The following is a 115,343-nucleotide window of genomic DNA, read 5'->3' on the forward strand; positions in this document are numbered from 1 at the left end:
GGAGGTGGGCCACGGTCGGTTCGGCCACCGCGCCCAGGGTCAGCGAGCAGACGGTGATGCCGAACTGGGCCGCCGCCATCATCTGCGGCAGGTGCTCCAGGCCGTACAGGACCTGCTTGGCCCGCTTGCCCGGGATGGGTTCGATCTGGCTTCGGCGGACCGACACGAGAGCGAACTCCGCGCCGACGAAGAAGCCGTTGGCGAGGACCAGCAGGGCCGCGAAGACGAGCTGAAGAACACTCATGAGCGCAGCTCATTCCTTGGAAGGGCGGCGGTGGGAGACGGGAGGGAGCTCATCGGGCCGCCTCCAGGACGGGCGTGGGCGCGTCGGCGGTCTTCACGAGGCGAACGCGCTCTGCCCGGTAGTGGTCCACCGCTCGCACCGACAGGCGCCAGCCGGGGAGTTCGGCCTTGTCGCCGGGGGCCGGGATGCGGCCCAGGAGATCGGCGACGAGCCCCGCCACCGTCTCGTACGGGCCCTCGGGGACGTCGAGGCCTATCCGGCGCAGGATGTCGACGCGGCAGCTGCCGTCGGCGTCCCAGGCCGGGCGGCCGTCCTCGGACGGGGCGACCGCCAGTTCGGGGAGGTCGAGGCCGTCGTGCTCGTCGCGGACCTCGCCGACGAGCTCCTCCACGATGTCCTCCAGGGTGACGACCCCGGCCGTGCCGCCGTACTCGTCGACGACGACGGCGATCGGCTGCTCGCTGCGCAGCCGGGCCAGCAAGGGCTGTACGGGGAGGGTCTCGGGGACCAGCAGCGGGGGTTGCGCGATGCGGCCGACCGGCGTGCGCAGCCGTTCGTGCGCGGGCATCGCGAGGGCGTCCTTGAGGTGGACCATGCCGATGATCTCGTCGATCCGCTCCCGGTAGACCGGGAAGCGGGACAGGCCCGTGGCGCGGGTCAGGTTGACCACGTCCTCGGCGGTCGCGGACGCCTGTAGCGCGCTGACCTTCACGCGCGGCGTCATGACGTGCTGCGCGGTCAGCTCGGCGAGCGACAGGGTCCGTACGAAGAGGTCGGCCGTGTCCTGTTCGAGGGCGCCCGCCTGCGCGGAGTGCCGGGCCAGGGAGACCAGTTCGCCCGGGGTGCGGGCAGAGGCGAGTTCATCGGCGGGCTCGACGCCGAGCGCGCGCACGATGCGGTTCGCCACGGCGTTGAGCAGGGCGATGACCGGCCGGAACAGGCGGGAGAAGGCGTGCTGCGGGCCGGCCACGAATCGGGCGACCTGCAGCGGCTTCGACACCGCCCAGTTCTTCGGCACGAGTTCGCCGATCACCATCTGCACGGCGGCGGCAAGCAGCATGCCGACGACGACCGCGATGCCGCCGGCGGCGCCGTCGGGGATGCCGACGGCGGCAAAGGGGCCGCGCAGCAGTTCGGCGAGGGCCGGTTCGGCGAGCATGCCGACGACCAGTGAGGTGATGGTGATGCCGAGCTGGGTGCCGGAGAGCTGGAAGGACAGCTGCTTGAGGGCGTTCACGACCGTGCGGGCGCGTTTGTCGCCCGCGGCCGCGGCCTTCTCGGCGTCGGGGCGCTCCACGGTGACGAGGCCGAATTCGGCCGCCACGAAGAAGCCGTTGGCGAGGATCAGGAGGAAAGCGGCCGCAAGGAGCAGCAACGGGATGGTCATGCCGCCGCCTCCGGGGACATCGGCGCGCGGGGCGTGCCGTGTCGGGAGGGGGCGGCGCAGGTACTACCGGACGATCCGTCCATCGCTGGAGGGAGTCACTCCTCGGTTCGCAGGAGCCCTTGGCTCCGCCGGGTGGCGGGGTGAGGGCGGGGCGGCACTTGTGGCGCGCCCCGGGACCAGGTTAATCAAGCCGGGGGGCGATGTGTCAGGGGCTACTCGTCCCGGAGTCGGTGGCACCGGGGTTGACGTCGCGGGGCTCTGCCCCGGACCCCGCGCCTCAATCGCCGGCGGGGCTTGACTGGTGTGCCGCTTCCGTCAGGGCGCGGAGCGCCTTTGCGTCGCGGATGGCGGACTGTTTGGCCATGCCGGGCTGGATGCCCATGGCGGCCATGCTGGTGCCGTCGGTGAGGTCGAGGAAGACCCAGGGGTCGCCGGGGCGCAGATTGACCTTGACGATCTCCGCCCAGGACAGCCGGCGGCTGCGCGCCACGTTGACGACCGTGACGCCCTCGGTATCGGCGACGACCTTGGGACGGGCCAGCAGCCAGAGCACGCCCCAGAAGAGCGCCCCGGTGAAGACGAAGCTGACCTTCTCCCCCGGGCTCAGGCCGCCGAGCAGCAGCGCGACGATCGTGATCACCACGAAGGACGCGGCGCCGAGCGTGTGCAGGACCGCGCGGGTGCGGCCCGGCCGGAAGGTGACGGGCAGGCTGGGCTGGTCGGACATGGTGGACGTCCTCAGAGGCGGCAGGCGTGGATGGCCGTGGTGAGGATGGCCCGCGCGCCGAGGGCGTACAGGTCGTCCATGATGCGCTGCGCGCCCTTGGCCGGGACCATCGCGCGGACGGCGACCCAGCCCTCGTTGTGCAGCGGGGAAATGGTCGGCGACTCCAGGCCGGGCGTCAGGGCGACGGCCTTCTCCAGGTGCTCGGCGCGGCAGTCGTAGTCCATCATCACGTACGTCCGGGCGACGAGGACGCCCTGAAGGCGGCGCAGGAACTGCTGCACCTTCGGGTCGTCCGTCGTCTCGCCCTTGCGGCGGATGACGCAGGCCTCGGAGCGCATGATCGGCTCACCGAAGACCTCCAGGCCGGCGTTCCGAAGGGACGTGCCCGTCTCGACGACGTCCGCGATGGCCTCGGCGACACCGAGCTCGATGGCGGTCTCGACGGCGCCGTCGAGGTGCACGACGTTGGCCTCCACGCCGCGCTCGGCGAGGTACTTGCCGACGATGCCCTCGTAGGAGGTGGCGATCGTCTTGCCCGCGAGGTCCGCGAGGTCCTTCACGGCGCCCGGACGCGAGGCGAAGCGGAACGTGGAGCGGGCGAAGCCGAGCGGCAGGATCGTCTCGGCGTCGGCGCCGGAGTCGATCAGCAGGTCCTCGCCGGTGATGCCGATGTCGAGCTTGCCCGAGGACACGTAGATCGCGATGTCCTTGGGGCGCAGGTAGAAGAACTCGACCTCGTTGTCCGGGTCGACCGTGACGAGTTCCTTGGACTCCTTGCGCTGCCGGTATCCGGCCTCATGCAGCATGTCCGACGCAGGCCCTGAGAGTGAACCCTTGTTGGGGACGGCGATGCGCAGCATGAGGTCGGATTCCTTTGCGTAAGGGGTGAGTTGCGGATGGGGTGGTGGGTACGCGGGCTTAAAGGTGCGCGTACACGTCGTCGAGGGAGATGCCGCGGGCGACCATCATCACCTGCACGTGGTAGAGCAGCTGCGAGATCTCCTCGGCGGCTGCCTCCTTGCCCTCGTGCTCGGCGGCCATCCAGACTTCGGCGGCCTCCTCGACGACCTTCTTGCCGATGGCATGGACGCCCTTGTCGACCAGTTCAGCGGTGCGGGAAGTGGCGGGGTCGCCGTTGGCTGCCTTGTGCTGGAGCTCGGTGAAGAGCTCCTCGAACGTCTTATTGGACATGGTGGCGTCTACTTTACGCGTCTGGGAATGAGGGGCGCGCAGCGCCTTCCTTGAAAGGGCGGTGGCGGGAGACGGGCGGGACGTCAGCGCCAGGGCTCGGCGATGGTGCGCAGCGTGGTGGCGGTGGCGACGGCCGCGGTGACCGCCTCGTGCCCCTTGTCCTCGTTGGAGCCCTCGATGCCGGCCCTGTCGAGCGCCTGCTCCTCGGTGTCGCAGGTCAGGACGCCGAAGCCGATGGGGACGCCGGTGTCGACGGTGACCTGGGTGAGGCCGTTCGTCACGCCCTGGCAGACGTACTCGAAGTGCGGGGTGCCGCCGCGGATGACGACGCCGAGCGCGACGATCGCGTCGTAGCCGCGGCCCGCGAGGACCTTCGCGACGACCGGGAGCTCGAAGCTGCCGGGGACGCGCAGGAGGGTGGGCTCGCTGATGCCCAGCTCGTTCAGGGCGCGCAGGGCGCCGTCCACGAGTCCGTCCATGACCTGCTCGTGCCACTGGGCCGCGATGACGGCGACGCGCAGGTCGCCGCAGTTCTTCACGCTCAGTTCAGGTGCACCCTTGCCGCTCACGCGCTTCTCCTCGTACGTACGTCGTTCGAAATGGGGTTACTGGTTGTTGCAGGCGGACGTCCGCGGGGCGTCCAGCCAGGGCAGGTCGTGGCCCATGCGGTCCCGCTTGGTGCGCAGGTAGCGCAGGTTGTGCTCGCCCGCAGTGACGGGCATCGGCTCCCGCTCGGTGACCTTGAGGCCGTGGCGGGTGAGGGCGTCCGTCTTGTCGGGGTTGTTGGTCATCAGGCGCAGGCTGCGCACGCCGAGGTCGCCGAGGATCTGGGCGCCCGCCGCGTAGTCGCGGGCATCGGCGGGCAGGCCGAGTTCCAGGTTGGCGTCGAGGGTGTCGCGGCCCTGCTCCTGGAGCTCGTACGCGCGCAGCTTGGAGACGAGGCCGATGCCCCGGCCCTCGTGTCCGCGCAGGTAGACGACGACGCCGCGGCCCTCCTCGACGATGCGGCGCATGGATTCCTCCAGCTGGGGGCCGCAGTCGCAGCGCAGCGAGTGGAACACGTCGCCGGTCAGGCACTCGGAGTGGATCCGGGCGAGGACCTCCTCGCCGTCGCCCAGCTCGCCGTGCACGAGGGCGACGTGCTCGACGCCGTCGACCGTGGAGCGGTAGCCGTAGGCCATGAAGTCGCCGAAGGCGGTGGGGAGTTGGACGGTCGCCTCGCGCTTGACCGTGGGCTCGGAGGTGCGGCGGTAGTCGATCAGGTCCTTGATGGAGATGATCGTCAGGCCGTGCCTGCGGGCGAACGGGACGAGCTCGGGCAGGCGCAGCATCACGCCGTCCTCGCCAGCGATCTCCACGATGGCGCCGGCCGGGCGCAGGCCCGCGAGCCGCGCGAGGTCGACGGCGGCCTCGGTGTGGCCGTCGCGGGCCAGGACGCCGCCCTCCTTGGCGCGCAGCGGGAAGATGTGGCCGGGGCGGACGAAGTCGCCGGGCTGGCTGCCGCCCGAGGCGAGGAGCCGGAGCGTGGCAGCGCGGTCGGCCGCCGAGATGCCGGTCGTCACGCCGTGCGCGCCGGAGGCGTCGACGGAGACGGTGAACGCGGTCTGCATCGACTCGGTGTTCTGGCCGACCATCTGCGGCAGCTCGAGCCGGTCGAGCTCGTCGCCCTCCATGGGGGCGCAGATCAGGCCGCGGCACTCGCTCATCATGAAGGCGACGATCTCGGGCGTGATCTTCTCGGCGGCGACGACGAGGTCGCCCTCGTTCTCGCGGTCCTCGTCGTCGACGACCACGACGGGGCGTCCTGCGGCGATGTCGCGAACGGCCATCTCGACCGGGTCGAGGGACAGGTCCTCGACCTCGTAGAGGTTGGAATCAGAAGGGGCGGCGCGAAGCGCCTTCCTTGAAGGGGCGGTGGTGGGAGACGGGCGGGCGCTCATGCGCGGGCTCCTTCCAGGGCCGGGGCGGTGGAAGCGGCCGCGCGGGAGCGCAGCCACCAGTCGCGCATGCCCCACAGGACGAGCGCGCCGTAGATGACGTAGACGAAGCCGGAGAAGGCGAAGCCGTTGGCGAAGTTCAGGGGGACGCCGACGAGGTCGACGAGCAGCCAGGCGAACCAGAACTCGACCATGCCGCGGGCCTGGGCGTACATCGCGACGACGGTGCCGACGAAGATGTACGCGTCCGGCCACGGGTCCCAGGACAGCGTCGGGAACGCGGTGAACAGGCCGCCCACGGCGAGCGTGCCGACGGCGGCGGCGCCCAGCAGGTAGCCGCGCTCGCGCCAGGTGGCGAAGCGGACGGCGATGGAGCCGTCCTGCGCCTGGCCCTTGCCGCGGTTCCACTGCCACCAGCCGTAGAGGGCGACGACGATGACGACGAGCTGCTTGCCCGCGCTGCCCGAGAGGTGGGCGGTGGCGAAGGCGGTGAGCAGGATCGCGCCGGATATCAGCTGGGCGGGCCAGGTCCATATGGAGCGGCGCCAGCCGAGCGCGAGGGCGATGAGACCGATCGTGTTGCCGATCATGTCGGACCAGAGGATGTGCTGGCCGAAGATCGTGAACGCCTCGGTGTTGAGCCAGTTCACCGCGCACCGCCCTGGGTTCCGAGCATCCGCTCCACGTACTTCGCGATGATGTCGACCTCGAGGTTGACGGGGTCGCCTGCCTGCTTCACGCCGAGCGTGGTCAGGGCGAGGGTGGTGGGGATGAGGCTGATGGTGAAGTAGTCGGCGGCGGCCTCGACGACCGTCAGGCTCACGCCGTCGACGGTGATCGAGCCCTTCTCGACGACGTAGCGGGACAGCTCGGCAGGGAGCGAGATCTTGACGATCTCCCAGTGCTCGGAGGGGGTCCGCTCGACGATCGTGCCCGTGCCGTCGACGTGGCCCTGCACGACGTGACCGCCGAAGCGGCCGTCGGCGACCATCGGCCGTTCGAGGTTGACGCGGGAGCCCGTGGCGAGTGCGCCGAGGCTGGAGCGCTTGAGGGTCTCGGCCATGACGTCGGCGGTGAACTCGTCGTTCCCGTGCTCGACGACAGTGAGGCAGACGCCGTTGACGGCGATGGAGTCCCCGTGTTTGGCGCCTTCGGTGACGACAGGGCCACGCACGCGGAAGCGACAGGCGTCGTCGAGCATCTCGACGGCGGTGATCTCGCCCAGCTCTTCGACGATTCCGGTGAACACTTCCCGGGTCCTCCCTTTACGGGCCTGGACTCCGGGGCACTGTCGTACGACGACGACAGAACGTACGGACTGCGACACCTGTGGCGACGCCGCGTTCGACACCGGTCCCCTGGGGAACCGCTGAAACAGCCGGCGACGCGCACTCACGTGCCCGCCCGCCGCGCACTGCCTCCCATCCGGACTTTAACCGTCGGTCCAGGAATTTCACCTGGTCAACCGGCCACAGGATCGTGACCGGGTCGCGGACTGTAACCGCCGGTTCGGACTTTCACCGACCCCGGAGTGCGCTGCTTCTGGTACAGGGCCAGTCTGCCACGTCTCCCCGACCTGCACGCATGCGAACGCTGTGGGCTGACTCACAGGCCGCGGCGCTGGTTTTCGCCCACCGGCGGGAATACGCCGCCGTTCTGGCAGTCTGAGGGCGTGACCAGCACGCGCCCCACCGAACACACGGCCCGCGCCGCCGAGTTCGAGCACCACAGGGCCCGGATGTTCGCGGGCGTTCCGCAGGGGGACGCCCGGTTTCGAAGGAGCTGAGACGGCGATGACCACGATCCTGGTGACCGGCGGAACCGGAACGCTCGGCCGGCTCGTCACCGAGCGGCTGCGCGCGGCGGGGCACGAGGTTCGGGTGCTGAGCAGGCACAGCGAGCCGTACGCCGTGGATCTGCGCGAGGGCGGGCCCGCACTCGACCGGGCCGTGACCGGCGTGGACACGATCGTGCACTGCGCGACGACGCAGACCGGCGGCGACGAGAAGGCTGCCGCCAAGTTGATCGAGGCGGCGCGGCGGGCGGAGGTCCCACACCTCGTCTACATCTCGATCGTCGGCGTGGACGAGGTCCCGTTCCCCTATTACAAGGCGAAGCTCGCGGTGGAGCGCCTCGTCGAGGAGTCGGGGCTCGGGTGGACGGTGCTGCGGGCGACACAGTTCCACGACCTGGTGGCGACGATCGTGCGGGTCGCGGCGAAGCTGCCGGTGGTGCTGTTGCCCTCCGGTGTCAGCGATCAGCCGATCGAGGTGGCCGAAGTCGCGGACCGGCTGGCCGAGTTGGCGCAGTCGCCTCCGGCGGGGCGGGTGGCGGACATGGGCGGGCCCGAGGTTCTCGCGTTTGCGGATCTTGCGCGTACGTATCTCAAGGCGGCGGGAAAGCGGCGACCGGTTGTGTCGGTGCGGCTGGCCGGGAAGACGTACGGGGCGTTTCGGGCGGGTGGGCATCTGGCGCCGGAGCGGGCGGTCGGGAAGGTGACGTTCGCGGAGTATGTGGCGCGGCGTTGAGCGGTCCTACGTCTCGGGGCTCAGCCCCGAGTGGCGTCGCGCGGGTAGACGGCCTCCTGGGCCACCTCCCGGGCCATCAGCAGCGCGCCCCGCAGCACCGCCGCGCCGCCCAGTTCGCCCGCCCGGACCTCGGTCGGCAGCGGTGACATCCCGGCCAGCCGCACCGCGACCCGCTCGGCGAGCCCCGCGCCGCCCGCGCGGCCGATCTCGCCCGCGAGCACCACGCAGCCGGGGTCGAGGACGGCCACCACCGCGGCGGCGCCCAGCACCACCCGGTCGGCCAGCGCGTCCAGGAAGGCTTCGTCCGCGTCGCGCACCACGTCGGCCGCCTTCTCCAGGGGCTCCCCCGGGGCCACGAGCCCGTGCGCCGCGGCCAGTTCGAGGATCGCCGCCGAGCCGGCCAGCGAGTGGAAACCTCCGTCGCAGCCGGACGCGGACGGCAGCCCGGCCGTCCCCGGCACCGGCAGGAACCCGACCTCTCCGGTGCCGCCCGACGCGCCGCGCCGCAGCTTTCCGTCCAGGACGACGGCGGCGCCGATGCCGAGGCCCAGCCACAGCAGCGCGAAGGTGTCACGGTCGCGGGCGGCGCCGTCCCGCCGCTCGGCGAGGGCGGCCAGGTTCGTCTCGTTCTCCACCAGCACCCGCGCGGGCAGCCGTTCCCGCAGCGCGGAGACCAGGCGGCGGTGCCATTGCGGCAGGCCGGAGGAGTCGCGCAGTTCGCCGGTCGCGGGGTCGATGAGGCCGGGGGCGCCGACGCCGACGGTGTGCAGCCGCTCGACACCCGCCTCCTTCGCCGTGCGTTCCAGCGTCGTGACGGTGCGCTCGACGGCGGCGCCCGCCTCCTCCCCCGCCCCGACCGGCACCGACGCCTCCGCGAGTACCGTGCCCAACAGGTCGGCGACGACGAGCCGTACACCCCCGGTGCGCACATCGAGCGCGGCGAGGTGGGCGCGGCCCGCGACGATCCCGTAGAGCCGGGCGTTGGGGCCTCGCCGCTGGGCGCCCGCCTCGCCGACGACCTCGATGAGGCCCGCCGCGGTGAGCCGCTCGACGAGGTCGGCGACGGTGGGCCGGGACAGGCCCGTGCGCTCCTTCAACTGCCCTGCGGTGAGCGGCCCTTCCTCCTGGAGGAGGCGCAGCGCGAGCCGGTCGTTGATGGCTCGGGCGGTTCTGGGCGATGCGGGCATGGCGGGATCCTACGCGGATATCACTGGCATTATCAGGCAGGGTTCCTGATAGTTTACGGCGGCACACAAGGGAGACTTGGGGAGGGCTCGCGGGATGCAGGAAGTGACGTACGCACCAAGGGAGTTGAAGCGGGCGCGGTACGCCGTCGCCACCGTCTTCTGCATCCATGGCTCCGTGACGGGGTCGTTCGCGACGCGGGTGCCCTGGATCCAGGAGCACGCGGGCGTGAGCGCGGGGCAGTTGGGTCTCGCGCTCGCCTTCCCCGCGATCGGCGCCTCGCTCTCGATGCCGCTGGCGGGCAGCGTCACCCACCGCTTCGGCGCCCGCGCCGGGCTGCGCGGACTGCTCGCGCTGTGGACGCTGGCCCTGATCCTGCCCTCGCTGGCGCCCAATGTGTTCACCCTGTGCGCCGCGCTGCTCGTCTACGGGGCGACCGCGGGCATGTCGGACGTGGCCATGAACGCTCTGGGCGTCGAGATCGAGACCCGGCTCGACAAATCGATCATGTCGGGGCTGCACGGACTGTGGAGCGTGGGCGCCCTGCTCGGCTCGCTCGGAGGCACCATCGCCGCGCATCTGGGCTCGGACGCGCGGCTGCACCACGCGATCGCGGCGGTCGTGCTGACCGTGGCGGGCCTGGTCGTCTGCCGCTGGGTGCTCGATCTGCGCCCGACGGAGGAAGAGGAGGCGCCGCCGCGCTTCGCGCTGCCGCCCAAGTCGGCGCTCCTCATCGGGGCGGTCGGATTCTGCGCGGTGTTCGCGGAGGGCGCGAGCCTGGACTGGTCGGCGGTGTATCTACGGGATGTGCTCGGCACGTCGGCCGGGCTCGCGGCCGCCTGCACCACGGCGTTCACGCTCACGATGGCGGTGGCGCGGATCGCGGGCGACGCGGTGGTGGACCGGTTCGGCGCGGTGCGCACCGTGCGGATCGGCGGCGTCGTGGCGACGCTCGGTGCGCTGCTCGTGGTGGTCGCGCCGAACCCGGGCGTCGCGATGGCCGGATTCGGCCTGGTGGGCCTCGGGATCGCGGTCGTGGTGCCGCTCTGCTTCGCCGCGGCCGGGCGCAGCGGCCCGAATCCGAGCCTGGCCATCGCCGGCGTCGCCACCATCACGTACACCTCGGGCCTGATCGCGCCCTCGGCGATCGGCACGATCGCCGACGCGACCAGCCTGGTGGTCTCGTTCGGCCTGGTGACGGTGCTGGCGTTCGGGCTCGTGGTGTTCGCGAAGGTGCTGCGCGGCGGCGACCGTACGCGGACGGGGGCGGCGGAGCCGAGCGCCTCGCGGGCGGCGGATCACGCCTCGTAGGCCCGGACAGGTGGGCGGTGGCTCGGTGCGAGCTCGCACTTACGTCGCATTAACATGAAGCGATCATTTCGAGCCGCACAGGCACCACCCACCTCACGGCCCCCACAGAAGGCGGAAACTCTCATGGACCTCGGCGTGCGCTGGAAACTGCACGGCGACGGGCGCACGCCGGCTCCCGGCGCGGTCGTCCGCCCCGACGAGCGGCTTTCCTGGCCGCGCACGATCGGGCTCGGCGCACAGCACGTGGTCGCGATGTTCGGCGCGTCCTTCGTGGCGCCCGTCCTGATGGGCCTCGACCCGAACCTCGCGATCATGATGTCCGGCGTCTCGACGGTCATCTTCCTGCTGGCCACGCGCGGCCGGGTCCCCAGCTACCTGGGCTGTTCGCTCTCCTTCGTGGGCGTCGCGGCCGTGATCCGGGCGCAGGGCGGCACCAGCGCGACGGTCACGGGCGCCGTCTTCGTCGTGGGTGTCGCGCTGTTCCTGGTGGGCCTCGCGGTACAGAAGTTCGGGGCGCGGATCATCCACGCGGCGATGCCGCCGGTGGTGACCGGCGCGGTCGTGATGCTGATCGGCTTCAACCTCGCCCCGGTCACGGCCACCACGTACTGGCCGACCGACCAGTGGACGGCGCTGCTCGTCATGCTGTTCACCGGTTTGGCCGTGGTGTGCCTGCGCGGTTTCTGGTCGCGCATCGCGATCTTCCTCGGCCTGGTCTTCGGCTACGGGATCTCCTGGGTCCTCGACCGGGTCTTCGGGCAGATCCACTCGCCGAACAGCGGCGGCAAGGCCGTCGACCACTGGCGCCTCGACCTGTCGGCCGTCGGCCAGGCGGACTGGTTCGGCCTGCCGACCTTCCACGCCCCGTCCTTCCAGTGGTCGGCGATCCTGGTGGCCCTGCCGGTCGTCATCGCGCTGATCGCGGAGAACGCGGGCCACGTCAAGGCCGTCGGCGAGATGACCGGCGACAACCTCGACGGCAAGCTCGGCACGGCCATCTCGGCGGACGGCGTCGGCTCGATGCTCTCCACGGCCGTCGGCGGCCCGCCCAACACCACGTACTCCGAGAACATCGGCGTGATGGCCGCGACCCGCGTCTACTCGACGGCGGCGTACTGGGCGGCGGCCGGATTCGCGCTGCTCTTCGGCCTGTGCCCGAAGTTCGGCGCGATCGTGGCGGCGATCCCGGGCGGTGTCCTCGGCGGCATCACGGTCATCCTCTACGGCATGATCGGCCTGCTCGGCGCGCAGATCTGGATCAACGCGGGGGTCGACCTGCGCAACCCGCTGAACCTCGTGCCGACCGCCGCGGGCATCATCATCGGCATCGGCGACGTCTCCCTGAAGTTCACCGACACCTTCTCGCTCAGCGGCATCGCCCTCGGCACGATCGTCGTGATCACCGGGTACCACGCACTGCGGGCGATGGCCCCCGCGCACCTCAAGACGCAGAAGCCGCTGCTCGACGAGGGCACGTCTTCGTACGACGAGGAGCGGGCCGACAACAAGCCGGCCGGCGACAAGTAGTCACCCGCCCGCCCACCGGTCCACCGCCGGGCCCGGCAGGGCGAGTTGATCGAGGACCCGGGCGACCGTGTGGTCGACCAGGTCCTCGATCGTTTTCGGGCGCTGGTAGAAGGCCGGCATCGGCGGCACGATCCGGGCGCCCATGCGGGCGAGGGCGAGCATGTTCTCCAGGTGGATCTCGTGCAGCGGGCTCTCGCGCGGTACGAGGACCAGCGGCCGCCGCTCCTTGAGGACGACGTCGGCCGCCCGGCCGAGCAGCCCGTCCGCGTAGCCGGCCCGGATCCCCGCGAGCGTCTTCATGCTGCACGGCGCGATCACCATGCCGTCGGTGCGGAACGATCCGGAGGAGACGGCCGCCGCCTGGTCGCCGGGACGGTGCACGACGTCGGCGAGCTTCTGTACGTCGCCGACGCTCCGGTCCGTCTCCAGCTCGATGGTGGTCCGTGCCCAGCGGGTCAGGATCAGATGCGTCTCGACGTCGGGCACGGCGCGCAGCGCCTCCAAGAGGCGGATGCCGTAGGCCGCGCCGGTCGCGCCCGTGATCCCGACGATCAGGCGCACGCCGGTCCCGGTCCCTGGTCCAGCAGTTCGCGGGCGCGCGCGACGCGGGCCGGGGCTGTGCGGATGCGTACGGCGTCGAAGTGCGGGGCGCGGGTGGCGTCGAGGCCCATGCGGGACGTGGTGCCGTCCGGGGTCGACGAGGGGTCGAGGGGGCTGCCGGGAAGGCCGTCGACCGTGAACACGTCGGCGCCCGGCTGGAGATGGGTCGCGAGCGCCCACAGCACGCCCTCGTCACGGGTGATGTCCACGTCGTCGTCGACCGCGACGACCGTCTTCAGGTACGGGTCCCAGCCCAGCAGCGCGAGCATGATCTGCCGGGCCTGCCCTGGACGGGCCTGGCGCAGGGCGACGTACGCGTGGAAGTGCGTGCCGGAGGTCGGGTAGTGCAGCGCCGTGACCTCGGGGAAGCGGGACGTGAGCTGTTCCGCCATCTCCGACTCGCGCGGGATGCGGGCCAGGTTGAGGTGTTCGGCGCTGTTGCCGCCGACGATGTCGAGGAGGACGGCGTCGCGGCGGCGCAGCACGCTGTGCACCGTGAGGACGTTGTTTGTAGAGCGGTCGGAGGAGTAGCCGGAGAACTCGCCGAACGGGCCTTCGGGCGCGGTGCGCGCCGGGTCGATGACGCCTTCGAGGACGAGTTCGGCGCAGGCCGGGACGCGAATACCGTGCCGTGGGGTGCGCACGACGTCCAGGGGCTCCCCCAACAGGCCGCCCACCAGGGTGCGTTCGTCGACATCGGGGCCGACGCGCGCCGAGGCGGCGAGCTGGAAGAGGGGGTGGGCGCCGATGACCATCGCCACCGGCAGCGGCTCGCCGCGCTGCTCGGCGAGGCGCAGCAGCTGCCACAGGTGGCCGCGTGAGTGCAGGCTCGTGGCGAGTTCGGTGCGGCTGTGCACGAGGGCGCGGTGGTAGCTGAGGTTGCCGGAGCGGCCGGGTGTGTCGGATGGCGCCTCGGCGGTGATGACGCCGCTGGTGATGTACGGGCCGCGGTCCGAGTCGAAGTGCTTGAGGAGCGGGAGCGTGGTCAGGTCGACGTCCGGGCCCTCGGCGACCGTGTCGAGGACGGGGCCCGTGGGGACGAGGCGGGGTTCGGTGCGGCGGGCGGCGGCCCGCTGGTAGGCGTGGTGCAGACCGGCCGGGTCCGTGCCGAGCAGGCGGGCGACGCGGGTGCGCGAGGCGAAGAGGTTGGTGACGAGGGGCGTGCCGTCGAGGCCCGACACCCTTGTGCAGACGAGGAGTTCGTCGCGGCCGCGGGCGGCGAGTTCGGCGACGAGGGCGGCGACGTCCTCGCCTTCCAGCTTCTCGTCGACGGTGAGTACGTCGCCGGGGTGGGCAGTGCGGTAGGCGTCGAGGAAGGCGTGCAGATCCTGGCGGCCGGTGTCGGTGCCGTGGGCGGGGGTGCGGGTGCGGGCGGGGGTGCGGTCAGTGGCTGTCACAGCAGACCCCCGCGTGCACGCCGCCCGTGAACAGCTCGCCCCACGCGGGGGATTCGACTCCCGTGCCGAGCAGGTCGAGTGCCGTACGGACGGCCACCCGCGCCCCGTCGTGCACCGGCTTGCCCAACTCCCGTTCCACCATGGCCGCGACGGGGGCGACCGGGAGTTCGGTGCCGGCCACCACCAGACACTCGGCGTCGGCGGAATCGGCGTCGAGGAGGATCCGGCGGACCTTCGACACGGGCAGCTCGGCCGCCTCGCGCGGGGTGGCCAGGTCGAGGGCGGTGAGGGAGGCGATACGGAGGCCCGCGGCGAGGCAGGTGTCGGCGAGGCGGCCCGCCTGTTGTTCGGAGCCTGCGGTGATGAGGGCGATGGAGTGGGTCGCGGCGCGGGCCAGGAGGTCGAGCTGGCCGAGGGTGACGGTGGAGGCGCGGACGCCGGCGGTGCGTTCGATGACGCGGGCCACGGTGCGGGCGTGGGCGGCGCCGTCGAGGCCGGCCGATGTGCCGTGCCACACGATGGCGTCGGCGCCGGCCTGGGCCAACTGTTCGGCGCCGCGCCGCAGTTCGTCGGTGTGGGTGGCCGTCAGGGCCGGGCCGTACTGGAACTCGGGGAGGAGGGCGCGGGCGGCGGGGTGGGCGATGTCCACCTGAACCGGGGCGCAGATCTGGGCCACCCAGCGGTCGGCGCCGAGAGAGGTGGCGGGGAGGAGGTGCCCTATACGTTGCACGGTGGCGGGTCCTGTCTGTGGCGGTGGGGTGTGGCGGGTGGCGGTGGCGGGTGGCGGTGGCGGGTGGCGTGGTCGAGGTCGTGGTGACTGTTGCGCGGGGCGGGGGTGTTGGCGCGGGGCGCTGCGCGGCAGCGGGGGTGTTGGCGCGGGGCGTTGCGCGGCAGCGGGTGGCGGGATGACGTCTGACGTGGCCGTGGCGTGAGGCCGGGCGGGCGGGGCGACGCCTGACGTGACCGTGGCGCAGCACCGAGCGGGCGGGATGACGCCCGACGTGACCGTGGCGCGGGACCGGGCGGGCGGGATGACGCCCGACGCGGCCGTTTCGCGGCACCGGGCGCACCCCGATGACGCCTGACGTGACCGTTTCGCGGCACCGGGCCTCCCCCAGCTGCGCCGGTACCCGCCCATCTCCCACCCGCCCGCCCCCTCCGGGGGCTTCGGCCCCCGTGGGTGGCTCGGGTCGGCGTCCACCGCACTTGCTGCGCCGCACCGGGGCTTGTCCACCGCCCGTGGGGCAGCACCGAGGTTGCGCACCGGCGCCGGGGCCGGGCCCTTCATCCTCGTTGCGCCGCACCGGGGTGCCGCCTTGCCCACCCTGCCGCCCAAGGCGGCAGATTGCCCAAGGCGGTGGCGGCCGGCCGCAACGGGTGGGGAGCCGTCCTTGCGGCAGATTGCCCAAGGCGGGGGCGGCGTCGACCGCAACGGGTAGGGAGCCGTTCCTGTGGCGGGTTGCCCCTCCGGGGGCGGCACCCCGTCGGGCCGACGCCCCTGGAGGGGGCGGGTGGGTGGGAGATGGTCGGGGTCGGGGACGGGGACGGGGTCGGGGACGGCATCGGCGGCGGTTGGGTAAATCAAGCCCCTGCGGCGATTGAGCAGCGGGGGCCGGGGCGGAGCCCCGAGGCCGTAACGCCGGTTCCGCACAATCAGCGCCGCCGACCTTGAGGCACAGCGTCCCAGGGGGGCGGAGCCCCGTGGCGTGGAGCGATCGGCCGCAACAGGCCGGGAACCGGCCCGGCAGCGGAGTTGCCCACGCCTCGGGCGCCACCCCGTCGGGCCGACGCCCCTGGACGGGGCGGGCGGTGGGAGATGGGCGGAGGCAACCGGAACGGGGCTCCGGAGGCCAAAGTGCACCCCTAACCCCGCCCCCGGCGGCCAACGCCCCCGCCCCCGGCCGCCGGGGGCCAGGACACACCCCCGGCCCCCGCCCCACCGCCGGAGGCCATGGCCCCCGGCCCACCGTCACCTACGCGCAACCGTGTCCAACGACGCGTACGTGTCCGTGAGGCGAAGTTGCGCCTCCTCCTGGTTGCGCGGCGGAGGCGTCGGCTTCAGGTCGAGAAGCTTGGCCATGTTGTTGCCGAGGTAGCCCTCAAGGTGCTCCTCGGAGAGGTGCATGCCCTGCGGCGGCGGACCGCACAGCACCTCCAACTCCCGCGCCCACATGCCCGGTTCGTTCGGCGGCGAGTCGGTCCCGAAGACCAGCTGGTGCTTCTCCATCTGCTGCGCGAACTCCACGATCCGCGACTGGAGCAGCCAGCCCGACTCCCCGTACACGTTCGGCGAGTCGAGGATCATGTAGAGCGCCTCGAAGCAGTACACGCCACCGGTCTGCACACCGAAGTGGGCGAGGATGAAGTTGACGTTGGTGAACTCCCGGATGATCGGGTAGAACTGCGTCGGGATCGAGTACGGCCCGTCGCCGGTGTGGATGAGGACGACGACACCCAGTTCGTCGCAGACCCGCAGCACGGGCCGCAGCCAGTCGAGGGCCCGGTCGGGCCGGTAAGCGTGCATGTTGGCATGCAGCTTCAGCATCTTGTAGCCGTACTCCTTGACGTGGAACTCCAGCTCCTTCGCCCCGTTCTCGGGCCCGAAGCGCGGGTTGTACATGAAGTTCCCGATGAACCGGTCGGGGTACGTGGTGACCAGTTCGGTGATGTACGCCATGTAGTCGCGGATGCCCTCGCGTCCGGTGCGCATCCCGTCCTGCCAGACGGAGTTGCCGGGCGGCGGCATGATGCAGCCGTAGTCGATGCGGCGCGGCTTGCCGTTGATCATGTACGGGCCGTCCATCATCTCCAGCGTGCGCTCACCCGTGAACGGGGAGCCGTCGTGCCGCCACGCCTGGTCGACGATGTTGGTCGGGTGCATATGGGTGTCGATGATCAAGGTGCTGTTTCCTTCCCAGCTGGTACCAACCGTGTTCAGTGGTGGACCGTTTGGGGACCCAGGGCAGGGCCCGCCTCACCTCCTCTCGCTGTCGGCGATGCCACCGGAGCCGGAGCCGAATCCGGACCCGGAGCCGAATCCGAATCCGAATCCGGAATCGGAATCGGAATCGGAATCGGAATCGGAACCGATGATGTCCTCGGGCCGCACCGGCACCTTCGCCAGCTCCAACCCCGTAGCGGCACGCAGCGCGTTCGCGATGGCGGGAGTCGACGACAGGGTGGGCGGCTCACCGACGCCGTTGAGGCCGTACGGCGAGTCCGGGTGCGGAAGTTCGAGCAGGTCGATGGGGACGTGCGGCATATCGGCGATGGTCGGGATCAGATAGTCCGTGAACGACGGATTGCGCACCCGGCCGTCCTCGACCCGAAGCTCCTCCATCACCGCGAGCCCGAGGCCCTGCGCGCTGCCGCCCTCGATCTGGCCTTCCACGGCAAGGGGGTTCATCGCCTTGCCGACATCCTGTGCGGTGGCCAGCTCGACGACCTTCACGAGCCCCAGCTCGGTGTCCACGTCCACGACGGCCCGGTGTGCGGCGAACGCGAACGCGATGTGCGCGTCGCCCTGCCCGCGTTCGTCGTCGACGGGGAACGTGCGGCGGTGCGCGTACTCGTACTCCGCCTCCAACGGACCGTATTCGGCGAGCAGTTCGACCAGCGGCCGGTCACCGAGCACCGTGATCCGCTCGCGCAGCGCCTTGCACGCGCCTTGTACCGCTCCCCCGCTCATCCAGGTGATGCGCGACGCCGAGGACGATCCGGCGTCGCCGACCTGTGTATCGGCCGGGAGCACGACCACACGCTCGACGCCCAGCTCGGTCCGTACGATCTGCGTCTGTACGGTGACGATGCCCTGGCCGCACTCGGCGGCGGCGGTGTGCACCTCGGCGACGGGTTCGCCGCCGTTCAGGACGAGCCGTACGCGGGCCACGGAGCGGTCGTCGACGCCGCCGGAGAAGCCGATGGCCTTGACCCCGATCGCGTACCCGACGCCACGCCTGACGCCTTCGCCGTGGCTGGTGTTGTTGAGCCCGCCGGGGTTCCCGAACGGCCCTTCCCCCACCGGCGGCAGCGGCCGCGCACGCAACCGGTCCAACAGTTCCGCCGCCGGCGCGGGACCGTCCACCGCCTGTCCGGTCGGCAGCACCGTCCCGGTGGTCATCGCGTTGCGCACCCTCAACTCCGCCGGATCCATACCGAGTTCATGGGCCAGCTTGTCGAGGTTCGACTCGACGCCGTAGCAGGACTGCACGGCGCCGAAGCCGCGCATCGCGCCGCAGGGCGGGTTGTTGGTGAAGACGGAGAAACCGTCGATCTCGGCGTGCGGCACGTCGTAGGCACCGGCCGCGAAGTAGGAGCCGTTGGCGATGACGACCTGCGAGGTGGAGGTGTAGGCGCCGCCGTCCAAGAGCAGCCGCGCCTTGACGAACACGATCCGGCCCTCGCGCGTCGCCCCGTGCTCGAACCACATGCGGGCCGGGTGCCGGTGCACATGACCGTAGAAGGACTCCTCGCGGTTGTAGCTCATCTTCACCGGCCTGCCGGTGCGCAGCGCGAGCATCGCCGCGTGGATCTGCACGGACACGTCCTCGCGCCCGCCGAACGCGCCGCCCACACCGGACAGCGTGAGCCGCACCTTCTCCGGCGGCAGGCCGAGCGTGGCGCACATCTGGTGCTGGTCGTCGTGCAGCCACTGCGTCGACACGTAGACGTCGACGCCGCCGTCCTCCGCGGGGATCGCGAGCCCGGACTCGGGGCCGAGGAAGGCCTGGTCCTGCATGCCGACCTCGTACGTGCCGCTGACGATCACGTCGGCCTGGGCGCGGGCGGCCGCCACGTCGCCGTGGCGGATGCGGACGTGCCGGACGACGTTGCCGTGCCCGCCGTCGACGCGGTCGTGGTGGACCAGGGGGCCCGCACCGCGTACCGCGTCCTCGGGGTCGGTGAGCGCCGGCTGCTCCTCGTACGCGATGTCGATCAGCGCCAGCGCCCTGCGGGCCGTCTCGGGGTGGTCGGCGGCCACGAGGGCCACCGGCTCCCCCTGGTAGCGGACGCGGTCGGCGGCGAGAACCGGCTGGTCGGAGACCTTCATGCCGTACGTCGCCCGCCCCGGGACGTCCTCGTGGGTGAGCACCGCCAGCACCCCGGGCAGCCGCAGCGCCGCGGTCGTGTCGAGCCGCACGATGCGGGCGCTCGGGTGCGGCGAGCGCAACGTCGCGCCCCACACCATGCCCTCGGCCCGCAGGTCGGAGGAGTAGGCGAAGTCGCCCTTGACCTTCAGTCGGCCGTCGGGGCGCGGGGTGCTGGCGCCGACGCCGTCACGGACAGCGGTGGCGGTGCCGGTTGCGGTGCTCACGGTCGGTCACGTCCCTTCTGGCTTGCGCTGAACGGGAGTTGAGCTTCGAACGTGGTGCGTTGTCGCTCTCGGTGGCGCTGTACGACGGCGCTGGTCTGTGGGGCTGTTACGACGGCGCTGCTCTGTGGCGCTATTCGACGGGACGTACGCGGCCGGCCCCGGAGGACTCCGAAGGGCCCGGCGCGACGGCCTGCGAGAGGCGGATGCGGAGCTTGCGGATGTGGTCGCGGGCCGCGAGGTCGGCGGCGTCCGGGTCACCCGATGTCATCGCCTCGAAGATGCGGCGGTGTTCGGCGACGGCGAGCCGCGGCGCCTCCTGACCGCGCCACAGTTGATGCAGGGCGAGGTGGGCGCGGCCCTGGATGGTGTCGAGCGCCGCGGTGAGGTGGGGGTTGTCGGCCACCTCGCGGATCATCCGGTGGTAGGCCATGTCCATCTCGATGTGCGTGCGCTCGTCGACTCCGGTGCCGACCTCGCGCTCGTGCCGCTCAAGGAGGTCGCGCAGTTCGGCGACCCGCGAGGCGTCGAGCCGCTCGGTGGCCAGGCGGGCGGCGAGGCCCTCCATCACCTCACGGACGACGTACAGCTGCCGCACGTCCTCCACGTCGACCGTGGCGACCACGGCCCCCTTGTGCGGGACGTGCGTGGCGAGGCCGTCATGGATGAGGCGCTGGACCGCCTCGCGCACCGGGCTGCGGCTGATGCTCAGCTGCGCGGCGAGGGCGGGCACGGAGAGCGCGTCACCGGGGCGCAGCCGGTTCGCCAGAACGGCGCCCTTCAGTTCCTCGTACGCCCGGTCCGCCAGGAGGCTGCCGGCCGCGACCGGATTGACCGCCCGCTCTGCGCTCATCTCAACTCCCCCTCACTGCTTGCCCGTTGGAGATACATGTTGCATGTAATGTTCGGACGCGTCAATGGCTCCGGCAGCGTTCGAAGCCCCCTTCCGGCATTCCCGGCACTCCCCGCCGTCCCCACTCTCCCGGCCCTCCCTCCGACGCCCGAAGGGCAGCCGCAGGTGGTGGAAGAAGAGGTTCAGGAACACCGCCGTGAGCGTGCCGAGGATGATGCCGCTCTCGAAGAGCGCATGCAGCTGCCGCCCCGGCATCTGCTCGGCGAACTGCGGGAACGCGGTGGGCAGAAAGCCGACACCCACGCTCGCGGCGACGAGGATGGTGTTGCGCTGGTCGGTCAGGTCGGCCTGGAAGAGGATCTGCACGCCGACGACCGCGATGGTGGAGAACAGCACGATCGTCGCGCCACCGAGGACCGAGGCCGGCATCGCGGCGACGATCGCCCCCACCTTCGGTACGAGCCCGAGCACCATCATGATCACGCCGGAGGACGCGACGATCCAGCGGGACTTGACCCTGGTCAGCCGGATCAGGCCGATGTTCTGCGAATAGACGGTGCTGGGAAAGGAGTTGAAGACGCCCGCGACCGCGGTGGCCAGGCCGTCGGCGCGCAGGGCGCGGGTCACGTGCCTGCCCTCGACCTTCCGGTCCACGATCTCGCCGACGGCGAAGAACTGCCCGATGGACTCGACCGCGATGATGACCATGACCAGGACGATCGAGAGCACCGCGACGACGTCGAACCGGGGCGCCCCGTAGTGCAGCGGAGCCGCGGTGCCCAGCCAGGGCGTGGAGCCGATCCCCGAGAAGTCGGCGAACCCGGCGAACGCGGCCACGACCGTACCGATGAACAGGCCGACGAGGACCGCCACCGTCGCGAGGAAGCCCCGCGACAGCTTGTGCAGCAGCAGGATGACGACGAGCGTGACGGCGGCGAGCCCCAGGTGCGCGGGCGAGCCGAACGAGCCCTGGCTCGGGTCTCCCCCGCCCACCTGCCGCGCGGCGACGGCGAGCAGCGTGATCCCCACGATGGTCACGATCGTGCCGGTGACCAGCGGCGGGAAGAAGCGCACCAGCCTGCTGAAGACGGGCGCCACCACGAACAGGGCGAGCCCCGCCGCGATCACGGCCCCGAACACGGTCGGCAGGCCGGCCTTCGCCCCGCCCGCCGCGAGCCCCACGGACACCAGCGAGGGCACCGCGGTGGTGGACGTGCCCTGCACCACCGGCAGCCGGATGCCGATGCCCGGAAGACCGGCGGACTGCAGGAGCGTGGCGAGGCCGCAGGTCAGCAGCGAGGCGTTGACGAGCAGGGCGATGTCGTCGCCCTTCATGCCGATGCCCTCGGCGACGAGCAGCGGCATCACGACGGCGCCCGCGTAGAAGGCGAGCACGTGCTGGAACCCGTAGACGACGAGGCGCCACACGGAGGGCACGGAATCGACGGCGTCCTTGCGCCGCCCCTCCACCTCCGCCGTGCCCGGCTCCCCCGCCCCGTCCTGAGTCCCGTCCTGAACTTCCCTTTCGGACATGTGCGTTACTCCCTCCACCCGGTGGCCCGGGTGTTGTCTCGTGCGCACTTACCGGGGCCGTGGACGGACGGCCGTCACCTGTGGCTGTCAGTTCTGTGTGTTCTGCCAGTGCTGTCAGTTCTGTCAGTGCTGCCAAGGGGTCGTGAGCGGGCCGAAGCCGGCCCGGTGGACGAGGCGTTCGGCGCGTTCCTGGGCCTCCTCCATCAGCGCCTCCTCGTCGACGAGGGTGCAGCGCCCCTCCTCGACGACGACGCGTCCGCCGACGACGGTCATCTCCACATCGCCGCCGCGCGCGGAGTAGACGAGCGCGGCCACCGCGCGGTGCAGCGGGCGCAGGTGGGGGCGGTCGAGTGCCACCACGGCGAGGTCGGCGGGCGCGCCGGGCGCGAGCACCCCGGCGCCGTTGCCGACGTACCGGCCGCCTTCCCGGGTGGCCAGTTCCATGGCCTCCTCGCAGCGCGCCACCGCCGGGTCGAGCGTGTCGAGGCGCTGGGTGAACAAGGTCTGCTTCATGACCTCGAACATGTCCTGGCGGTGCCCCGCACTGGGCCCGTCGGTGCCGAGAGACACCACGGCCCCGGCATCGCGCAGGCGGCGCAGCGGCATCACTCCGGAGGCGAGGTACGCGTTGGAGGCCGGGTTGTGGGCGACCGCGGCGCCGCGTTCCCCGACCGCCTTGGCCTCGGCGTCGTCGAGCCAGACGGCGTGCGCGAGGGTGGCGCGCTCGTCGAGGAGCCCTTCCGCGGCGAGCCAGCTCACGGGCCTGATCCCGTACGCGTCCAGGTAGCTCGCCGGGTCCTTGGCGCCCTCGCTGCAGTGCGTGTGCCACCGGGCGCCGAACTCATGGGCCAACCCGGCGGCGCCGCGCATCAGTTCCTGGTCGCCGTAGCTGAGGTTGAGCGGGGCGGGCCAGATCTCGACGGCGGATCCGGGCGGCCGGGCCCGCATGCAGTCCCGCGTGATGTCGAGTTCCTCGGCGACGGAGTAGCGGAAGAGCTCGTCGGGCAGTCCGCGCGCCGCGGCGACGGCGGTCTTGTGCCCGATCATGCCGCGCGCGACGACGCCGCGAAGTCCGGTCGCCTCGATGGCGCCGGCCACCGAGAGAACCGTTTCGGCGTCGGTCGGCGCGTAGTGGTTGTCGACGACCGTGGTGATGCCCGAGCGCAGCGCCTCCACCGCGCCGAGCGTCGCCGCGACCCGCGCGTCCTCGGCGTCCACCGCGATCGAGTACGGCCACATGAACTCGCACAGCCACGGCCAGATCGACTGCCCCTCGCCGAGGCCCCTGGCCAGCGCCTGGAAGAGATGGCTGTGCCCGTCCACGAACCCCGGCAGCACCGCCCGGCCCCGGCAGTCCACCACCCGCGCGCCCCGCCACCCGGCCTCGATCTCCGCCGCCGGGCCCACCGCCACGATCCGGTCGCCCACCACCGCGACGGCGCCGGGCTCGTACACGTTCCTGCCGTCGTCCACGGTGACCACATGGCCACCGGTGAACAAGAGGTCGCACTGCCGCACGGAGTCCATTGAGCCTCCAGGGTCAAGGGGGTCTCGGCCATCGGCCCGGCCATATTTCACATTGCATGCAACATATTCCGGCCACTGGAACTGTCAACCCCTCATGCCCGTACGGGACTTACGCAACCGGGGGACGCTCAGTCCGCCAACTCGTACGCATAGTCCGCCGTGAACGTCCCCGGCTCCCCCTTGCACCCGTCCGACTCCCCGGGCAGCTTCACCCACAGATACGCGTCGATCCGGGACTCCCCGGTCCGCAGCGTCGGGGACCGGCCCAGGGTGCGGCCGTCGGGGTCGCACCACTCGCCGTCGGGCGGGGCGCCGTTGCCGTTGCGGCTCGTGTCGATGACGGCGCCCAGTCCGCTCGGCCCGCCCATCGCGGCGAGCACCTTGCGGGCGTACGCGGTCTCGTCCGACGTCCGGTGGAAGTTGGAGACGTTGGTGAACACGCCGTCGGACGACGCGGCCGACGCGGCGCCCGCCGCGCGAAGGCGGGCGGCCTGGGTGCCGGGCGGGTTCCAGGCGGAGTGTCCGGCGTCGTAGTAGACGCGGGCGCGCGGGTTCGCGGACTTGAGGGCCCGGCCCGCGTGCGCCAGCGCCTCGTAGCGGTCGGCCTGTCGGCTCTTGGACAGGCACTCCGTCTGGGACAGTGCGTCGGGCTCCAGGATCACGATGACCTCGCGGGAGCCGAGCCCCCGCGCGAACCTCTCGATCCAGTCGCCGTACGCGTCCAGGTCGGGCGCCCCGCCCTCGGAGTGCCCGCCGCAGTCACGGTCGGGGACGGCATAGGGCACGAGCACCGGTACCTGCCCGGCGCTCGCCCCGGCCGAGGTGACCGCGCGCACCCGCGCGGTGATCGTGGCAGGCGCGTAGTCGGCGAACCAGACGGCGGCCGGGCGGTTCGCAATCCGGGACTCGATGAGCGGGCGGCGCGGGTCGGAGCGATTGGCCCGCACCCATTCGAGGACCTGGGAGTCGCCGTACCGGTACAGGCCGCTCGCGGCGGGCGGGGCGCTCGACGGCTTCGGCCGGGCGGGGGCCGACTTCTTGGGCTTCGGCTTCGGCTTCGAACTCTTCGACGGTGAGGGCGAGTTACTGGTCGGCGACGGGGTCGGCACCGCGGGCAGTGGGCGCAGGCTGGGAGACCCGCTGACGGTCGGGCGTGCCTCGTCGGCCTCGGCCCTGTCGCGGTCGAGGGCGGACACGAGGCCCACTACGGTGCCGACGGCCACCACGGCCGAGGCCGCCGCGGCGAGCGCTCCGCGCGCCGTCCTGCGGCGCCGCTCCGCCCGCCGTTCGGCCAGCCGCCGCGCGCGTAAGCCCGACACCGCACTCACCCTCCCCCTCCAGGTCCGCCGTTCCCTCGTTCTGGGGAAGCCCCCGGCCAGCCGACGTCCGCGTAAGGCTACGGCTGGGACGCTGCGTTCATGGCGCAGTTGGAGCGGTTCGCACAGGCCCGGATCCCCGCTCAAGGGGTCGACATCGTGATCGCACGGATGCGCGCGCTCGGCGCGGATCTGCCACCGCGCGACGGCGTGGCCGTCTTCAACCGGGTCTATCTCTCCGTCACGGAGGAGGTCGACCGGGTCATCGACGGGGGGCTCGCGGGCGGCTTCCCGGACCGGGGAGCGGCGGTCACGCTGGACGTCCGGTTCGCCGAGCGCTATCTCGTGGCGGTCGACGCGGCGGCCCACGGCGCGCGCCCGCCCGCCTGCTGGCGGCCCCTGTTCCAGCTCCGCCGGCATCCCGGCGTACGCCCGTTGCAGTTCGCGCTCGCGGGCATCAATGCGCACATCGGGCACGATCTGGCGCTCGCCGTCGTGGACGCGTGTCGCACGCTGGGCTGCGAACCGGACGCACTGGAGGATGAGTTCGAGCGCGTGGGCGACCTCCTCGTCTCGCTGGAGGAGCGCATCCGCGAAGAGCTGATGCCGGGCCCCGACCTGCTCCAGGTCGCCGATCCACTGACCCATCTGCTCGGCGCGTGGAGCCTGGAGCGCGCCCGCGACGGCGCGTGGGGAGCGGCCCGCGCCCTGTGGGCGCTGCGCGATCTTCCGTCCGTGGAGGCCGAGTTCGCGCACCGGCTCGACGCGTCGGTGGGCCTGGTCGGCCGGATGCTGCTCACCCCGCTGCCCGACTGACCCGGCCGAATCCGAGGGAACATCCGTACCCCGGCCGAGGGAACACCCGTACCGCGTCGGTACGTTGACACAGAGATCCGCGCTGGCACAGAGATCCACGCTGACACAGAGATCCACGGTGTCGAACAGACCCGGCGAGCAAAGGAGCACGCACATGGCGACGACGACCCGACTCGGCCTCGGACTGCCCCAGATGAAGCAGTACGACATCGGCAGGGACATCCCGGACGTGGCGCGCGCGGCGGAGGCCGTGGGCTACGACAGCCTGTGGGTGTTCGAGCGGATCCTGTACCCCGAGCCCGCCACCCAGGGCCTGTACGGGATTCCCGGCCTGCCCTGGCCGGACCAGTACCGCTCCGTCGCCGACCCGCTCGTCGCGCTCACCCTGGCGGCGTCCGCCACGTCCCGCGCACGGCTCGGCACCAGCGTCCTCGTGGCGCCGCTGCACATCCCCTTCCAACTCGCCCGCTCCCTCGCCTCGTTGGACGCGGCGAGCGGGGGCCGCGTCGTCGCGGGGCTCGGCACGGGCTGGTCGCACGACGAGTACGCCGCGGCCGGCGTGGCGCCCTTCGAGCGGCGCGGCAAGGTGCTCGACGAGCTGGTCGACGTGTGCCGCGCGGTGTGGGGCCCGGACCCGGTGTCGTACGAGGGTGAGCTGACGACCGTCGCGCCGTCCGTGGTCGGCCCCAAGCCGGCCGGACCGCTGCCGATCCTGCTCCCGGCGAACAGCCCGAGGTCGGCCCGCCGCATGGTCGACAAGGCGGACGGCTGGATGCCCGCGGCGATGGGGGCCGAGGGCCTCAAGCAGCAGTGGGCCGACCTCCAGGCGCTCGCGGAGGAGCGCGGCCGCACCGCACCCCTGCAGACCGTGCTGCGCGTCAACACGGTCCACACCCGCGAGCCGTACACCGGCGAGGACCGCAGGCCGTTCCAGGGCAGCATCGACCAGATCGTGGAGGACCTGGTCGCGCACGACGAGGTGGGCCTGGAGGAGATCCTGATCGAACTCCAGGGCCAGGCCCGGGACGCGGAGGAGCTCAAGGACGTCGCGGCGGAGCTGTACGAGAAGGCGCGCGCCGCAGGCGTCTGATCTCCCGGCCCACTCAGTCCTCCGGGAGCTCCACCGGCGCGATCTCGTCGAACACATCGCCCGGGCCGGGGTTCGACGCGTCCGTGCTGCCGCCCAGGTGGTGCATGACGCCCCACACCGCGTTCAGCGCGGTCTGCACGGCGCCCTCGGCCCACCCGGCCGTCCACGAGATGTCGTCACCGGCGAGGAAGATGCCCCGCCGGTCCTCGGGCAGGGTCTCCTGCATGAAGTGCGTGAACAGACGGCGCTGGTAGCGGTAGTGGCCGGGCAGGTTCGCCTTGAACGCGCCCATGAAGTACGGCTCGTTCTCCCAGGACACGGTCACCGGGTTGCCGATGATGTGCTTGCGGATGTCGACCTTCGGATAGATCTCGCCGAGCGACTTCAGCATGACTTCGAGGCGCTCGTTCGCCGACAGCGGCAGCCACTTCAGGCTGTCGTCGCACCACGTGTAGGAGAGGCAGATCGTGGCGGGCTTGTCCGGCCCGTCGTCGAGCAGGTAAGTACCGCGCGTCATCCGGTCGGTGAGCGTCATCGACATGACGTCACGGCCCGTGGCATTTCCCTTGTCGTCGACGGACTTGTCGAGCCAGAACGGCCGGTCCACCGGCACGAACAGCTTGCTGGACTCCATGTAGTGCGTGCGCTCGATCGCCGTCCAGTGGTCGATCGGGAACAGCTCGTCGTCGCAGTCCACCTTGGACAGCAGCATCCAGGACTGCGCGGTGAAGATCGCCGTCTTGTACGTACGGATGTCGCCGTCGGCGTCCGTGACGGTGATGTGGTTGCCGGCGGTGCGGGACAGCCGGGTCACGGCCGGGCGCGGCTTGCCGTCCACGTGCAGGGTGGACAGCGACGCCCCGGGCGCCCAGTGCACGATCTTCTCCGGCTCGCGCTCCCACAGGCGCAGCGGCAGCTGCTGCGAGCCGCCCTCGATGCCGCGGTGGTGGTCGTCGGCCTCGGTGTAGACGACGCGCAGGATTTCCAGAATGGAGTTGGGGAAGTCCGTGTCCCAACCACCCGTACCGAAGCCGACCTGGCCGAAGATCTCCCGGTGCCGGAAGGACTTGAACGCCTCGGACTCGCACAGGAACCCGTAGAAGGTCTGGTTGTCGAGCTTCTCGACGAGCTTGCCCCAGATCTCGCGGATGCGCGGCACGTCGCGCTCGCGCATCGCCTGGTTCATGTCGGAGAAGTCGGCGCCCTCGTCGAGGCACTTGTTCCAGGCCTCGGCGACGTCCCGGTAGACCTGCGGGAGGTCGGCGATCGTCTCGGCGTAGTGGGACTCGCCCTTGAGGTCGACGACGGTCGAGGGCGTGGCCTCGGAGAGCGGGTTGGGGAACGCCCGCGTCTTCAGGTCGACCATGTCGATGTAGTGCTGCAGCGCCGTGGACGACGGCGGGAAGCGCATCGCGCCCATCTCGGCGGTCAGGTCCGAGGCCCCCGCCGGGGTGCCCTCGAAGCCGACCGTACGCAGCCGGCCGCCGATCTGGTCGGCCTCGTACACGACGGGCTTGAGGCCCATCTTCATCAGCTCGTACGCGGCGACGATGCCGGACAGGCCGCCGCCGATGACCGCGACCTCGGTGCCGTGCTCGGTCGCGGGTATCTGGCCGAGGCCCGCCGGGTGGGCGAGGAAGTCGTCGTACGCGTACGGGAAGTCCGGCCCGAACATCGTGATGGGCGGCTGGCCCTCGGTGTGCTGGGCGGCGGTGGGCACCGTGGACGTCATGGGGTACGGACTCCTTGCGGGTACTGAAGTGCTGGGCAGGAAGCGGGAGTTGAGGCCGTGCGGTCGGCCTCGGATGGTGAGCCTCAGGAGGTGAGCGGCAGGGCCGTTCAGGAGGCGAGCGAGCCGTAGAGGCCCGGGCGGCGGTCGCTCAGATACGGGTTGGCCGCGCGGGAGGCGGCGAGGAAGTCGGGGTCGGCGTCGGCGAACACGAGCTCCTCGCCGCGGCCCGCTCGGGCGCGGGCCACCCCGTCGGGACCTGCGAGTGTGGAGAGCCCGACGAACTCGAACTCCCCTTCCGCGCCGACCCGGTTGACGTACGCGACGTACATCTGGTTCTCGAAGGCGCGCACCGGCACGACCGATTCGGCGACGAACTGGAAGGGGTGCATCTGCGCCGTCGGCACGAGCAGCAGGTCGGTGCCGGCGAGGGCGTGCGCACGGACGTTCTCCGGGAACTCGACGTCGTAGCAGATCATCAGGCCGACCCGCAGACCGTTCACCTCGGCCTGAACCACCGGCTGTTCACCGGGCGTGAACTGCTCGCGCTCGAAGCAGCCGAAGAGGTGCGTCTTGCGGTAGTTCGCGAGGCGGGCACCTTCGGCGGAGATCAGCTGTACGGAGTTGAAGACGGCGTCGCCCGCGCGCTCCGGGTAGCCGTAGGCGACGGCGAGGCCGTGCCGGTGCGCGATCTCGGCGATCGCGTCGGCCGCGTCCCCGTCGGCGGGCTCGGCGAGCCGGGCCACGTCGTCCCCGATCGCGTACCCGGTCAGGAACATCTCCGAGGTCACGAGGACCCCGGCACCCGCGGCGGCGGCCCGGCCCGCGGCGGCGTCGAGAACCTTGAGGTTCGCGGCGGTCGAGCCGGGGTGTCCTGAGCTCTGGAGCAGGGCGGTGCGCATGCGTGTCCTCAACCGGTACGGGGCGGGGTTCGGGGTCACATAGAGTCTGCGGTCGCCCGTCACCCCGGACAAGAAGCACCTGTTGCACGCTGCCGAGCTGTTCGTTGCGTGATTTTCCCGCCGAACGGCGATTCGTTGCGCGGGGCCCGTGGGCCTCGCTCAGACCGCGCTCGGGCGTCGCTCAGACCTCGCTCGGGCCTCACTCAGACCTCGCTACGCAGGCGATCCCGACGTGAAACGCCGCATCAGCGGCGACAGCACCAGCACCGATTTCGTCCGCTCGACGAACGGCTCCCCCGCGATCCGCTCCAGGACCCGCTCGAAGTGCCGCATGTCGGAGGCGAAGACCTGGACGATCGCGTCCGCCTCACCGGTGACAGTGGAAGCGGACACGACCTCGGGGTAACGCTCCAGGCCTCGCCGGATCGCCTCCGGCGAGGTGTTGGAGCGGCAGTACATCTCGATGAACCCCTCGGTCTCCCAGCCGAGCGCGGCCGGGTCGACGCGCACCGTGAACCCGGTGATCGCGCCGGTGGCCCGCAGCCGGTCCACGCGGCGCTTCACGGCGGGCGCGGACAGGCCGATCTGCTGGCCGATGTCGGCATAGGAGCGGCGGGCGTCCTCGGCGAGGGCGTGCACGATGCGTTCGTCGAGATCGTTCAGCAAGGCAGGAGGTTCACTTTTCTGCGTCTACGAGGCCCGCGTCCGGGGCGGCCAGGCGGGAGCGGCGCATCCCGTAACTGAAGTAGAACACGAGACCGACGGCCATCCAGACACCGAAGACGATCCAGGTGATAGCGGACAGGCTGCCCATCATCCACACACAGAGCGCGAAACCGATGATCGGCAGGACCGGCGACAGCGGCACGCGGAAGGTGCGCTTCATGTCCGGGCGGGTCCGGCGCAGCATGATCACGGCGATGTTGACCAGGGCGAACGCGAAGAGCGTGCCGATGCTGGTGGCGTCGGCGAGCTGGCCGAGCGGAATGGCGGCCGCGAGCACACCGCAGAACAGGGACACGATGACCGTGTTGGCGCGCGGCGCCCCGGTCTTCGGGTGCACCTTCGAGAACACCTTGGGCACGAGGCCGTCGCGGGACATCGCGAACAGCACGCGGGTCTGCCCGTAGAGCACGGTGAGCACGACGGACGCGATGGCGATCACCGCGCCGGCGGCGAGCACCGTGCCCCAGAAGGGCTGTCCCGTGACGTCCTTCATGATCGCGGCGAGCGTCGCCTCGGAGTCGGTGAAGTGCGTCCAGGGGCGGGCGCCCACGGCGACGGCGGCCACGAGGACGTACAGCGCGGTGACGATGATCAGCGACAGCATGATGGCGCGCGGCAGGTCGCGCTGCGGGTTCTTCGCCTCCTCACCGGCGGTGGAGGCGGCGTCGAAGCCGATGTACGAGAAGAAGAGCGTGGCACCCGCGGCGCTCACGCCCGCCATGCCGAGCGGCATGAAGTCCTCGTAGTTGCCGGACTTGAAGCCCATGAAGCCGATGACGCAGAAGAGGATCAGGGCCGCGATCTTCACGGCGACCATGATGGTGTTGGCCCGCGCGGACTCCTTGGCGCCGCCCAGCAGGAACACCATGGCGAGCATCACCACGATGAGCGCGGGCAGGTTGAAGATCCCGCCGTCACCGGGCGGCGCGGACAGCGCTGCCGGGATCGTGACGCCTATCGTCCCGTCGAGCAGCTCGTTGAGGTACTCGCCCCAGCCGACGGCCACCGCGGCGACCGAGACCCCGTACTCCAGGACCAGACACCAGCCGCACACCCAGGCGAGAAGTTCGCCCATCGTTGCGTACGCATACGAATAGGAGGAGCCGGCGACCGGGATGGTACCGGCCAGTTCGGCGTACGAGAGCGCCGAGAAGAGCGCGGTGAGACCGGCGATCACGAAGGACAGCGTGACGGCGGGACCGGCCTTCGGCACGGCCTCGCCGAGCACCACGAAGATGCCGGTGCCGAGCGTGGCACCGATGCTGATCATGGTCAGCTGCCAGAGCCCGAGGGAGCGCCGCAGCGATCCGCCTTCGCCCTGGCCGCCCTCCGCGACCAGCAGATCTACCGGCTTGCGCCGCATCAGGCGGGCGCCGAGTCCCGCGGGCGCGGGAGCGGCTTGCGGGGTGCGCGGGGGTGCGCCGTGGTCGAGCACGGACTGGCTCCTTGATCGCTGCCGGGTGAGGTTGACCGCAGCGAGGGGGACGCGGCGGAGCACACCCGTCAAACGGGTCCCGCCGAGCAGGCCGAACCCCCGCCACGCAACGTACAGCGGATGACTCTAGAGGAGTTCTGTTCCCAGGAGTAATGCAGCAACCTTGCGCAGTCGCGCATGATCGTTGCGCTACCTTCCCGGACGCGGACGATCGTTGCGCGGTCCGTTTGGTCCGTTGCGCCCGGGTGTGCTCGGTTCGGTCTCCCCATGAGGCGAAAACGACGAACCCCGCGCCCCTCCGAAGAGGGACGCGGGGTTCCAGGTACGTCGTGCTGTTAGCTCCAGCTGGCGTGCAGCGGCTTGCCCTCGGCGTAGCCGGCGGCGGACTGGATGCCGATGGTGGCGCGCTGCTCGAACTCGGCGAGCGAGTTGGCACCGGCGTACGTGCAGGAGGAGCGGACACCCGCGATGACCGAGTCGATCAGGTCCTCGACGCCCGGGCGCTCCGGGTCGAGGAACATCCGCGAGGTGGAGATGCCCTCCTCGAAGAGCGCCTTGCGGGCGCGGTCGTAGGAGGACTCGTCGCTCGTCCGGTTCTTCACGGCGCGGGCCGAGGCCATGCCGAAGGACTCCTTGTAGGCGCGGCCCTTGGCGTCGTGCTGCAGGTCGCCCGGGGACTCGTACGTGCCCGCGAACCACGAACCGATCATGACGTTGGAGGCGCCGGCGGCGAGCGCCATGGCGACGTCGCGCGGGTGCCGCACGCCACCGTCGGCCCACACGTGCTTGCCGTACTTCTTGGCCTCTGCGGCGCACTCCAGGACGGCGGAGAACTGCGGCCGGCCGACGCCGGTCATCATGCGCGTGGTGCACATGGCGCCGGGTCCGACACCGACCTTGATGATGTCGGCGCCGGCCTCGATCAGGTCCTTGACGCCCTCGGCGGCCACGATGTTGCCCGCGACGATCGGCACCTGCGGGTCGAGCGCGCGGACCTTCTTGATCGCCTCGATCATCGACTCCTGGTGGCCGTGGGCCGTGTCGATGACGAGCGTGTCGGCGCCGGCGTCGAGCAGCTGCTTGGCCTTGCCCGCCACGTCACCGTTGATGCCCACGGCGGCGGCGATGCGCAGCTTGCCGTTGGCGTCGGTGGCCGGGGTGTAGAGGGTCGCGCGCAGGGCGCCGGTGCGCGTCAGGATGCCGGCGAGGCGGCCTTCCTTGTCGACGGCCGGGGCGTAGCGACGGTTGGCGCCGTCCAGCTTGTTGAAGGCGTCGCGCGGGTCGATGTCCGCGTCGAGCAGCAGCAGGTCCTTGGACATGACCTCGGACAGCTGCGTGAAGCGGTCGACGCCGGTGAGGTCCTGGTCGGTGACGACACCGACGGGCCGCTGCTCGTCGTCGACGACGACACCGGCGTTGTGCGCGCGCTTGTTGAGCAGCGCGAGGGCGTCCGCGACGGTCTGCGTCGGCGCGAGGACGATCGGGGTGTCGAGCACCAGGTGGCGCGTCTTGACCCAGGAGATGACCTCGGTGACGACCTCGATCGGGATGTCCTGCGGAATGACGACGAGGCCACCGCGGCGGGCGACGGTCTCGGCCATACGACGCCCGGCGATCGCGGTCATATTGGCGACGACCAGCGGGATCGTGGTGCCCGTGCCGTCCGGCGACGAAAGGTCCACGGCCTGCCGGGAGCCGACCGCGCTCCGGCTCGGCACCATGAAGACGTCGTCGTACGTCAGGTCGTACGCGGGCTTGATGTCATTGAGGAAACGCACGTGCGGACATCCCAGTCGGTAGAAGGGGGCCCCAGAAGTCTGCTCCCGGAGCACAAAGCACGTACTTCATTTTCCCACGTCAGCCGAAGTCGAGTCTCCGGGCCGAACATCCCAAGGTCAGAGCCGATCCTTGGATGATCCTCCGAGCTCCACGCGGATCTGCGCGGCCGAGGCCTGTGCGAACACCTCACGGGCGGTCTCCCACTGGCCGGGCTCCCGCTCGGCGAACCCGGCCCACCCGCTCACGACCACGACGAGCGGCGCGCCCTCGGGGGCCTCGGGCAGCTGCCCCGGATCACCGAGGGCGTCGGCAAGGGCGTCCCAGTTCCGCCCGAACCACGACGGCAGCCCGAGCGCGGCGGCGCACCGGTCCATGAACCCGTCCTTGTCGACGACTCCATGAAGATCAATCCGCGGCACACCCACCGACCCCTCCCGTTCAAGCCCCGCAGGGGGCACCTCCCAGCGTTAGCTGGGGGAGATTGAGGCGCGGGGCCCGGGGCAGAGCCCCGAGACGTCACGCACTCCGACCGTCACACACCATCCGGATCAGCCCGCTGCAACGCCGGCTTCGGCGCAGACCCGGCCGCCAACAGGAAATCGGCCGCAGCCGTGTCCGTGACCAGGCTGGTCACGAGCCCCGACCGCAGCACCGCGTCGATGGCGCCAGCCTTCCGCTGGCCACCCGCGATCGCCACGACCTCCGGTATCCGCCGAAGACGATCCGCCTCGACGGTGATGCACCGCTCCCCGAGGTCCCGCCCGACCCGCCGCCCCTGCGCATCGAACAGGTGCGCAGACATCTCCGCCGCGACACCCAGGGACGCGTAGTGCGCGCGCTCCTCGTCGCTCAGCATGTCGTGCACGGTCGAGATGCCCGGCTCCCAGGAGCCGATGGACACACACGCGACGGTGACCTTGTCGAAGTACTCGAAGGCGCGGGCGATCCCCGTCTGGTTGCGCAGCGCCCCCGCCGTCGCGGCGTCCGGCAGCAGCATCGGCGCGTAGATCGGGTGCGCGTCGCCGCCCGACACCTGCGCCGCACGCCGCACGGCCTCCACGGAGCCGCGCTCCGCGGTCCCCGCGTCGTACACGCCCGTCAACTGCACCACGGTGCACGGCGGAAGCCGGTCGAGGGCGGCCGCCATGTGGATGGTGGAGCGGCCCCACGCGAGGCCGAGCACATCGCCCTCGGTGACCAGCTCGCCGAGCAGATCGGCGGCGACCTCGCCCAGGTTCTCCGGGTCGGAGGAGTCGTCGATCTCGGCGGGCGACTCGACCACGACCGCGTGCCGCAGGCCGTAGCGGGCCCGCAGCGCGTCGGAACGCTCCGCGTCCAGCTCGGCAGGGACCCGGATCTCGATGCGTACGAGATCCCGCTCGAGGGCGGTCTCGAGGACCCGTGCCACCTTGAAGCGGCTCACGCCGAACTCCTCGGCGATCTGGATCTTGGACTTGCCCTCGAGGTAGAAGCGACGGGCCATGGCCGCCGCCTGCACCAGCTCCGCGGGTCCCATCCGCAGGGCCGCCCGTCCCGCCGATGATGCGGACACGGCGTTCTCCTCACTTCTTTTACGTCACGAAACTTCTTTTACGTCATGAGATCGACTGCTGCTCACGAATCGGCTCACGGACCATCTGCTGTTCACAACCTGGATACGTCGTTCATCCTTGCAGATCCGACGCGGTTGATCAGCCCCGATGGACGTCGTTCACGTACCGGTGGCTCAGTGGTCGCACGCCCAGCCCGCGGACGCCGTGGCGCCCTCCGCCTGGGTGCGCAGTGCACGTACCGCCTCCGCCGGATCCTTCGCCCCGTAGACGGCCGAACCGGCTACGAAGACGTCGGCGCCCGCCTCGGCGCACCGCTCGATCGTCGCGGCGGACACTCCGCCGTCGACCTGCAGCCACAGCTCCAGACCGTGCTTCCCGATCAGCTCACGGGTGCGGCGGATCTTGGGCAGCATGATGTCCAGGAACGCCTGCCCGCCGAATCCCGGCTCAACCGTCATGATCAACAGCATGTCGAGCTCGGGGAGCAGATCCTCGTACGGCTCGATCGGCGTCGCCGGCTTCAGGGCCATCGAGGCGCGGGCGCCCTTGGCGCGGATCTCACGCGCGAGCCGGACGGGGGCTGCGGCCGCCTCCGCGTGGAAGGTGACGGACCCGGCACCCGCTTCGACGTACTGAGGGGCCCAGCGATCGGGGTCCTCGATCATCAGATGGCAGTCCAGCGGGGTGTCCGTCGCGCGCGCCAGCGACTCTACGACCGGAACCCCGAGGGTCAGGTTCGGGACGAAGTGGTTGTCCATGACGTCGACATGGAGCCAATCGGCGCCTTCGGCGGCCTTTGCCTCGTCGGCAAGGCGGGCGAAGTCCGCGGACAGGATGCTGGGGTTGATCTGCACGGCCATGACCCAAGCGTGCCATGCCCGGCGCCGGTTGCCCGCCTCGGTCCGGACCAAGCCCTGAGACCGATACCGAGCCGTGCCCGCCCGTGCCATTCTGGGCGGCTCGCAGCGGGGGTCGGCGGTTGGCCCCCGGAGTACCGCGCACGACGCAGCGGGGGACGCCATGGCGGACGTACAGAGCACTGTGAGCACGGCGCCCGGGCGCCGTGGAGTGGCGCGGCTCGTGTGCGGGCGGCGCAGCAAGTGGCTGGTGCTCCTGCTGTGGCTCGTCGTCCTCGTGGGCAGCGCTCCGCTCGCCCAGAAACTCACCGACGCACAGGACAACGACGCGCAGTCCTGGCTGCCGGGCTCCGCCGAGTCCACCCAAGTCCTCGACATCTCCAAGGAATTCAGGCCGGAGACCATCCCCGCCGTGGTGATCTACGCGCGCGAGGGCGGGCTCACCGTCGCGGACCGCGCCCGGATCGCCAAGGACGTCGCCCAGATCAAGCAGCTGAGCGCGCACGGGGTACGGGGCACGGAGACCCGCGGCCCCGTCCTCGACAAGAGGCCGGGCCCGTCGGCGGCCCAGGTCTACGTCCCGGTCACGATGGACGCCTCGGGCTTCGAGCGGATCACCCCCGCCGTGGACTCCATCCGCGACGCGACCGGCACGTCCGTGGGCGATCTGAAGATCCACATCACGGGTCCCGGCGGCACCTCGGCGGACTTCTCCGAGGCCTTCTCCGGCATCGACTCGACGCTGCTGCTCTCCGCGCTCGGCATCGTCATCGTCATCCTGCTGTTCACGTACCGCAGCCCGTCCCTGCTGCTCGTACCGGTACTGAGCGTGGTGGCGGCGCTCTTCACCGCGCAGGCGCTGATCTATCTCCTCGCGGAGAACGCGGGGCTCACCGTGAACGGGCAGAGCGCGGGCATCCTCACCGTCCTCGTGTTCGGCGCGGGGACGGACTACGCGCTGCTGCTCGTCGCCCGATACAGGGAAGAGCTCCGCCGCCACGAGGATCGGCACGAGGCGATGGCGCTCGCCCTGCACCGGGCGGGCCCGGCAGTCCTGGCCTCCGGCGCCACCGTGGTGCTCAGCATGCTGATGCTGCTCACCGCCGAGATGAACTCGACGCGGGGGCTCGGCCCGGTCGCCGCGATCGGGGTCGCCGTCGCCCTGCTCGCGATGCTGACCCTGTTCCCCGCCCTGCTCGTGATCTTCGGCCGCTGGATCTTCTGGCCGCTGATCCCGCACATGGGCAGCGCGGAACCCACCGAGCGCGGCGTGTGGGCGCGCACCGGGCAGCGGATCGCGCGCCGTCCGCGGATGATCTGGACCGTGACGGCCCTGGCGCTCGCCGTGCTCTCCCTCGGGCTGATGCAGCTGAAGGCGGAAGGCATCAGCAACGCCGACTCGTTCACCGACAAACCCGACTCGATCGTGGGACAGGAAGTCTCGGCGGAGTACTTCCCCGCGGGCGCCGGCGACCCGCTCGTCATCGTCGCGAACCAGGGGCAGGGCCTGGAGGTGCGCCGCGCCGTCGCCGCGACGGACGGCGTCGTACGAGGCAGCATCGGCGTCCCGCCGAACACCAAACCCGCGGCCGACGGCCGGGTCCTGTTCGAGGCGACGACGACCGCGCCCGCCGACAGCCAGGCCGCCAAGGACACGGTGGACCGGGTGCGCGACGCGGTGCACGCGGTGGACGGGGCGGATGCCAAGGTGGGCGGCGGCACGGCGGCGCTGCTCGACATGGACCGGGCGACGGCGCACGACAACAAGCTGGTGATCCCGCTCGTTCTGGTGGTCGTCCTGCTGATCCTGTGCCTGCTCCTACGGGCCCTGGTGGCGCCCCTGTTGCTGATCGGGACGGTCGTCCTGTCCTTCGCGGCGGCCCTCGGCATCAGCGCGCTCGCCTTCCGCCACCTCTTCGACTACGCGGGCGAATCGACGGACTTCCCGCTCTTCGTCTTCGTGTTCCTGGTGGCGCTCGGCATCGACTACAACATCTTCCTCACGACCCGCATCCGTGAGGAGGCCGCGCGCCAGGGCACACGCCCCGGCGTCGTCACGGGCCTGGCCGCGACCGGCGCGGTGATCACGTCGGCGGGCCTGGTCCTCGCGGGCACCTTCGCGGCCCTCGGCACGCTCCCCATGGTCGCCTTCGCCGAAATCGGCTTCGCGGTGGCGATCGGCGTACTCCTGGACACATTCGTGGTCAGGTCGGTCCTGGTGACAGCCCTGTTCCTGGACGTGGGCCCAAAGGTCTGGTGGCCACACGCGCTGTCCCGGTCGAGTGCTCCCCAATCAACCCCGCCCGAGCCCAAATCAAGCGAGCCCGGACACCAATCAGGCTCGGCCGAGCCCAAATCAAGCCCCGCCGGCGATTGAGGCGCGGGGCCCGGGGCAGAGCCCCGCGACCCCAGCGCCGCACGACCGCAACAAGACCTACGCGGTACGCCGAATCAACGCCAAATACATCGCGTCGGTCCCATGCAGATGGGGCCAGAGCTGCACATCCGGCCCCTCCCCAAGCCCCGGCACACCTTCCAACAGAGGCCGCGCATCAATGAGTTCGGCCCCGCCGACCCCCTTCAGCACGTCCTCGACGACCGCCCGCGTCTCCGCGAGATGCGGCGAGCACGTCGCGTACCCCACGACACCCCCCACCCGCACGGACTCGAGCGCCTTGCGCAGCAAGCCCCGCTGCAGCGGAGCGAACCCCTCCAGGTCCTCGGGACGCCGCCGCCACCGCGCCTCGGGGCGCCGCCGCAGCGCGCCAAGCCCGGTGCAGGGCACGTCCATCAGGATCCGGTCGAACGTCCCGGGCCCCCACGGCGGCCGCGTCCCGTCCGCGGCGATCACCTGGTAGGGCCCCGGGTTCCCGGCCAGCGCCTTCGCGACGAGCCCGGCCCGGTGCGGCTGCTTCTCCGACGCGAGCAGCGTCGCGCCGCGCTCGGCGGCGAGACCGGCGAGCATCGCCGCCTTGCCGCCGGGGCCCGCGCAACCGTCGAGCCACTTCTCGTCACGGCCCTCGACCGGAGCGTTCGCCAGTGCGATGGCCACCAGCTGACTGCCCTCGTCCTGCACACCGGCCCGCCCCGACTTCACGATGTCGAACGAGCCGGGTTCGCCACCCTCGGCGAGCCGCACGGCGTACGGCGACCAGCGCCCCGGAAGCCCCGACTCCTCGCCCACCTCGGCGAGTACGGCCTCGGCCGTGGTCCGCCCCGGGCGCGCCACGAGCGTGACCTCGGGCCGCTCGTTGTCGGCCTCCAGCAGATCCTCGATCCCGGCACGGCCGCCGCCCAGCGAGTCCCACAAGGCGGAGACGACCCATCGCGGATGCGAATGCACCACGGACAGATGGTCGTCGGGATCCTCGTCGTACGGCGGCGCGACGCGCTCGACCCACGCGTCGAGATCGTGCTGCGAGACCTTCCGCAGCACGGCGTTGACGAACTTGGCCCGCCCGTCACCGAGCACGACGCGCGCCAGCTCGACCGACGCGGACACGGCGGCGTGCGTCGGGATCCGCGTCCCGAGCAGCTGATGCACGCCAAGGTTCAGGACGTCCAGAACCGGCGGATCGACCTCGCGCAGCGGCCGGTCGATACAGGCCGCCACGATCGCGTCGTACGTCCCCTGCCTGCGCAGCGTCCCGTACACGAGCTCGGTCGCGAGCGCGGCGTCGCGCCCGTCGAAGTCGCCCTTCTCGCGGGCCTTGCGCAGCAGCGGCGGCAGCACGAGGTTCGCGTACGCGTCCCGCTCGTCCACCGCGCGCAACGCCTCGAAGGCGAGGATGCGCACGGGGTCCTTCTTGGGACGACGGTGGGGTTTGCCGGGCTTACGAGGGGGCCGGCCGGGCTGGTCGCTCAAAGGTGCTCCGCTGCTGGGATCGTACGGGCGCTACGCACGGGTCGTACGCCGGGATGAACCCTCCCAGGGTACGTCCCGGCGCCGACAGCGGTCCTCGTGGGCCCGTCAGCCCAGGGTCTCCCCCGCGGCGATCCGGGTGCCCCGCGCCCAGTCCGCCGCGGCCATCGGCTTCTTGCCCTGCGCCTGCACCCAGAGCAGCTCGACGGCGTGCGAACCGGTGCCCACGTAGAGGTTCTTCTTGCCCGCGCCGATCTCACCCGGCGCGAGGTCGGTCCGGTCGGGCGCGAGGACGGCCGTGCGCACCTTGAGCCGCTCGCCGCGGAACTCGGTCCAGGCACCCGGCGCGGGCGTGCAGCCGCGGACGACCCGGTCGACCCGCAGGGCCGGCGCGCTCCAGTCGATACGGGCGTCCTCCACGGTGATCTTCGGCGCGAGGGTGACGCCGTCGGCGGGCTGCGGCACGGCCTCGATCGTGCCGTCCTCGATCCCGTCCATCGTCGCGGAGAGCAGCCCGGCGCCCGCGAACGCGAGCCGGGTCAGCAGGTCACCGCTGGTGTCGGTGGCACGGACCGCCTCGGTCACCGTCCCGTACACGGGCCCGGAGTCGAGCCCCTCCTCGATGAGGAACGTGGACGCGCCAGTGATCTCGTCACCCGCCATCACCGCGTGCTGCACGGGCGCGGCGCCACGCCACGCGGGCAGCAGCGAGAAGTGCAGATTGACCCAGCCGCGGGCGGGCACGTCGAGCGCGATCTTCGGGAGCAGCGCCCCGTACGCGACGACCGGGCAGCAGTCGGGAGCGATCTCCCGCAGCCTCGCCAGGAACTCCTCGTCGCGCGGCTTGGCCGGCTTGAGCACCTCGATGCCGGCCTCCTCGGCCCGCTGGGCGACCGGGCTCGCGACCAGTCGACGGCCGCGCCCCGCCGGTGCGTCGGGCCGGGTGACGACCGCGGCGACCTCGTGCCGGTCGGAGGCGATCAGGGCGTCCAGGGCGGGAACGGCGACCTCGGGGGTGCCTGCGAAGACGAGCTTCATCGGTGGCGTACAGCCTCTCGGGGCAGGGTCACGGGCAGCGCACCAGTCTATGGGCGTCGTGCGGCGGGCGCGTACGGGGCGCACGTCCTGACGTGCGCCCCTCGCATATGCGGATGCGCCCGAACAGCGTGACCCCACACCGGATGGCGCGTTGGTCAAGAAAGAGTTGACCAGTCATGGGCCGCAATCGGTCATTCGTCATAGTTCACCCGTCTTCGTCGGTGTCGCTTGACGCGAGCGTGGCCCGATCCTTTTTTATCGCCGGTTCGAGAGGCTTGTTCATGGCCGACCACGCAACCCACGACGCCCAGGCACGGGCCAGCCTGCATCTTCTTGTGCGGGACATCGAGCGGGTCCGCCGTCAGGTGGACGCACTGCGCACCCTCACCGCACAGCTGGGCAACGTCTACCGCCCGCGCCGCTCAGGCCCCTCCGCGGGGTTCGTCGTCTACGGGAGGGCGCCCGCCCCCACCGTCCGTCTCGCCCAGGAACTGCGCGACAGCGTCGAGACGTTGGTCACCGCAGCCGTGGACTTCGACCGTTCGCTGGGCTTCTCCTGGGACGCGGTGGGCTCCGCGCTCGGCGTCACCAAGCAGGCGGTCCACCGCAGGTACGGGGCGCGCAGGGCGGCCACCCAGGCGGCGGCCGAGGCCGAGCGCGGGGCGGAGGTCCCGGCGTCGCCGACGTCCGCCGTGCCGTCCCCGGCACAGGCCGCGCGCCCCACCGTGCCGATGGGAGCGGGCCCGCTGTCGGCGGTACCCGCCGCCCGCGCTCTGCCCACCCAGCCGACCGCGGGCGCCACGGGCCTGCGCGACGACGCGCGCCCCAGCGCCTTCCCCGGCCCGCGCCACGGCTGAGCGGCCGCGCCACCTGCCGCTGCCTCCCCGTACGCGACCTGTCGTACGCGGAGGCAGCGGCATGTGACTGCGGCGTCGATCGTGCCGCGCATCGAGAGCGACCGGGCGCCGGCCGCCGCCCCTCTCACCCGATGTCGAGCGGATCCACCCGAACCCGTACGGGCTCGCCCGCGCCCCGCGCCATCCGCGCCGCCTGCGCCTGCTTCAGGGCACGCGCGAGCACGGAGCCACTGCCCGGCGGCACCCGCACCAGCACCCGCTCCCACTGCTCCCCGGGCGGCGGGCCCCCGCCCCGCCGCCCGCCACCGGGTATCGCCTCGGGCACCGGCACGGGGCCCAACACCTCGGCGTCCCCCGGAAGTTCCACCGCCCCCATGAACCCGGCGACCGCCTCCGCCGTCCCCGTGACCGCCGCCATCCGTGACACAGGCGGAAATCCGAGCTCGGCCCGGTCCGCGAGCTCCCGCACCGCGTGCCCCGCGGGGTCCCACCGCACCAGCGCCTGCACGGGCCGCAGCGTGGGCTCGGCGACCACGACCACGGCGCCGCCCACCTCCTGCGGCCGCACCAGCGCGGACGCCGCGATCCACCGCCGCAGCGCCTCCTCCCCCGCCCGCAGATCGGCCCGCCCCAGCATCGCCCACCCGTCGAGCAGCAGCGCCGCCGCGTACCCGCCCTCGGCGACCGGCTCGGCCCCCGGCGTACTCACGACGAGCGCGGGCGTCCCCGGAACCGTGTCGAGCACCTGCTCACGCCCCGACGTCCGCACCGGCACGGTGGAGAACGCCCGCCCCAACTCCTCTGCGGTACGCCGCGCCCCGACGACCTGCGCCCGCAACCGCGTACCCCCGCACTCGGCGCACTGCCAGCCGCCTTCCTCTCGCCCGCACCACCCGCACGCGAGCACCCCGGTCGCCTCCCGCGCCTCCAACGGCCCCGCGCACTGCCGGCACCGGGCGGGCTCACGACACCGCTGACACGCGAGCCGCGGCACGTACCCCCGCCTCGGTACCTGCACCAGCACAGGCCCCTCGCGCAACGCGGTCCGCGCCACCTCCCACGCGAGACTCGGCAGCCGGGCGGCCCGCGCCGCCTCGTCGCGCGCCACGTCCCGGTCCCCCACGGTGCGTACGAGTGGAGCGACCCGCCGTACGACGTCCCGCGGCGCGCTCACGGCGGCGGCCCACCCGCTGCGCACCAGCTGGGCGGCCTCGACCGTGCAGCTCCAACTCCCCAGCAGGAACGCGCACTTGTCGCGCGTGGCCCGCAGCTCCAGGACCTCCCGCACATGCGGGAAAGGCGCGTGATCATCGCTGTGGTGCTGGTCCCCGTCCTCCCACACCACGACCAGTCCCAGGTCCCGTACGGGAGCGAACATGGCCGCCCGCGTCCCCACGACGGCCCGGGCGGCCCCCCGCCGCACGGCGAGCCACTCGGAATACCGCCGCTGCTGCCCGGCATCGGCCGTCAGCAGGGCATGCTGCCCCTCCCCCAACTCCTCCCGCAGCGCGGCATCGACGCGCGCCGCGAGCCGCACGGTCGGCACGACGACCAGGGCCCCCCGCCCCGAAGCGAGCGTCGCCCGCACGGCCCGAGCGATCTCGTCGGCCCACTCGGGCCCGGGCAGCGCCGTCCACACGGCCCGCGGCGCACCGCCCGTGGCCAGCGAAGCCACAAAGTCGGCCCCTCGCTCGTACCGCGCCCAGGAACCGGCCTCCGGAGCCTCCGGCGGCGCGGGAGGAGCAGCGAACTCCCGGGCCTCGGCCTTGGCATGCCGCGGCGGAATCGCGAGCTGCAGCACATCGGCAAGGCTGCCCGCATACCGGTCGGCGACAGCCCGGGTCAGCCCGAGCAACTCCGCATCGAGCACGGGCTCGGGCGACACGACCTGCGCGAGCGCGGCGAGCGGCCCCTGATATTCGGCCTCGGCCACCCGCTCGACAAGAAACCCGTCAATCAGCCCACCCCCTTCACGCCGCCCGTCCCGCACGTTCCGGTTCCCCGCCCCGAACCGCACCCGCACCCGCACACCCGGCTGCGCGGCGGCATCCAGCTCCTTCGGCACCGCGTACTCGAAGTACCGGTCGAGGTGCAGCACCCCCTTGTCCACGAGCACCCGCGCCACCGGCAGCTCCTCGGCCAGCGCCGCTCCCCGCCACGTCCGCGGCTTCGCCTTCGGCACCTTGGCAGCCCGCACGCTCTCCCGGATCAACGCAAGCTGCTCCGGCTCCCCGCCCTCGTCGCCCCTGTCGTTCTCGCTGCTCACACGTGCATTCCTACCAGAGGGCACTGACACCGGGGCGGCCCAGAAGCGGCCCGGAAACGCCGAAGGGCCCGGCCCTCCCGAAGGAGAACCGGGCCCCAGGGACCGGTCAGCGGCTCAAGGCCTACCGGTCAATGGCTGAGGGCCTACAGCCCCGCGGCCTTGCGCAGCGCGTCCACGCGGTCGGTCTTCTCCCACGTGAACTCGGGCAGCGCGCGCCCGAAGTGGCCGTACGCGGCCGTCAGGGAGTAGATCGGACGCAGCAGGTCGAGGTCGCGGATGATCGCGGCCGGACGGAGGTCGAAGACCTCGGAGATCGCGGCCTCGATCTTGTCCGTGTCGACCGTCGCCGTACCGAAGGTCTCCACGAAGAGACCGACGGGCTCGGCCTTGCCGATCGCGTACGCGACCTGGACCTCGCAGCGCGAGGCGAGCCCCGAGGCCACGACGTTCTTGGCGACCCAGCGCATCGCGTACGCGGCCGAGCGGTCGACCTTGGACGGGTCCTTGCCGGAGAAGGCGCCGCCACCGTGGCGGGCGTAGCCGCCGTAGGTGTCGATGATGATCTTGCGGCCGGTCAGACCGGCGTCGCCCATCGGGCCGCCGATCTCGAAGCGGCCGGTCGGGTTGACCAGCAGGCGGTAGTTCTCGGTCTCCAGCTTGATGCCGTCGTCGAGCAGCGCCTTCAGTTCCGGCTCCACCACGAACTCGCGGATGTCGGGGGCGAGGAGCGAGTCCAGGTCGATGTCGCTCGCGTGCTGCGAGGAGACCACGACCGTGTCCAGACGGACCGCCTTGTCGCCGTCGTACTCGATGGTGACCTGGGTCTTGCCGTCGGGGCGCAAGTAGGGGATCGTCCCGTTCTTGCGCACCTCGGAGAGGCGGCGCGAGAGGCGGTGCGCGAGGTGGATCGGGAGCGGCATGAGCTCCGGCGTCTCGTCGCACGCGTAGCCGAACATCAGGCCCTGGTCGCCCGCGCCCTGCTTGTCGAGCTCGTCTTCATCGCCCTCGACGCGCTTCTCGTACGCCGTGTCGACGCCCTGCGCGATGTCGGGCGACTGCGAGCCGATGGAGACCGAGACGCCGCAGGACGCGCCGTCGAAGCCCTTCTTCGACGAGTCGTAGCCGATCTCGAGGATCTTGTCGCGCACGAGCTGCGCGATCGGCGCGTACGCCTTCGTGGTCACCTCGCCGGCGACGTGCACGAGGCCAGTGGTGATCAGCGTCTCGACGGCGACGCGGGACGAGGGGTCCTCGCGCAGCAGCGCATCGAGAATGGTGTCGCTGATCTGGTCAGCGATCTTGTCGGGGTGACCCTCGGTCACGGACTCCGAGGTGAACAGGCGACGGGACACAACGCTCCCTGTGGTTGCAGCGGCTGCTGGCTGATCATTTGACGGTTGGTGCGGGGGGCTGCGCCCGGCACCGTCCGGGAACAGTTTATCGGTCGTACTCGGCCGCCGGGTCACGTGTCTCGCCCACTGGGAGTGCTGTGACCTGCGACACCGCATTCTGCGATACGACGATCGGTCTTCGGAAGGGTACTGCTCGCCCGAAATTGGCGTGTTTTCGGGGTTTCCATGCGTCAGGGGTGCCGGATGTGAATTTCACGCACCGATGGGGTTCCGCGCGTGTTAGGCAAAGATTCAGCCGTCCGTCGCGGGCGCGAGGCGGCGCGCCGCCTCGTCCCAGACACGGTCGGCGAGCGCTTCCTTCGGGCCGTGGGGGACCGGGGTCTCGTGCCCGTCGGCGCCCAGGATCACGGCCTCGTTCTCCTCGGAGCCGAAGGTCTTGCGCTCCCCCACCTCGTTGACGACGAGCAGGTCACAGCCCTTGCGGGCGAGCTTGGCGCGGCCGTTCGCGAGGACGTCGTCGGTCTCCGCGGCGAAGCCTACGACGACTTGTCCCGGTCGGGCCCGGTCGGCGGACAGCTCGGCAAGGATGTCCGGGTTGCGGACGAGGACGATCGGCGCCGGCTCCTCGCCGTCCTTCTTCTTGATCTTCCCGGTCGCGTACGCCTCGGGGCGGAAGTCGGCGACGGCCGCGGCCATGACCACCGCGTCGGCATCGGCGGCCGCCTTGAGGGCCGCCTCGCGCAGCTGAACGGCCGTTCCCACGTGGACGACGTCGACGCCCGCCGGATCCGGCAGGTCCGCGTTGGCCGAGAGCAGCGTGACGCGGGCGCCGCGCGCCGCCGCCGTGCGGGCAAGCGCGTAGCCCTGCTTTCCGGAGGAGCGGTTGCCGAGGAAGCGGACCGGGTCGAGGGGCTCGCGGGTGCCGCCGGCGCTGACGACCACGTGGCGGCCGGCGAGGTCCTGCGGGGCGTCGCCGCGCGCGAGCACCCTGCGTGCGTACTCGAAGATCTCCGTCGGGTCGGGGAAGCGGCCCTTGCCGGTGTCGACGCCCGTGAGGCGGCCGACGGCCGGCTCGATGACGAGGGCGCCGCGGCGGCGCAGCGTGGCGATGTTCTCCTGGGTGGCCGGGTGCTCCCACATCTCGGTGTGCATCGCGGGGGCGAAGACGACCGGACATCGGGCGGTGAGGAGCGTGTTCGTAAGAAGGTCGTCGGCGAGCCCGTGGGCCGCCTTGGCGAGCATGTCGGCGGTGGCCGGCGCGACGATCACGAGGTCCGCGTGCTGGCCGATGCGCACGTGCGGCACCTCGTGGACCGAGTCCCAGACCTCCGTCGAGACCGGGTTGCCGGAGAGTGCCGACCAGGTCGCGGCGCCGACGAAGTGCAGCGCCGAGTCGGTCGGCACGACGCGCACGTCGTGGCCGGACTCCGTCAGTCGACGCAGCAGCTCACACGCCTTGTAGGCGGCGATTCCGCCGCTGACCCCCAGAACGACCTTCGGCTTCGACACCGGCTTCTCCCCTGAATCTCGGACGTGCGCCCCTGAAGCGCGAGCGTACGACTCCATGACACACCACAGGCCCGGCAGTCGCGCTGCCGGGCCTGTAATGAAGAAATTCCGCAGAAACGCGGTACTTACGTAACCGGGCCCTCGATGGCCTCGGACGTCAGCAGACCCGCGTTGATCTCACGAAGAGCGATCGAGAGCGGCTTCTCGTGGACGTGCGTGTCCACGAGCGGGCCGACGTACTCGAGGAGGCCCTCACCGAGCTGCGAGTAGTACGCGTTGATCTGACGCGCGCGCTTGGCGGCGTAGATGACCAGGCTGTACTTCGAGTCGGTGGCCTCGAGGAGCTCATCAATCGGAGGGTTGATGATGCCCTCGGGCGCGGTGATGGTAGAGGACACTCTCTGCCTTCCGATGGGGTTAAAGATCAAAGAACTTTCATCAAGGCTAGCAGCTCACGGGCCACGCCCTCGACGGAGGTATTGACAAGCGTGGTGTCGAACTCCGATTCGGCGGCGAGCTCCACCTTGGCGGCCTCGAGACGACGCTCGATGACCTCCGGCGCCTCCGTACCGCGCCCGGTGAGCCGGCGGACCAGCTCCTCCCAGCTCGGAGGAGCCAGAAAGACCAGCTGCGCCTCGGGCATCGATTCCCGGACCAGGCGTGCGCCCTGGAGGTCGATCTCGAGCAGCACCGGCTCCCCCGCCTCCAGGCGGTCGAGCACGGCCCGGCGCGGGGTGCCGTAGCGGTTCCCCGCGAACTCGGCCCACTCGAGGAGCTCACCGTTGGCGATCAGCTTGTCCATTTCCTCGTCGGTGACGAAGAAGTACTGGACACCGTGCTGCTCGCCGGGGCGCGGCTTGCGGGTCGTGGCCGACACCGAGAGCCAGACCTCGGGGTGTTCCTTGCGCATATGGGCGACAACCGTGCTCTTGCCGACCCCCGAGGGGCCGGAGAGCACGGTCAGCCGCGGACGTTCACTCATGCAGCGATTATTCCAGTTGTTCCGGAGTGCCCGGACCAGCCCCGGGAATCACCCCGGGGCGGGCTCGGCCGCTCAGGCTCCGGTGCTGCCGAACTCGCGCTCCAGGGAGGCGATCTGGTTGGAACCGAGACCGCGCACCCGGCGGGATTCGGAGATCCCGAGCCGCTCCATGATCTGCTTGGCGCGGACCTTGCCCACGCCGGGCAGGGACTCCAGGAGGGCGGAGACCTTCATCTTGCCGATGACGTCGTTCTCCTGGCCCTGCTTGATGACCTCGTGGAGGGAGGCGCCGGAGTGCTTGAGTCGATTCTTGACCTCGGCCCGCTCCCGGCGAGCCGCGGCGGCCTTTTCGAGCGCGGCTGCGCGCTGTTCAGGGGTAAGGGGCGGAAGAGCCACGCCTACGTCACCTCGGATGTCGAACTGTCGGATACGGACCGGTGAGGAACCTAATCGCCCCACACCTGGTGAGCAACGAACAACCCGCTGGCGTGCAGTTGGCCGTTGACTCTCGACGGAGACTAGCGGGCATGGCCGCCAGAGTCAGCGAGAACAGACGAAAAGTCCTGGTCAGCCTCTGTCGAGCCGTACATTCTGGACAAATCGACCGCTAAACAGGACAGGATTGAGACGCAAAACCCAAGGTCGGCACGGAGTGCCACCCCTAAACCTCTCGCGTCAGGCCCCCGCGACGGCCTCGCGCACCTCGTCCGCGAACCGCACGGAGGCGTCCCGAAGGGCGGCGACCGAAGGTCCCGCCTTGAGAACTCCACGGCTCACATTCGGTACGACATTGCGCACGGCGGAGCCGAACACGGACGGGAGATCGGCCGCCGTGGCACCCTGCGCCCCGATGCCGGGGGCGAGGAGCGGGCCGTTGATGTCGAGCTCGTAGGAGGACAGATCGCCGAGCGTCGCGCCGACGACGGCTCCGAAGGAGCCCATGGGGTCCTCCCCCGCGTTCTCCTCGGCAAGGTGCCCGAGCATCGTCGCCCCTACGTTGCGGCCGTCGGCGCGGACCGCGTGCTGGACCTCGCTGCCCTCGGGGTTCGAGGTGAGCGCGAGCACGAAGAGGCCCGCTCCGGACTCGCGCGCCAGGTCGACGGCCGGCTTCAGGGACCCGTAGCCGAGGTACGGCGAGACGGTCAGGGCGTCCGAGAACAGCGGGGAGTCCTTGTGCAGGAAGGTCTCCGCGTACGCGGCCATGGTGGAGCCGATGTCGCCGCGCTTGGCGTCCATGACGACGAGGGTCCCGGCGGCGCGCAGGTCCGCCACGGCCCGCTCCAGGACCGCGACACCCTGCGAGCCGAACCGCTCGAAGAACGCCATCTGCGGCTTCACCACGGCGGCCGTGTCGGCCAGCGCCTCGACGCACACGCGCGTGAAGGTCTCCAGGCCGCCGATGTCGTCGTTCAGGCCCCAGGAGGACAGCAGGGCGGCGTGCGGGTCGATGCCGACGCACAGCGGACCGCGCTCGTCCATGACGCGGCGCAGGCGCGCGCCGAAGGGGTCCATCGCACTCATGCGGAAGCCTTCTTCCTGACATCGGCGCCGATCGCGTCGGCGAGCGTGGCGTACGGGGAGTTGTGCAGGCGGGCGGCGAGTCCCTTGTGGATCGCGCGGGCGTAGCAGGGGCCTTCGTAGATGAAGGCCGAGTAGCCCTGGATGAGCGTGGCACCGGCGAGGATGCGCCGCCAGGCGTCCTCGGCGTTCTCGATGCCCCCGACGCCCACGAGCGTGATCCGGTCGCCCACGCGCGCGTACAGGCGCCTGAGGACCTCCAGGGAGCGCTCCTTGAGGGGAGCGCCGGACAGGCCGCCGATCTCCTTCACGACGTCGCCGCCGGTGCTGAGGCCCTCGCGGGAGATGGTGGTGTTCGTGGCGATGATGCCGTCCAGGCCGAGTTCGACGGCCAGGTCGGCGACCGCGTCGATGTCCTCGTCGGCGAGGTCGGGCGCGATCTTCACGAGGAGCGGGACGCGGCGCGACGTGACCGTGCGGTCGGCCGCCTCGCGCACGGCGCTCAGGAGCGGCCGCAGCGCCTCGGTGGCCTGGAGGTTGCGCAGGCCCGGCGTGTTCGGCGAGGACACGTTCACGACGAGGTAGTCGGCGAACGCGGCGAGCCGCTCGGTGGACTTCACGTAGTCGGCGGCGGCCTCGGCCTCCGGCACGACCTTGGTCTTGCCGATGTTGACGCCGACCGTGGTCCTGAAGACCGGGTTGCGGGAGGCCAGGCGGGCCGCCACGGCCAGCGAACCCTCGTTGTTGAAGCCCATGCGGTTGATGAGCGCGCGGTCCTGCACAAGGCGGAACAGGCGCTTCTTGGGGTTGCCCGGCTGGGCCTCGCCCGTGACGGTGCCGATCTCGACGTGGTCGAAGCCCAGCATCGACATGCCGTCGATCGCGATGGCGTTCTTGTCGAAGCCGGCGGCGAGGCCGAAGGGACCGTGCATCCGCAGGCCCAGGGCCTCCGTACGCAGCTCCTTGTGGCGCGGCGCGAGATACGCGGCTACGAAGGTGCGCAGAACGGGCGTGCGGGCCGCGAGACGGATCCAGCGGAAGGCCAGGTAGTGGGCCTTCTCGGGGTCCATGCGCTTGAAGACGAGGTTGAAGAACAGCTTGTACATGCCTGAAGTCCTATAGGTCCTCATGAGGCGGTGGCCTCATGAAGAGGGGGACACCGTTTTGGTGTCCCCCTCTTGGGCTGCTGGATCCTTAGTCGCGGGCCGCCGTCAGGTGCTCCGCGTGTTCCTGCAGTGAGCGCACGCCCACGTCTCCGTGGCCCAGCGCCTCGATGCCCTGGACGGCCGCGGCGAGCGCCTGGACCGTGGTCAGGCACGGCACGGAGCGGGAGACCGCCGCCGTACGGATGTCGTAGCCGTCGAGGCGGCCACCGGTGCCGTACGGGGTGTTGACGATCAGGTCGACGTCGCCGTCGTGGATCAGCTGGACGATCGTCTTCTCGCCGTTCGGGCCCTCGCCCTCGGACTGCTTGCGCACGATCGTGGCGTTGATGCCGTTGCGCTTGAGGACCTCGGCGGTGCCGGACGTGGCGAGCAGCTCGAAGCCGTGGGCGACCAGCTCGCGCGCCGGGAAGATCATCGAGCGCTTGTCGCGGTTGGCGACGGAGATGAACGCCCGGCCCTTCGTCGGCAGCGGACCGTAGGCGCCCGCCTGCGACTTGGCGTACGCCGTGCCGAAGACGGAGTCGATGCCCATGACCTCGCCTGTGGAGCGCATCTCCGGGCCGAGGACCGTGTCGACGCCGCGGCCGTGGATGTCGCGGAAGCGCGACCACGGCATGACGGCCTCCTTGACGGAGATCGGCGCGTCCATGGGCAGCGTGCCGCCGTCGCCGGTCTTCGGGAGCAGGCCCTCGGCGCGCAGCTCGGCGACGGTGGCGCCCAGCGAGATGCGGGCGGCGGCCTTCGCGAGCGGCACAGCGGTCGCCTTCGAGGTGAAGGGGACCGTGCGGGAGGCGCGCGGGTTGGCCTCGAGGACGTAGAGGATGTCCCCGGCCATGGCGAACTGGATGTTGATGAGTCCGCGGACGCCGACGCCCTTGGCGATGCCCTCCGTAGAGGCGCGCAGGCGCTTGATGTCGTAGCCGCCGAGGGTGATCGGGGGCAGGGCGCACGCCGAGTCGCCGGAGTGGATGCCGGCCTCCTCGATGTGCTCCATGACGCCGCCGAGGTAGAGCTCCTCGCCGTCGTACAGGGCGTCGACGTCGATCTCGATCGCGTCGTCGAGGAAGCGGTCGACGAGGACCGGCCGCGAGGGGCTGATCTCCGTCGACTCCTCGATGTACGAGGAGAGGCGCTCCTCGTCGTAGACGATCTCCATGCCGCGGCCGCCGAGCACGTACGAGGGGCGGACGAGGACCGGGTAGCCGATCTCGTCGGCGATCGTCTTCGCTTCCGCGAACGTCGTGGCGGTGCCGTGCTTCGGGGCCGGGAGACCGGCCTCGGCGAGCACGCGGCCGAAGGCGCCGCGGTCCTCGGCGGCGTGGATCGCCTCCGGGGGCGTGCCGACGACGGGCACGCCGTTGTCCTTGAGCGCCTGCGCGAGGCCCAGCGGGGTCTGGCCGCCGAGCTGCACGATGACGCCCGCGATCGGGCCCGCGAGCGACTCCGCGTGGACGATCTCCAGGACGTCCTCGAGAGTCAGCGGCTCGAAGTAGAGGCGGTCGGACGTGTCGTAGTCCGTGGAGACCGTCTCCGGGTTGCAGTTGACCATCACGGTCTCGTAGCCCGCGTCGCTGAGCGCGAAGGAGGCGTGGACGCAGGAGTAGTCGAACTCGATGCCCTGGCCGATGCGGTTCGGGCCGGAGCCGAGGATGATCACGGCGGGCTTCTCGCGCGGCGCGACCTCGCTCTCCTCGTCGTACGAGGAGTAGAAGTACGGCGTCTTGGCGGCGAACTCGGCGGCGCAGGTGTCGACCGTCTTGTAGACCGGGCGGACGCCGAGGGCGTGCCTGACCTCGCGGACGACGTCCTCGCGCAGGCCGCGGATCTCGGCGATCTGGCGGTCGGAGAAGCCGTGCCGCTTGGCCTCCGCGATCAGCTCACGCGTCAGCTCGGGGGCGGCCGCGAGCTCGTCGGCGACCTCCTTGATGAGGAAGAGCTGGTCCACGAACCACGGGTCGATCTTCGTGTAGTCGAAGATCTCCTGGGGCGTGGCGCCGGCGCGGATCGCCTCCATGACGGTGTTGATGCGGCCGTCGGTGGGGCGGACGGCCTCTTCGAGGAGGGCGGTCTTGTCACCGGTCTCGCCGACGAAGGAGAACTGCGAGCCCGCCTTCTCCAGCGAGCGCAGCGCCTTCTGGAACGCCTCGGTGAAGTTGCGGCCGATGGCCATGGCCTCGCCGACCGACTTCATGGTCGTGGTCAGCGTGGAGTCGGCGCTCGGGAACTTCTCGAAGGCGAAGCGCGGGGCCTTCACGACCACGTAGTCGAGCGTCGGCTCGAAGGAGGCCGGCGTCTTCTCGGTGATGTCGTTCGGGATCTCGTCCAGCGTGTAGCCGACGGCCAGCTTGGCGGCGATCTTCGCGATCGGGAAGCCGGTGGCCTTGGAGGCGAGGGCGGACGAGCGCGAGACACGCGGGTTCATCTCGATGACGATGACGCGGCCGTCGTCGGGGTTGATCGCGAACTGGATGTTGCAGCCGCCGGTGTCGACGCCGACCTCGCGGATGATCGCGATGCCGATGTCGCGCAGCCGCTGGTACTCGCGGTCGGTGAGCGTCATCGACGGGGCGACGGTGATCGAGTCACCGGTGTGCACGCCCATCGGGTCGAAGTTCTCGATGGAGCAGACGACCACGACGTTGTCGTTCTTGTCGCGCATCAGCTCCAGCTCGTACTCCTTCCAGCCGAGGATGGACTCCTCCAGGAGCACCTCGGTGGTCGGCGAGAGCGTGAGGCCCTGACCCGCGATGCGGCGCAGCTCCTCCTCGTCGTGCGCGAAGCCGGAGCCGGCGCCGCCCATGGTGAAGGAGGGGCGGACGACGACCGGGTAGCCGCCGAGCTCCTCGACGCCCTTCAGGACGTCGTCCATGGAGTGGCAGATGTACGAGCGGGCGGACTCGCCGTGCCCGATCTTCTTCTTGACCTCTTCCACGACACCCTTGAAGAGGTCGCGGTCCTCGCCCTTGTTGATCGCCTCGACGTTGGCGCCGATCAGCTCGACGCCGTACTTCTCGAGGACGCCCTGGTCGTGCATCGAGATCGCGGTGTTGAGCGCGGTCTGGCCGCCGAGGGTGGGCAGGAGCGCGTCGGGGCGCTCCTTGGCGATGATCTTCTCGACGAACTCGGGGGTGATCGGCTCGACGTACGTGGCGTCGGCGATCTCCGGGTCGGTCATGATCGTCGCCGGGTTGGAGTTGACCAGGATGACCCGCAGGCCCTCCTTCTTCAGCACCCGGCAGGCCTGGGTGCCGGAGTAGTCGAACTCCGCGGCCTGGCCGATGACGATCGGGCCCGAGCCGATGACGAGTACGGACTTCAGGTCGTTGCGCTTAGGCACGGGCGGACTCCATCAGAACTGTGCTCATCAAAGAAGTGAAGCGGTCGAACAGGTACGCGGCGTCGTGCGGACCGGCCGCCGCTTCGGGGTGGTACTGGACGGAGAAGCCCGGCTGGTCGAGCAGCTGGAGCCCCTCCACGACGTCGTCGTTGAGGCACACGTGGGAAACCTCGACACGGCCGAACTTGGTGTCGCTCACCTTGTCCAGCGGCGCGTCCACGGCGAAGCCGTGGTTGTGGGCGGTGACCTCGACCTTGCCGGTCGTGCGGTCCTGCACCGGCTGGTTGATGCCGCGGTGGCCGTACTTCAGCTTGAACGTGCCGAAGCCGAGGGCGCGGCCGAGGATCTGGTTGCCGAAGCAGATGCCGAACAGCGGCGTCTTGCGCTCCAGGACGGCGGTCATCAGCGCGACCGGGCCCTCGGCGGTGGCCGGGTCGCCCGGGCCGTTGGAGAAGAACACGCCGTCGGGATTCACGGCGTACACGTCCTCAGGAGACGCGGTGGCCGGCAGCACGTGCACCTCGATGCCGCGCTCGGCCATGCGGTGCGGGGTCATGCCCTTGATGCCGAGGTCGATGGCGGCGACGGTGAACTTCTTCTCACCGATGGCCGGGACGACGTAGGCCTCCTTGGTGGCGACCTCCTCGTACAGGCTCAGGCCCTTCATGGCGGGCTGCGCCTGGACCTTCGCGACGAGCTCGGCGTCGGCCGGGAGCGTCTCGCCGGAGAAGATGCCGGAGCGCATGGAGCCGCTCTCGCGCAGGTGCCGGGTGAGGGCGCGGGTGTCGATGCCGGAGATGCCGACGATGCCCTGCGCGACCAGCTCGTCGTCCAGGCTGCGCTTGGCGCGCCAGTTGGACGGCACGCGCGCGGGGTCGCGCACGACGTAGCCGGAGACCCAGATGCGCTTCGACTCGTCGTCCTCGTCGTTCCAGCCCGTGTTGCCGATCTGCGGGGCGGTCGCGACCACGATCTGGCGGTCGTACGACGGGTCGGTGAGGGTCTCCTGGTAGCCGGTCATGCCGGTGGAGAACACGGCCTCGCCGAAGGTCTCCCCCACGGCCCCGTAGGCGCGGCCGCGGAACACCCGGCCGTCCTCCAGGACGAGCACGGCGGGAACCTTCGCAGTTCCCCTGGTGGAGGTGGTCATCGTGCGGTGCCTTCCGTCGTGATCTTCGTTTTGATCATGTTGTTGATTGCGGTGACCCACTCCGCCTGCTCGGCGGCGTGGTCGGAGCGGAATCCCGAGTCGATCAGCTTGTCGCCGTGCGCCCAGGTGACGATCAGCAGGCCGCCCTCCGTGAGGACCTTGCCGGCGATGCCCTTGTCGAGCCGGGCCTCGCGCAGCGCGTCCACGGGGACGAAGAAGTCCGTCGCTCCGGGACGTACGGCGGTCAGGCCCGCGTCGGTGAGCGTCAGCTCTACGCGGCTGCGGGTGCCGAGGCCGTGCGCCACGATGCGGTCGAGCCACTGCCCGGCGCTGGTGGAGCCGTGGTACCGGCCGCTCAGTTCCAGTTTCGCCGGGCCCTGCTCCGAAGGCGCGTCGGGCAGCGGCGGCAGGTCGCCCTGCAGGGTGCCGCGCCACTTCCAGCCCTGGCGCATCAGCCAGTAGACGAGCGCGATGAAGAGCAGCAGTCCGACGATCCAGCCGATCCGGTTCGGCCAGTCCGTCACCTCCGCCGACTTCTGTTCGGCAGCGAGGACAGCGAGTGGTTGCAGAGGTGTCACGCGAGCTTCCCGTCGGCGAGGGTGGCCTTGCCCCGCAGCCAGGTGTGGGTGACGCGCCCCGGCAGCTCACGGCCCTCGTACGGGGTGTTGCGGCTGCGGGAGGCGAAGCCCGCGGGGTCCACGTCACCACGGTAGTCGGCGTCGACGAGAACCAGGTTCGCGGGCTCACCTGCCGAGACGGGACGTCCATGGCCGTGGGCCTGTCCGATCTCGGCGGGCTTCACGGACATCCGGTCGGCGACCCCGGCCCAGCTGAGCAGGCCCGTCTCGACCATCGTCTGCTGGACCACGCTGAGCGCGGTCTCCAGGCCCACCATGCCCATGGCGGCGGCGGCCCACTCGCAGTCCTTGTCCTCGTGCGGGTGCGGGGCGTGGTCGGTGGCGACGATGTCGATCGTGCCGTCGGCCAGCGCCTCGCGCAGCGCCATGACGTCCTTCTCGGTACGCAGCGGCGGGTTGACCTTGTAGACCGGGTTGTACGAGCGCACCATCTCGTCGGTGAGCAGGAGGTGGTGCGGGGTGACCTCGGCGGTGACGTCGATGCCGCGGGACTTGGCCCAGCGGACGATCTCGACGGAGCCGGCGGTCGACAGGTGGCAGATGTGCACGCGGGAGCCGACGTGCTCGGCGAGCAGCACGTCGCGGGCGATGATCGACTCCTCGGCGACGGCGGGCCAGCCGCCGAGGCCGAGCTCGGCGGAGACGGTGCCCTCGTTCATCTCGGCGCCCTCGGTGAGGCGGGGCTCCTGCGCGTGCTGGGCGACGACGCCGCCGAAGGCCTTCACGTACTCCAGGGCGCGGCGCATGATCACGGCGTCGTGGACGCACTTGCCGTCGTCGGAGAAGACGGTGACGCCGGCGGCCGACTCGTGCATGGCGCCCAGCTCGGCGAGCTTGACGCCCTCCAGGCCGACGGTGACGGCGCCGATGGGCTGCACGTCGCAGTAGCCGTGCTCCTGGCCGAGCCGGTAGACCTGCTCGACGACGCCGGCGGTGTCGGCGACCGGGAACGTGTTGGCCATGGCGAACACGTTCGTGTAGCCACCGGAGGCGGCGGCCCGCGTGCCGGTCAGGACGGTCTCGGAGTCCTCGCGGCCGGGCTCGCGCAGGTGGGTGTGGAGGTCGACGAGGCCCGGCAGGAGGACCTTGCCCTCGGCCTCGACGACGGTCTCGACGCCCTCGGTGGACAGTCCGCTGCCGACCTCGGCGATCACGCCGCCGTCGATCAGCACGTCCTGCGGCTCGCCGCCGAGCACCTTCGCACCACGGATAAGGGTCTTGCTCATTGTTACTTCGTCTCCTCGGAACCGGTGGGGCGAGTGTGGCTGACGGCGGGCTCGTTGCCGCCGAGAAGCAGGTACAGGACGGCCATCCGCGTGTGCACGCCGTTGGCGACCTGCTCGATGACCGTGCAGCGGTCGGAGTCGGCGACCTCGGCGGTGATCTCCATGCCGCGGACCATCGGGCCGGGGTGCATCACGATGGAGTGCTCAGGCATCCGCGCCATGCGGTCGCCGTCCAGCCCGTAGCGGCGCGAGTACTCGCGCTCGGTCGGGAAGAACGCGGCGTTCATCCGCTCCCGCTGCACGCGCAGCATCATCACCGCGTCGGACTTGGTGAGGGTGGAGTCCAGGTCGTACGAGACCTCGCACGGCCAGGTCTCGACGCCGACCGGCACCAGGGTGGGCGGCGCGACGACGGTGACCTCGGCGCCGAGCGTGTGCAGCAGGTCGACGTTCGAGCGGGCGACGCGGCTGTGCAGCACGTCGCCGACGATCGTGACGCGCTTGCCGTCGAGGCCCTGGCCGATCCCGGCGTCGGGACCGATGAGGCGGCGGCGCATCGTGAAGGCGTCGAGCAGCGCCTGCGTGGGGTGCTGGTGGGTGCCGTCACCGGCGTTGATGACGGGCGCGTCGATCCAGCCGGAGGTGGCGAGCCGGTACGGGGCGCCGGACGCGCCGTGCCGGATGACGACGGCGTCGACGCCCATGGCCTCGAGGGTCTGGGCGGTGTCCTTGAGGGACTCGCCCTTGGAGACGCTCGACCCCTTGGCGGCGAAGTTGATGACGTCGGCGGACAGGCGCTTCTCGGCGGCCTCGAACGAGATCCGCGTACGCGTCGAGTCCTCGAAGAACAGGTTGCAGATGGTCCGGCCGCGCAGCGCGGGCAGCTTCTTGATGGGCCGGTCGGCGACGCGGGCCATCTCCTCGGCGGTGTCGAGGATGAGTACGGCATCGTCGCGGGAGAGGTCGGCGGCCGAGATGAGGTGTCGCATCATCTGGGGTGCTCCGTAAGGCAGTTCAGGAGATTCAGGACATACGGGCGCGCGAGGGCACACCTGTCGGGCCGTACGCGTGCGCGCGCACGGCAGGAAGGGGTGCTACTGCTCGGCCGCCTGGGCGTCCGGCTTGGCACCGAGCAGCACGGCGTCGCGGCCGTCCTCCTCGGCGAGCTGGACCTTGACCGTCTCCCGCAGCGACGTGGGGAGGTTCTTGCCGACGTAGTCGGCACGGATGGGGAGTTCGCGGTGGCCGCGGTCGACGAGGACGGCGAGCTGCACGGCACGCGGGCGCCCGATGTCGTTCAGGGCGTCGAGGGCGGCGCGGATGGTGCGGCCGGAGAAGAGCACGTCGTCGACGAGGACGACGAGGCGGCCGTCGATGCCGTCACCCGGGATCTCGGTGCGGGCGAGCGCGCGCGGCGGGTGCATGCGCAGGTCGTCGCGGTACATCGTGATGTCGAGCGAGCCGACGGGGATGGCGCGGCCGGTGATCTCTTCGAGCTTCTCGGCCAGCCGGCGGGCGAGGAAGACGCCTCGCGTGGGGATGCCCAGGAGAACCACGTCCTCGGCGCCCTTGGCGCGCTCGACGATCTCGTGGGCGATGCGGGTCAGTACCCGCGCGATGTCAGGGCCTTCGAGTACGGGCCGGGCATCGGACTGCTGTGTGTCCATACGAAACGGACCCCCTTCTCCGCCTCACGGGACGGACCTTAAAGGACGTCGGATTTGCGTCGTCAACACTACCAGCCCCCACAACATCGCTGATCACCCGCCTGGAGGTGCGAGACCGCGGAATTCACGAGAAGGTCGGTACGGACCATTCGGCTTGACGCGGCCAAGTAACGCTGCGTAACCTCACAGTGAGTTACAGCCACGCGGCGCAGCCGCTTAGTGATGCAGTGTCCGGGGAGCTATATGTCCAGCGAATACGCCAAACAGCTCGGGGCGAAGCTCCGCGCGATCCGTACCCAGCAGGGCCTTTCCCTCCACGGTGTCGAGGAGAAGTCCCAGGGACGCTGGAAGGCGGTCGTGGTGGGGTCGTACGAGCGCGGCGACCGTGCCGTGACCGTGCAGCGTCTCGCCGAACTGGCGGACTTCTACGGCGTGCCGGTGCAGGAACTGTTGCCGGGCACCACCCCGGGTGGCGCCGCCGAGCCGCCGCCGAAGCTGCGCCTCGACCTGGAGCGTCTGGCCCACGTGCCGCCGGAGAAGGCGGGCCCGCTGCAGCGTTACGCCGCCACGATCCAGTCGCAGCGCGGTGACTACAACGGCAAGGTGCTGTCGATCCGCCAGGACGACCTGCGCACCCTCGCCGTCATCTACGACCAGTCGCCCTCGGTCCTGACCGAGCAGCTGATCAGCTGGGGCGTGCTCGACGCGGACGCGCGTCGCGCGGTGGCGCACGACGACGTCTGATTCCGGCCACGCGCCGCAGAAACGTCACAGCCCTGAGGGGGCGGAGCGATTGGGCTCCGCCCCCTCAGGCGTTTCCGGGGCCTGCCCAGTGCGTTCCCTCCGGTGTTTCCGAGCCCCGGTGCGTTCCCTCAGTCCCTCAGGTCCGGAAGAGCCGCCCGATCACTTCGGGCAGCAGGCGCGCGCTCAGTCGCGGCGGGAGCTCCTGGAGCACCGCGAGCACGGGAGCCATCCGCTCCGGCAGCCTGCCGCCCTCGCCCACCCCGGCGAGCGCGAGCGCGATCTCGACCTCCTCCGAGGTCAGCGCGTCCGGATCCAGCGTGGCCGCGGCCTCGACGACCTCGGGATCCACCCGAACGGGCCCCAGCTCGCGGGCCCGTTCCACCGCTTTCTCCAGCTCGGCAAGCAACATCCGCGCCGTCTCCTGTTGCGCGACCGCCGCGGTCACCGTCAGATGCAGCGTGGCCGGCGAGGCCCCGAACGCCGGCTGCGGCTGCAGATACCAACCGCTCCCCCGCAGCTCGTCCGCCACCACGAAGACATCGATGTCCGGGTCGTCGGAGGCCACGGCGATCAGGGAGGCCTCGGGCCGCGCGGCGAGCCGCAGACCGCCGATCCGTTCGACACCGTCAGCGAGCGCGCGGGTCGTCCGGTGTACGCGCGTCGACAGCACCGCGTAACCCTCGGCGCCGACGCGCTCCGTCACCGCCCAGGCCGCCGCGAGGGGCCCGGCCGACTTGGTGCCCTGGAGCGTGGAGTTGACCACGGGGTAGCCGGGCCAGGCGGCGTGCGCGAACCAGCCGTGGCGGCGCAGCCCCGCGTCGCGGAACAGGAGCAGCGAGGCGCCCTTCGCCGTGTACGCGTATTTGTGCAGGTCGACGGAGAGCGACGTCACGCCGGGGACGGACAGGTCGAACTCCGGGACGTCCGGTACGTCCTGCCCCTGTCGCGCGGCGTGCCGCAGATGCCCCAGGTACCACCCGCCGATGCACGCGTCGACGTGGCACAGCACCCCGCGCCGCTCCGCCTCCCGCGCCACCTCGACGACCGGGTCGATGACCCCGTGCGCGTACGAGGGGGCGGAGACGACGACCAGGGCGGTGCGCTCGGAGATCGCCGCGGCCATGTCGGCCGGGCGCACCTTGAAGGTGTCCGGGTCGACGGGGACGCTCACCACGCGCAGGCCGAAGAGCTCGGCGGCCTTGTGGAAGGCGGCGTGCGCCGTCTCCGGCAGCACGAGTTCGGGCTCGGTCACCCCGCGCTCCTTGCGGGCGTACTGACGCGCGGTCAGGACGGCGAGCAGGCAGCTCTCGGTGCCGCCGCTGGTGAACGTGCCGGCGCTGCCGCCGAGCAGCGCGGTGCCGCGCCGCACCAGGTCGTTCTCCAGCTCCACGACGCTCGGGAACGCCGTCATGTCGAGCCCGTTGACCCCGGCGAAGGCGGCCTGCGCGGCGTTCGCGAGTTCGTCGAGGCCCTCGAGCCCGGAGTCGTAGACGTACGCCATGGTGCGCCCGCCGTGTACCGGCAGGTCGCCCGCGCGCAGTGCGGTCAGCCGCGCCAGGATCGGATCGTCGGTCGTCATGCGGACTCCTCGTCTCGCTGGGTGGGCTCTGGGTGCTCGCCGGGCGCGAGGGACTCGTCGAAGTCGGCGCGCAGGCGGATCAGTTCGGACTCGGTGAGGCGGTACCTGGCCAGCAGCGGGAGGCTCAGCGCGAGCAGCAGGGCGGGCAGTGCGCCGAAGCCGATGACGATCGCGGTCAGCGCCGAGCCGGGCTGCGCGACGCGGTCGGTGGCATCGGACGAGACGAACCCGCCCAGCGCGAGGACGAGCCCGAACAGGCCGGGGCCCAGGGCGAGTCCGAGTGTCTCACCGGCGGTCCACAGGCCGGTGAAGACTCCGGCCCTGCGCCGCCCGCTGGTGTAGGCGTCCGCGGCGATCGCGTCGCCGAGCATCGCGAGCGGCAGCATCTGCATGCCCGCATACCCGACGCCCGCCACGGCCACGGCTACGTAGACCAGCGTCGTCGGCAGTTCACGTCCCACGGCGGCGCCGAGCGCCCCCAGCAGGAAGCAGACGGAAGCCCCGACTGCCGCGTTCCGCTTGCCCGTTCGGCGGCCCATGGCCAGCCACAGGGGCATCGCGAGGAGCGACGGCACGATGAGGCAGGCGAACAGCACGGTGGTGGCGCTCGGCCGGCCGAGGATGTACGTCGCGAAGTACTGGGTACCGGCGAGCATCAGGCCGGACGCGGCGGCCTGCACGACGTACGCGCCGAACAACCAGCCGAAGGGCGCGTTGCCCCGGGCGGCGCGCAGCTGCGCGCGCAGACTCGACTCGCTGGTTGTACGTATGACGTCCGCCGGTGCTGGTGTGGCGTCACGCGTTGTACGTATGACGTCCCGCGTATTACGTATAACGCTGGGCGCTCCCGCCGTGGCGAGCACGGCGGCCAGCATGCCCACGGCGAGCAGCCCGCCGATCACCACGCCCATCAGGCGGTATCCGCCCGCACTCCCCCGGTCGTCGCCGGTGGCGCCCGCGAGGATCGGGGCGAGGGAGCCGGACAGCAGGATGGCCACGGCGAGGAAGGCGACCCGCCAGGCCATGACCCGGGCCCGTTCGTCCGGATCACCCGTGAGTTCCGCGGGCAGGGCGACGTACGGGACCTGGAAGCAGGCGTACGCGGAGGCGCTGAGCAGGAACAGGACGGCCACGTACGCGGCGGCGGGTCCGCCTTCGAGGCCGGCGGGGGCAGCGAACATGCCCGCGAAGCAGACCGGCAGGGTGAACGCGCCGAGCAGCATCCAGGAGCGGCGCGGGCCGAGGCGCGAGCGGGTGCTGCGGTCGGAGCGACCGCCGACCCACGGGTTGAACAGCACGTCCCAGGCCTTGGGCAGGAAGACGAGCAGCCCGGCCAGTCCCGCTCCGACGCCGAGCACGTCGGTCAGGTAGTACAGCAGCAACAGGCCCGGGACCGTGCCGAAGGTTCCGGTGGCGAGGGAGCCGAGCCCGTAGCCGATGCGCACGCGCGCGGGGAGGCCTGTCGGTGACATGACCAGAACCTAATGAAGATCCCCGGAAACGCACCAGGCCCGGAGCAGAACATTGTTCATGTTCTGCTCCGGGCCCGTGGAACGGTGCTGCGCTCGGCGGCGGGGCTCAGGCCTCGTCGCGACGCAGGGACGACTTCAGGTCCTTGAAGCGACCCAACAGTCCGTTGATGAACGCCGGTGACTCGTCGGTGGAGAACTCCTTGGCCAGCTGAACGGCCTCGTCGATCACCACGGCGTCCGGGGTCCCGTCGACCCAGACCAGCTCATAGGCGCCGAGCCGCACGATGTTGCGGTCGACGACCGGCATCCGGTCAAGGGTCCACCCGACGGAGTACTGCGAGATGAGCTCGTCGATCCGGGACGCCTGCTTGGCGTACCCCTCGACCAGCTCCATCGTGTACTCGCTGACCGGGGGCTGCCGCGTGTCACTGCGGGAGTGCCGGATCCAGTCCGCGAGAACCGTCAGGACGTCGGCGCCGCGCTGGTCTGCCTCGAAGAGGATCTGAAAGGCGCGCTTGCGGGCCGTATTACGGGCAGCCACGGTTAGCTGTTCACCCGGCCGAGGTAGTCGCTGGAGCGGGTGTCGACCTTGATCTTCTCACCCGTGGTGACGAAGAGCGGCACGTTGATCTGGTGGCCGGTCTCCAGGATGGCGGGCTTGGTGCCGCCGGTGGAGCGGTCGCCCTGGACGCCCGGCTCGGTCTCCTTGATGACCAGCTCGACGGCGGCCGGCAGCTCGACGAAGAGCACCTCGCCCTCGTGCTGGGCGACCGTGGCCTCGAAGCCCTCGATCAGGAAGTTGGCGGCGTCACCGACGGCCTTGCGGTCGACGTGCAGCTGGTCGTACGTCTGCATGTCCATGAAGACGAAGTAGTCGCCGTCCATGTACGAGAACTGCATGTCGCGCTTGTCAATGGTGGCCGTGTCGACCTTGACGCCGGCGTTGAACGTCTTGTCGACGACCTTGCCGGAGAGCACGTTCTTGAGCTTGGTGCGCACGAAGGCAGGGCCCTTGCCGGGCTTGACGTGCTGGAACTCGACGACGGACCAGAGCTGGCCCCCGTCGAGCTTGAGCACCAGGCCGTTCTTGAGGTCGTTCGTGGAAGCCACGGTTGCGGAATCTCCTGGACTGACGTGGACGACCCAGGGGCACGCGAGCAGCCTTTGCGGGCTAGAGCGCGAGCAGCTCCTTGGTCGTGATGGTGAGTAGCTCGGGTCCGCCGTCCGCCTCGGGGCGGACGACGAGCGTGTCATCGATCCGGACGCCGCCCCGACCCGGGAGGTGGACCCCCGGCTCGACGGTGACCGGCACACAAGTGTCCAGTTTACCCATGGCTGCGGGGGCCAACTGCGGGTCCTCGTCGATTTCGAGTCCCACACCGTGTCCGGTCAGCGGCGCGAGCCCGTCACCATACCCTGCCGCGTCCAGGACGTGACGGGCGGCCCGGTCCACTTCGCGGCACTCGACGCCCGGCGCCAGGCTCTCCCGGGCGGCCCTCTGGGCGGCGAAGACGAGGTCGTACAGCTCGATCTGCCAGTCCGCGGGCGAGGTTCCGATGACGAACGTACGGCCGATCTCACAGCGGTAGCCGCGGTACGTCGCGCCCAGGCACACGGAGAGGAAATCACCCTCCTCGACCCGGCGGTCGGTGGGCCGGTGGGCCACCCGCCCCGAGTTCGGGCCCGTGCCCACGGAGGTGGGGAAGGCGGCACCGTCGGCGCCGTGGTCGACAAGTCGACGTTCCAGTTCGAGGGAGAGGTGCCGCTCCGTTCGGCCGACGAGGATGGACTCGAGCAGCTCACCGAGCGCCTGGTCGGCGATCTCTGCCGCTATCCGCAGACAGGAGATCTCCTCCTCGTCCTTGACGAGGCGGAGCTGCTCGACCCCGCTGTTGAGGTCCAGCAGACGGAGCCGGGGTGCCACGGAGCCGACCGCACGGTGCCGGGCCACCGTCAGGTGGTGCTCCTCGACGGCGAGCGAGTCGGCCCCGCGGGCCGCGGCCACGTCCGCGGCGGCGACGGCCGGGTCCCCCGCGGGCACGTCCAGGACCTGTACCCGCAGCGCTTCGTCGAGCCGGCCGTCGGCGGGTTCCTCGCTGGGCGCTCGCGCGCACAGCAGGAGGTCGTCACCGCCGCCGAGGTCCCGGCCCAGCAGGAGGACGGCGCCGTGCGGTGCCGTTCCCGCCAGGTAGCGGACGTTGGCGGGCCGCGAGACGAGGGCGGCCGCGCTGCCGCCCGCCGTAGCGCGCTCTCTGAGCCGGTCCCGTCGGGCCGCGTGCACCTCTGCCATGACGCGAGCGTACGAGCGGGCACGGGTGACGGCCGTCCAAGCGCGTCCGGACGGGTCCCTCCGGGGGTGGGGGGTACGCGGGTGGGCTGGTGCCGGGGGTGGTGCGCGAGGGCGGCGGGGGTGAGGGGTGAGCCGTGCCGGGGGGTGCCTCTATGTCCTTCGTCAAGCGAGGCGAGGCGTTCGGGGTTCGTAGAAGGTGCCGTCGCGGAGCATTGCGAAGAGCACGTTGATGCGTTGTCTGGCGAGGCGGAGGAGGGCTTGGGTGTGGGTCTTTCCTCGGGCCCGGCATTTGTCGTAGTAGGCGCGGGAGGCGGGGTCGTGCAGGGCGGCGAACGCGGAGAGGAACATCGCGCGTTTGAGGACGCGGTTGCCGCCCCTGGGCGCGTGTTCGCCGTGGATCGAGGTGCCCGATGCCTTCGTGGTCGGCGCGAGGCCGGCGTAGGAGGCGAGGTGGGCGGAGGTGGGAAAGCCGGTGCCGTCGCCGACGGTGACCAGCAAGGTGGCGGCGGTCCTGACGCCGACGCCGGGCAGCGACGTCAGGACCTTCGAAAGAGGGTGGGCCTCCAGCAGGGCGCTGATCTGGGCTTCCGTGGCCCGGCGTTGTTCGTGAACGGCGCCGAGCGAGCGGGCCAGCGACGGGATCACGATGTCCAGGGTGCCGGTGCCCGGAACGACGACGGTCTGTTCATCGAGGGCGTCGAAGACGTCGTCGATCAGCCGCGTCGCCATGCGCGGGGCCTTGGGCCGGATCACCTCAACGAGCTTGCGGCGTCCGGCTTTCCGCAGCGCGGCAGGCGATCCGTAGCGTTCCAGCAGCCAGGTGACCGCCTGGTGGTCGAGGCGAGGGCCGAGGACTCGTTCCAAGGACGGGTGGAACTGGGTGAGCAGGCCGCGGATCCGGTTGCTGGTGCGGGTGGCCTCGGCGGCGAGGTCCTGGTCGAAGCCGACCAGCACCGTCAGTTCGGCGGTGATCTCGTCGGTCAGCTCTAGCGAGCGCAGGGTGTGCGGCATGGTGCGGGCAGCGTCCGCGATGACCGCGGCGTCGCGGGCGTCGGTCTTGGCCTCACCGGGGTAGAGGTCGGCGATCCGCCGCATCGACAGGCCGGGCAGGTAGGCGACCTTGCAGCCGGTGTCCCGGGCCACCGTCAGGGGCAGGGCGCCGATCGAGGCGGGCTGGTCCACGATGACCAGGACGGTGCCGAACTTGGTCTTCAGCTTGTCAAAGACGTCCCGCAATTTCGGTTCGGTGTTGGGCAGTTGCTTGTCGAAGACCTTCTTGCCGGCCGGGGTAAGTCCGTGGCCGTGGTGGTGGCTCTTGCCGACGTCCAGGCCCAGGAAGACACCTATCTCGTCGTGGTCCATCAAGCCGTCCTCCCGAACGGATCTCGTGTGTGCTGGCCTGGGCGTTGGCGTCGTGCGCGCATCCACGTTATGCAGACCTGCCACCCGTGTATGGCCGGGCGTTGCGCTCGGCGGGGCGGTGGTCGGGCCTCTCATCAGCGTCTCCAACGGCGCCTCTCGGGCCCGGTGGCACCACCCCCCAGGTCATCGACTTCGACAGGGGGGAACAGCCATGCCGGGCCCGGAGGCCAGCGGCCCTCTTGCAGGACCGCGGAAAACATAACGGGGGGGTGGCCCGCATCGTCCGGGCGCGGTACCGGGGTGCGGGGCCTTGCCGGCGCGGGGCCGCACGAGGGGTGCGCGGCAGGGGGCCTTGCCGGGGTCCGCGCTCGCGCGGCACCGTGGGTGGAGCCTTGCTTGGGTCCGCTCCTGCCTGATTGGTGCGCGGCACCGTGGTTGGGGCCTTGCCGGGGTCCGCGGCTGCCCGACCCGGGCACGGCGTCGGGGCTTGGACGCCATACCGGGGCAACGTCTGCCGCGCTCATTGCAGGGCGCCGCACAACCCCTGGCTGCGCCGATCCCCGCTCACCTCCCTCCCACCCGCCCCCTCCGGGGGCTCCGGCCCGCCCGGGGGCCGGCCCGCTGCGCCGGGGCCCGCATCTGACAGGAGCGGGCCTCCCCGGGTCCGGCTCTCTCAGGGTTGGCGCCCGCCGTGATGCGTGCGCAGCGCCGAGGGACGGAGCTTCGCCGGGAACGGCACACCACTGGGCCGGTGCACGGCACCACACCACCCCCGGCTGCGCCAGTGCCCGCCCATCTCCCACCACCCGCCCCCTCCAGGGGCTTCGGCCCGCCCGGGGCCTGGCCCGCTGCGCCGAGGTCGGCGACCTGTGCCGGGACCTGGCCTTCCGTGTTCGTTGCGCGGCACCGTGCGCCGCCTTGCCCACCCTGCCGCCCAAGGCGGCAGATTGCCCAAGGCGGGGGCGGCCCACCGCCACGGGTGGGGAACCGTGGTGGCCACAGATCGCCCAAGGCAGTTGCAGTCGACCGCCATGGACAGGAGACGTGGTGGCGGCAGTTCGCACGAGGCGGTTGCGGTCGCCCGCCACGAGTTGGGAGCCGTGGTGGCCGCAGATTGCACGAGGCGGTTGCGGCCGACCGCCACGGGTGGGGAACCGTGGTGGCCACAGATCGCCCAAGGCAGTTGCGGCCGACCGCCACAGGCAGGAGCCGTGGTCGACGCCGGGCTACCCAAGGCGACGGCCGCTTGTTCGCGGCGGGAGCCGCGCTCCGCACCGTCACGGTCGAGCTGGGCAAATAAAGCCCCTGCGGCGCTTGAGCAGCGGGGTCCGGGGCGGAGCCCCGCGGCGTGAGCCGATCGACCGCAACAGGCAGAGAACCCGGTCGGCGACAGGACGGCCCACGCCACGGGCAACGCCCCGTCGGACCGACGCCTCCGGAGGGGGCGGGCGGGTGGGAGATGGGCGGAGGAACCGGCACCGGACACCGCAGAGCCTCGTCAGCCGGAGGGAACCCGCACGGGGCGCCGCAAGCCCTCGTCGGGCGGAAGGAACCGGCCCAGGGCGCCGCAGGCCCTCGTCGGCCGGACGCAACCGATACGCGGGCACCGCATACCCCGCCCCGCCCCAGCAGAGCCCACCGGTATCAAGCCCGCCGACCCCGTAGGCGGCCCCACCGACCCAGCCAACCCCGAAGGCCCCGGCCGCTCGCCGGCCCACCGACCCCACCCGCCCCGCCGCCAGGCCTACGCCTACCCCACCGTCACCACTTCGGTGGGCTCGTGATGGCGCGGGCCAGGACGTCGTCCAGGACCTGCGCCGTGCCGGGGACGTCCAGCTGGGAGTTGTCGATGATCGGGAGGCCCGAGCCGTACCAGCCCGCCATCCGCCCGTGGATCCGGGCCACCTCCTCGTCGGTGAGACGCCGGTTGCCGCTGCGCCGGGAGTTGCGCTCCAGGACGATCTCCAGGCCGGGCAGGAGGACGACGGGCAGCAGCCCAGGCCCCACGTGCCGCTTCCAGCCGCCGAGCCCGACCACCGGCCGGTCCGGGAACACCGCATCGTCGAGGATGCAGGAGATTCCATTCGCCAAAAAGTTGCGCGCGGCGAAACCACAGGTGCGGCGGGCCAACCGGTACTGGGCCTCGCTGTTGTCGTTCCAGCCGCTCTGCGGGTCCGCGAAGCCCGAGCGAACCCATTCCCGTACGTCGTCGAGGCTGATGTGGGCCGTCGGGACCCGACGGCTCTCCGCCCAGTACTTCGCGACACTCGTCTTGCCCGCACCCGCGGGACCGATGAGCAGCACGGCGAGCGTGGTCGAGGTCGCGTCGGCGGGCGCCTGCGCGGGCGGCGGACTCGGCACCGCGACGGGGGCGCCGGTCGGGAGCTGCACATGGCCGGTGGTCTCACGCGGCGGCTGCTGCGGCGGATGCGCGGCCTGCGGCGGTGCCGGGGCAGGGGCCTGCGGCGCCTGGATGTGTGGCGGTTGGGCGGGCGGGTGGTGCGGCGGCGCTCCGCTGAAGCCCGGCACACCGGGCGGCTGCGGGGCGTGACTCGCCTGCGGCAAGGGGCCGGCCGGCCTGTGCTCCGGCCGGTGGGGCGGCGGCAGCGGAGACCCCCCTGCTTGCTGCATCCGGTGCCACTCCATCTCGTACGACGGTCACTAGGGTCTATCCGGCGGATCATGTCGCGGTTGCGGGCCCTGGCACGCACATCTGCGGCGTTGTCCTCAATCACCATCGCTCCGCGATGCCTCAATCGTCCGCCTTGCAGCTGCACGCACCCAGCCCCCGCTCACCGGCACCGATCGATGACGGCCACCCGGAAGCGACCTGATCCGCCGGACAGACCCTAGGGCGCCGGCGAACGGGGCGCTACTGAACGGTACCGTCCCCGGCCGCCGTTGTGTGAACGGCCGGGGAGGTCATGACGTGCCCGAACGTGAACGGACCGCCCTATTCCGCCACTTCGCCGTACGCGGCGAGCAGCACGGCGGGGTCGGGCCCCTCCAGGACGGTGGGCCTGCCGAGGCCGTCGAGGACGATGAAGCGCAACAGGTCGCCGCGGGACTTCTTGTCGACCTTCATCGTTTCGAGGAGCTTGGGCCACTGGTCGTAGCGGTAGGTCAGCGGGAGACCCACCGACTCCAGGACCGTGCGGTGGCGGTCGGCCGTCGCGTCGTCCAACCGGCCTGCCAGGCGGCCGAGTTCAGCGGCGAAGAGCATGCCGATGGAGACGGCCGCGCCGTGCCGCCACTTGTAGCGCTCGTTCTTCTCGATGGCGTGCGCGAGCGTGTGCCCGTAGTTGAGGATCTCGCGCAGGCCCGACTCCTTGAGGTCGGAGGAGACGACCTCGGCCTTGACCCTGATGGCGCGCTCGATCAGCTCGGCGGTGTGCTTGCCCGTGGGCGTACGGGCCGACTCCGGGTCCTCCTCGATGAGTTCGAGGATCTTCTCGTCGGCGATGAAGCCGGCCTTGATGACCTCGGCGAGGCCGGACACGAAGTCGTGCACCGGGAGGGAGTCGAGGGCGGCCAGGTCGCACAGGACTCCGGCCGGCGGGTGGAAGGCCCCCACCAGGTTCTTGCCCTCGGCGGTGTTGATGCCGGTCTTGCCGCCGACCGCCGCGTCCACCATGGCGAGCACGGTCGTCGGGATGGCGATCCAGCGCACGCCGCGCAGCCAGGTCGCGGCCACGAAACCGGCGAGGTCCGTGGTCGCGCCGCCGCCGACGCCGACGACGACGTCGGAGCGCGTGAAGTTGGACTGCCCGAGGGCCTTCCAGCAGTACGCGGCGACCTCGGCGGTCTTCGCCTCCTCGGCGTTCGGCACCTGGATGGCGACGGCCTCGAAGCCCTGGTCGGCCAGGTCGTCGCGGAGCGCCTCGCCGGTCTCGGCGAGCGCCTCCGGGTGCACGATGGCGACACGCTTGACCTTGTCGCCGATCAACGAGCCCAGTTCACCCAGGAGTTGACGCCCCACCAGGACCTCGTACGGGTCCGTGCCGGCGGTGCCGCCGACGTGGATACGGGTCACTTCCTCGCTCATGCCTGCTTCAACTCCAGTGCGTCGAGGACCGCTTCGGCGACCTCTTCGGGGGTGCGGCCGTCGGTGGCCACGACCACCTGGGCGACCTCGGTGTACAGATGCCGGCGCGCCTCCATCAACTCCCGCCACTGCTTGCGGGGGTTGATGGCGAGCAGCGGCCTGGCCGCGTTCAGACCGGTGCGCTTGGCCGCCTCCTCGACGTCCATCGAGAGATAGACGACGGTCGGGTGGGCGGCGAGCAGCGCGCGGGTGTCGGCGTCGAGGATCGCGCCGCCGCCGAGCGAGAGCACGCCCTCGTGGTCGGCGAGCGCGGCCGCGACGGAGGCCTTCTCAAGGCCTCGGAAGTGCGCCTCGCCCTCATCGACGAAGATCTCCGCGATGGCGCGGCCCTGTGCGGTGACGATGTCGTCGTCGGTGTCCCGGTAGGCGCAGCCGAGCCGCTCGGCGAGCAGCGCGCCCACCGTCGACTTGCCGACCCCCATCGGTCCGACGAGAACGACCTGCGGGCCGCTCACCGGATCTGGAGGTTGTCGAGGTACGACGTGACGTTGCGCCGGGTCTCCGGCACGCTGTCGCCGCCGAACTTCTCCGCGACCGCGTCCGCGAGGACCAGCGCGACCATCGCCTCGGCGACGATGCCGGCGGCCGGCACGGCGGAGACGTCGGAGCGCTGGTGGTGGGCCTGCGTGGCCTCGCCCGTGGCGACGTCGACGGTCTTGAGGGCGCGCGGCACGGTCGCGATCGGCTTCATCGCGGCGCGCACCCGCAGCAGCTCACCGGTGGTGAGGCCGCCCTCGGTGCCACCCGCGTGGCCGGAGACGCGGCGGATGCCGTCGTCCGTCTTGACGATCTCGTCGTGCGCCTGCGAACCGGGCACGCGCGCCAACTCGAAGCCGTCGCCGATCTCGACGCCCTTGATGGCCTGGATGCCCATGAGCGCACCGGCCAGGCGGGCGTCGAGCTTGCGGTCCCAGTGCACGTGCGAGCCGAGGCCCACCGGCACGTCGTAGGCGAGGACCTCGACGACGCCGCCGAGCGTGTCGCCGTCCTTGTGGGCCTGGTCGACCTCGGCCACCATCTGCTTCGACGCGTCGGCGTCCAGGCAGCGCAGCGGGTCGGCGTCCAGCTTCTCGACGTCGGCCGGGGTCGGGTAGACGCCCTGCGGGGCCTTCACCGAGCACAGCTCGACGACGTGGCTGACGATCTCGATGCCGGCCGTCTCCTTGAGGTACGACCGGGCGACCGCGCCGAGCGCGACCCGGGCGGCCGTCTCGCGGGCGGAGGCGCGCTCCAGGATCGGGCGGGCCTCGTCGAAGCCGTACTTCTGCATGCCCGCGAGGTCGGCGTGGCCGGGGCGCGGACGGGTCAGCGGCGCGTTGCGCGCCATGTCCTTGAGGATCTCCGGGTCGACCGGGTCACCGGACATGACCTTGTCCCACTTGGGCCACTCGGTGTTGCCGACCATGATCGCGACCGGGGAGCCGAGGGTGAGTCCGTGCCGGACGCCGCCGAGGAAGGTGACCTCGTCGCGCTCGAATTTCATCCGCGCGCCGCGGCCATAGCCGAGGCGCCGCCGTGCCAGGTGGTCCGCCACCATCTCCGTGGTGATCGGAACGCCGGCGGGAAGTCCCTCCAGCGTCGCGACGAGTGCGGGGCCGTGCGACTCCCCCGCGGTCAGCCAGCGCAACCTGCTCAACGGTGCTCCTCATGCTCGCGCTCTGTGTATGGGAACGATCCTCCCATGCCCGCAGAGCCCGACGTTTCCGGTGTCCGGGGTGCGGACGCCACATGAGACGCGAGCCACACGCCGAGGGGTCAGCCGAGCGCCTTCACGCCCGCCGCGCGCATGGCGGCGAGCACCGGGCGGGTGTCCCCGGTGAACTGCTCGAACTGGAAGACCGCCTGGTGCACAAGCAGGTCGAGCCCGCTGAGAATCGGGCCGCCGCGCCGCTCCCAGGCGGCCGCCAGCGGCGTGGGCCACGGATCGTAGACGACGTCGAAGAGCGTGCCGACGTTTCCGGGGACCGCCTCGACCAGGTGGTCCGTGCCGCCCTTCGGCGTCGTGGCGATCACCAGCGGGGCCTCGAAGGCCGCGGCCGCGTCGGCCCAGTCGGCCGTGCGCACCCGCACCCCGAGGCGTTCGCCCCAGCCGAGCATCTCGTCGGCGCGCTGTTCGCTGCGTACGTAGGTGACGACCTCGCCGGTGCAGATCCGGGAGAGCGCGGCGAGTGCGGAGGACGCGGTGGCGCCCGCGCCGAGGATCGCCGCCGACTCGACCTTCTCCACGCCGCGCTCGTGCAGCGCCGCGATCAGCCCCGGGATGTCGGTGTTGTCGCCGATCTTGCGGCCGTCCTCCTTGAGGACGACCGTGTTCACGGCCTCCACGGAGCGCGCGGTCTCGGTGACCTCGTCGAGCAGCGGGATCACCGCCCGCTTCAGCGGCATCGTCAGCGAGAGCCCGGCCCACTCGGGCCCGAGCCCGGCGAGGAAGCCGGGCAGCGCCGCCTCGTCGGTCTCGAACCGGTCGTACCTCCACTCGTCCAGACCCAGCTCCGCGTACGCCGCGTTGTGCAGCTGCGGCGAGAGGGAGTGGGCGATGGGCGAGCCCAGAACAGCCGCCCTGCGCACGTCAGTTGACCTGGCTGGCATTGAACTTGTCCTTCAGCTTCTCGAACTCGGCGCCGGTCTTCGCGAACTCGGTCTTGTGCATGCCGTCCGTGGCCACGAAGTAGATCCAGCCGTCGTCCGTCGGGTTGAGCGTCGCGGCGAGGGCCACATCGCCGGGGTTGCCGATCGGGCCGGGCGGGAGTCCCTTGCGCGTGTAGGTGTTGTACGGGTCCTTGTTGCTGTTGATCTCGGACTCGCCGATGTTGATGTTGCTCTGACCCTTGAGGTAATTGAAGGTCGAGTCGAACTGCAGGAGCTGGTTGGTCTCCGTGTTCGACGTCTTGAGGCGGTTGTAGACGACCTCGGACATCTTGCGGAAGTCGTCGTGCGTCTTGCCCTCGGCCTGCACGAGGCTCGCGACGGTGAGCACCTGCCACGGGCTGTCCAGGTGGAGCTTCTTGGCCTCGCCCTCGAGGTCGAGCCGCTCGTACTTGTCGTTGGCCCGCGCCACCATGTCCTTCAGGACCTCTTCGGGCTCCATGCCCTTGGCGGCCGCATAGCTCGACGGGTAGAGGAAGCCCTCCAGCGGGTCCTTCACGCCGCTGTGGTCCAGCGCCCAGTCGGGCAGGCCGAGGTCCTTGTAGTCCTTCTTCGCGACCTTGGCCGTGGTGCCCTTGGAGACCTTGAGCTTCTTGTCGATCAGCTCGTAGACCTTGGCGTTGCGCCAGCCCTCGGGGATGGTCAGGTTGGCGTGGCTCTTGGGGCTGAGCAGCAGGTCGACGGCGCTCGACGAGGACATCTGCTTCTCCATGACGTACGCGCCGTCCTGGATCGACTTGCCCTTCGGGTCCGCCGACTGGGCGGCGACGAACGCGTCGACGCTCTGCACGACGCCTGCGTCCTTCAGCTTCTGCCCGATGGTGTAGCCGCCGGAGCCCTTCGGGATGACGACGGTGACCTGCTTGCCGTTCCCGTCGCCCGCGTAGTCCGGCGCCGCGCCGAAACGATCCTGGTAGAACTGGTAACCGAAGTAGCCGACGCCGCCGACACCGGCCGCGAAGATCGCCGTGAGGACCAGGCAGGCGCAGCCACTGCGCCGCTTCTTCGGCTTCTTGCCGCCGCGGCCCCGGCGCCCGCCGCGACCCTCGTCGTAGTCGTCCTCGTCGTCGCCACCGCCGTTGAAGAACGCTTCCTCGCCCTGGTCGGGGCCGGCGTCCCAGCCGGTCCCCGGGTCCTGCTGCGGACGGCGGTGGCCGGGCGGCTCCGGCGGCGGGTAGGCGCCGGGGGTGTTGTAGTAGTCCGGCTCCTCGCCGTTGTACGCGGCGTGCTGACCGGTGCCGTACGGGTCCGCGGGGTCGACGCCGTAGGGCGGCTGCCCCTGCGAGCCGGTGTCCCAGTCCCAGCCACCGTTCTGGCCCTGCTGTCCGCCGTACGACTGCTGGCCGTAGCCGGGGTCCTGGCCGTGGCCCGGGTCCTGCCCGTAGCCGGGATTCTGGCCGTAACCGGGGTCCTGCCCGTAGCCGTAACCCTGCTGACCGGTGTCCCAGTCACCGCCGTAGGCCTGCTGCGGGTCGTACTGCCCTTGGCCTCCGTAGGCAGCCTGGCCGTGCCCGGCCTGCTGCCCCCATCCCTGGTCCCCGTACAGCGGGTCCGCGGGATGCCACGGTTCGGAGCCTTGGCCCCGGCCATACTCAGTCATCGGTCCCCTACAAGCCGCGAGGCAGGATGAGCCGCTGTCCGATCAGGAAGGCCCCGATCAGGAAGGGCAACCGTTCCGCCTCTTGATGCTGTGCGGCGGCTATTCGAACACCGCCGGTCGCGCGGAACGTTACCGTATCGCGATCAGACAACCACTTCGACGCCCTCGCCGGGAGCGGTTCCTGACGCCCGTTCGGACTCCAGGGCCTGCTGGAGGATGATGACGGCGGCCGCCTGGTCGATGACAGAGCGGCCCTTTTTGGACTTAACACCGCTGGCGCGCAGTCCCTGACTGGCCGTCACTGTGGTCATCCTCTCGTCGAGAAGTCTCACCGGAACGGGTGCCACGCCTCGGGCGAGTTCCTGGGCGAAGCCGCGGACCTTGGCGGCCGCCGGGCCCTCGCCCCCCTTGAGGGAGCGAGGGAGTCCGACGACGATCTCGATCGGCTCGTACTCCTCGACGATGGCCTTCAACCGCCGGTGGGCGGCCGGGACGTCGCGTCCCGGCACGGTCTCCACCGGAGTCGCGAGGATCCCGTCGGGGTCGCAGGACGCGACCCCGATCCGGGCGTCCCCGACGTCGATCGCCAGACGGCGGCCTCGGCGCATCAGTTCGCGGTCTCCGCGACGAGGCGCTCGACGGCGTCGATGGCGTCGCCGATCGCGGCCGGGTTCTGGCCGCCGCCCTGCGCGACGTCCGGCTTGCCGCCGCCACCGCCGCCGAGGGTCTTGGCGGCCGTACGGACCAGGTCGCCGGCCTTGAGGCCGCGGTCACGGGCGGCGTCGTTGGTCGCGATGACCGTGAGCGGCTTGCCGTTGGCCGTGGTGAAGAGGGCGACGACCGCGGGGCGGCCGCCCTGGATGCGGCCTCGAACATCGAGCACCAGCTTGCGCAGGTCGTCGGCGGACGTGCCGTCCGGGACCTGGCCGGTGACGACGGCGACGCCGCGGACGTCCTTGGCGCTCTCGGCGAGACCGGCGGCGGCCTGGAGGACCTTCTCCGCGCGGAACTTCTCGATCTCCTTCTCGGCGTCCTTGAGCTTGCCGAGCATGGCGGAGACCTTGTCGGGCAGCTCCTCGGAGCGGCCCTTGATCAGCTCCTGGAGCTGGGCGACGACCGTGTGCTCCTTGGCGAGGAAGTTGTACGCGTCGACGCCGACGAGGGCCTCGATGCGGCGCACGCCGGAGCCGATGGAGGACTCGCCGAGCAGCTTCACCAGGCCGAGCTGGGCGGTGTTGTGCACGTGCGTGCCGCCGCACAGCTCCTTGGAGAAGTCGCCGATGGTGACCACGCGCACCCGCTCGCCGTACTTCTCGCCGAACTCGGCGATGGCGCCCTGCTTCTTGGCCTCGTCGATCGACATGACCTCGGCCTGCACGTCGAGCTCGTGGGCGAGCACCTCGTTGATCTTCTGTTCGACGTCCGTCATCACGGCCGTGGGCACGGCCGACGGCGAACCGAAGTCGAAGCGGAAGCGGCCCGGCTGGTTCTCGGAGCCGGCCTGCGCGGCCGTCGGACCGAGCGCGTCGCGCAGCGCCTGGTGCGTGAGGTGCGTGGCGGAGTGGGCGCGGGCGATGGCGCGGCGGCGGGTCACGTCGATGATCGCCTGGGCCGAGGCGCCGACGGTCACCTCGCCGACCTGCACGACGCCCTTGTGGACGTACACGCCGGGAACCGGCTTCTGGCAGTCGCGGACCTCGATCACCGCGCCGTTGTCCAGCTTGATGCGGCCGGTGTCGCCGATCTGGCCACCGCCCTCGGCGTAGAACGGGGTGCGGTCGAGCACGACCTCCACCTCGTCGCCCTCGGTGGCGGCCGGCGAGGAGACGCCGTTGACCAACAGGCCGACGACCGTCGACTCGCCCTGCGTGGCCGAGTAGCCGATGAAGTCGGTGGCACCGGCGGCGTCGGCGATCTCGCGGTACGCACCGACGTTGACGTGCCCGGTCTTCTTGGCCTGGGCGTCCGCCTTGGCGCGCTCCCGCTGCTCCTTCATCAGGCGGCGGAAGCCGTCCTCGTCCACGGAGAGGCCCTGCTCGGCGGCCATCTCCAGGGTGAGGTCGATGGGGAAGCCCCACGTGTCGTGGAGCAGGAACGCCTTGTCGCCGGCGAGGACCGACTTGCCGGCGGCCTTCGTCTCGGTGACGGCGGTGTCCAGGATGTTCGTGCCGCCCTTGAGGGCCTTGAGGAACGCGGCCTCCTCGGCGAGCGCGACCTGCTCGATGCGCTTGCGGTCGGTGATCAGCTCCGGGTACTGCTGGCCCATCGTGTCGATCACGACGTCGAGCAGCTCCTGCACGACCGGGCCGGTGGCGCCCATGAGGCGCATGTTGCGGATGGCGCGGCGCATGATGCGGCGCAGCACATAGCCGCGGCCCTCGTTGCCGGGCGTGACGCCGTCGCCGATGAGCATCGTCGACGTACGCATGTGGTCGGCGACGACGCGCAGCGAGACGTCCGACTCGTGCTTGCTGCCGTAGGCGACGCCGGTCAGCTCGGTGGCCTTGTCGATGACGACGCGCAGGGTGTCCGTCTCGTACATGTTCTGTACGCCCTGCAGGATCATCGCGAGGCGTTCGAGACCGAGACCCGTGTCGATGTTCTGCGACGGCAGGTCACCGAGGATCTCGAAGTCGTCCTTGCCGGTGCCCGGGCCGCGCTCGTACTGCATGAAGACCAGGTTCCAGATCTCCACGTAGCGCTCGTCGTTGACGGCCGGGCCGCCCTCTTCGCCGAACTCGGGGCCGCGGTCGTAGTTGATCTCGGAACACGGGCCGCAGGGACCCGGGACGCCCATGGACCAGTAGTTGTCCGCCTTCCCCAGGCGCTGGATGCGCTCCTTGGGTACGCCGACGACCTCGTGCCAGATGCGCTCGGCCTCGTCGTCGTCGAGGTAGACGGTGACCCAGAGCTTCTCGGGCTCCAGACCGTAGCCACCGTCCGCCACGGAGCTGGTGAGCAGCTCCCAGGCGTACTTGATGGCGCCTTCCTTGAAGTAGTCGCCGAAGGAGAAGTTGCCGCACATCTGGAAGAACGTGCCGTGCCGCGTGGTCTTGCCGACCTCTTCGATGTCCGGCGTGCGCACGCACTTCTGGACGGAAGTGGCGCGCGGCGCGGGCGGCTTGACCTCACCCAGGAAGTAGGGCTTGAACGGGACCATGCCTGCGGGGACGAGCAGCAGAGTCGGGTCGTCCGCGATGAGCGACGCCGAGGGCACGACCTTGTGGCCACGCTCCTCGAAGAAGCTCAGCCAGCGGCGACGGATTTCAGCCGACTCCATCAGTGGTCCTCATTCCGATTGTTGATCGAGTACCGCGTGTTCTCGAGGTACTTGGGTTGCTTGAGTTGCTTGGTCTGCTTCGTGGCGAAGGTGTTCTGGATGACCGCGAAGCGGCTCTGCGGCAGCGGTTCGGGATCCGGCGCCTCGTTGATGCCGAGGGCGTCGCCCAGTTCGGCCTCGCGTTCGGCCATGTTGTCGCGGACGTCGAGAGCGAAGTCCTTGAGCTTGTGGCCCGCCTCGACCGCCTTGTTGGCGGCCTGGGCCGCGAGCGACTCCGGCGTCAGCTGCTTGAGCTTGCGGTTGACCTTCGTGGTGGCCCATACGCCGGCGGCTGCGCCCGCGGTGAACCAGAACGTACGGCGGAACATGTCTTCGGTCAGTCCCTCTTGTTCCGGTTGGCCCGCTTGGCGCGCCGCGCCTCGGGGAGCGGGCGCCCCACGATCACGGTACGGCGCGACTCCTTGGCGGGCGCGTCCTTGCCGCGGCCGCCGATGGCCCGGCGCACTCCGTAGCCGAACGCGGCCACCTTGACCAGCGGGCCGCCGAAGGTGGAGGCCACGGTGGAGGAGAGCGCCGACGCGTTCGACGTGACTTCCTGGACGTCCGAGGCGATCGAGTCGACACGGTCGATCTGGGTCTGCGCGGAGCGCACCGCGGCGGAGGCGTCGGCGAGCAGCGGGACGGCCTGTTCGGTCACGTCCGCGACCAGCTTCGTGGTCGCCCTGAGCGTCTGGGCCAGCCTCACGAGCGCCACCGCGAGGAAGGAGACCAGGATCGCCCAGAAGACAGCCACCAGAATCCCGGCAACCTCTCCACCGGACACTTGGCACCGCTCCCTAGCTCGGTACGAAAGCTCTGTACGAACGCACAGCTTCTGAACATCAAAAAGTCGTCCCCCGAGCCTATCGCGCCCGACCGCGCGGTCCGTACCGCATTCGCGTCCGGAGCGGTGGACATTCGGGACAGCGATTGTACGGACCGCGCACGCCTGAGTACGCTCTGTGCCCCATGCGACGCACTTCGCGCCCCACAGATGTCCCCGCCGGTCCCCCACAACCCGGCAACCTCCCCCACGAACTCAATCGTTTCGTCGGCCGCGGCGCCGAACTCACGGCGCTGACGGCGGCGCTGGAGTCGGGCCGCCTGGTCACGGTCACCGGAGTCGGTGGTGTCGGCAAGTCCCGCTTCGCCGCCCACGCCGCCGCCCGGGTCCCGCGCTCCCTGTGTCCCGACGGGGTGTGGCGGGTGGAGTTGGCGACCGTGCGGCTGCCGGAGCTCGTCGAGTACACGCTCGCCGAGGCCCTCGGCCTCACCGACCACACCACCCGCGCGCCGCGCCAGGTGCTGGTGGACCACCTCGCCGAGCGCCGGCTCGTCCTCGTGCTCGACGGCTTCGAACACCTCGTCGAGGCGTGCGCCTCCCTCATACGGGACCTGCTGCGCGCGGCGCCGGGTCTCCGGGTGATCGCGGTGGGCCGCAGACCGCTCACCGTCGACGGGGAGCAGGTGTTCGCGCTGGCGCCGCTGACGCCGGCCGACGCGGCGGAGCTGTTCGCGGACCGGGCCACGGCGCTGCTGCCCGGGTTCCAGCTGGACGGGCGGACGCTGGTCGACGTGCTGGAGGTGTGTCGCCGCCTCGACTGTCTGCCGCTCGCGGTGGAGCTCGCGGCCGGGCGGCTGCGGGTGCTGTCGCCGCCGCAGCTGATGGAGCGGCTCGACGACCGGTTCCGGCTGTTGCGCGGTGGCGGCAGGAACGCGCTGCCGCGCCACCAGACGCTGCGCACCACGATCGGCTGGAGCCATGAACTGTGCACGCCGCAGGAGCGGTTGCTGTGGGCGCGCCTGTCGGTGTTCTCCGGCTCGTTCGACCTGGAGGCCGCGGAGTACGTGTGCGGTGGCGAGAGCCTGCCCGCGGACGACGTCGTCGACGTCCTCGACGAGCTGCTCGCGCAGTCCGTGGTCGTCCGCGAGGAGGCCCGGGGCGAGGTGCGCTACCGGATGCTCGACACGGTGCGCGCGTACGGGGCCGAGTGGCTGGACAACCTGGACGACGGCCGGCGGATGCGGCGCAGGCACCGCGACTGGTACATGGGCCTGGCCACCTGGTGCGAGCTGGACTGGTTCTCGCCGCGGCAGGGCGAGGTGGCGTCCCGGATCGAGGCGGAGCTGCCGAATCTGCGGGCGGCCCTCGAACACTGCCTGACCGAACCGGGCGAGACGCATCTGGGCCAGTACCTGGCGGGCACGCTCTGGTTCTACTGGGCGGGCTGCGGGCGGCTCTCCGAGGGGCGGCACTGGCTGGACCGCAGCGTCGGCCTTGACGTCGAGTTCGACGACGGCGACGTCTGCCCCGGGCTCGTCGACGAGGGCTTGGAGTACGGGGCCTCGCGCCTCAAGGCGCTGTGGGTGCTCAGCTACGTCGCGATCCTGCAGGGCGACACGGTGCCCGCGCTCGCCGCGCTGCAGGAGTGCCGCGAGGAGGCGGAGCGGGCCGGCGACGCCACGGCGCTCGCGTACGCGGTGCACCGCACCGGGTGCCTGGCCCTGGTCACCGACGACCTGCCGCGCGCCGAGGACCTGCTGCGCACCGCACTGTCCAGTTACCGGGAGATCGGCGAGCTCAACAGCAACGTGCTGATGGGCCAGGTCGAGCTGGCGATGGCGCTCGCCTTCCAGGGCGACCTGGCGGAGGCCGTGGCGCTGTGCACGGACGTACGACAGGTGTCCGAGGACCACGGGGAGCGCTGGACCCTCGCGTACGCGCTCTATGTGCTGGCGTACGCGCAGTGGACGGAGGGTCGTTACGCGCAGGCGCGCCGGCTGCTCGACGAGTGCCTGGCCATCCACCACGAGTTCCACGATCTGCTGGGCACGGTGCTGTCGATGGAACTGCTCGCCCTGATCACGGTCGAGGAGGGGGACGCCGCCGAGGCTGCGGTGCTGCAGGGGGCGGCCGCCCGGATGTGGACCTCCGTGGGGCTGCCGCTGTTCGGCTCGGCCCACTACAGCACGCCGCACAAGCGGTGCGAGACGCAGGCACGGCAGGCGCTCGACGACGCCCGGTTCGCCGAACTCGCGCGCTCGGGCGAGCAGTTGGAGCACGACGAGGCGGTGGCACGCGCACTGAGCCGCGGTCGGTGGCACCGCCCGGCCGCGACGGTCCCGCATCCCGCCCGCCCCGCGGAACCGGCCCGGGAGAAACGCGAACCCGCCGCCTCGCACACCTGGAAGGGTGGCGAGACGGCGGGCTGAAACGCAGGTGAGACTACGTCCGCACTCCCGTGAGGGAGACTCCGGTGAGGGAGATCAGCGGGCGTAGTACTCGACGACGAGCTGCTCGTCGCAGATCACGGGGATCTCCTTGCGGTTCGGGTCACGGTCCAGGCGGAAGGCCAGAGCCTTCAGGTTCACCTGGAGGTAACGCGGGGTCTCGCCGTCGGGGGCGAAGCCACCCTCACGCGCGACCTGGAACAGCGGCTTGTTGCGGCTGCGCTCGCGGACCATCACGACGTCGTCGGGACGGACACGGAACGACGGCTTGTCGACCTTGCCACCGTTGACCTCGATGTGGCCGTGGCCGACCATCTGACGGGCCTGGTAGATCGTGCGGGCGATGCCCGAACGGAGAACCAGGGCGTCGAGACGACGCTCGAGCTCGATGACCAGGGCCTCGCCGGTCTTGCCTTCGGCCTTCTTCGCGCGGTCGTAGGCGCGGGCCATCTGCTTCTCGCTCAGGTCGTACTGAGCGCGCAGACGCTGCTTCTCGAGCAGACGGACCTTGTAGTCCGAGTTCTGCTTGCGGCCACGGCCGTGCTCGCCCGGCGGGTAGGGGCGGGCCTCGAAGTACTTGACGGCCTTCGGGGTCAGCGCGATGCCGAGGGCACGCGACTTCTTGACCTTGGGGCGGGACTGGTTCGGCATGAACCAAACACCTCGTGTTTCTGATGCGAATACGGCTTCACCAGGGTTCGGGGAGGTCGCAATCCGCAGCCCGGGAAACCCCACCGCTGTCCTTGCGGACGGCAGGGCAGCCGCTCCCAGGTCTGGGCACATACGTGCAGCACGCGAGTGGCCCACCGACCGGGCCCCGGGCCCTTGCGGGCCGGGCTGGTGGTGGGCTGCCCGCGACACCTTCGACGGTGCGCGACGCTCCTGGATCTCCTGTGCCGTGCGGAGAACACACGGTTCGGGGGATCCGGCTTGATGTCCCGCTCTGGTGGTGCCGGTTTCCCTTTCGGGATCCCGGGCACGGGACACAGCACTTCGGGGCAGTCTACCGGATCAGTCGGACCCCTCGCCGCCAGGGCCCCCGAGCCGCTCGCGGACCCGCTCCACCACGTCCGCGTACCGGGCCTCCGCCCCGTAGCGCGTCGGCTGGTAGTAGCGGCGGCCCGCTATCGCGTCCGGCGCGTACTGCTGGGCGGCGATGCCGCCGGGCACGTCGTGCGGATACACGTAGCCCTGCGCGTGGCCCAGCTTGGCGGCGCCCTTGTAGTGCCCGTCGCGCAGGTGCGGCGGCACGGGGCCTGCCAGGCCCTTGCGTACGTCCTCCATGGCGGCGCCGATCGCCGTCGTCGCCGCGTTCGACTTCGGGGCCAGGGCGAGGGCGATCGTCGCGTGGCTCAGGGTGAGCGCCGCCTCCGGGAAGCCGATCATCGCGACGGCCTGGGCGGCGGCGACGGCGGTCGGCAGCGCCGTCGGATCCGCGAGGCCGATGTCCTCGCTCGCGGAGATCATCAGGCGACGGGCGATGAAGCGGGGGTCCTCACCGGCCTCGATCATGCGGGCCAGATAGTGCAGCGCCGCGTCCACGTCCGAGCCGCGGATGGACTTGATGAGGGCGCTCGCCACGTCGTAGTGCTGGTCCCCGTCCCGGTCGTAGGTCACCGCCGCGCGGTTCACCGACTCCTCGACGCTTTCGAGGGTGATGGTCTCCTCGCCCTTGGCGATGGCCGCTCCGGCCGCCGCCTCCAGGGCGGTCAGCGCACGCCGGGCGTCGCCGCCGGCCACCCGCAGGATGTGCTCCTCGGCGTCCTCCGCGAGCGTCACCGCGCCGCCGAGACCGCGCTCCTCGGTGAGCGCACGCGCGAGCAGTCCGCGCAGGTCGTCGTCGGTGAGCGATTCGAGGGTGAGCAGCAGGGAGCGGGACAGCAGCGGGGAGATCACCGAGAAGTACGGGTTCTCCGTGGTCGCCGCGATCAGCGTCACCCAGCGGTTCTCGACGGCGGGCAGCAGCGAGTCCTGCTGGGCCTTGCTGAAGCGGTGGATCTCGTCGAGGAAGAGCACCGTGTCCTTGCCGTGGGCGCCCAGCGCGCGGCGGGCGCCCTCGATGACGGCGCGCACTTCCTTGACGCCCGCGGTGATCGCGGACAGCTCCACGAACCGCTTGTTCGTCGCCTTGGACACCACGTAAGCGAGCGTGGTCTTGCCGATGCCGGGCGGGCCCCAGAGGATCACCGAGGAGGCGCCCGCGGGTCCTGACCCGCCGTCGCCGACCAGTCGGCGCAGCGGCGAGCCCTGCTTGAGCAGGTGCTGCTGGCCGACGACCTCGTCGAGGACGCGCGGGCGCATCCGGACGGCCAGGGGGCTCGCGGACGGGTCCTTCTCCTGGCGCTCTTCGGCTGCGGCGGTGAACAGGTCGGCTTCCACGATCAAAACCCTAAGTCACGCCACTGACAACGCCGCGGGCACGGGCCCCTCAGGCCCAGAGCGAGGAGCCCCAGCGCGTGAAGATCAGCACGGCGATGACCCCGATGTGCAGCACCGGCAGCGCCCAGGTGAAGTCCTCGAAGAACGTCCTGACCGGGCGCGGCGCCGGCAGGAAGCCGTTGCGGATGTTGGACGACGTGACGTACCAGAACATCAGGATCGTGGCGACCCAGGCCAGGCAGCACCACAGGCACAGCGCGTTGATCCGGTACAGGGACTGGAACTGCAGCCAGGTCACGAATCCGACGCCGAAGAGGCAGCCGAAGTTGAAGGTCAGCCAGTACCAGCGCGGGAATCTCGCATTGGCCAGCAGGCTCATGCCGACACCGATCACGATGGCGTAGGTGACGAGGCCGAGCCACGGGTTCGGGAAGCCGAAGGCCGTCGCCTGCTCGCTCTTCATGATGTTGCCGCAGGAGATGACCGGGTTCAGGGAGCAGCCCGGCGTGAAGTTCGGGTCCTCGGCCAGCTTGAGCTTGTCGAGCGTGATGATCCACGAGGCGAGCAGCCCGGCCGCCCCGGTGATCACCAGGAGCAGCCCGAAGGCTCGGCTGCCGCCGACGGAGCGCGGTGCGGGATCGGCCCCGGTGTCACGGGAGACGGTGTCGCTTGCTGTGGTCGTCTTGCTCATCACGCCGATCCGTAGGTGAGTACGCGAGTGGGTGTGCTGCGGTCGCCCTCATTCTGCCGCACCGGCCCCTGTGTCCACCGTTCGTTGGGCATAAGCATGTACGCCCTCGGGGGCGAAAATGTTCGAGGCCCCGGAAGCGTGTTCCGGGGCCTCGAACATCAGGTGTGCAAAATCTGCCTACTTCAGCTTCGCGGAGAGCACGTTCACGATCTCGTCGACCGCGACGGCGTCCTGCTCGCCCGACTCCATGTCCTTGAGCTGCACGACGCCCTCGGCCAGGTCCCGCTCACCGGCGACGAGCGTGAACCGCGCGCCGGACCGGTTGGCGTTCTTCATGGCGCCCTTGAGGCCCTTGCCGCCGAACGAGAAGTCCGCCGAGATGCCGGCCTTGCGCAGCTCGGTCACCTTGGCGAACAGCACGCGCCGCGCCTCGTCGCCGAGCGGCACCGCGAACACGCTGGTGCTGGACGGGAGTTGGAGCGCGACGCCCTCCGCCTCCAGGGCCAGGACCGTACGGTCCACGCCGAGCGCCCAGCCGACCGACGGCAGCGAGGGGCCGCCGATCATCTCGGACAGGCCGTCGTAGCGGCCGCCGCCGCCGACCGCGGACTGCGAGCCGAGTCCGTCGTGGACGAACTCGAAGGTCGTACGGGTGTAGTAGTCGAGACCGCGGACCAGCTTCTCGTCGTCCTCGAAGGCGACGCCCTCGGCGGTCAGCAGCTCGCGCACCTGCTCGTGGTACGCCTTGCACGCGTCGCACAGGTAGTCGCGCAGCAGCGGCGCGTCCGTGAGCTGCTTCTGCACGTCGGGCCGCTTGTCGTCGAGGACGCGCAGCGGGTTGATGTCGGCGCGGCGCAGCGTGTCCTCGTCGAGGTCGAGGCCGCGCAGGAACGTCTGGAGCGCCTCCCGGTAGACGGGGCGGCACTCCTTGTCGCCGAGCGAGTTGAGCAGGATGCGGAAGTTGCGCAGGCCGAGCGAGCGGTACGCCTGGTCGGCCAGGATGATCAACTCGGCGTCCAGGGCCGGGTCCTCGGCACCGATCGCCTCGGCGCCCACCTGGGAGAAGTGCCGGTAACGGCCCTTCTGGGGGCGCTCGTAGCGGTAGTACGAGCCCGAGTACCAGAGCTTGACCGGGAGGTTGCCCGCCTTGTGGAGGTTGGCCTCCAGGGCGGCGCGCAGCACGGACGCGGTGCCCTCGGGGCGCAGCGCGAGCCTGTCGCCGCCCTTGGTCTCGAAGGCGTACATCTCCTTGGTGACGATGTCCGTGGACTCGCCGACACCGCGCGCGAAGAGCTCGACGTTCTCGAAGCCGGGCGTCTCGATGTAGCCGTAGCCGGAGTTCCGCAGCGGGGCGGAGATCGCCTCGCGGACCGCGAGATACGTCGCGGAGTCCGGCGGAAGCAGGTCGTACGTGCCCTTGGGGGCCTGGAAGGTACTCACGGGAGGTTTCTCGTCACATTCCTCGTCGGGGAGCCTCGGTGGAGGATCCCTGGCCGGCGGCCACCTGCCGCAGATACGGGTTGGTGGCGCGCTCCTGGCCGATGGTCGTCTGGGAGCCGTGTCCGGACAGCACCACGGTCGAGTCGTCGAGCGGCAGGCACACACGGCCCAGCGATTCGAGCATGTCGTCCATGGAGCCACCGGGAAGGTCGGTGCGTCCGATGGAGCCGGCGAAGAGCAGATCGCCCGAGAAGAAGACGGACGGGATGTCCGCCGCCTCGGGCATCTGGAAGGTCACCGACCCCTTGGTATGGCCCGGCGCGTGCGCGACGCCGAAGTCGAGCCCGGCGAGCTTCAGCCGCGCGCCGTCGGACAGCTCCCGCACGTCGTCCGGCTCCCCCACGGACAGCTCGCCCATCAGCGGCATGCCGATGGAGCGGCCGATGCCCTTCTCCGGGTCGCTCATCATGTAGCGGTCGTCGGGGTGGATCCAGGCCGGGACGTCGTGCGCCCCGCAGACCGGGACGACCGAGGCGACATGGTCGATGTGCCCGTGCGTGAGGACGACCGCCACCGGCTTGAGGCGGTGCTTCTTGAGCGCTTCCTCGACTCCCTGAGCGGCCTGGTGGCCGGGGTCGATGATCACGCACTCCTCACCCGCGGCGGGGGCAACCAGATAACAGTTGGTGCCCCAGGCCCCGGCGGGGAACCCGGCAATCAGCACGTTCGTCCTTCGTATGTCGTCGAAACGGAATGCGGCGGATCAGAGCCTACCGGCGCGGCCGATTCCACAGCGAACCCATATACGGTACGGGGCACCAGCAGGGGCCCATGAAGGTCACGAGACGTACGAGGAGAAGACCCGGTGGTCACCAAGGATCAGCGGCAGCGTCAGCTCGCCCGGGAGAAGTTCCTCCGCCAGCAGCAGCGGCGCGAGTCCGCTCGACGCAAGGCACGCACCCGCAACACCGTGATCGCCGCCGTGCTCGCGGTGGCCGTCCTCGGCACGGGCGGCGCGTACGCCGCCGGGGCCTTCAGCGGTGACAGCGCGAAGGACACCTCGGGCGCGAAGCCCAGCCCGTCGCCCTCGGCGAGCAAGAAGGCGTCCGAACCCAAGATGGCGATCGACAAGAAGGCCAAGTACGACATGGCCTTCAAGACGAGCGCCGGTGACATCACCGTCGCCATGGACGCGGCGAAGACCCCGCACACCGTGAACTCGTTCAAGCACCTCGCGGACAAGGGCTTCTTCGACGGTACGAAGTGCCACCGCCTCACCACCAAGGGCATCTACGTCCTGCAGTGCGGCGACCCGGAGGGCACCGGCGCGGGCGGCCCCGGCTACACGGTCCCCGACGAGAACCTGGGCGGGCTCGGCAAGCCGGCCAAGGACGGCTCGGTGACCTACAAGGCGGGCACGGTCGCGATGGCGAACACCGGGCAGCCCGACTCCGGCGGCAGCCAGTTCTTCCTCGTCTACAAGGACAGCAAGCTGACGCCTACGTACACGCCCGTCGGCACGATGGACGCGAAGGGCCTCAAGGTCGTCCAGGACGTCGCGGCGAAGGGCGTCACCGGCGGCTCGGAGGACGGGGCGCCGAAGGAGGCCGTCAAGGTCAGCAAGGCGACGGTCACCAAGAAGTGAGGCCAAAGGGCCACCCCACGCGCGTGTAGGCACGGAATTGAGCCGCGCTGAGTGCGGACAGTGGGGTGGCCGGTCGCCTAGATTGGCTTCGAGCGGCGCGGATTCGAGCCGCGTTGTGGAGGGCGGGCCGGGCCCGCCAGGAAACTGTGGACGATGCCCCGGGGCGGGACGCCCCGCGCAGGCATCATGTGGAGGAGGCGCTGTGAGCAGCGACCCGTGGGGCCGCGTCGATGAGACGGGGACCGTGTACGTGCGTACGGCCGACGGCAGCGAGCGAGAGGTCGGTTCGTGGAAGGCGGGGTCTCCTGACGAGGCCCTGGCCTACTTCAAGCGCAAGTACGACGGCCTGGTCGTCGAGATCGGGCTCCTCGAACGCCGGGTGAAGACGACCGACCTGTCGGCCAAGGACGCCATGACGGCGATCGAGCACCTGCGCGAGCAGGTCACGGACGCCCACGCGATCGGCGACCTGGAAGCGCTCGGCAAGCGGCTCGACAAGCTGGTGGAGAGCGTCGAGGCCCGCCGCGAGGAGCGCAAGGTCCAGAAGGCCAAGCAGTCCGACGAGGCGCGGCACTCCAAGGAGGCGCTGGTCGTCGAGGCGGAGGAGCTGGCCCAGTCCGAGCAGTGGCGGGCGGCCGGCGAGCGGCTGCGCGCGCTGGTGGACACCTGGAAGGGTCTGCCGCGCCTCGACCGCAAGTCGGACGACGAGCTGTGGCACCGCTTCTCGCACGCCCGCTCGGCGTTCTCCAAGCGCCGCAAGGCCCACTTCGCGTCGCTGGACGCGCAGCGCGAGGACGCCCGCAAGACCAAGGAGAAGCTGGTCGCGGAGGCCGAGTCGCTGTCGAACTCGACGGACTGGGGCGCCACGGCGGCCCGCTACCGCGACCTGATGTCGGACTGGAAGGCCGCGGGCCGCGCGCAGCGCGAGCACGAGGACGACCTGTGGAACCGCTTCCGCGGCGCCCAGGACGTCTTCTTCGCGGCCCGCAGCTCGGTGTTCGCCGAGCGCGACGCCGAGCAGGGCGAGAACCTCAAGCACAAGGAGGCGCTCGCCGACGAGGCCGAGAAGCTGCTGCCGATCGAGGACCTGAAGTCGGCGCGCGCCGCGTTCCGCTCGATCAACGAGCGGTGGGAGGCCATCGGTCACGTACCGCGGGACGCCCGCCCGAAGGTCGAGGGCCGGATGCACACCGTGGAGCGTGCCCTCCAGGAGTCCGAGGAAGCGGAGTGGCGCCGTACGAACCCGGAGGCGCGTGCCCGTGCGGAGGGCCTTACCGGCCAGCTGCAGGCGGCGGTCGACAAGCTGAGCGGGCAGGTCGAGCAGGCGCGGGCGCAGGGCAACAACGCGAAGGCGGACAAGCTCCAGAAGGAGCTTGACGGGCGCCAGGCGTTGTTGGACCAGGCGGTTAAGGGGTTGCACGAGTTCGGAGGCTGAGCCTCCACTGCGGCCGGAACGTGGACGGCCCCCGAGCACTGTGCTCGGGGGCCGTTCCCACGCCACGGGGCTCCGCCCCGGACCCCGCGGGCTATCGTCCGAAGGCGGGGCTCAAAATGCGCTCACACTACGGCCGCCGCGCCGACGTCACCCGGTACACGTCGTACACGCCCTCGACGCCGCGGACCGCCTTGAGGACGTGGCCCAGGTGCTTCGGGTCGCCCATTTCGAACGTGAAGCGGGATGTGGCCACCCGGTCGCGGGACGTCTGTACCGCCGCGGACAGGATGTTCACGTGCTGGTCCGAGAGGACCCGGGTCACGTCGGACAGGAGCCGCGAGCGGTCGAGGGCCTCGACCTGTATGGCGACCAGGAAGACGGACGACTGCGTGGGCGCCCACTCGACCTCGAGGATGCGCTCCGGCTCGCGGGACAGCGAGTCCACGTTGACGCAGTCGCTGCGGTGAACCGATACGCCGCTGCCGCGCGTGACGAAGCCGATGATCGGGTCACCGGGCACCGGCGTGCAGCAGCGCGCCAGCTTCACCCAGACGTCGTCGACGCCCTTGACCACGACGCCCGGGTCGGCGTTCGAGCGGCGCTTGGAACGGCCGCGCGAGGGCGGTGCGCTCTCCGCGATGTCCTCGTTGGCCGCCTCCTCGCCGCCGAGGGCCTGCACGAGCTTCTGCACGACGGACTGCGCCGTGACGTGGCCCTCGCCTATGGCGGCGTACAGGGACGAGATGTCCGGGTAGCGCATCTCGTGCGCGAGCGTGACGAGCGAGTCGCCGGTGAGGATCCGCTGGATCGGCAGGTTCTGCTTGCGCATGGCGCGCGCGATGGCGTCCTTGCCCTGCTCGATGGCCTCCTCGCGGCGCTCCTTGGAGAACCAGGCCCGGATCTTGTTGCGCGCACGCGGCGACTTCACGAAGCCGAGCCAGTCGCGGGAGGGGCCCGCGCCCTGCGCCTTGGAGGTGAAGACCTCCACCAGGTCGCCGTTGTCCAGCGTGGATTCGAGGGGCACCAGGCGTCCGTTGACGCGTGCTCCTATGGTCCGGTGGCCGACCTCCGTGTGGACCGCGTACGAGAAGTCCACCGGCGTCGCCCCGGCCGGGAGCGCTATGACGTCGCCCTTCGGCGTGAAGACGAAGACCTCGTTGCGCGAGAGGTCGAAGCGCAGGGACTCCAGGAACTCCCCCGGGTCCTCCGTCTCCTTCTGCCAGTCGAGCAACTGGCGCAGCCACGCCATGTCGTTGAGGTGATCGTCCTTGCCGCCCTTGCCGGACGACTTGGGCGCGTCGGTGCGCACCTTGGAGGCGCCTGCGACGGCCTCCTGCTTGTACTTCCAGTGCGCGGCGATGCCGTACTCGGCGCGGCGGTGCATGTCGAACGTACGGATCTGGAGCTCGACGGGCTTGCCGTTGGGGCCGATGACCGTCGTGTGCAGCGACTGGTACATGTTGAACTTGGGCATCGCGATGTAGTCCTTGAACCGCCCCGGAACCGGGTTCCAGCGGGCGTGGACCGTGCCCAGTGCCGCGTAGCAGTCGCGGACCGTGTCGACGAGGACGCGGATGCCCACCAGGTCGTAGATCTCCGCGAAGTCACGGCCGCGGACGATCATCTTCTGGTAGACGCTGTAGTAGTGCTTCGGGCGGCCTGTGACGGTCGCCTTGATGCGGGCCGCGCGCAGGTCCGACTGCACCTCGTCGGTCACTATGGCCAGATACTCGTCGCGCTTGGGCGCGCGCTCGGCCACGAGCCGCACGATCTCGTCGTACATCTTGGGGTAGAGGATCGCGAAGGCGAGGTCCTCCAGCTCCCACTTGATGGTGTTCATGCCCAGGCGGTGCGCCAGCGGAGCGTAGATCTCCAGCGTCTCGCGGGCCTTCTTCTCCTGCTTCTCGCGCTTGAGGTAGCGCATGGTGCGCATGTTGTGCAGGCGGTCGGCGAGCTTGATGACGAGGACGCGCGGGTCCTTGGCCATCGCGACGACCATCTTGCGCACGGTCTCGGCCTGCGCGGCCTCGCCGAACTTGACCTTGTCCAGCTTGGTCACGCCGTCGACCAGCAGCGCCACCTGGTCGCCGAAGTCGCGCTTGAGGGTGTCCAGGCCGTACTCGGTGTCCTCGACCGTGTCGTGCAGCAGGCCCGCCATCAGTGTCGCCGGGTCCATGCCGAGCTCGGCGAGGATCGTCGTCACGGCGAGCGGGTGCGTGATGTACGGGTCGCCGCTCTTGCGCTTCTGGCCGCGGTGCCAGCGCTCGGCGACCTGATAGGCGCGCTCGACCTGGCGCAGCGTGGACGTCTCGATCTTCGGGTCGTTGCTGCGCACTATCCGCAGCAGCGGCTCCAGGACCGGGTTGTACGGGTTCGAGCGCTGCACGCCGAGGCGGGCCAGGCGGGCGCGGACGCGGTTGGAGGAGCCGGAGCGCGCGGCCGGCTGGTTCGAGGCCGCGCGGATCGCCGGCGGGGACGTGGGGCGCGGCTGGTTGGTAGGGGGCTTGGTGCGCGGCTGCTCGGCCGCCGTGCCGCTCGGCGGCGCAGGCTTCGCCGTCTTCGCGTCCTTCTCGGGCGTGCGGGAAGGAGCCGCGGCGGCAGTGGCCTGTTCGTCATGCGTGGCGGCGGAAAGTGGCTTGGCCTCGTCTGGCAACGGCGCTCCTCGTGCGCGACGGGTCCCCCGTTCAGGTCCCGGAGAGCCCATGGTATCGATCCGGCGTCCTCGGCTCGCCCCGGGCCGACGTGACGCCTTCGTACTGGTGAAACACCAGAGGCGGGCACCGGATTCCTCCGGGCCCGCCGCCAAGGCTGTGAACTGCGGCTTTACACCACGAGCAGGGCGTCGAGCGGCGCGCCCCGAAGCGCGGATTCGAGTCGCGCGCGGCCCGGCAGAAAACCCAGCTCCATGAGGACGGCGCAGCCCGCGACCTCGGCGCCGGCACGGCGGATCAGGTGCACCGCGGCCTCGGCGGTGCCGCCGGTGGCCAGCACGTCGTCGATCACCATGACGCGGTCGTCGGAGCCGAGGTCCTCGGCGTGCACCTCGATCTCGGCGGAGCCGTACTCCAGGTCGTACGACTGCGCGAGCGTCGCACCGGGGAGCTTGCCCGCCTTGCGTACCGGGATGAAGCCGAGGCCCGCGCGGATCGCGACGGGGGCGCCCAGGATGAAGCCGCGCGCCTCCAGGCCGACGATCTTCGTGGCCCCGTTGCGGACACAGAGCTCGGCGAGCGTGTCGGTGAGGGCCGTGAAGGCCGCCGGGTCCGCGAGCAGCGGGGTGATGTCCTTGAACAGGACGCCGGGCTCCGGATAGTCCTGCACATCGCGGATACGGCTGAGGAGCAGCTCCTTGATGTCGGTCATTTCTGCACCTCAGCGAGTATGTGAAGAGTTTTTCCTGGAGGTTCGACCGCTTTGCGGCGACCGCCAACCCTAGCAGTCGCCGCTGTGCGGAAACGCCAAGGGCGCCAGGGCCTCGAAGGCTCCTGGCGCCCTTGTGACGACCGTGAAGGTCCGGGTCAGCGGCGCTTGCCCGAGGGTCGGCCGCGGCCGCGGTTGCGGGCCGGCTGGTTGCGCGGACCCGCGGCGGCGGGGCCGGCGCCCGCGGGCGCGGCGTCCTGCGGCTCCTCGGCTTCCGTGTCCAGACCGCCGTCGGCCTGGTGGCCCACGACGGGCGACTCGGCCTTCGCCGCGGCGGCGGCCCGCTTGGCGAGCACCCGCTTCTTGAGCGCCTTCATCTTCGGGTCGCGCTCCTTGAGGTCGGCGACCAGCGGAGTGGCGATGAAGATCGACGAGTACGCACCGGCGGCGAGGCCCACGAAGAGCGACAGCGAGATGTCGTTCAGCATGCCCGCGCCGAGGAAGCCGCCGCCGATGAACAGCAGACCGCCGACCGGGAGGAGCGCCACGACCGTGGTGTTGATCGAGCGGACCAGGGTGCTGTTAATCGACCGGTTGGCGACCTCGCTGTACGTCCAGCGGGTCTGCTTCTCGAGACCCTTCGTCTGTTCCTTGAGCGAGTCGAAGACGACGACCGTGTCGTAGAGCGAATAACCAAGGATGGTCAACAGACCGATCACCGTGCCCTGGGTGACCTCGAAGCCCACCAGCGCGTAGATCCCGACGGTGATCGTGATGTCGTGGATGAGCGCGACGAGTGCCGCGAGCGCCATCCGCCACTCGAAGGCGATCGCCAGATAGATCACGACCAGGACCATGAAGATGGCCAGGCCCTGCCATGCCTTGTTGGCGATCGAGGCGCCCCAACTGGGGCCCACCAGGTCGGCGTTGATGTCGTCGGCCTTGATGTCCATGTCCTTGGACAGCTCGGCCTTGATCTGGTCCGACTTGGCGGTGTCGACGCCCGCGACCTGGATGCGCAGACCGCCCGAGCCGAGCTCCTGGACGAGCGCCTCGTGGCCGGAGGCCTCCGTGGCGTACTCCTCGGCCTTCTGGGCCGAGACGCTGGTCTTGGGCGTCGTGAAGATCGCGCCGCCCTCGAACTCGATGCCCATGTTCAGGCCGCGCACCGTCAGGCCGAGGATGGCCGTGATGGTGATCAGGATCGAGACGCCGTACCAGATCTTGCGCTTCCCGATGAAGTCGTACCCGACATCACCGCGATACAGCTTGGCGCCGAGATTGCCCAGCTTCGACATCTCACGCCTCCTTCGGGTCGACAGGGCGGGTGGCGCGGCGGGTGCGACGCAGCGGGGGCTGCACGCCGAGGCGCTTCGGGTCGAGGCCGGACCACTTGTGCCCGCTCGTGAAGAACTTGGTGCGTGCCAGGAGCGTCATCAACGGCTTCGTGAAGAGGAAGACCACGACGATGTCGAGCAGGGTGGTCAGGCCGAGCGTGAACGCGAAGCCCTGCACCTTGCCGACGGTCACGATGTAGAGCACCGCGGCCGCGAGGAACGACACGAAGTCGGAGACCAGGATGGTGCGCCGGGCCCGCGGCCAGGCGCGCTCCACGGCGGGACGCACGGTGCGTCCCTCTCTGATCTCGTCCCGGATCCGCTCGAAGTACACGATGAACGAGTCCGCGGTGATACCGATGGCCACGATGGCACCACAGACGGCCGGCAGGTTCAGCGCGAAGCCGATGGCCGGGCCGAGCAGCGTCATGAGGGTGTACGTGAGGATGCCGGAGGTCAGCAGCGAGGCCAGGGCGACGAGCGACAGGCCGCGGTAGTAGACCACCAGGTAGATGATGACCAGCGCGAGGCCGATGGCGCCCGCGATCAGACCGGCGTTGAGCTGCTCACCGCCGAGCGCGGCGGTCACCGAGGTGACGCTCTGCTCGTGGAAGGTCAGCGGCAGGGCGCCGTAGGACAGCACGTTCGCGAGGTCCTGGGCGGACTCCTGGGTGAAGGAGCCGGAGATCTCGGCGTTCTGGCTCAGGGTGGAGCTGACGCTGGGGGCGGAGACCACGTCGCCGTCGAGCACGATGGCGAACTGGTTCATCGGCGACTGCTGGCTCTTGAGCTTGCTGGTCGTCGCGGCGAACTTCTTCGAGCCCGTGCCCGTGAACTCCATGTTCACGACCCACTGGCCGTTCTGCTGGTTGATGGTCGCCTGGGACTTCTTGACGTCCTTGCCGCCCACCTCGGACGGGCCGAGGACGTACTTCTGCCACTGCCCCTGGCTCTGACCGCAGGCAATGATCGGGTCGGAGGACTTCGCGCCCTCGTTGATCTTGGTGCGGGCGGCCTTGTCCGTGCAGTCGAGCTGCATGAACTTCTTCTGCAGCGCGGCGGTCGCCGGGTCGGTGCCGGCGCTCGGGGTGGCCTGCGCGTCGTCGCCGGTCTTCGCGGAGGCGCTCGGCGTCGCGTCGGCCTTGAGGCTGTCGGTGACGGCGCGGCCCTGCGTCGTGGCGCTCGGGGTCGGCGTGGCCGTCGACTTGTCGGTCGCCTTGTCCGAGCCGGTGGCCTTGTCGGTCGCCTTGCCACCCGTAGAGGCGCTCGGGGACGGGGTGGCCGACTTGTCACCCTTGCCGGCCGGCTGGCCGGAGGTCATCGTGAGCACCGGACGGAAGTAGAGCTGCGCGGTCGTACCGACCTGCTCGCGAGCCTGCTTCTCGTTCGTCCCTCGCGGGATGTTGACGATGATGTTGCTCTTGCCCTGCGTCTGGACCTCGGCCTCGGAGACACCCATGCCGTTGACACGGCGGTTGATGATGTCCGCCGCCGTGTCCATGTTGGTCTTGTTGATCGCGTTGGGCTTGCCCGGCTCGTTCTTGGCCTCCAGCGTGATGCTGGTGCCGCCCGCGAGGTCGATGCCAAGGCGCGGGGTGAACGTGCCGGAGGCGAACATCCCCCCGACGAGCGCGACCATGATGATCACGATCAGGCCCAGGGCGCGCCCCGGCTTCGACGGGGCACCTGCCCCTCGGCTCTTCTTAGGTGTGGCCACCTTCTCGTACTCCCTCTCCATCCGCCCGGCATCGGGGTTGGGTGCCCGGACGGCCATGAAATGGTCGAGAGTCCGCGCGGGTCACGCACGAACAGGAACCGCGGGGCACATCGAGCGGACGCCCCACGGTTCCGGCCGTACTACTTCGCGTCGGACTCGCCGTCGGTCTTCTTCACCTCGACGTCGTCGGCCTTCTCGGCCGGCTCGGCCTTCTCGGCCTCGACGTCCTCGGCGGCCTCGTCCTTCTTGCCGAGGTCGATGCGCGAGTCGTCAGCGTCGGTCTCGGTGAGGGAGGACGCGTCGTCCGGCACGACGGCGTCATTGGTCAGCTCGTCATCACCAACGACTTCCTCGCCGTGGACGATGCGGTTGTACTCGTCATCGGTGAGCACGGCACCGATGGCGTTCTTCGCGAACATGAGGTGGACCCCGGGGCCGGCGTCGAGGAGGACCGCGTCGTCGTGGACCTCCTTGACCGTGGCGTACATGCCCCCGATCGTGCGGACGCCGGAACCGGGCTGCATCTCATTGCGCATGTCCGCGGCTTGCTTCTGCTTCTTCTTGGCAGACCGGGTCATCAGGAACATGGCCCCGATGAGCACAATGAACGGGAGGAGGGTCACAGGACTCACGGGTAGGAACTTCCTTCATTCGGCCGCGTCGAGATGCGGCCGCATCGATGATGGGGTATTACGCCGCTGTAAAGGCGACGTCGGCGGAGTCTAAGCGAGTCCGCACTGTGGGAACAACGCTCAGCATGGCACCGGGGTTCCAGCCCCGGCGAGCACGCGCGCCGTCATGCCCCGAAGAGGTCTTGTTGTCCGCCTGCCCCAGGTCTCCCTTGGGGTGCGGTGAGTCCGAGATGGGCCCACGCGGCGGGAGTCGCCACGCGCCCCCGGGGGGTGCGCGCCAGGAGTCCCTCTCTGACGAGGAAGGGCTCGGCGACCTCTTCCACCGTCTCACGCTCCTCCCCCACGGCGACGGCGAGTGTCGAAAGTCCCACGGGCCCACCACTGAACAGCTTGAGCAGGGCTTCAAGGACGGCGCGGTCCAGGCGGTCGAGGCCGCGGTCGTCCACTTCGTAGACGCCGAGGGCCGCGGACGCGATGTCCTTGTTGATCTGTCCGTCCGCCTTGACCTGCGCATAGTCGCGGACGCGGCGCAGCAGGCGGTTGGCGATACGGGGCGTGCCGCGGGAGCGTCCGGCGATCTCGGCGGCGCCCGCTGTGTCGATCTCCACATCGAGGAGGCTCGCCGAGCGGTGGATCACTCGCTCGAGTTCCGGTGGCCCGTAGAACTCCATGTGCGCGGTGAAGCCGAAGCGGTCGCGCAGCGGCGGCGGCAGCAGCCCCGCGCGCGTGGTCGCGCCGACGAGGGTGAAGGGCGGCAGCTCCAGCGGGATGGCGGTGGCGCCCGGGCCCTTGCCGACGATGACGTCGACCCGGAAGTCCTCCATCGCCATGTAGAGCATTTCCTCGGCGGGCCGCGACATCCGGTGGATCTCGTCGAGGAAGAGGACCTCGCCCTCCTGGAGCGAGGAGAGGATCGCCGCGAGGTCGCCCGCGTGCTGGATCGCGGGGCCGGAGGTGATGCGGATCGGGGCGCCCATCTCGGCCGCGATGATCATGGAGAGGGTGGTCTTGCCGAGGCCGGGGGCGCCGGAGAGCAGGACGTGGTCGGCGGTGGCGCCGCGCGCGCGGGCGGCGCGCAGGACCAGGTCGAGCTGCTCCCTGACCTTCTCCTGGCCGATGAACTCGCCCAGGTCCTTGGGACGCAGGGCCGCCTCTACGGCCTGGTCCTCGTGGTCGGCCGACGCACCGACGAGCCGGTCGGCCTGCGGCGTCGCGGCGTCTTCGGCGGTCTCGTCCCAGTTCATGTGTGGTGCCTCGCGTTACGGATTGGGAGGGGCGGTCGGCTTCGGATGCCCGGTCGGGGCGGCGGGGCTAGCGGGTGCGGTTGAGGGTCTGCAGGGCCGCCTTCAGGAGCTGGCCGACCTGCGGCGTGCCCTCCGCGGCCTCGGCCTGCGGGGCGACCGCGTCGACCGCCTCGTCGGCCTCGCGGGTCGCGTAGCCGAGGCCGATGAGCGCGGCGTGCAGCTGCTCGCGCCAGCCGCTGTTGACGGGCGCCCCGATGGCCGGGCCGCCCGTGCCGAGGGGCTCGCCGAGCCGGTCCTTCAGCTCCAGGAGCAGCTTCTGGGCCCCCTTCTTACCGATGCCGGGGACGGCCGTGAGCGACTTCTCGTCACCTGTGGAGACGGCTCTGCGCAGCGCGTCCGGGCTGTGCACGGCGAGCATCGCCTGCGCCAGGCGCGGGCCGACGCCGCTCGCCGTCTGCAGCAGCTCGAACGTCTGCTTCTCGTCGTCGTCCGCGAAGCCGTAGAGCGTGAGCGAGTCCTCGCGCACGACGAGGGAGGTGGCGAGCTTGGCCTGCTGGCCGATACGCAGCGTGGACAGCGTGTTCGGCGTGCACTGGAGGGCCATGCCGACACCGCCCACCTCGACCACCGCGGCGTCGGGGGCGAGGGCGGCGACGGGGCCGCTGACGAAGGCGATCATGCGGTACGGCCTTTCGGTGCGTGAGAAGCGCGGGTGGCTTGGGTGGTCCTGGACGCCTGCGCCGCGTGCTGTGCCACGGCCTGCTGGAGTCGGTTCTGCGCGGGGGCCCGCCAGATGTGGCAGATGGCGAGGGCGAGGGCGTCGGCGGCGTCGGCAGGCTTGGGCGGGGCGTCGAGCCTCAGCAGGCGCGTCACCATGGCGCCCACCTGTGCCTTGTCGGCACGGCCCGTGCCGGTGACGGCGGCCTTGACCTCGCTGGGCGTGTGCAGCGCCACGGGGATGCCGCGGCGCGAGGCGCACAGCATGGCGACGGCGCTTGCCTGGGCGGTGCCCATCACCGTACTGACGTTGTGCTGGCTGAACACCCGCTCCACGGCGAGGACTTCGGGCCGGTGCTCGTCGAGCCACTGCTCGATGCCCTGCTCGATGGCGACGAGGCGGTGCCCCAACTCGGCGTCCGCGGGCGTCCGTACGACACCGACGCCGCGCATCGTCAGCGGCCGTCCCGCGATCCCCTCGACCACGCCGACACCGCACCGGGTGAGACCCGGGTCCACCCCGAGAACGCGCACGCCTGCCCCCAACCTTCGATCGCCTGTTTGTGCAGGCTATCGGGTGCCACTGACAAAGCGACGGGCCGACGGGGTGTGTCCCATCGGCCCGCCGCTGATGTCACGTCAGGCGTCGACCTTCTCCATGACCTCGTCGGAGACGTCGAAGTTGGCGAAGACGTTCTGCACGTCGTCGCTGTCCTCGAGCGCGTCGATCAGCTTGAAGATCTTGCGCGCGCCCTCCTCGTCCAGCTCGACCTGCATGGTCGGGACGAAGTTGGCGTCCGCCGAGTCGTAGTCGATCCCGGCCTCCTGGAGCGCGGTGCGCACCGCGACCAGGTCGGTGGCCTCGGAGAGCACCTCGAAGGACTCGCCCAGGTCGTTGACCTCCTCGGCGCCCGCGTCGAGCACGGCGCCCAGGACGTCGTCCTCGGACAGCTCGCCCTTGGTGACGACCACGACGCCCTTGCGGTTGAAGAGGTACGAGACCGAACCGGGGTCGGCCATCGAGCCGCCGTTGCGGGTCATGGCGACGCGCACGTCGGAGGCGGCACGGTTGCGGTTGTCGGTGAGGCACTCGATGAGCACCGCGACACCGTTCGGCCCGTAGCCCTCGTACATGATCGTCTCGTAGTCGGCGCCGCCGGCCTCGAGGCCGCCGCCGCGCTTGACCGCGGAGTCGATGTTCTTGTTCGGGACCGAGCTCTTCTTGGCCTTCTGGATGGCGTCGACAAGCGTCGGGTTTCCATCGGGGTCGATGCCGCCGGAGCGCGCCGCAACCTCGATGTTCTTGATCAGCTTCGCGAAGAGCTTGCCGCGCTTGGCGTCAACCACGGCCTTCTTGTGCTTCGTCGTAGCCCATTTAGAGTGGCCGGACATCTGCCTGTCTCCTTCGCGTAACCAATTTACGAACGCCAGAGATCCTACAAGGAACCCGGAGCGTCCTTCGCCCGCACCATATCCACGAACAGGGCATGGATCCGGTGGTCTCCCGTGAGTTCCGGGTGGAAGGACGTCGCGAGAGCGTCGCCCTGGCGCACGGCCACGATGTGCCCCTCGTGCTCGGCGAGCACCTCCACCTCGGCGCCCACGGACTCCACCCATGGAGCCCGGATGAAGACGCCCTCTACAGGATCCCCCTCGACGCCCCGGACGTCGACAGCCGCTTCGAAGGACTCGTTCTGCCGTCCGAAGGCGTTGCGCCGCACGATCATGTCGATGCCGCCGATGGTCTCCTGGCCCGAGCGCGGGTCGAGGATCTTGTCGGCGAGCATGATCAGGCCCGCGCACGTCCCGTAGATCGGAAGACCGTCACGCACGCGCGCGCGAAGGGGCTCCATCAGGCCGAAGAGGTTGGCCAGCTTCGACATGGTGGTCGACTCGCCGCCGGGGATGACGAGCCCGTCGACCTCGGCCAGTTCCTCGGGGCGCCGCACGGGCCTCGCCACGGCGTCGGCCGTGGCCAGGGCGACGAGGTGCTCCCGCACGTCGCCCTGGAGAGCGAGCACTCCGACCACGGGAGTGGTCATCACCAGCCCCGGTTCGCGTAGCGCTCGCCCTCGGGCAGCGTGTCGCAGTTGATGCCGACCATGGCCTCGCCGAGGTTGCGGGACGCCTCCGCGACGATCTTCGGGTCGTCGAAGAAGGTGGTGGCCTTCACGATGGCGGCGGCGCGCTTGGCCGGGTCGCCGGACTTGAAGATGCCCGAGCCGACGAAGACGCCCTCGGCGCCGAGCTGGCGCATCAGCGCGGCGTCGGCCGGGGTGGCGACGCCACCGGCGGAGAAGAGGACCACCGGCAGCTTGCCCAGCTCGGAGACCTCCTTGACCAGCTCGTACGGGGCGCGCAGGTCCTTGGCGGCGGCGTACAGCTCGTTGTTGTCGAAGCCGCGCAGCTTGGCGATCTCGTTCTTGATCTGGCGCAGGTGGCGCACGGCCTCCACGACGTTGCCGGTGCCGGCCTCGCCCTTGGAGCGGATCATCGCGGCGCCCTCGGCGATGCGGCGCAGGGCCTCGCCCAGGTTCGTGGCGCCACAGACGAACGGGGTCGTGAACGCGAACTTGTCGCTGTGGTTGACCTCGTCGGCCGGGGTCAGGACCTCGGACTCGTCGATGTAGTCGACGCCGAGCGACTGGAGCACCTGGGCCTCGACGAAGTGGCCGATGCGGGACTTGGCCATCACCGGGATCGAGACGGCGCCGATGATGCCCTCGATCATGTCCGGGTCGGACATCCGGGCCACGCCGCCGTCCTTGCGGATGTCGGCCGGCACCCGCTCCAGGGCCATCACCGCGACGGCGCCGGCGTCCTCGGCGATCTTCGCCTGCTCGGGCGTGACGACGTCCATGATGACGCCGCCCTTGAGCTGCTCGGCCATGCCTCGCTTGACGCGGGCGGTGCCGGTGGCGGTGTTTTCAGAAGTGGACACGGGTGACCTCGACTCGGTGAAGAAGGCTTTTGCAGCACCGAGCAAACCTCTGGACAGCAGGCCACTACAAGGGCCAATGGTTAGCCGGTGGCTCCTTTTGGCCCGGGATCCAGTGGATCTAGTTCTGGTGGATCTGGTTGGTGGAGCTAGTTGGTGGCGCGGTCGGCCAGCGCCACCGGCGCCTCGTCGTCCATCTCGAAGGCCAGCGGGAACGGGGCGTGCCCGGCGAGCCGGAACCAGCGGACCGTGCGGTGGCGGCGCAGCGCGCGGGCGGCGCGTACGGCGTCGTTGTGGAAGCGGCGGGCCATGGGGACGCGGCGGACCGCCTGGGCGAGCTCCTCGGCGGCCTCCTCGCCGCCGGGGGCCGCGCGGATCACCTCGACCTGGTCGGGCTCGTTGAAGATCGCCCTGAGCGCCTGGCTGAGCTCGCTCTCCGCGACCTCGCGCTGCTCCTCCTCGGCCTGACGCGCGGCGTGTGCCGCCTCGTACAGCACGATCGACGCGGCCGGGTCGAGCACGCCCGACGTGGCCAGTTCCTGCGCGACCGAGGCCCGGCGCAGGAGTTGGGCGTCGAGGGCGGCGCGGGCCGCGTCGATACGGGCGTGCAGGCGGTCGAGCCTTCCTGCGGTCCAGCTCAGGTAGAGCCCGATCGCGAAGAGGGCTACGGCGATCCAGATGAGGGTGACGGTCACGGGCGGCAAGGCTACCGGGGTCGCGGCGGGCGTCAGTCCCGCGCCAAGCCGAAGCGTGCCCTGAGGCCCGTCCGCTCGTCCGCCGCCACCGCGGCCGCGCCCTGGGTCACCGTCTCGTAGACCGAGAGGATGTCCGCGGCGACCGTGGACCAGTCGAAGCGGCGGACGTGCTTGCTGCCACGCGCGCGTAGTTCGGCGCGGCGGTCCGGGTCGCCCAGGAGGCGCAGGGCGGCGACGGAAAGGGTGTCCGCGTCCTCGTTGGTGAAGAGTTCGCCGGCGGCGCCCTGGTCGAGGACCTGGGCGAAGGCGTCCAGGTCGGAGGCGAGCACGGGCGCACCCGCCGACATCGCCTCCACCAGGATGATGCCGAAGCTCTCGCCCCCGGTGTTGGGCGCGACATACACGTCGACGCTCGCCAGGAGGCGCGCCTTGTCCTCGTCGCTGACCATGCCGAGGAACTCGACGCGGTCGCGCATCTCCTTGGGCAGGGAGGCCACCGCCTCGTCCTCGTCGCCCCGCCCCGCGACCAGGAGCCGGGTCTGCGGGCGCTCCGCGAGGATCTTGGGCAGCGCCTTCATGAGCACCGGAAGGCCCTTGCGGGGCTCGTCGATGCGGCCGATGAAGCCGATCGTGTCTCCCTGCCACTCGGGCTTGGGCTCGGCCCGCGCGAAGAAGTCCACGTCGACGCCGTTCGGGATGACGACCGCGTCGCCGCCCAGGTGCTCGACCAGGGTGCGGCGCGCGTACTCGCTCACCGCGATGCGCGCGTTGATCTTCTCCAGGGCGGGCTGCAGGATCGGATACGCGGCGATCATCGCGCGCGAGCGCGGGTTGGACGTGTGGAAGGTCGCGACGATCGGGCCCTGTGCGGCCCAGCACGTCAGGAGGCCGAGCGACGGGGACGCCGGTTCGTGGATGTGGATCACGTCGAACGTGCCGTCGTGCAGCCACCTGCGCACGCGCGCGGCGCTCAGGAAGCCGAAGTTCAGGCGCGCCACCGAGCCGTTGTACGGCACGGGAACCGCGCGGCCCGCCGACACGACGTACGGCGGCAGCGGGGTCTCGTCGTCCGCGGGCGCGAGGACGGACACCTCGTGCCCCAGGCGGATGAGGTGCTCCGCCAGATCGCGGATGTGGAACTGGACGCCGCCCGGCACGTCCCAGGAGTACGGGCAGACGATTCCGATTCTCACGCCGGCCTCTCTTCGAAATTGTCGAGGTCGGCGAGCCACAAGCGCTGCAGCATGTGCCAGTCCTCCGGATGGTCCGCGATCCCTGTGGCGAAGGCATCGGCCAGCGCCTGCGTCATGACAGACGTCTTCTCGGCCCGCGTACCTGTCTCCGGCACGTCGACGGGTGGGTGGACGCGCCCCCGCATGATGGGCGAGTCGTCGTACCAGAGGGTGACCGGGAGCAGCAGCGCGCCGGTCTGCTGGGCGAGCATCGCGGGCCCCGCGGGCATCCGGGTCGTCTCGCCGAAGAACTTGACCTCCACACCGGAGGTCGAGAGGTCCCGGTCCGCGACCAGGCAGACCAGGCCGCCCGCACGCAGCCGCCGTGCGAGCGTCCCGAAGGCGGCGCCGCCCGTGTGCGGCAGCACCTCCATGCCGAGGCCCTCCCTGTAGGCGACGAAACGGTCGTACAGGGTCTCCGGCTTGAGCCGCTCGGCGACGGTCGTGAACGGGGTGTCCAGCTTGGTGGTGACCCAGGCGCCCGCCAGGTCGTAATTGCCCATGTGGGGCAGCGCGAGGACGACGCCCTTACCGGAGTCGAGGCCCTCGGTGAGGTAGTCGATGTCCTTGATCGAGACGCCCTCCCGGATGCGCTCCTTGCTCCACGCGGGGAGCCGGAAGGACTCCATCCAGTAGCGCAGGTACGAGCGCATGTTCTTCTTGGAGAGCTGTTGCAGGCGCTCGGGTGTGGCGTCGGGCACCACGCGCGCGAGGTTGGCCTCCAGCTGCCGCACGCCCTTGCCGCGCTTCTTCCAGGCGGCGTCGGCGATCGTGCGGCCGAGGCGCTGTGCCACCGGCTCGGGAAGCTTCTTGACGGTCGCCCAGCCGAGCCCGTACAGCGCGTCGGTGATCCGTTCCTGCGTCCCGCTCACGAGGTGGCCCCCTCCTGGGCTGCCGCCGCGTCGGCCTCCGCGGACTCGCGACGCACCGTGACGACGCGCTGGATCAGCGTGACGAGGCTGCCCACGGCGACGATCCACAGGGCGACCGGCAGCAGGTACTGGATGCCGGGTACGCCGAACTTGTGCAGCCCGGCGAAGCCCGCGGCGACGAGCGAGATGACGAGCCGCTCGGCACGCTCCACGAGACCGTTCACGGCGACGGGCAGGCCGATCGATTCGCCGCGTGCCTTCGTGTAGGACACGACCTGGCCGCTGGCGAGGCAGAAGATCGACACGGCGCACAGGACGTTGTCGTCGCCCCCACCCGCGTACCAGAGCGCGAGGCCGCCGAAGATGGCGCTGTCCGCGACACGGTCGAGCGTGGAGTCCAGGAAGGCGCCCCAGCGGCTGGAGCGGCCCAGCTGGCGCGCCATATTGCCGTCCACGAGGTCCGAGAACACGAACAGCGTGATGACGACGGTGCCCCAGAAGAACTCACCGCGCGGATAGAAGACCAGCGCACCGGCCACGACTCCGGCGGTGCCCAGGAGCGTGACCGCGTCGGGGCTGACTCCGCGGCGGATGAGAAACGCGGCGAACGGTGTGAGGACACGCGTGAAGAATGCACGCGCGTACTTGTTCAGCATGGCCTTCCCGATGGTCGGTGGCCGCGCGGCCCCTCTGGCCACCGGCTGGCCCATCGTAGCCACGCACACGTGCGAACCGCCGACGGGCCGCACGCGTGGGCGTGCGATCCGGTACGACGTATGGACGCACAGTGACCCGAGTGGAAAGCTCGAAGACACCGCGGGCGTCGCCGAAGCCGCCTCCGCACGCGGATTCGCGTGTCCGCGCCCATAGGCCGACAAGGACCTGGGACCACCTCACCGAGCAGCAAGCAACCGGGAGGCAAGGCATGGGCGACAAGAGCAACGGACACCCCGGAGCCGCCGGCAGGGCAGCGACGGCCGACCATCCCGCGTCCGTACGGAATGTGGTGCTGGTCGGCCACAGCGGATCGGGCAAGACCACCCTGGTGGAGGCCCTCGCACTGACCGCGGGGGCGGTGAACAGGGCCGGGCGCGTCGAGGACGGCACCAGCGTCTCCGACTACGACGAGATCGAGCATCGCCAGCAGCGCTCGGTCCAGCTCTCGCTCGTCCCGTTGGAGTGGGACGGTTTCAAGATCAATCTCCTGGACACCCCCGGCTACGCGGATTTCGTCGGGGAGTTGAGGGCCGGTCTGCGGGCTGCGGACGCGGCCCTTTTCATCGTCTCGGCGGCCGACGGGCCCGAGACGATGGCGGGCGCGACACGCATGGTGTGGGAGGAGTGCGCGGCGGTCGGCATGCCGCGGGCCATCGTGATCACGCATCTGGAGGCGGCGCGCGCCGACTTCGAGGACATGACGCGGACCTGCGCCGAGATCTTCGGTGGTGACGACCCGGACGCCGTGCTCCCGCTGTACCTCCCGCTGCGCGGCGAGCAGGCGCCGGACGGGCACGCGCCCGTGACGGGCCTGATCGGGCTGCTCTCGCAGCGCCTCTTCGACTACGCGTCGGGCGAACGCAAGGAGTCGGAACCGGGCGCCGACCAGGCCTCGTTGATCGAGGAGGCCCGCAACCGGCTCATCGAGGGGATCATCTCGGAGAGCGAGGACGAGACCCTCATGGACCGCTATCTGGGCGGCGAGGAGATCGACGTCAAGACGCTCATCGACGACCTGGAGCGGGCCGTCGCACGCGGCGTCTTCCACCCGGTCCTCGCGGCGGCCCCGGCGGCGGAGGGCGCACGGCAGGGCATCGGCACCGTCGAACTCCTCGATCTGATCACCGGCGGCTTCCCGACCCCCTTGGAGCGGGCCGCTCCCGATGTGCGCGGGCGCGACGGGAAGGAGCTCGACATCCACGCCTGCGACCCGGAAGGGCCGCTGGTGGCGGAGGTCGTGAAGACCGCGTCCGACCCGTACGTGGGGCGGGTCTCGCTCGTCCGCGTCTTCTCCGGCACCCTGCGGCCCGACGAGACGGTGCACGTGTCGGGCCACGGGCTCTCCGACCACGGGCACGAGGCCCGGGCCCTGCACGAGGCGGACGAACGGATCGGCGCGCTCTCGGCCCCCTTCGGGAAACAGCAGCGCACGCTGACCCAATGCATCGCCGGCGATCTGGCGTGCGTCGCGAAGCTGAGCCGGGCGGAGACCGGGGACACGCTCTCGGCGAAGGAGGCGCCGCTGCTCATGTCGCCCTGGGAGATGCCCGACCCGCTGCTGCCGCTGGCCATCCAGGCGCACAGCAAGGCCGACGAGGACAAGCTCTCGCAAGGTCTCTCACGCCTGGTCGCCGAGGACCCGACGATGCGCCTGGAACACAACCAGAACACGCACCAGGTGGTGCTGTGGTGCCTCGGCGAGGCACACGCGGACGTCGCCCTGGAACGGCTGCGCAGCCGGTACGGGGTGCAGGTCGACGTCATCCCGCACAAGGTCTCCCTTCGGGAGACGTTCGCGGGCAAGTCGGCGGGGCGCGGCCGGCACGTGAAGCAGTCCGGCGGTCACGGCCAGTACGCGATCTGCGAGATCGAGGTGGAGCCGCTGCCCGGCGGCTCGGGCATCGAGTTCGTGGACAAGGTCGTCGGCGGCGCGGTGCCCCGGCAGTTCATCCCGTCCGTGGAGAAGGGCGTGCGGGCGCAGGCGGCGAAGGGCGTCGCGGCCGGATATCCGCTCATCGACGTGCGGGTGACGCTGCTCGACGGCAAGGCGCACTCGGTGGACTCGTCCGACGCGGCGTTCCAGACGGCGGGGGCACTCGCGCTGCGCGAGGCGGCTGCCGATGCGCGGATCCATCTCCTGGAGCCGGTGGCCGAGGTCGAGGTCCTCGTCGGCGACGACTATGTGGGGACCATGATGAGCGATCTGTCCGGTCGGCGCGGCCGCGTCGTCGGCACCGAACAGGCGTCGGGCGGGAGGACGTTGATCCGGGCCGAGGTGCCGGAGATCGAGATCGGCCGGTACGCGGTGGACCTGCGCTCACTGTCGCACGGCACCGCGCGCTTCAGCCGTGCGTACGCCCGGCACGAGCCGATGCCGGCCCAGCTGAGCGAGCGGATCCGCGAACAGGCCCAGGACGTCCCGTAGTCGGCCCCGGAGCGCGCGCCGGCACCGGCTTCCCGTTCCTCGGGGCCGGTGTCGGTGGCGGCCGCTACGCTGGTCGAAGATCAGCCGGATCCGGCCGACGGCGCGCCCAACAGGTGTGCGGGGCGGGCAAGTCGGGAAAAGCCGCAGCGACGGCGTGCGGTGATGGGGGTGGCAGTGGCGGACACGATGAAGCCGGCTTCGGCCGACGGAGTATTCGACTTCCGACCGGGCGCGCAGATCCCGCTGCAGGGTTCCGCGGGCCAGACCGCCGCGACGTTCGCCATCGCCTCGGCCGCGTACCGGGACGACCCGGCGGTGAAGATCGAGGAGACCAACAACGAGTGGCACAAGTCCCAGGTGAAGAGGGGGATGTGGTCACTTTTCGCGCCGAACCTCGGTGAGGCCTTCGCGCGGGCGGTGCAGGTGCGGATGCTGGGCGGCGCGCGCAAGCCGCTCATCCAGTCGTTCGGCACGGAACCGCAGGTCGTCGTGGAGCACTGCCTCGCGGCCAATCGGATCCGGCGCCAGCGCGACAGCCTGCTCACGCTGGTGACGGTGGTGTTCGGCTTCCTGTTCCTGCCCGGTTTCCTGCTCTGGGTGACCGCGTTCGAGATCCGCCGCAGGGACACCATCCGGGTCGCCCAGGCCGAGAAGGAGCTCAAGGAGGCCGAGGGCAAGGGCGCCAAGGAGAAGCGCGAGGCCAAGAAGCGCGAGCGCGAGGCGCGCGGCCGGTCCGCCCTCACCATGGCGGTGCTGGCCGTCGTGTTCGTCGCCGTCATCGTCGTGCTCGTCCAGCTTCCGTCCAGCAGCGGCTGGACCTGGTATCTGCGGGCCTCGTTCGTGGCGCCCGTGATCGGCGGCCTGTGGGCGCGGCGGATCTGCGAGCGCACCGCGCGGGACCTGCGGGACCGGTGGGGCGGGCTGCTGTCCGGCGGCGGGATCGGCGCGAAGATCCCGGAGGCCGTCCCCGGCAGCCCCGGCGAGACCGCGGCCGAGCAACTTCGGCAGAATCTGGCCAAGTTGACCGCCGAGCAGGCGTCGAACTCCGTGTTCTACGCGGGGCCCAAGGGCATCCTGGGCATGGGCACGCGCTGGGGCGGCTGGCAGCTGGCCGAGGACCTGGTGTCCAAGGAGCCCGGCAAGGACATCCACCCGTTCCGCAGCTGGGACGTGATCCGCGCGATCCACGACCAACTCCGCCTCCTGGAGCGCAAGCCCATCCACACGGGCGGCTTCCCCACGCCTTCGGTGAAGCACTGGATCGTCTCGCCGGTCGGTGAGAACGCGAAGAGCGTGACCCGTCCCTCGGGCGTGAACGTGGATGCGTTCGAGACCAGGACGCACGAGATAGAGCGGATCTGCAACGAGCAGCAGTTCGGCGGCGGCAGCCGCCACTACCTGGGCGTCCAGTTCACGCTCTGGGACGGCCAGTTGGTGATCACGATGCTGATCACGGTGACGGTGCTGCACCAGACGCTGCGGATAGAAGTGACCGGGCACGCGCTCGGTCCGGTGCACTCCCTGTTCACCTCGAAGCCCGAGCCGAGGAAGAAGGAGGTCTCCAAGGCCATACGGTTCTGGGAGACCACGGAGAAGACGCTCCCGCTGGTCACCTCGGACGAGTCGGTCCGGATCGCGGTCCGCGCGCCCTTCACCTGGTATCCGCCGCTCCTCGACCACCTCGGCGGCAAGCTCGTGCTGCCCGAGCCGTTCGGCCTGCGCCACGCCTGGGCGGACCAGCCGTGGCGGCACCGCTTCATGGCGGACGACGCGCTGCGCACGGCCACGCCCGTACTGCGCGTGGTGCACGCGGCGGCCATCAGGGTGCTCGATGAGAACGGCGTGGACACCGAGAAGTTCGGCGCCCGCTCGGGCTTCCTCAGTGGCGCGGTCCAGGACCCGTCACCGGGCAAGGCGGACACGTACGACGCGTAGGGCCCCTACTGACGGATCAGGCCGGGGCCCAAAGGGGCCCCAGGCCGCGCGTTCACTCGCTCGGCCAGGCCTTCGCCAGGGCGGTGCGGGTGTCGGCGAGCATCTGCGGCAGCACCTTGGTGTGACCGACGACCGGCATGAAGTTGGTGTCGCCGCCCCAGCGCGGAACGATGTGCTGGTGCAGATGGGCCGCGATGCCGGCGCCCGCGACCGCGCCCTGGTTCATGCCGATGTTGAAGCCGTGCGCGCCCGAGGCGGAGCGCAGTGCGGCCATGGCGCGCTTGGTGAAGTCGGCGAGCTCGGCGGTCTCGTTCAGGTCGAGGTCGGTGTAGTCGGCGACGTGCCGGTAGGGCAGCACCATCATGTGCCCGCCGTTGTACGGGTACAGGTTGAGGATCGCGAAGACGTGTTCGCCGCGGGCCACGATCAGCGCGTCCTCGTCGGACTGGCCGGGAGCCGCGCAGAAGGGACAGCCGTCATCGGCCCCGGGGCCGCTCGGTTTGCCCTCGCCCTGGATGTACGCGATGCGGTGCGGGGTCCACAGACGCCCGAATCCGTCCGGCTCACCCACTGGACCGACCTGCTGCTCCGGCTCACTCGTCATGCAATGCAGCATATTGCGTCACCTCACGGAGGCGTGTCGGCGGGTACCGCCCCAGGTCGGCGCGGGCGATGCTGTCGGGATGACCGACACCCCACTCGCCCGCTGGGAACGGCACAACGGCGTCGTCCTGGCGGTGGCTTCGCTCGTCTTCCTCGCCGCGTACGCGGTCCTGGTCCTGGGCCACGGCCTGCCCGGCGCCGTGCAGACCCTGTGCTTGGCGCTCGCTCTCGCCGCGTGGGCGGTGTTCCTCGTCGACTACGTGGCCCGTTGGCACCTGAGCGGACAGCGCTGGCCGCGCTTCATCCGCACGCACTGGCTGGACACGCTGGTCCTGCTGCTTCCGCTGCTGCGCCCGGTACGGATCGTGCAGACCTACGAGGCGGTGCAGCGCCGGCAGAACGAGCCGCGGCTCTCGCTGCACGCGCGCGTGATCGCGTACGCGGGCCTGTCGGTGACGCTGCTCGGCTTCGCCGCGTCGCTGGCCCTGTACCAGCAGGAGCATGCGGCGCCCGGCGCGGACATTCGCACCTACGGCGACGCGGTGTGGTTCACGTGCACGACGCTGTCGACCGTGGGCTACGGCGACCTGGCGCCGGTGACCCCGATCGGCCGGCTGGTGGCGGTGGGCGTGATGGCCTGCGGCCTTGCTCTGCTCGGCGCGGTCACGGGTTCGTTCTCCTCGTGGCTGCTGCAGGTGTTCGCGCGGGAAGGGGAACGGGAGACGGTGCGGGAAGGCGAAAGGCCCCCGGGGAACTCCCCGGAGGCCTCACACCGTACGGACTGAGGGATCAGACCTGCGCCCGCTCCTCGACGACCTTCGCGATCTTCGCGATGGCCTCGTCGACCGGGATGCCGTTCTCCTGCGAGCCGTCGCGGTAACGGAAGGACACCGAACCGGCGTTCATGTCCTCGTCGCCCGCGATGACCATGAAGGGCACCTTGGCCTTCTGCTGGTTGCGGATCTTCTTCTGCATGCGGTCCGAGGACTTGTCGACCTCGACGCGCAGGCCCTGGGCGCGCGCCTTCTCGGCGAACTCCTCCAGGTACGTCACGTGGCCGTCGCCGATCGGGATGCCGACGGCCTGGACCGGGGCGAGCCACGCCGGGAACGCGCCCGCGTAGTGCTCCAGGAGCACGCCGAAGAACCGCTCGATCGAGCCGAAGAGGGCGCGGTGCAGCATGACGGGCTGCTGGCGCGAGCCGTCCGCCGCGGTGTACTCGAGGCCGAACCGCTTGGGCTGGTTGAAGTCGACCTGGAGGGTCGACATCTGCCAGGAGCGGCCGATGGCGTCCTTGGCCTGCACGGAGATCTTCGGGCCGTAGTACGCGGCGCCGCCCGGGTCGGGCACCAGGGGAAGACCCTGCTTCTCGGCCGCGGTGCGCAGCGCCTCGGTGGCCTCGGCCCAGTCCTCGTCCGTGCCGATGAACTTGTCGGAGTCGTCGCGGGTGGACAGCTCCAGCTCGAACTCGGTCAGGCCGTAGTCGCGCAGCAGGTCGAGGACGAAGGTGAGGAGCTTGTCGAGCTCCTCCGCCATCTGGTCCTTGGTGCAGTAGATGTGCGAGTCGTCCTGCGTGAAGCCGCGCGAGCGGGTCAGGCCGTGCACGACGCCCGACTTCTCGTAGCGGTACACGGTGCCGAACTCGAAGAGCCGCAGCGGCAGTTCACGGTAGGAACGCCCGCGGGACTTGAAGATCAGGTTGTGCATCGGGCAGTTCATCGCCTTGAGGCGGTAGTTCTGCTCGTCGAACTGGATGGGCGGGAACATGCCCTCCGCGTAGTGCGGGAGGTGCCCCGAGGTCTCGAAGAGTGCTTCCTTCGAGATGTGCGGGGTGTTCACGAACTCGTAGCCGGAGGCCTCGTGGCGGCGCCGCGAGTAGTCCTCCATGACCTTGCGGATCACGCCGCCCTTGGGGTGGAAGACCGCGAGGCCCGGGCCCAGCTCGTCCGGGAAGGAGAACAGGTCGAGCTCGGCGCCGAGCTTCCTGTGGTCGCGCTTCTCGGCCTCGGCGAGGAACTCCAGGTACGCCTTCAGCTCGTCCTTCGACGGCCACGCGGTGCCGTAGATGCGCTGGAGCTGCGGGTTCTTCTCGCTGCCCCGCCAGTAGGCGGCGGCCGAGCGCATCAGCTTGAACGCGGGGATGATGCGGGTGGTCGGCAGGTGCGGGCCTCGGCAGAGGTCCTTCCAGCACAGCTCGCCGGTCTTGGCGTCGAGGTTGTCGTAGATGGTCAGCTCGCCGCCGCCCACCTCGGCGTCCGCGCCGTCGGCGGCCTGCGCCGCGTTGCCCTTGAGGCCGATGAGCTCCAGCTTGTACGGCTCGTCGGCCAGCTCGACCGCCGCGTCCGCGTCAGTGGTGACGCGGCGCGAGAAGCGCTGCCCCCGCTTCTGGATCTCCTGCATCTTCTTCTCGATGCGCTTGATGTCCTCGGGGGTGAACGGCTCCTTGACGTCGAAGTCGTAGTAGAAGCCGTCCTTGATGGGCGGGCCGATGCCGAGCTTGGCCTCGGGGAACAGCTCCTGCACGGCCTGCGCCATGACGTGCGCGGTCGAGTGCCGCAGGATGTTCAGACCGTCCTCGGAGGCGATCTCCACGGGCTCGACGGTCTCGCCGTCGACGACCTCGTACGCGAGGTCCTTCAGCTCTCCGGCCACGCGCACCGCGACGATGCTGCGCTCGCCGGGGAAGAGCTCGGCGGCCGTAGTGCCCGTCGTCACCACGCGCTCTTCCCGCTCGGAATCGCGTTGGATGGCCACACGGACGTCAGACACCGGACTTCTCCTACCTGAAGATGGAACGCCGCGCCATTACCTGTGACGCGCGCAGCAACGATCGTACCGAGTCACCAGGGCCGCTCGCGAAACGGTTAACCGGGCGACGGGCCCGTCACCCGTCGCGCGCATGAGGCGACTGTCAGTGCCGGGCTCTAGCGTGAGACGTATGACACTCGACTGGAACCCGCTCCTCGCCGACCAGCTCGACTGGCACTGGCGTCACCAGCTCCGCGACCGCCTGGCGGGGCTCAGCGACGACGAGTACTTCTGGGAACCGGTGGCGGACTGCTGGAACGTCCGCCCGCGCGGCACCGGCACCGCCCCCATGCAGGTCGGCTCCGGCGAGCTCACGATCGACTTCGCGTACCCGGAGCCGGTTCCCGCGCCGGTGACGACGATCGCCTGGCGCCTCGGCCACATTCTGGTGGGCGTGCTCGGCGCGCGGAACGCGTCGCACTTCGGGGCGGCGCCCGTCGACTACGAGTCGTACGTGTATCCGGGGACGGCGGCGGACGCCCTCGACCGGCTCGACGCGGCGTACGCGCAGTGGTCCGACGGCGTGCGCAGCCTCGGCGAGGAGGGCCTCGCTCGCCCGTGCGGCCCGGCGGAGGGCGAGTTCGCCAAGGATCCGATGGCGCGACTCGTCCTCCACATCAACCGCGAGATGCTGCACCACGGCGCGGAGATCGCCCTGCTCAGAGACCTGTACGCGCACCGGTCCAGCAGCTGACCCGGGCGGCCAGGGGCCTTCCGACGGATCAGGCCCTACTCCTCCCCCGCGCAGGCCTCCTCGAAGAAGTCCAGGTTCTCCTGGAGCGACTTCATCATCCGGTCCCGCTCGGCCTCTTCCACCTGTACGGGGACGACTCCGGTCGCGCCGGTGAGGCGGCGGAATCCGCCCCGGCTCTCCAGGCGCCCGTGCACGCGGATCGGCAGGCCCACCAGGTGCGCGTGCCCCGCGATCCGGTACGCCTCCTCGTCCAGCGTCATCCGTACGTGCGGCACCTCGACGCCCGCGAGCACCCGCATCCGCACCGTGCCCGCGCCGCGCGGCCCCGTCCTGCGCATGCGGACGACGGTGCCGGTGACGCGGACGGAGACGGCGGGTTCGGCGTACAGAAAGCGGGCGCCGGCCTCGCGCAGCACGTCGAGGTCACCGGGTGAGAACTCGACGGGGGCGTCGCCGTCCGTGCACTCCTCGGGCACCCCGGCGGCGGGCGCCCAGGCCACGCCGACGCGCGCGCCCTCGGTGCCGCGCACCAGCGCGACGAGTGCCTCGGTCAGCTCATGGCTGACGCCCGCCTCGACCGCGCCGTCGAACGCGTCCATGCCGCCGGTGGCCCGCCGGTAGTCGATGGCCTCGCGCACCGCGTACAGCGCCTGGTGCAGCCGTACGGCGAGCGCCCGCCCCGTGGCCACGGGCACGAACGCGGTGAGACGGCGCCCGCCGGACGCCGTCTGCACCAGTACGTTCTCCAGGGCCGCGGCCGCGGGCCGCCGATGCCTCGCCCCGTAGTACCCGGCGCGGCCGCGCGCGGCGAGGGCGCCCGCGAGCAGCATCTGCCGTGCCGCGCCCCGCAGTTGCTCCTCGGCGGGCCAGGACGAGGCGCCCGCGGGCCCCGCCGGAACATCGCGCGTCCAGCGGATCTCGTCGCTCGGCACGGCGAGCGAGACCAGCACCTCGCGCGCGGACGGCGTACCGCTGCGTTCGAGGGCGACGATCGCCTCGCCGAGCAGTTCCTCGCTGTCCGGGAAGGCCCGGCTCTCCGGCACGAGCAGGCTGGTTCGACCCCCGCCCCCCGGCAGCGTCCAGCGCGCGTACCGCCCGGCGGCCCCGCCGCGCCGCCGCCAGCCGTGCCGGTCGAGCAGGGCGCCGAGCACCGCGGGGTCGACCTGCCCCGGATCGGGCCCGACGAGGTCGACGGGGTGGCCGCGGCCCGCGCCGAGCGGGCGCAGTGGTTCCTCGATCGGGCGATGCTGCATCACACAACTCCCTTCGGCCCAGGCCGAGTTGGACCGTCAGGGCCGTCCACCCGCGCCCACCCTGGCCATGATCTCGCAGAGCGCGCGGTCGTCGAAGATCCGCGCCGTCGGGACGCGCACGGTGGTCCTGCGCCGCCCGGTGACCGGGTGTCCGGCGAGGTTCATCCAGTAGCAGCAGTGCCGCAGGTCGAGCCGGTCGTGGGCGGCCCGCAGCCAGTCGTCCTGGGAGCGCGGCACGAGCATCACGACGAGGATCTTGTGCACCGAGACCGGGGTGCGGGCGAGCTTCTCCAGGTGCGCGTTGTCGAGCGTGAAGGCGAAGGAGGGACCCGGCGGATCGGGCGCGACCTGGTACGTCGCCTTGAGCTGCACCTTGATGGTGACCTCGTCGTCGATCGCATGCCCCGGCGAGCTGTGGCTGACGTGCCAGTCGATGCCGTTGTCCGGAAAGGGCTGCGAGAGCGAGCACCCCGCGGCGGCGGCCACGGCATGCAGATAGCCCACCTGCAGGGTCTCCATGCAGGCGGTGGTGGCGAGTGTGCCGCGCGGCGGTGCGATCCGCTCGGGCAGCAGCCCGCCTCGTTCGGGCCGCGCGAGCGCCATGGGCCGACTGACCTTCCGGGAATGCGGGTTCACGCCGATGGCACCCCGCTGAACTGCCATGACTCGTACCTGTGTTGTCACCGCTCGGCGTACGACGCAAACAGCGCGGGTATCACCGCTTGGGGCAGGGACCACACGTCGACGGGACGTCATCTGCCGCGCGGGAACCAGGAGTTGAGAGATCATGACGTGCTGGTACGAGGGTCCACTGGCCGCCTTCGACACCGAGACGACCGGCGTGGACGTGGAGAACGATCGCATTGTGTCCGCCGCGATCGTGGTGCAGGACGCGGCGGGAACGCGCCCACGGGTATCACGCTGGTTGGTGAACCCCGGGGTGCCGGTGCCGCCGGGTGCCACCGAGGTGCACGGGCTTACCGACGAGCATCTGCAGCTCAACGGGCGCTGGCCGGCGCCCGTGATGGAGGAGGTCGGGCGGGCACTCGCCGAGCAGGCCGCGGCGGGCCGCCCGCTGGTCGTGATGAACGCCCCGTTCGATCTGACGCTGCTGGACCGCGAGTTGAAGCGGCACCGGGCCTCGTCGCTCTCCCTCTACTTGGCGACCGCGTCCCTGTGCGTGATCGACCCGCGCGTCCTGGACAAGCACCTGGACCGCTACCGCAAGGGCCGTCGCACGCTGACGGATCTGTGCGCGCACTACGAGGTGGAGCTGGCGGACGCGCACGACGCGGCGGCGGACGCGCAGGCGTCCCTCGACCTGGTGCGGGAGGTGGGCCGCAGGTTCGCGTCCCGCCTGGAGCGCCTCTCCCCCGCCGAGTTGCACACCCTGCAGGCGGTCTGGCACGCGGCACAGGCCCGCGGCCTGCAGGCCTGGTTCGCCCGCAGCGGCAACCCGGAGACGGTGGACCCGGCGTGGCCGCTGCGCCCGGAACTTCCGGCGGCAGCCTGATCGTTCCCCCGTCGGGGCCCCGAACGCAGAAACGACACCTCGCCCACCGGTACCGTACGGCACAACGAAAACCGGCACAACGAAAAACCGGCCCGCCTGTACGGCGGACCGGTCATTCTCCGGGTGGGCGATACTGGGTTCGAACCAGTGACCTCTTCGGTGTGAACGAAGCGCTCTCCCACTGAGCTAATCGCCCGGGAACGCGTTGAACAATACAGGTCGCGGCGCCCTGTGTTCAAACCGGTTGCAGATGGGCGGCAAGCCCCCTCCGCCCGCCGCGCATCATCCACGCGTGGTTGGCCAGGAACACCGGACGGCCGGGCAGCGCGAACCGGCGCATCAGCGGCTTGCTCACCTCGACCTCCTGGTCGTAGACGGCACGGGTGCCGCCGCCGGGCAGCGGCGTCAGCGTCCAGCGCGCCCAGCCCTCCAGGTCCCCGGTCATCGCGATCTGCAGGGTCCCCGCGGCCGGGTCACGACGCGCCTCGCGCGCCGTGACGTGCAGCTCGTAGGGAAGAAAGGACCGGAAGACGGCGACGCCGCTGGTCGCGCTCCCGTCCAGCGGTGTCACCGAGCGGACCTGGGGCCACCACCGCGGATACTCCTCGGCCCGCTCGAGCACCGCGTACACGGCGCCCGGCGGGGCGGGCAGTTCCCACACACTGCGAAAGCGGTAATGGGTCC

100 protein-coding genes, 1 tRNA gene and 1 riboswitch (2 of these 102 only partly in view) are annotated in these 115,343 nt (G+C 70.8%); of the genes, 16 read left to right on the plus strand and 85 right to left on the minus strand.

The annotated features are described in order from the left end of the window. The 9 genes from OHA73_RS09880 to OHA73_RS09920 all read right to left on the minus strand — a co-directional run. Nucleotides 1-244, minus strand: the start of a protein-coding gene (locus OHA73_RS09880) for a hemolysin family protein (protein WP_266721899.1). Its footprint begins 833 nt before the window's first position; the window shows 244 of its 1,077 coding nt (coding positions 1-244); its start codon is at nt 242-244; the stop codon falls past the left edge of the window. Nucleotides 245-293: 49 nt separating this feature from the next. Continuing rightward, nucleotides 294-1,631 carry a hemolysin family protein gene (locus OHA73_RS09885; RefSeq protein ID WP_327654876.1) on the minus strand — a complete coding sequence of 446 codons (1,338 nt, stop codon included), beginning with the start codon at nt 1,629-1,631 and terminating at the stop codon, nt 294-296. Between the two features lie 277 nt (nt 1,632-1,908). Further along, the gene (locus OHA73_RS09890) at nt 1,909-2,358 is read right to left on the minus strand and encodes a PH domain-containing protein (RefSeq protein ID WP_327654877.1); all 450 of its coding nucleotides are present in this window, start codon (nt 2,356-2,358) and stop codon (nt 1,909-1,911) included. Nucleotides 2,359-2,369: 11 nt separating this feature from the next. Next, the gene (gene hisG, locus OHA73_RS09895; protein ID WP_266721893.1) at nt 2,370-3,218 is read right to left on the minus strand and encodes an ATP phosphoribosyltransferase; all 849 of its coding nucleotides are present in this window, start codon (nt 3,216-3,218) and stop codon (nt 2,370-2,372) included. A gap of 58 nt (nt 3,219-3,276) precedes the next feature. Continuing rightward, on the minus strand, nt 3,277-3,549 hold the full coding sequence (locus tag OHA73_RS09900; RefSeq protein WP_266721891.1) for a phosphoribosyl-ATP diphosphatase: 273 nt from the start codon (nt 3,547-3,549) through the stop codon (nt 3,277-3,279). Between the two features lie 83 nt (nt 3,550-3,632). After that, entirely contained in the window at nt 3,633-4,118 is a 486-nt protein-coding gene (gene ribH / locus OHA73_RS09905; RefSeq protein ID WP_266721889.1) for a 6,7-dimethyl-8-ribityllumazine synthase, read from the minus strand. Between the two features lie 36 nt (nt 4,119-4,154). Then, nucleotides 4,155-5,489: a bifunctional 3,4-dihydroxy-2-butanone-4-phosphate synthase/GTP cyclohydrolase II gene (locus OHA73_RS09910; RefSeq protein ID WP_266721887.1), complete on the minus strand. Its 1,335-nt coding sequence runs from the start codon at nt 5,487-5,489 to the stop codon at nt 4,155-4,157. Continuing rightward, nucleotides 5,486-6,136, minus strand: a complete 651-nt coding sequence (locus tag OHA73_RS09915; RefSeq protein ID WP_266721885.1) for a nicotinamide mononucleotide transporter family protein — start codon at nt 6,134-6,136, stop codon at nt 5,486-5,488. The genes OHA73_RS09910 and OHA73_RS09915 overlap by 4 nt, the downstream gene beginning before the upstream one ends. Continuing rightward, nucleotides 6,133-6,735: a riboflavin synthase gene (locus OHA73_RS09920; protein ID WP_267071154.1), complete on the minus strand. Its 603-nt coding sequence runs from the start codon at nt 6,733-6,735 to the stop codon at nt 6,133-6,135. Before OHA73_RS09920 ends, OHA73_RS09915 begins: the two co-directional genes overlap by 4 nt. A 158-nt stretch (nt 6,736-6,893) precedes the next feature. Then, nucleotides 6,894-7,025: riboswitch (FMN riboswitch) on the minus strand. Nucleotides 7,026-7,279: 254 nt separating this feature from the next. Here OHA73_RS09920 and OHA73_RS09925 point away from each other — a divergent pair. Then, the gene (locus OHA73_RS09925) at nt 7,280-8,014 is read left to right on the plus strand and encodes an SDR family oxidoreductase (RefSeq protein WP_327654878.1); all 735 of its coding nucleotides are present in this window, start codon (nt 7,280-7,282) and stop codon (nt 8,012-8,014) included. A 20-nt stretch (nt 8,015-8,034) separates the two neighbouring features. Here the strand turns inward: OHA73_RS09925 and OHA73_RS09930 are convergent, their stop codons facing one another. Beyond that, nucleotides 8,035-9,201, minus strand: coding sequence for an ROK family transcriptional regulator (locus OHA73_RS09930; protein WP_267071152.1), 1,167 nt, complete (start codon nt 9,199-9,201; stop codon nt 8,035-8,037). 94 nt (nt 9,202-9,295) lie between these two features. Here OHA73_RS09930 and OHA73_RS09935 point away from each other — a divergent pair, with 94 nt between their 5' ends. Both OHA73_RS09935 and OHA73_RS09940 read left to right on the plus strand, forming a co-directional pair. Continuing rightward, entirely contained in the window at nt 9,296-10,510 is a 1,215-nt protein-coding gene (locus tag OHA73_RS09935; protein ID WP_327654879.1) for an MFS transporter, read from the plus strand. 123 nt (nt 10,511-10,633) lie between these two features. Then, a complete protein-coding gene (locus tag OHA73_RS09940) occupies nt 10,634-12,037 on the plus strand; it encodes a uracil-xanthine permease family protein (RefSeq protein ID WP_266721875.1) in 1,404 nt (467 codons plus the stop codon). Here the strand turns inward: OHA73_RS09940 and OHA73_RS09945 are convergent, their stop codons facing one another. The 9 genes from OHA73_RS09945 to OHA73_RS09985 form a co-directional block, all read right to left on the minus strand. Further along, nucleotides 12,038-12,598 carry a UbiX family flavin prenyltransferase gene (locus OHA73_RS09945; protein WP_266721873.1) on the minus strand — a complete coding sequence of 187 codons (561 nt, stop codon included), beginning with the start codon at nt 12,596-12,598 and terminating at the stop codon, nt 12,038-12,040. Then, nucleotides 12,589-14,034: a UbiD family decarboxylase gene (locus OHA73_RS09950; RefSeq protein ID WP_327654880.1), complete on the minus strand. Its 1,446-nt coding sequence runs from the start codon at nt 14,032-14,034 to the stop codon at nt 12,589-12,591. Before OHA73_RS09950 ends, OHA73_RS09945 begins: the two co-directional genes overlap by 10 nt. Then, nucleotides 14,021-14,764 carry a hypothetical protein gene (locus OHA73_RS09955; protein ID WP_327654881.1) on the minus strand — a complete coding sequence of 248 codons (744 nt, stop codon included), beginning with the start codon at nt 14,762-14,764 and terminating at the stop codon, nt 14,021-14,023. Before OHA73_RS09955 ends, OHA73_RS09950 begins: the two co-directional genes overlap by 14 nt. 1,239 nt (nt 14,765-16,003) lie before the next feature. Continuing rightward, entirely contained in the window at nt 16,004-16,933 is a 930-nt protein-coding gene (locus OHA73_RS09960; protein WP_266721867.1) for an amidohydrolase family protein, read from the minus strand. A 75-nt stretch (nt 16,934-17,008) separates the two neighbouring features. Further along, a complete protein-coding gene (locus tag OHA73_RS09965) occupies nt 17,009-19,348 on the minus strand; it encodes a molybdopterin cofactor-binding domain-containing protein (RefSeq protein WP_327654882.1) in 2,340 nt (779 codons plus the stop codon). A gap of 130 nt (nt 19,349-19,478) precedes the next feature. Continuing rightward, nucleotides 19,479-20,198, minus strand: coding sequence for a GntR family transcriptional regulator (locus OHA73_RS09970; RefSeq protein WP_327654883.1), 720 nt, complete (start codon nt 20,196-20,198; stop codon nt 19,479-19,481). A gap of 12 nt (nt 20,199-20,210) precedes the next feature. Next, on the minus strand, nt 20,211-21,731 hold the full coding sequence (locus OHA73_RS09975) for a nucleobase:cation symporter-2 family protein (protein WP_327654884.1): 1,521 nt from the start codon (nt 21,729-21,731) through the stop codon (nt 20,211-20,213). Nucleotides 21,732-21,854: 123 nt separating this feature from the next. After that, complete coding sequence (locus tag OHA73_RS09980; protein WP_327654885.1) at nt 21,855-23,258, minus strand: amidohydrolase family protein; 1,404 nt, start codon at nt 23,256-23,258, stop codon at nt 21,855-21,857. A gap of 128 nt (nt 23,259-23,386) precedes the next feature. Continuing rightward, entirely contained in the window at nt 23,387-24,553 is a 1,167-nt protein-coding gene (locus OHA73_RS09985; RefSeq protein ID WP_327658442.1) for a glycoside hydrolase family 6 protein, read from the minus strand. A gap of 123 nt (nt 24,554-24,676) precedes the next feature. Here OHA73_RS09985 and OHA73_RS09990 point away from each other — a divergent pair, with 123 nt between their 5' ends. Both OHA73_RS09990 and OHA73_RS09995 read left to right on the plus strand, forming a co-directional pair. Then, nucleotides 24,677-25,390 carry a DUF5995 family protein gene (locus tag OHA73_RS09990; protein ID WP_266721857.1) on the plus strand — a complete coding sequence of 238 codons (714 nt, stop codon included), beginning with the start codon at nt 24,677-24,679 and terminating at the stop codon, nt 25,388-25,390. A gap of 154 nt (nt 25,391-25,544) precedes the next feature. Then, nucleotides 25,545-26,480, plus strand: a complete 936-nt coding sequence (locus OHA73_RS09995; protein WP_327654886.1) for an LLM class F420-dependent oxidoreductase — start codon at nt 25,545-25,547, stop codon at nt 26,478-26,480. Nucleotides 26,481-26,493: 13 nt separating this feature from the next. Here the strand turns inward: OHA73_RS09995 and OHA73_RS10000 are convergent, their stop codons facing one another. From OHA73_RS10000 to rpe, 8 genes are all read right to left on the minus strand, one after another. Further along, on the minus strand, nt 26,494-28,212 hold the full coding sequence (locus OHA73_RS10000) for a flavin monoamine oxidase family protein (protein WP_327654887.1): 1,719 nt from the start codon (nt 28,210-28,212) through the stop codon (nt 26,494-26,496). 107 nt (nt 28,213-28,319) lie between these two features. Then, nucleotides 28,320-29,111, minus strand: coding sequence for a carbon-nitrogen hydrolase family protein (locus OHA73_RS10005; protein WP_266721851.1), 792 nt, complete (start codon nt 29,109-29,111; stop codon nt 28,320-28,322). A gap of 213 nt (nt 29,112-29,324) precedes the next feature. Then, on the minus strand, nt 29,325-29,777 hold the full coding sequence (locus OHA73_RS10010; protein WP_266721849.1) for an Lrp/AsnC family transcriptional regulator: 453 nt from the start codon (nt 29,775-29,777) through the stop codon (nt 29,325-29,327). A 10-nt stretch (nt 29,778-29,787) separates the two neighbouring features. Continuing rightward, complete coding sequence (locus OHA73_RS10015; protein ID WP_266721847.1) at nt 29,788-31,272, minus strand: amino acid permease; 1,485 nt, start codon at nt 31,270-31,272, stop codon at nt 29,788-29,790. Between the two features lie 335 nt (nt 31,273-31,607). Next, nucleotides 31,608-33,050, minus strand: coding sequence for a GuaB1 family IMP dehydrogenase-related protein (locus tag OHA73_RS10020; RefSeq protein ID WP_266721845.1), 1,443 nt, complete (start codon nt 33,048-33,050; stop codon nt 31,608-31,610). A gap of 117 nt (nt 33,051-33,167) precedes the next feature. Further along, nucleotides 33,168-33,425: a barstar family protein gene (locus OHA73_RS10025; protein ID WP_443063053.1), complete on the minus strand. Its 258-nt coding sequence runs from the start codon at nt 33,423-33,425 to the stop codon at nt 33,168-33,170. Nucleotides 33,426-33,583: 158 nt separating this feature from the next. Next, nucleotides 33,584-34,567 carry a sugar-binding transcriptional regulator gene (locus OHA73_RS10030; protein WP_266725612.1) on the minus strand — a complete coding sequence of 328 codons (984 nt, stop codon included), beginning with the start codon at nt 34,565-34,567 and terminating at the stop codon, nt 33,584-33,586. A gap of 210 nt (nt 34,568-34,777) precedes the next feature. Then, nucleotides 34,778-35,464, minus strand: a complete 687-nt coding sequence (gene rpe / locus OHA73_RS10035) for a ribulose-phosphate 3-epimerase (protein ID WP_266721841.1) — start codon at nt 35,462-35,464, stop codon at nt 34,778-34,780. Nucleotides 35,465-35,624: 160 nt separating this feature from the next. Between rpe and OHA73_RS10040 the strand changes: the two genes are divergently transcribed. Next, a complete protein-coding gene (locus OHA73_RS10040) occupies nt 35,625-37,838 on the plus strand; it encodes an MMPL family transporter (RefSeq protein ID WP_327654889.1) in 2,214 nt (737 codons plus the stop codon). 57 nt (nt 37,839-37,895) lie between these two features. Here OHA73_RS10040 and OHA73_RS10045 read toward each other — a convergent pair whose 3' ends face one another. Next, nucleotides 37,896-39,326: an RsmB/NOP family class I SAM-dependent RNA methyltransferase gene (locus OHA73_RS10045; RefSeq protein WP_266721837.1), complete on the minus strand. Its 1,431-nt coding sequence runs from the start codon at nt 39,324-39,326 to the stop codon at nt 37,896-37,898. Between the two features lie 105 nt (nt 39,327-39,431). Then, nucleotides 39,432-40,361 (minus strand): methionyl-tRNA formyltransferase, encoded by a 930-nt coding sequence (gene fmt / locus OHA73_RS10050; protein ID WP_266721835.1) that lies wholly within the window; start codon nt 40,359-40,361, stop codon nt 39,432-39,434. Nucleotides 40,362-40,642: 281 nt separating this feature from the next. Between fmt and OHA73_RS10055 the strand changes: the two genes are divergently transcribed. Continuing rightward, the gene (locus OHA73_RS10055; protein ID WP_266721833.1) at nt 40,643-41,218 is read left to right on the plus strand and encodes a hypothetical protein; all 576 of its coding nucleotides are present in this window, start codon (nt 40,643-40,645) and stop codon (nt 41,216-41,218) included. Between the two features lie 124 nt (nt 41,219-41,342). Here the strand turns inward: OHA73_RS10055 and OHA73_RS10060 are convergent, their stop codons facing one another. From OHA73_RS10060 to pyrR, 14 genes are all read right to left on the minus strand, one after another. Then, nucleotides 41,343-43,484: a primosomal protein N' gene (locus tag OHA73_RS10060; protein WP_327654890.1), complete on the minus strand. Its 2,142-nt coding sequence runs from the start codon at nt 43,482-43,484 to the stop codon at nt 41,343-41,345. A gap of 143 nt (nt 43,485-43,627) precedes the next feature. After that, the gene (gene metK, locus OHA73_RS10065; RefSeq protein WP_266721829.1) at nt 43,628-44,836 is read right to left on the minus strand and encodes a methionine adenosyltransferase; all 1,209 of its coding nucleotides are present in this window, start codon (nt 44,834-44,836) and stop codon (nt 43,628-43,630) included. Nucleotides 44,837-45,127: 291 nt separating this feature from the next. Then, nucleotides 45,128-46,402 (minus strand): bifunctional phosphopantothenoylcysteine decarboxylase/phosphopantothenate--cysteine ligase CoaBC, encoded by a 1,275-nt coding sequence (coaBC, locus tag OHA73_RS10070; RefSeq protein WP_443063054.1) that lies wholly within the window; start codon nt 46,400-46,402, stop codon nt 45,128-45,130. 68 nt (nt 46,403-46,470) lie between these two features. Continuing rightward, complete coding sequence (gene rpoZ / locus OHA73_RS10075; RefSeq protein ID WP_266721825.1) at nt 46,471-46,743, minus strand: DNA-directed RNA polymerase subunit omega; 273 nt, start codon at nt 46,741-46,743, stop codon at nt 46,471-46,473. 26 nt (nt 46,744-46,769) lie between these two features. Beyond that, nucleotides 46,770-47,327: a guanylate kinase gene (gmk, locus tag OHA73_RS10080; protein ID WP_266721823.1), complete on the minus strand. Its 558-nt coding sequence runs from the start codon at nt 47,325-47,327 to the stop codon at nt 46,770-46,772. A gap of 72 nt (nt 47,328-47,399) precedes the next feature. Then, the gene (locus OHA73_RS10085; RefSeq protein WP_026246651.1) at nt 47,400-47,723 is read right to left on the minus strand and encodes an integration host factor; all 324 of its coding nucleotides are present in this window, start codon (nt 47,721-47,723) and stop codon (nt 47,400-47,402) included. A 279-nt stretch (nt 47,724-48,002) separates the two neighbouring features. After that, nucleotides 48,003-48,848, minus strand: a complete 846-nt coding sequence (gene pyrF / locus OHA73_RS10090; RefSeq protein WP_327654892.1) for an orotidine-5'-phosphate decarboxylase — start codon at nt 48,846-48,848, stop codon at nt 48,003-48,005. Next, nucleotides 48,845-49,951, minus strand: a complete 1,107-nt coding sequence (locus OHA73_RS10095) for a quinone-dependent dihydroorotate dehydrogenase (RefSeq protein ID WP_266721819.1) — start codon at nt 49,949-49,951, stop codon at nt 48,845-48,847. The genes pyrF and OHA73_RS10095 overlap by 4 nt, the downstream gene beginning before the upstream one ends. A gap of 88 nt (nt 49,952-50,039) precedes the next feature. Continuing rightward, the gene (carB, locus tag OHA73_RS10100; RefSeq protein WP_266721817.1) at nt 50,040-53,348 is read right to left on the minus strand and encodes a carbamoyl-phosphate synthase large subunit; all 3,309 of its coding nucleotides are present in this window, start codon (nt 53,346-53,348) and stop codon (nt 50,040-50,042) included. Next, complete coding sequence (gene carA, locus OHA73_RS10105) at nt 53,341-54,498, minus strand: glutamine-hydrolyzing carbamoyl-phosphate synthase small subunit (RefSeq protein WP_266721815.1); 1,158 nt, start codon at nt 54,496-54,498, stop codon at nt 53,341-53,343. The genes carB and carA overlap by 8 nt, the downstream gene beginning before the upstream one ends. Next, complete coding sequence (locus OHA73_RS10110) at nt 54,495-55,076, minus strand: PH-like domain-containing protein (protein WP_266721813.1); 582 nt, start codon at nt 55,074-55,076, stop codon at nt 54,495-54,497. Before OHA73_RS10110 ends, carA begins: the two co-directional genes overlap by 4 nt. Beyond that, on the minus strand, nt 55,073-56,362 hold the full coding sequence (locus OHA73_RS10115) for a dihydroorotase (RefSeq protein ID WP_267071128.1): 1,290 nt from the start codon (nt 56,360-56,362) through the stop codon (nt 55,073-55,075). The genes OHA73_RS10110 and OHA73_RS10115 overlap by 4 nt, the downstream gene beginning before the upstream one ends. Before the next feature lie 2 nt (nt 56,363-56,364). Continuing rightward, nucleotides 56,365-57,354 carry an aspartate carbamoyltransferase catalytic subunit gene (locus OHA73_RS10120; RefSeq protein ID WP_266721809.1) on the minus strand — a complete coding sequence of 330 codons (990 nt, stop codon included), beginning with the start codon at nt 57,352-57,354 and terminating at the stop codon, nt 56,365-56,367. A gap of 102 nt (nt 57,355-57,456) precedes the next feature. Continuing rightward, the gene (gene pyrR, locus OHA73_RS10125) at nt 57,457-58,029 is read right to left on the minus strand and encodes a bifunctional pyr operon transcriptional regulator/uracil phosphoribosyltransferase PyrR (RefSeq protein ID WP_266721807.1); all 573 of its coding nucleotides are present in this window, start codon (nt 58,027-58,029) and stop codon (nt 57,457-57,459) included. Between the two features lie 243 nt (nt 58,030-58,272). Here pyrR and bldD point away from each other — a divergent pair, with 243 nt between their 5' ends. Beyond that, complete coding sequence (gene bldD / locus OHA73_RS10130; RefSeq protein WP_266721805.1) at nt 58,273-58,773, plus strand: transcriptional regulator BldD; 501 nt, start codon at nt 58,273-58,275, stop codon at nt 58,771-58,773. A gap of 136 nt (nt 58,774-58,909) precedes the next feature. On the opposite strand, the gene OHA73_RS10135 is transcribed toward bldD, so the two are convergent. From OHA73_RS10135 to OHA73_RS10210, 16 genes are all read right to left on the minus strand, one after another. Continuing rightward, nucleotides 58,910-60,352, minus strand: coding sequence for a pyridoxal phosphate-dependent decarboxylase family protein (locus OHA73_RS10135; RefSeq protein ID WP_327654893.1), 1,443 nt, complete (start codon nt 60,350-60,352; stop codon nt 58,910-58,912). Further along, nucleotides 60,349-61,824: an MFS transporter gene (locus tag OHA73_RS10140; RefSeq protein WP_327654894.1), complete on the minus strand. Its 1,476-nt coding sequence runs from the start codon at nt 61,822-61,824 to the stop codon at nt 60,349-60,351. Before OHA73_RS10140 ends, OHA73_RS10135 begins: the two co-directional genes overlap by 4 nt. Before the next feature lie 106 nt (nt 61,825-61,930). Then, the gene (gene nusB, locus OHA73_RS10145; RefSeq protein WP_266721800.1) at nt 61,931-62,365 is read right to left on the minus strand and encodes a transcription antitermination factor NusB; all 435 of its coding nucleotides are present in this window, start codon (nt 62,363-62,365) and stop codon (nt 61,931-61,933) included. Between the two features lie 2 nt (nt 62,366-62,367). Continuing rightward, nucleotides 62,368-62,934, minus strand: a complete 567-nt coding sequence (efp, locus tag OHA73_RS10150; protein ID WP_266721799.1) for an elongation factor P — start codon at nt 62,932-62,934, stop codon at nt 62,368-62,370. A 61-nt stretch (nt 62,935-62,995) separates the two neighbouring features. Then, nucleotides 62,996-64,114, minus strand: a complete 1,119-nt coding sequence (locus tag OHA73_RS10155) for an aminopeptidase P family protein (protein WP_266721797.1) — start codon at nt 64,112-64,114, stop codon at nt 62,996-62,998. A gap of 162 nt (nt 64,115-64,276) precedes the next feature. Then, nucleotides 64,277-65,476, minus strand: coding sequence for an IS110 family transposase (locus tag OHA73_RS10160; RefSeq protein WP_443063055.1), 1,200 nt, complete (start codon nt 65,474-65,476; stop codon nt 64,277-64,279). A 1,761-nt stretch (nt 65,477-67,237) separates the two neighbouring features. After that, on the minus strand, nt 67,238-68,107 hold the full coding sequence (locus OHA73_RS10165) for a Pro-rich N-terminal domain-containing protein (protein ID WP_327654896.1): 870 nt from the start codon (nt 68,105-68,107) through the stop codon (nt 67,238-67,240). A 322-nt stretch (nt 68,108-68,429) separates the two neighbouring features. After that, complete coding sequence (aroB, locus tag OHA73_RS10170) at nt 68,430-69,521, minus strand: 3-dehydroquinate synthase (protein WP_327654897.1); 1,092 nt, start codon at nt 69,519-69,521, stop codon at nt 68,430-68,432. Next, entirely contained in the window at nt 69,518-70,036 is a 519-nt protein-coding gene (locus OHA73_RS10175; protein ID WP_266721791.1) for a shikimate kinase, read from the minus strand. Before OHA73_RS10175 ends, aroB begins: the two co-directional genes overlap by 4 nt. Beyond that, entirely contained in the window at nt 70,033-71,217 is a 1,185-nt protein-coding gene (gene aroC / locus OHA73_RS10180) for a chorismate synthase (protein ID WP_327654898.1), read from the minus strand. The genes OHA73_RS10175 and aroC overlap by 4 nt, the downstream gene beginning before the upstream one ends. A 119-nt stretch (nt 71,218-71,336) precedes the next feature. Continuing rightward, the gene (locus tag OHA73_RS10185) at nt 71,337-72,170 is read right to left on the minus strand and encodes a shikimate dehydrogenase (protein ID WP_327654899.1); all 834 of its coding nucleotides are present in this window, start codon (nt 72,168-72,170) and stop codon (nt 71,337-71,339) included. Beyond that, nucleotides 72,151-73,827, minus strand: a complete 1,677-nt coding sequence (gene mltG / locus OHA73_RS10190) for an endolytic transglycosylase MltG (protein ID WP_266721785.1) — start codon at nt 73,825-73,827, stop codon at nt 72,151-72,153. Before mltG ends, OHA73_RS10185 begins: the two co-directional genes overlap by 20 nt. 143 nt (nt 73,828-73,970) lie before the next feature. Continuing rightward, the gene (ruvX, locus tag OHA73_RS10195) at nt 73,971-74,435 is read right to left on the minus strand and encodes a Holliday junction resolvase RuvX (RefSeq protein ID WP_266721783.1); all 465 of its coding nucleotides are present in this window, start codon (nt 74,433-74,435) and stop codon (nt 73,971-73,973) included. After that, a complete protein-coding gene (gene alaS, locus OHA73_RS10200) occupies nt 74,435-77,107 on the minus strand; it encodes an alanine--tRNA ligase (protein ID WP_266721781.1) in 2,673 nt (890 codons plus the stop codon). Before alaS ends, ruvX begins: the two co-directional genes overlap by 1 nt. Next, nucleotides 77,107-77,475: a DUF6167 family protein gene (locus tag OHA73_RS10205; protein ID WP_266721779.1), complete on the minus strand. Its 369-nt coding sequence runs from the start codon at nt 77,473-77,475 to the stop codon at nt 77,107-77,109. Before OHA73_RS10205 ends, alaS begins: the two co-directional genes overlap by 1 nt. Nucleotides 77,476-77,483: 8 nt before the next feature. After that, a complete protein-coding gene (locus OHA73_RS10210; protein ID WP_267071119.1) occupies nt 77,484-77,930 on the minus strand; it encodes a DUF948 domain-containing protein in 447 nt (148 codons plus the stop codon). Between the two features lie 185 nt (nt 77,931-78,115). Between OHA73_RS10210 and OHA73_RS10215 the strand changes: the two genes are divergently transcribed. Then, the gene (locus OHA73_RS10215) at nt 78,116-80,359 is read left to right on the plus strand and encodes an ATP-binding protein (protein ID WP_327654900.1); all 2,244 of its coding nucleotides are present in this window, start codon (nt 78,116-78,118) and stop codon (nt 80,357-80,359) included. 54 nt (nt 80,360-80,413) lie between these two features. On the opposite strand, the gene rpsD is transcribed toward OHA73_RS10215, so the two are convergent. The 5 genes from rpsD to OHA73_RS10240 all read right to left on the minus strand — a co-directional run bounded on the left by rpsD (nt 80,414) and on the right by OHA73_RS10240 (nt 85,611). Then, nucleotides 80,414-81,028 (minus strand): 30S ribosomal protein S4, encoded by a 615-nt coding sequence (rpsD, locus tag OHA73_RS10220; protein WP_266721773.1) that lies wholly within the window; start codon nt 81,026-81,028, stop codon nt 80,414-80,416. A gap of 360 nt (nt 81,029-81,388) precedes the next feature. Further along, nucleotides 81,389-82,756 carry a replication-associated recombination protein A gene (locus tag OHA73_RS10225; protein WP_266721771.1) on the minus strand — a complete coding sequence of 456 codons (1,368 nt, stop codon included), beginning with the start codon at nt 82,754-82,756 and terminating at the stop codon, nt 81,389-81,391. 49 nt (nt 82,757-82,805) lie between these two features. Continuing rightward, nucleotides 82,806-83,447, minus strand: coding sequence for a vitamin K epoxide reductase family protein (locus tag OHA73_RS10230; RefSeq protein WP_266721769.1), 642 nt, complete (start codon nt 83,445-83,447; stop codon nt 82,806-82,808). A 177-nt stretch (nt 83,448-83,624) separates the two neighbouring features. Next, nucleotides 83,625-84,887 carry a histidine--tRNA ligase gene (gene hisS / locus OHA73_RS10235; RefSeq protein WP_327654901.1) on the minus strand — a complete coding sequence of 421 codons (1,263 nt, stop codon included), beginning with the start codon at nt 84,885-84,887 and terminating at the stop codon, nt 83,625-83,627. 13 nt (nt 84,888-84,900) lie between these two features. Continuing rightward, a complete protein-coding gene (locus OHA73_RS10240) occupies nt 84,901-85,611 on the minus strand; it encodes an MBL fold metallo-hydrolase (RefSeq protein WP_327654902.1) in 711 nt (236 codons plus the stop codon). 141 nt (nt 85,612-85,752) lie between these two features. Between OHA73_RS10240 and OHA73_RS10245 the strand changes: the two genes are divergently transcribed. Both OHA73_RS10245 and OHA73_RS10250 read left to right on the plus strand, forming a co-directional pair. Beyond that, nucleotides 85,753-86,532, plus strand: a complete 780-nt coding sequence (locus OHA73_RS10245) for a peptidylprolyl isomerase (protein ID WP_327654903.1) — start codon at nt 85,753-85,755, stop codon at nt 86,530-86,532. Nucleotides 86,533-86,734: 202 nt separating this feature from the next. Next, a complete protein-coding gene (locus OHA73_RS10250; RefSeq protein WP_266721761.1) occupies nt 86,735-87,967 on the plus strand; it encodes a DUF349 domain-containing protein in 1,233 nt (410 codons plus the stop codon). A gap of 127 nt (nt 87,968-88,094) precedes the next feature. Here the strand turns inward: OHA73_RS10250 and OHA73_RS10255 are convergent, their stop codons facing one another. The 15 genes from OHA73_RS10255 to pgsA all read right to left on the minus strand — a co-directional run bounded on the left by OHA73_RS10255 (nt 88,095) and on the right by pgsA (nt 103,421). Beyond that, a complete protein-coding gene (locus tag OHA73_RS10255) occupies nt 88,095-90,620 on the minus strand; it encodes a RelA/SpoT family protein (RefSeq protein WP_266721760.1) in 2,526 nt (841 codons plus the stop codon). Between the two features lie 170 nt (nt 90,621-90,790). Then, a complete protein-coding gene (locus tag OHA73_RS10260; protein ID WP_266721759.1) occupies nt 90,791-91,330 on the minus strand; it encodes an adenine phosphoribosyltransferase in 540 nt (179 codons plus the stop codon). 155 nt (nt 91,331-91,485) lie between these two features. Continuing rightward, nucleotides 91,486-92,625 (minus strand): protein translocase subunit SecF, encoded by a 1,140-nt coding sequence (secF, locus tag OHA73_RS10265; protein ID WP_266721757.1) that lies wholly within the window; start codon nt 92,623-92,625, stop codon nt 91,486-91,488. Nucleotide 92,626: 1 nt separating this feature from the next. Continuing rightward, nucleotides 92,627-94,381 carry a protein translocase subunit SecD gene (secD, locus tag OHA73_RS10270; RefSeq protein ID WP_267072947.1) on the minus strand — a complete coding sequence of 585 codons (1,755 nt, stop codon included), beginning with the start codon at nt 94,379-94,381 and terminating at the stop codon, nt 92,627-92,629. Between the two features lie 140 nt (nt 94,382-94,521). Then, a complete protein-coding gene (yajC, locus tag OHA73_RS10275) occupies nt 94,522-95,013 on the minus strand; it encodes a preprotein translocase subunit YajC (protein ID WP_327654904.1) in 492 nt (163 codons plus the stop codon). Nucleotides 95,014-95,177: 164 nt separating this feature from the next. Beyond that, complete coding sequence (gene ruvB / locus OHA73_RS10280; RefSeq protein ID WP_267071114.1) at nt 95,178-96,257, minus strand: Holliday junction branch migration DNA helicase RuvB; 1,080 nt, start codon at nt 96,255-96,257, stop codon at nt 95,178-95,180. Between the two features lie 67 nt (nt 96,258-96,324). Next, nucleotides 96,325-96,936 carry a Holliday junction branch migration protein RuvA gene (gene ruvA, locus OHA73_RS10285; protein ID WP_327654905.1) on the minus strand — a complete coding sequence of 204 codons (612 nt, stop codon included), beginning with the start codon at nt 96,934-96,936 and terminating at the stop codon, nt 96,325-96,327. Beyond that, the gene (gene ruvC / locus OHA73_RS10290; protein ID WP_327654906.1) at nt 96,933-97,508 is read right to left on the minus strand and encodes a crossover junction endodeoxyribonuclease RuvC; all 576 of its coding nucleotides are present in this window, start codon (nt 97,506-97,508) and stop codon (nt 96,933-96,935) included. The genes ruvA and ruvC overlap by 4 nt, the downstream gene beginning before the upstream one ends. A gap of 105 nt (nt 97,509-97,613) precedes the next feature. Next, nucleotides 97,614-98,366 (minus strand): YebC/PmpR family DNA-binding transcriptional regulator, encoded by a 753-nt coding sequence (locus OHA73_RS10295; RefSeq protein WP_266721747.1) that lies wholly within the window; start codon nt 98,364-98,366, stop codon nt 97,614-97,616. 44 nt (nt 98,367-98,410) lie between these two features. Then, nucleotides 98,411-99,016: a pyridoxal 5'-phosphate synthase glutaminase subunit PdxT gene (gene pdxT, locus OHA73_RS10300; protein WP_266721745.1), complete on the minus strand. Its 606-nt coding sequence runs from the start codon at nt 99,014-99,016 to the stop codon at nt 98,411-98,413. Beyond that, nucleotides 99,016-99,915, minus strand: a complete 900-nt coding sequence (gene pdxS, locus OHA73_RS10305; protein WP_266721743.1) for a pyridoxal 5'-phosphate synthase lyase subunit PdxS — start codon at nt 99,913-99,915, stop codon at nt 99,016-99,018. The genes pdxT and pdxS overlap by 1 nt, the downstream gene beginning before the upstream one ends. A gap of 146 nt (nt 99,916-100,061) precedes the next feature. After that, entirely contained in the window at nt 100,062-100,607 is a 546-nt protein-coding gene (locus tag OHA73_RS10310; protein WP_266721741.1) for a hypothetical protein, read from the minus strand. 32 nt (nt 100,608-100,639) lie between these two features. Beyond that, nucleotides 100,640-101,800, minus strand: coding sequence for a glycosyltransferase family 4 protein (locus OHA73_RS10315; protein WP_267071111.1), 1,161 nt, complete (start codon nt 101,798-101,800; stop codon nt 100,640-100,642). Further along, nucleotides 101,797-102,711 carry a phosphatidylinositol mannoside acyltransferase gene (locus tag OHA73_RS10320; protein WP_266721737.1) on the minus strand — a complete coding sequence of 305 codons (915 nt, stop codon included), beginning with the start codon at nt 102,709-102,711 and terminating at the stop codon, nt 101,797-101,799. The genes OHA73_RS10315 and OHA73_RS10320 overlap by 4 nt, the downstream gene beginning before the upstream one ends. Further along, nucleotides 102,708-103,421: a phosphatidylinositol phosphate synthase gene (gene pgsA, locus OHA73_RS10325; RefSeq protein ID WP_266725608.1), complete on the minus strand. Its 714-nt coding sequence runs from the start codon at nt 103,419-103,421 to the stop codon at nt 102,708-102,710. Before pgsA ends, OHA73_RS10320 begins: the two co-directional genes overlap by 4 nt. A 215-nt stretch (nt 103,422-103,636) precedes the next feature. Between pgsA and OHA73_RS10330 the strand changes: the two genes are divergently transcribed. Beyond that, nucleotides 103,637-105,853, plus strand: coding sequence for an elongation factor G-like protein EF-G2 (locus OHA73_RS10330; protein ID WP_266721735.1), 2,217 nt, complete (start codon nt 103,637-103,639; stop codon nt 105,851-105,853). Nucleotides 105,854-106,039: 186 nt separating this feature from the next. Next, nucleotides 106,040-107,788: a hypothetical protein gene (locus OHA73_RS10335; protein WP_266725607.1), complete on the plus strand. Its 1,749-nt coding sequence runs from the start codon at nt 106,040-106,042 to the stop codon at nt 107,786-107,788. A 52-nt stretch (nt 107,789-107,840) separates the two neighbouring features. Here OHA73_RS10335 and OHA73_RS10340 read toward each other — a convergent pair whose 3' ends face one another. Continuing rightward, nucleotides 107,841-108,404 carry an HIT family protein gene (locus OHA73_RS10340; protein WP_266721733.1) on the minus strand — a complete coding sequence of 188 codons (564 nt, stop codon included), beginning with the start codon at nt 108,402-108,404 and terminating at the stop codon, nt 107,841-107,843. 67 nt (nt 108,405-108,471) lie between these two features. On the opposite strand from OHA73_RS10340, the gene OHA73_RS10345 reads away from it, so the two are divergent. Then, nucleotides 108,472-109,176: a potassium channel family protein gene (locus tag OHA73_RS10345; RefSeq protein WP_266721731.1), complete on the plus strand. Its 705-nt coding sequence runs from the start codon at nt 108,472-108,474 to the stop codon at nt 109,174-109,176. A gap of 4 nt (nt 109,177-109,180) precedes the next feature. On the opposite strand, the gene thrS is transcribed toward OHA73_RS10345, so the two are convergent. Further along, a complete protein-coding gene (thrS, locus tag OHA73_RS10350; RefSeq protein WP_327654907.1) occupies nt 109,181-111,160 on the minus strand; it encodes a threonine--tRNA ligase in 1,980 nt (659 codons plus the stop codon). 169 nt (nt 111,161-111,329) lie between these two features. On the opposite strand from thrS, the gene OHA73_RS10355 reads away from it, so the two are divergent. Beyond that, a complete protein-coding gene (locus tag OHA73_RS10355) occupies nt 111,330-111,893 on the plus strand; it encodes a DinB family protein (RefSeq protein ID WP_267071108.1) in 564 nt (187 codons plus the stop codon). A gap of 35 nt (nt 111,894-111,928) precedes the next feature. On the opposite strand, the gene OHA73_RS10360 is transcribed toward OHA73_RS10355, so the two are convergent. Together OHA73_RS10360 and OHA73_RS10365 are read right to left on the minus strand one after the other, a co-directional pair. Continuing rightward, nucleotides 111,929-113,146 carry a hypothetical protein gene (locus OHA73_RS10360; protein WP_266721725.1) on the minus strand — a complete coding sequence of 406 codons (1,218 nt, stop codon included), beginning with the start codon at nt 113,144-113,146 and terminating at the stop codon, nt 111,929-111,931. Nucleotides 113,147-113,182: 36 nt separating this feature from the next. After that, complete coding sequence (locus OHA73_RS10365; protein WP_266725606.1) at nt 113,183-113,749, minus strand: DUF4365 domain-containing protein; 567 nt, start codon at nt 113,747-113,749, stop codon at nt 113,183-113,185. 184 nt (nt 113,750-113,933) lie between these two features. Between OHA73_RS10365 and OHA73_RS10370 the strand changes: the two genes are divergently transcribed. After that, entirely contained in the window at nt 113,934-114,659 is a 726-nt protein-coding gene (locus tag OHA73_RS10370; RefSeq protein WP_266721723.1) for a 3'-5' exonuclease, read from the plus strand. A 124-nt stretch (nt 114,660-114,783) separates the two neighbouring features. Here OHA73_RS10370 and OHA73_RS10375 read toward each other — a convergent pair. Further along, nucleotides 114,784-114,855: transfer RNA gene (locus OHA73_RS10375), tRNA-Val, on the minus strand. A 39-nt stretch (nt 114,856-114,894) separates the two neighbouring features. After that, on the minus strand, nt 114,895-115,343 hold the 3' portion of the coding sequence (locus OHA73_RS10380; RefSeq protein WP_266721720.1) for an SRPBCC family protein. It continues 22 nt past the right edge of the window; only the last 449 of its 471 coding nucleotides appear in the window; its start codon lies off the right edge, out of view; its stop codon occupies nt 114,895-114,897.

Source organism: Streptomyces sp. NBC_00483 (assembly GCF_036013745.1).
Taxonomy (GTDB): Bacteria; Actinomycetota; Actinomycetes; order Streptomycetales; family Streptomycetaceae; genus Streptomyces.

What these genes read in the sequence shown, in the direction of transcription:
- OHA73_RS09885 (WP_327654876.1), bottom strand. Translation starts at nt 1,631, where the DNA reads ATGACCATCCCGTTGCTGCTCCTTGCGGCCGCTTTCCTCCTGATCCTC.
- OHA73_RS09890 (WP_327654877.1), bottom strand. Translation starts at nt 2,358, where the DNA reads ATGTCCGACCAGCCCAGCCTGCCCGTCACCTTCCGGCCGGGCCGCACC.
- hisG (WP_266721893.1), bottom strand. Translation starts at nt 3,218, where the DNA reads ATGCTGCGCATCGCCGTCCCCAACAAGGGTTCACTCTCAGGGCCTGCG.
- OHA73_RS09900 (WP_266721891.1), bottom strand. Translation starts at nt 3,549, where the DNA reads ATGTCCAATAAGACGTTCGAGGAGCTCTTCACCGAGCTCCAGCACAAG.
- OHA73_RS09910 (WP_266721887.1), bottom strand. Translation starts at nt 5,489, where the DNA reads ATGAGCGCCCGCCCGTCTCCCACCACCGCCCCTTCAAGGAAGGCGCTT.
- OHA73_RS09925 (WP_327654878.1), top strand. Translation starts at nt 7,280, where the DNA reads ATGACCACGATCCTGGTGACCGGCGGAACCGGAACGCTCGGCCGGCTC.
- OHA73_RS09930 (WP_267071152.1), bottom strand. Translation starts at nt 9,201, where the DNA reads ATGCCCGCATCGCCCAGAACCGCCCGAGCCATCAACGACCGGCTCGCG.
- OHA73_RS09935 (WP_327654879.1), top strand. Translation starts at nt 9,296, where the DNA reads ATGCAGGAAGTGACGTACGCACCAAGGGAGTTGAAGCGGGCGCGGTAC.
- OHA73_RS09940 (WP_266721875.1), top strand. Translation starts at nt 10,634, where the DNA reads ATGGACCTCGGCGTGCGCTGGAAACTGCACGGCGACGGGCGCACGCCG.
- OHA73_RS09970 (WP_327654883.1), bottom strand. Translation starts at nt 20,198, where the DNA reads ATGAGCGCAGAGCGGGCGGTCAATCCGGTCGCGGCCGGCAGCCTCCTG.
- OHA73_RS09975 (WP_327654884.1), bottom strand. Translation starts at nt 21,731, where the DNA reads ATGTCCGAAAGGGAAGTTCAGGACGGGACTCAGGACGGGGCGGGGGAG.
- OHA73_RS09980 (WP_327654885.1), bottom strand. Translation starts at nt 23,258, where the DNA reads ATGGACTCCGTGCGGCAGTGCGACCTCTTGTTCACCGGTGGCCATGTG.
- OHA73_RS09990 (WP_266721857.1), top strand. Translation starts at nt 24,677, where the DNA reads ATGGCGCAGTTGGAGCGGTTCGCACAGGCCCGGATCCCCGCTCAAGGG.
- OHA73_RS09995 (WP_327654886.1), top strand. Translation starts at nt 25,545, where the DNA reads ATGGCGACGACGACCCGACTCGGCCTCGGACTGCCCCAGATGAAGCAG.
- OHA73_RS10000 (WP_327654887.1), bottom strand. Translation starts at nt 28,212, where the DNA reads ATGACGTCCACGGTGCCCACCGCCGCCCAGCACACCGAGGGCCAGCCG.
- OHA73_RS10005 (WP_266721851.1), bottom strand. Translation starts at nt 29,111, where the DNA reads ATGCGCACCGCCCTGCTCCAGAGCTCAGGACACCCCGGCTCGACCGCC.
- OHA73_RS10025 (WP_443063053.1), bottom strand. Translation starts at nt 33,425, where the DNA reads ATGGACCGGTGCGCCGCCGCGCTCGGGCTGCCGTCGTGGTTCGGGCGG.
- OHA73_RS10030 (WP_266725612.1), bottom strand. Translation starts at nt 34,567, where the DNA reads ATGGGACCCGCGGAGCTGGTGCAGGCGGCGGCCATGGCCCGTCGCTTC.
- rpe (WP_266721841.1), bottom strand. Translation starts at nt 35,464, where the DNA reads ATGGCCGTGCAGATCAACCCCAGCATCCTGTCCGCGGACTTCGCCCGC.
- OHA73_RS10040 (WP_327654889.1), top strand. Translation starts at nt 35,625, where the DNA reads ATGGCGGACGTACAGAGCACTGTGAGCACGGCGCCCGGGCGCCGTGGA.
- fmt (WP_266721835.1), bottom strand. Translation starts at nt 40,361, where the DNA reads ATGAAGCTCGTCTTCGCAGGCACCCCCGAGGTCGCCGTTCCCGCCCTG.
- OHA73_RS10055 (WP_266721833.1), top strand. Translation starts at nt 40,643, where the DNA reads ATGGCCGACCACGCAACCCACGACGCCCAGGCACGGGCCAGCCTGCAT.
- coaBC (WP_443063054.1), bottom strand. Translation starts at nt 46,402, where the DNA reads ATGGAGTCGTACGCTCGCGCTTCAGGGGCGCACGTCCGAGATTCAGGG.
- gmk (WP_266721823.1), bottom strand. Translation starts at nt 47,327, where the DNA reads ATGAGTGAACGTCCGCGGCTGACCGTGCTCTCCGGCCCCTCGGGGGTC.
- pyrF (WP_327654892.1), bottom strand. Translation starts at nt 48,848, where the DNA reads ATGAGTGCGATGGACCCCTTCGGCGCGCGCCTGCGCCGCGTCATGGAC.
- OHA73_RS10095 (WP_266721819.1), bottom strand. Translation starts at nt 49,951, where the DNA reads ATGTACAAGCTGTTCTTCAACCTCGTCTTCAAGCGCATGGACCCCGAG.
- carA (WP_266721815.1), bottom strand. Translation starts at nt 54,498, where the DNA reads ATGACCACCTCCACCAGGGGAACTGCGAAGGTTCCCGCCGTGCTCGTC.
- OHA73_RS10115 (WP_267071128.1), bottom strand. Translation starts at nt 56,362, where the DNA reads ATGAGCAAGACCCTTATCCGTGGTGCGAAGGTGCTCGGCGGCGAGCCG.
- OHA73_RS10120 (WP_266721809.1), bottom strand. Translation starts at nt 57,354, where the DNA reads ATGATGCGACACCTCATCTCGGCCGCCGACCTCTCCCGCGACGATGCC.
- pyrR (WP_266721807.1), bottom strand. Translation starts at nt 58,029, where the DNA reads ATGGACACACAGCAGTCCGATGCCCGGCCCGTACTCGAAGGCCCTGAC.
- bldD (WP_266721805.1), top strand. Translation starts at nt 58,273, where the DNA reads ATGTCCAGCGAATACGCCAAACAGCTCGGGGCGAAGCTCCGCGCGATC.
- OHA73_RS10135 (WP_327654893.1), bottom strand. Translation starts at nt 60,352, where the DNA reads ATGACGACCGACGATCCGATCCTGGCGCGGCTGACCGCACTGCGCGCG.
- OHA73_RS10140 (WP_327654894.1), bottom strand. Translation starts at nt 61,824, where the DNA reads ATGTCACCGACAGGCCTCCCCGCGCGCGTGCGCATCGGCTACGGGCTC.
- OHA73_RS10155 (WP_266721797.1), bottom strand. Translation starts at nt 64,114, where the DNA reads ATGGCAGAGGTGCACGCGGCCCGACGGGACCGGCTCAGAGAGCGCGCT.
- OHA73_RS10160 (WP_443063055.1), bottom strand. Translation starts at nt 65,476, where the DNA reads ATGGACCACGACGAGATAGGTGTCTTCCTGGGCCTGGACGTCGGCAAG.
- OHA73_RS10165 (WP_327654896.1), bottom strand. Translation starts at nt 68,107, where the DNA reads ATGCAGCAAGCAGGGGGGTCTCCGCTGCCGCCGCCCCACCGGCCGGAG.
- aroB (WP_327654897.1), bottom strand. Translation starts at nt 69,521, where the DNA reads ATGAGCGAGGAAGTGACCCGTATCCACGTCGGCGGCACCGCCGGCACG.
- OHA73_RS10185 (WP_327654899.1), bottom strand. Translation starts at nt 72,170, where the DNA reads ATGCCAGCCAGGTCAACTGACGTGCGCAGGGCGGCTGTTCTGGGCTCG.
- mltG (WP_266721785.1), bottom strand. Translation starts at nt 73,827, where the DNA reads ATGACTGAGTATGGCCGGGGCCAAGGCTCCGAACCGTGGCATCCCGCG.
- ruvX (WP_266721783.1), bottom strand. Translation starts at nt 74,435, where the DNA reads ATGCGCCGAGGCCGCCGTCTGGCGATCGACGTCGGGGACGCCCGGATC.
- alaS (WP_266721781.1), bottom strand. Translation starts at nt 77,107, where the DNA reads ATGGAGTCGGCTGAAATCCGTCGCCGCTGGCTGAGCTTCTTCGAGGAG.
- OHA73_RS10205 (WP_266721779.1), bottom strand. Translation starts at nt 77,475, where the DNA reads ATGTTCCGCCGTACGTTCTGGTTCACCGCGGGCGCAGCCGCCGGCGTA.
- OHA73_RS10215 (WP_327654900.1), top strand. Translation starts at nt 78,116, where the DNA reads ATGCGACGCACTTCGCGCCCCACAGATGTCCCCGCCGGTCCCCCACAA.
- rpsD (WP_266721773.1), bottom strand. Translation starts at nt 81,028, where the DNA reads ATGCCGAACCAGTCCCGCCCCAAGGTCAAGAAGTCGCGTGCCCTCGGC.
- OHA73_RS10230 (WP_266721769.1), bottom strand. Translation starts at nt 83,447, where the DNA reads ATGAGCAAGACGACCACAGCAAGCGACACCGTCTCCCGTGACACCGGG.
- OHA73_RS10260 (WP_266721759.1), bottom strand. Translation starts at nt 91,330, where the DNA reads ATGACCGACATCAAGGAGCTGCTCCTCAGCCGTATCCGCGATGTGCAG.
- secF (WP_266721757.1), bottom strand. Translation starts at nt 92,625, where the DNA reads ATGTCGAAGCTGGGCAATCTCGGCGCCAAGCTGTATCGCGGTGATGTC.
- ruvB (WP_267071114.1), bottom strand. Translation starts at nt 96,257, where the DNA reads ATGAACTGGGACGAGACCGCCGAAGACGCCGCGACGCCGCAGGCCGAC.
- ruvA (WP_327654905.1), bottom strand. Translation starts at nt 96,936, where the DNA reads ATGATCGCCTTCGTCAGCGGCCCCGTCGCCGCCCTCGCCCCCGACGCC.
- OHA73_RS10295 (WP_266721747.1), bottom strand. Translation starts at nt 98,366, where the DNA reads ATGTCCGGCCACTCTAAATGGGCTACGACGAAGCACAAGAAGGCCGTG.
- pdxT (WP_266721745.1), bottom strand. Translation starts at nt 99,016, where the DNA reads ATGACCACTCCCGTGGTCGGAGTGCTCGCTCTCCAGGGCGACGTGCGG.
- pgsA (WP_266725608.1), bottom strand. Translation starts at nt 103,421, where the DNA reads ATGGGCCAGCCGGTGGCCAGAGGGGCCGCGCGGCCACCGACCATCGGG.
- OHA73_RS10330 (WP_266721735.1), top strand. Translation starts at nt 103,637, where the DNA reads ATGGGCGACAAGAGCAACGGACACCCCGGAGCCGCCGGCAGGGCAGCG.
- OHA73_RS10335 (WP_266725607.1), top strand. Translation starts at nt 106,040, where the DNA reads ATGAAGCCGGCTTCGGCCGACGGAGTATTCGACTTCCGACCGGGCGCG.
- OHA73_RS10340 (WP_266721733.1), bottom strand. Translation starts at nt 108,404, where the DNA reads ATGCTGCATTGCATGACGAGTGAGCCGGAGCAGCAGGTCGGTCCAGTG.
- OHA73_RS10345 (WP_266721731.1), top strand. Translation starts at nt 108,472, where the DNA reads ATGACCGACACCCCACTCGCCCGCTGGGAACGGCACAACGGCGTCGTC.
- OHA73_RS10355 (WP_267071108.1), top strand. Translation starts at nt 111,330, where the DNA reads ATGACACTCGACTGGAACCCGCTCCTCGCCGACCAGCTCGACTGGCAC.
- OHA73_RS10360 (WP_266721725.1), bottom strand. Translation starts at nt 113,146, where the DNA reads ATGCAGCATCGCCCGATCGAGGAACCACTGCGCCCGCTCGGCGCGGGC.
- OHA73_RS10365 (WP_266725606.1), bottom strand. Translation starts at nt 113,749, where the DNA reads ATGGCGCTCGCGCGGCCCGAACGAGGCGGGCTGCTGCCCGAGCGGATC.
- OHA73_RS10370 (WP_266721723.1), top strand. Translation starts at nt 113,934, where the DNA reads ATGACGTGCTGGTACGAGGGTCCACTGGCCGCCTTCGACACCGAGACG.